The 111730-nt window shown below is 47.5% G+C and carries 128 protein-coding genes, 8 tRNA genes, 2 rRNA genes, 5 pseudogenes and 2 riboswitches (1 of these 145 cut by a window edge); of the genes and pseudogenes, 41 read left to right on the top strand and 102 right to left on the bottom strand.

The genetic code is table 11. The features are described 5' to 3' along the window. From KNO76_RS06265 to KNO76_RS06255, 3 genes are all read right to left on the bottom strand, one after another. Positions 1-210 carry the beginning of a murein hydrolase activator EnvC family protein gene (locus KNO76_RS06265; RefSeq protein ID WP_214883691.1) on the bottom strand. It extends 1296 nt beyond the left edge of the window, so 210 of the gene's 1506 nt are visible here — the first part of the coding sequence; its start codon is at positions 208-210; its stop codon lies beyond the left edge, outside the window. Between the two features lie 419 nt (positions 211-629). Next, the gene (locus KNO76_RS06260; RefSeq protein ID WP_214883689.1) at positions 630-995 is read right to left on the bottom strand and encodes a DUF423 domain-containing protein; all 366 of its coding nucleotides are present in this window, start codon (positions 993-995) and stop codon (positions 630-632) included. 12 nt (positions 996-1007) lie between these two features. Further along, positions 1008-1613 (bottom strand): trimeric intracellular cation channel family protein, encoded by a 606-nt coding sequence (locus tag KNO76_RS06255; protein WP_034770820.1) that lies wholly within the window; start codon positions 1611-1613, stop codon positions 1008-1010. A gap of 94 nt (positions 1614-1707) precedes the next feature. Between KNO76_RS06255 and KNO76_RS06250 the strand changes: the two genes are divergently transcribed. Beyond that, complete coding sequence (locus KNO76_RS06250) at positions 1708-3345, top strand: ABC1 kinase family protein (protein WP_026824968.1); 1638 nt, start codon at positions 1708-1710, stop codon at positions 3343-3345. Here the strand turns inward: KNO76_RS06250 and KNO76_RS06245 are convergent. Then, complete coding sequence (locus tag KNO76_RS06245; RefSeq protein ID WP_214883675.1) at positions 3284-4867, bottom strand: GNAT family N-acetyltransferase; 1584 nt, start codon at positions 4865-4867, stop codon at positions 3284-3286. The genes KNO76_RS06250 and KNO76_RS06245 overlap by 62 nt on opposite strands. Beyond that, positions 4864-5376, bottom strand: coding sequence for a glycerol-3-phosphate acyltransferase (locus KNO76_RS06240; RefSeq protein WP_214883672.1), 513 nt, complete (start codon positions 5374-5376; stop codon positions 4864-4866). The genes KNO76_RS06245 and KNO76_RS06240 overlap by 4 nt, the downstream gene beginning before the upstream one ends. Before the next feature lie 92 nt (positions 5377-5468). On the opposite strand from KNO76_RS06240, the gene KNO76_RS06235 reads away from it, so the two are divergent. Then, positions 5469-6881 carry an NAD-dependent succinate-semialdehyde dehydrogenase gene (locus tag KNO76_RS06235; RefSeq protein ID WP_214883657.1) on the top strand — a complete coding sequence of 471 codons (1413 nt, stop codon included), beginning with the start codon at positions 5469-5471 and terminating at the stop codon, positions 6879-6881. 47 nt (positions 6882-6928) lie between these two features. On the opposite strand, the gene KNO76_RS06230 is transcribed toward KNO76_RS06235, so the two are convergent. The 6 genes from KNO76_RS06230 to KNO76_RS06205 all read right to left on the bottom strand — a co-directional run bounded on the left by KNO76_RS06230 (position 6929) and on the right by KNO76_RS06205 (position 11003). After that, on the bottom strand, positions 6929-7561 hold the full coding sequence (locus KNO76_RS06230; protein ID WP_214883655.1) for an HAD family hydrolase: 633 nt from the start codon (positions 7559-7561) through the stop codon (positions 6929-6931). Between the two features lie 113 nt (positions 7562-7674). After that, positions 7675-8040 carry a rhodanese-like domain-containing protein gene (locus KNO76_RS06225; RefSeq protein ID WP_034770819.1) on the bottom strand — a complete coding sequence of 122 codons (366 nt, stop codon included), beginning with the start codon at positions 8038-8040 and terminating at the stop codon, positions 7675-7677. 106 nt (positions 8041-8146) lie between these two features. Beyond that, positions 8147-8425, bottom strand: a complete 279-nt coding sequence (locus KNO76_RS06220) for a DUF5327 family protein (protein ID WP_026824962.1) — start codon at positions 8423-8425, stop codon at positions 8147-8149. A gap of 62 nt (positions 8426-8487) precedes the next feature. Beyond that, positions 8488-9774 (bottom strand): DUF2252 domain-containing protein, encoded by a 1287-nt coding sequence (locus tag KNO76_RS06215; protein ID WP_214883652.1) that lies wholly within the window; start codon positions 9772-9774, stop codon positions 8488-8490. Positions 9775-9787: 13 nt separating this feature from the next. Then, complete coding sequence (gene msrA, locus KNO76_RS06210) at positions 9788-10738, bottom strand: peptide-methionine (S)-S-oxide reductase MsrA (RefSeq protein WP_214883649.1); 951 nt, start codon at positions 10736-10738, stop codon at positions 9788-9790. An 82-nt stretch (positions 10739-10820) separates the two neighbouring features. Then, positions 10821-11003 (bottom strand): hypothetical protein, encoded by a 183-nt coding sequence (locus tag KNO76_RS06205; protein ID WP_026824959.1) that lies wholly within the window; start codon positions 11001-11003, stop codon positions 10821-10823. 223 nt (positions 11004-11226) lie between these two features. Here KNO76_RS06205 and KNO76_RS06200 point away from each other — a divergent pair, with 223 nt between their 5' ends. Next, on the top strand, positions 11227-12303 hold the full coding sequence (locus KNO76_RS06200) for a diguanylate cyclase (RefSeq protein WP_214883646.1): 1077 nt from the start codon (positions 11227-11229) through the stop codon (positions 12301-12303). 128 nt (positions 12304-12431) lie between these two features. Next, a complete protein-coding gene (locus tag KNO76_RS06195; RefSeq protein ID WP_214703090.1) occupies positions 12432-12956 on the top strand; it encodes a hypothetical protein in 525 nt (174 codons plus the stop codon). 262 nt (positions 12957-13218) lie between these two features. Here KNO76_RS06195 and cydC read toward each other — a convergent pair whose 3' ends face one another. The 8 genes from cydC to arcA form a co-directional block, all read right to left on the bottom strand. Then, positions 13219-14934, bottom strand: coding sequence for a thiol reductant ABC exporter subunit CydC (cydC, locus tag KNO76_RS06190; protein WP_214883643.1), 1716 nt, complete (start codon positions 14932-14934; stop codon positions 13219-13221). Further along, entirely contained in the window at positions 14931-16655 is a 1725-nt protein-coding gene (cydD, locus tag KNO76_RS06185) for a thiol reductant ABC exporter subunit CydD (RefSeq protein ID WP_214883639.1), read from the bottom strand. Before cydD ends, cydC begins: the two co-directional genes overlap by 4 nt. A gap of 121 nt (positions 16656-16776) precedes the next feature. Beyond that, positions 16777-17466, bottom strand: a complete 690-nt coding sequence (locus KNO76_RS06180) for a Crp/Fnr family transcriptional regulator (RefSeq protein WP_026824954.1) — start codon at positions 17464-17466, stop codon at positions 16777-16779. Positions 17467-17581: 115 nt separating this feature from the next. Beyond that, a complete protein-coding gene (locus tag KNO76_RS06175; RefSeq protein WP_251127911.1) occupies positions 17582-19936 on the bottom strand; it encodes a glycoside hydrolase family 31 protein in 2355 nt (784 codons plus the stop codon). Between the two features lie 149 nt (positions 19937-20085). Beyond that, on the bottom strand, positions 20086-21048 hold the full coding sequence (gene arcC, locus KNO76_RS06170) for a carbamate kinase (RefSeq protein ID WP_026824952.1): 963 nt from the start codon (positions 21046-21048) through the stop codon (positions 20086-20088). 14 nt (positions 21049-21062) lie between these two features. Further along, complete coding sequence (gene arcD, locus KNO76_RS06165) at positions 21063-22538, bottom strand: arginine-ornithine antiporter (RefSeq protein ID WP_214883635.1); 1476 nt, start codon at positions 22536-22538, stop codon at positions 21063-21065. 57 nt (positions 22539-22595) lie between these two features. Then, positions 22596-23624: an ornithine carbamoyltransferase gene (gene argF, locus KNO76_RS06160; RefSeq protein ID WP_026824950.1), complete on the bottom strand. Its 1029-nt coding sequence runs from the start codon at positions 23622-23624 to the stop codon at positions 22596-22598. A gap of 21 nt (positions 23625-23645) precedes the next feature. After that, entirely contained in the window at positions 23646-24875 is a 1230-nt protein-coding gene (gene arcA, locus KNO76_RS06155) for an arginine deiminase (RefSeq protein WP_214883815.1), read from the bottom strand. A gap of 320 nt (positions 24876-25195) precedes the next feature. Between arcA and mgtE the strand changes: the two genes are divergently transcribed. Together mgtE and KNO76_RS06145 are read left to right on the top strand one after the other, a co-directional pair. Beyond that, complete coding sequence (mgtE, locus tag KNO76_RS06150) at positions 25196-26554, top strand: magnesium transporter (protein ID WP_026824948.1); 1359 nt, start codon at positions 25196-25198, stop codon at positions 26552-26554. A 116-nt stretch (positions 26555-26670) separates the two neighbouring features. Further along, complete coding sequence (locus KNO76_RS06145) at positions 26671-27069, top strand: sodium:solute symporter family transporter (protein ID WP_353047877.1); 399 nt, start codon at positions 26671-26673, stop codon at positions 27067-27069. Positions 27070-27087: 18 nt separating this feature from the next. On the opposite strand, the gene KNO76_RS06140 is transcribed toward KNO76_RS06145, so the two are convergent. Next, positions 27088-27363: a diguanylate cyclase domain-containing protein gene (locus KNO76_RS06140; protein ID WP_214883632.1), complete on the bottom strand. Its 276-nt coding sequence runs from the start codon at positions 27361-27363 to the stop codon at positions 27088-27090. Positions 27364-27467: 104 nt separating this feature from the next. On the opposite strand from KNO76_RS06140, the gene KNO76_RS06135 reads away from it, so the two are divergent. The 4 genes from KNO76_RS06135 to KNO76_RS06120 all read left to right on the top strand — a co-directional run bounded on the left by KNO76_RS06135 (position 27468) and on the right by KNO76_RS06120 (position 29881). Further along, positions 27468-28484 (top strand): serine hydrolase domain-containing protein, encoded by a 1017-nt coding sequence (locus tag KNO76_RS06135; protein WP_214883624.1) that lies wholly within the window; start codon positions 27468-27470, stop codon positions 28482-28484. After that, a complete protein-coding gene (locus KNO76_RS06130) occupies positions 28481-28870 on the top strand; it encodes a GNAT family N-acetyltransferase (protein WP_214883609.1) in 390 nt (129 codons plus the stop codon). The genes KNO76_RS06135 and KNO76_RS06130 overlap by 4 nt, the downstream gene beginning before the upstream one ends. 11 nt (positions 28871-28881) lie before the next feature. Then, on the top strand, positions 28882-29589 hold the full coding sequence (locus KNO76_RS06125; protein WP_026824944.1) for an SDR family NAD(P)-dependent oxidoreductase: 708 nt from the start codon (positions 28882-28884) through the stop codon (positions 29587-29589). A gap of 82 nt (positions 29590-29671) precedes the next feature. Then, the gene (locus KNO76_RS06120; protein WP_026824943.1) at positions 29672-29881 is read left to right on the top strand and encodes a hypothetical protein; all 210 of its coding nucleotides are present in this window, start codon (positions 29672-29674) and stop codon (positions 29879-29881) included. Between the two features lie 18 nt (positions 29882-29899). Here KNO76_RS06120 and KNO76_RS06115 read toward each other — a convergent pair whose 3' ends face one another. Continuing rightward, positions 29900-30322, bottom strand: a complete 423-nt coding sequence (locus KNO76_RS06115) for a hypothetical protein (protein ID WP_051545936.1) — start codon at positions 30320-30322, stop codon at positions 29900-29902. Positions 30323-30465: 143 nt separating this feature from the next. Between KNO76_RS06115 and KNO76_RS06110 the strand changes: the two genes are divergently transcribed. Continuing rightward, a complete protein-coding gene (locus KNO76_RS06110) occupies positions 30466-31458 on the top strand; it encodes an MDR family oxidoreductase (protein WP_214883607.1) in 993 nt (330 codons plus the stop codon). Between the two features lie 72 nt (positions 31459-31530). Here the strand turns inward: KNO76_RS06110 and KNO76_RS06105 are convergent, their stop codons facing one another. Together KNO76_RS06105 and KNO76_RS06100 are read right to left on the bottom strand one after the other, a co-directional pair. Continuing rightward, on the bottom strand, positions 31531-31875 hold the full coding sequence (locus KNO76_RS06105; RefSeq protein ID WP_026824941.1) for a YflT domain-containing protein: 345 nt from the start codon (positions 31873-31875) through the stop codon (positions 31531-31533). 96 nt (positions 31876-31971) lie between these two features. Then, positions 31972-33429 (bottom strand): UDP-N-acetylmuramoyl-L-alanyl-D-glutamate--2,6-diaminopimelate ligase, encoded by a 1458-nt coding sequence (locus KNO76_RS06100; RefSeq protein ID WP_214883604.1) that lies wholly within the window; start codon positions 33427-33429, stop codon positions 31972-31974. Positions 33430-33676: 247 nt separating this feature from the next. Here KNO76_RS06100 and KNO76_RS06095 point away from each other — a divergent pair, with 247 nt between their 5' ends. Further along, positions 33677-33892 carry a zinc ribbon domain-containing protein gene (locus KNO76_RS06095; protein ID WP_084483559.1) on the top strand — a complete coding sequence of 72 codons (216 nt, stop codon included), beginning with the start codon at positions 33677-33679 and terminating at the stop codon, positions 33890-33892. 146 nt (positions 33893-34038) lie between these two features. Continuing rightward, complete coding sequence (locus KNO76_RS06090; protein WP_214883601.1) at positions 34039-34344, top strand: RNA polymerase sigma factor; 306 nt, start codon at positions 34039-34041, stop codon at positions 34342-34344. Here the strand turns inward: KNO76_RS06090 and KNO76_RS06085 are convergent. Continuing rightward, entirely contained in the window at positions 34290-35090 is an 801-nt protein-coding gene (locus tag KNO76_RS06085) for an HAD-IIB family hydrolase (RefSeq protein WP_214883599.1), read from the bottom strand. The genes KNO76_RS06090 and KNO76_RS06085 overlap by 55 nt on opposite strands. A 398-nt stretch (positions 35091-35488) precedes the next feature. On the opposite strand from KNO76_RS06085, the gene KNO76_RS06080 reads away from it, so the two are divergent. The 4 genes from KNO76_RS06080 (at position 35489) to KNO76_RS06065 (ending at position 37941) form a co-directional block, all read left to right on the top strand. After that, positions 35489-36049, top strand: coding sequence for an RNA polymerase sigma factor (locus KNO76_RS06080; protein WP_214883596.1), 561 nt, complete (start codon positions 35489-35491; stop codon positions 36047-36049). After that, positions 36046-36765 (top strand): anti-sigma factor, encoded by a 720-nt coding sequence (locus tag KNO76_RS06075; protein WP_214883593.1) that lies wholly within the window; start codon positions 36046-36048, stop codon positions 36763-36765. Before KNO76_RS06080 ends, KNO76_RS06075 begins: the two co-directional genes overlap by 4 nt. Positions 36766-36828: 63 nt before the next feature. Further along, on the top strand, positions 36829-37734 hold the full coding sequence (locus tag KNO76_RS06070) for a Gfo/Idh/MocA family protein (RefSeq protein ID WP_214883590.1): 906 nt from the start codon (positions 36829-36831) through the stop codon (positions 37732-37734). Positions 37735-37749: 15 nt separating this feature from the next. Next, positions 37750-37941, top strand: coding sequence for a hypothetical protein (locus KNO76_RS06065; protein ID WP_214883587.1), 192 nt, complete (start codon positions 37750-37752; stop codon positions 37939-37941). A gap of 43 nt (positions 37942-37984) precedes the next feature. Here KNO76_RS06065 and KNO76_RS06060 read toward each other — a convergent pair. Continuing rightward, positions 37985-38884, bottom strand: a pseudogene (locus KNO76_RS06060) (DMT family transporter). 325 nt (positions 38885-39209) lie between these two features. Between KNO76_RS06060 and abc-f the strand changes: the two are divergent. Continuing rightward, on the top strand, positions 39210-41054 hold the full coding sequence (gene abc-f / locus KNO76_RS06055; protein ID WP_214883584.1) for a ribosomal protection-like ABC-F family protein: 1845 nt from the start codon (positions 39210-39212) through the stop codon (positions 41052-41054). Between the two features lie 17 nt (positions 41055-41071). Here the strand turns inward: abc-f and KNO76_RS06050 are convergent, their stop codons facing one another. Both KNO76_RS06050 and KNO76_RS06045 read right to left on the bottom strand, forming a co-directional pair. Further along, complete coding sequence (locus KNO76_RS06050; protein WP_026824932.1) at positions 41072-41236, bottom strand: hypothetical protein; 165 nt, start codon at positions 41234-41236, stop codon at positions 41072-41074. Between the two features lie 567 nt (positions 41237-41803). Then, positions 41804-42652, bottom strand: a complete 849-nt coding sequence (locus tag KNO76_RS06045) for a Cof-type HAD-IIB family hydrolase (protein ID WP_214700383.1) — start codon at positions 42650-42652, stop codon at positions 41804-41806. Between the two features lie 134 nt (positions 42653-42786). On the opposite strand from KNO76_RS06045, the gene KNO76_RS06040 reads away from it, so the two are divergent. The 5 genes from KNO76_RS06040 to KNO76_RS06020 all read left to right on the top strand — a co-directional run bounded on the left by KNO76_RS06040 (position 42787) and on the right by KNO76_RS06020 (position 47634). Further along, entirely contained in the window at positions 42787-44301 is a 1515-nt protein-coding gene (locus KNO76_RS06040; protein WP_214883581.1) for a glycine betaine uptake BCCT transporter, read from the top strand. A 138-nt stretch (positions 44302-44439) separates the two neighbouring features. Beyond that, complete coding sequence (kynU, locus tag KNO76_RS06035) at positions 44440-45714, top strand: kynureninase (RefSeq protein ID WP_214883578.1); 1275 nt, start codon at positions 44440-44442, stop codon at positions 45712-45714. A 12-nt stretch (positions 45715-45726) separates the two neighbouring features. Further along, positions 45727-46566, top strand: a complete 840-nt coding sequence (gene kynA / locus KNO76_RS06030) for a tryptophan 2,3-dioxygenase (protein WP_214883576.1) — start codon at positions 45727-45729, stop codon at positions 46564-46566. A gap of 15 nt (positions 46567-46581) precedes the next feature. Further along, positions 46582-47205 (top strand): arylformamidase, encoded by a 624-nt coding sequence (gene kynB, locus KNO76_RS06025; RefSeq protein WP_214883573.1) that lies wholly within the window; start codon positions 46582-46584, stop codon positions 47203-47205. A 99-nt stretch (positions 47206-47304) separates the two neighbouring features. Beyond that, positions 47305-47634: a sugar phosphate nucleotidyltransferase gene (locus KNO76_RS06020; protein ID WP_214883570.1), complete on the top strand. Its 330-nt coding sequence runs from the start codon at positions 47305-47307 to the stop codon at positions 47632-47634. Between the two features lie 85 nt (positions 47635-47719). Here KNO76_RS06020 and tnpB read toward each other — a convergent pair whose 3' ends face one another. From tnpB to KNO76_RS05980, 8 genes and pseudogenes are all read right to left on the bottom strand, one after another. Then, positions 47720-48808: an IS200/IS605 family element RNA-guided endonuclease TnpB gene (tnpB, locus tag KNO76_RS06015; protein WP_214883567.1), complete on the bottom strand. Its 1089-nt coding sequence runs from the start codon at positions 48806-48808 to the stop codon at positions 47720-47722. 314 nt (positions 48809-49122) lie between these two features. Continuing rightward, positions 49123-50034, bottom strand: coding sequence for a ribose ABC transporter substrate-binding protein RbsB (rbsB, locus tag KNO76_RS06010; RefSeq protein WP_214883564.1), 912 nt, complete (start codon positions 50032-50034; stop codon positions 49123-49125). A gap of 23 nt (positions 50035-50057) precedes the next feature. Continuing rightward, positions 50058-51023, bottom strand: a pseudogene (locus KNO76_RS06005) (ABC transporter permease subunit). 37 nt (positions 51024-51060) lie between these two features. Further along, positions 51061-52503: pseudogene (locus KNO76_RS06000) on the bottom strand (sugar ABC transporter ATP-binding protein). 11 nt (positions 52504-52514) lie between these two features. Then, positions 52515-52904, bottom strand: a complete 390-nt coding sequence (rbsD, locus tag KNO76_RS05995; RefSeq protein ID WP_214883559.1) for a D-ribose pyranase — start codon at positions 52902-52904, stop codon at positions 52515-52517. Next, a complete protein-coding gene (gene rbsK, locus KNO76_RS05990; RefSeq protein ID WP_214883556.1) occupies positions 52904-53788 on the bottom strand; it encodes a ribokinase in 885 nt (294 codons plus the stop codon). Before rbsK ends, rbsD begins: the two co-directional genes overlap by 1 nt. A 3-nt stretch (positions 53789-53791) precedes the next feature. Then, a complete protein-coding gene (locus KNO76_RS05985) occupies positions 53792-54769 on the bottom strand; it encodes a LacI family DNA-binding transcriptional regulator (protein ID WP_214883552.1) in 978 nt (325 codons plus the stop codon). A gap of 106 nt (positions 54770-54875) precedes the next feature. Beyond that, complete coding sequence (locus KNO76_RS05980; protein ID WP_214883549.1) at positions 54876-55418, bottom strand: GNAT family N-acetyltransferase; 543 nt, start codon at positions 55416-55418, stop codon at positions 54876-54878. Positions 55419-55493: 75 nt separating this feature from the next. Here KNO76_RS05980 and KNO76_RS05975 point away from each other — a divergent pair, with 75 nt between their 5' ends. After that, positions 55494-55940: a DUF4385 domain-containing protein gene (locus KNO76_RS05975; protein ID WP_214883547.1), complete on the top strand. Its 447-nt coding sequence runs from the start codon at positions 55494-55496 to the stop codon at positions 55938-55940. On the opposite strand, the gene KNO76_RS05970 is transcribed toward KNO76_RS05975, so the two are convergent. From KNO76_RS05970 to tenA, 8 genes are all read right to left on the bottom strand, one after another. Continuing rightward, positions 55937-56380 carry a GNAT family N-acetyltransferase gene (locus KNO76_RS05970; protein ID WP_214883544.1) on the bottom strand — a complete coding sequence of 148 codons (444 nt, stop codon included), beginning with the start codon at positions 56378-56380 and terminating at the stop codon, positions 55937-55939. The genes KNO76_RS05975 and KNO76_RS05970 overlap by 4 nt on opposite strands. A gap of 65 nt (positions 56381-56445) precedes the next feature. Beyond that, the gene (locus KNO76_RS05965; RefSeq protein WP_026824913.1) at positions 56446-56895 is read right to left on the bottom strand and encodes an OsmC family protein; all 450 of its coding nucleotides are present in this window, start codon (positions 56893-56895) and stop codon (positions 56446-56448) included. Positions 56896-56937: 42 nt separating this feature from the next. Further along, positions 56938-58503: a sensor domain-containing diguanylate cyclase gene (locus tag KNO76_RS05960; RefSeq protein ID WP_214883541.1), complete on the bottom strand. Its 1566-nt coding sequence runs from the start codon at positions 58501-58503 to the stop codon at positions 56938-56940. Between the two features lie 150 nt (positions 58504-58653). Then, positions 58654-59292, bottom strand: a complete 639-nt coding sequence (locus KNO76_RS05955; protein ID WP_026824911.1) for an SDR family oxidoreductase — start codon at positions 59290-59292, stop codon at positions 58654-58656. A gap of 24 nt (positions 59293-59316) precedes the next feature. Then, positions 59317-59958, bottom strand: coding sequence for a thiamine phosphate synthase (gene thiE, locus KNO76_RS05950; RefSeq protein WP_214883538.1), 642 nt, complete (start codon positions 59956-59958; stop codon positions 59317-59319). Then, positions 59927-60766: a bifunctional hydroxymethylpyrimidine kinase/phosphomethylpyrimidine kinase gene (gene thiD, locus KNO76_RS05945; RefSeq protein WP_214883522.1), complete on the bottom strand. Its 840-nt coding sequence runs from the start codon at positions 60764-60766 to the stop codon at positions 59927-59929. The genes thiE and thiD overlap by 32 nt, the downstream gene beginning before the upstream one ends. Continuing rightward, positions 60766-61554, bottom strand: a complete 789-nt coding sequence (gene thiM, locus KNO76_RS05940; protein WP_214883519.1) for a hydroxyethylthiazole kinase — start codon at positions 61552-61554, stop codon at positions 60766-60768. The genes thiD and thiM overlap by 1 nt, the downstream gene beginning before the upstream one ends. Continuing rightward, on the bottom strand, positions 61551-62225 hold the full coding sequence (gene tenA / locus KNO76_RS05935; protein ID WP_214883516.1) for a thiaminase II: 675 nt from the start codon (positions 62223-62225) through the stop codon (positions 61551-61553). Before tenA ends, thiM begins: the two co-directional genes overlap by 4 nt. Before the next feature lie 87 nt (positions 62226-62312). Further along, a riboswitch (TPP riboswitch) is annotated at positions 62313-62417 on the bottom strand. Positions 62418-62553: 136 nt separating this feature from the next. On the opposite strand from tenA, the gene KNO76_RS05930 reads away from it, so the two are divergent. Continuing rightward, positions 62554-62949: an ion channel gene (locus tag KNO76_RS05930; RefSeq protein ID WP_214703001.1), complete on the top strand. Its 396-nt coding sequence runs from the start codon at positions 62554-62556 to the stop codon at positions 62947-62949. A gap of 7 nt (positions 62950-62956) precedes the next feature. Here the strand turns inward: KNO76_RS05930 and KNO76_RS05925 are convergent, their stop codons facing one another. Genes KNO76_RS05925 through KNO76_RS05915 form a run of 3 tightly spaced genes read right to left on the bottom strand, consistent with a single transcriptional unit; the run spans position 62957 to position 64586 of the window. Then, a complete protein-coding gene (locus KNO76_RS05925) occupies positions 62957-63109 on the bottom strand; it encodes a hypothetical protein (RefSeq protein ID WP_214883513.1) in 153 nt (50 codons plus the stop codon). 50 nt (positions 63110-63159) lie between these two features. Beyond that, positions 63160-63987 carry an aminoglycoside 6-adenylyltransferase gene (locus KNO76_RS05920; RefSeq protein WP_214883510.1) on the bottom strand — a complete coding sequence of 276 codons (828 nt, stop codon included), beginning with the start codon at positions 63985-63987 and terminating at the stop codon, positions 63160-63162. After that, positions 63984-64586, bottom strand: a complete 603-nt coding sequence (locus tag KNO76_RS05915; protein ID WP_214883508.1) for a pentapeptide repeat-containing protein — start codon at positions 64584-64586, stop codon at positions 63984-63986. Before KNO76_RS05915 ends, KNO76_RS05920 begins: the two co-directional genes overlap by 4 nt. A 55-nt stretch (positions 64587-64641) precedes the next feature. Between KNO76_RS05915 and KNO76_RS05910 the strand changes: the two genes are divergently transcribed. Continuing rightward, on the top strand, positions 64642-65091 hold the full coding sequence (locus tag KNO76_RS05910) for an NUDIX hydrolase (RefSeq protein WP_214883506.1): 450 nt from the start codon (positions 64642-64644) through the stop codon (positions 65089-65091). 2 nt (positions 65092-65093) lie between these two features. Here KNO76_RS05910 and KNO76_RS05905 read toward each other — a convergent pair whose 3' ends face one another. The 3 genes from KNO76_RS05905 to KNO76_RS05895 form a co-directional block, all read right to left on the bottom strand. Further along, on the bottom strand, positions 65094-65771 hold the full coding sequence (locus KNO76_RS05905; protein ID WP_214883504.1) for a YjjG family noncanonical pyrimidine nucleotidase: 678 nt from the start codon (positions 65769-65771) through the stop codon (positions 65094-65096). 121 nt (positions 65772-65892) lie between these two features. Next, positions 65893-66648: a DUF1129 family protein gene (locus tag KNO76_RS05900; protein ID WP_214702992.1), complete on the bottom strand. Its 756-nt coding sequence runs from the start codon at positions 66646-66648 to the stop codon at positions 65893-65895. Then, positions 66623-66976, bottom strand: a complete 354-nt coding sequence (locus KNO76_RS05895) for a PadR family transcriptional regulator (RefSeq protein ID WP_214883502.1) — start codon at positions 66974-66976, stop codon at positions 66623-66625. The genes KNO76_RS05900 and KNO76_RS05895 overlap by 26 nt, the downstream gene beginning before the upstream one ends. A gap of 168 nt (positions 66977-67144) precedes the next feature. Between KNO76_RS05895 and KNO76_RS05890 the strand changes: the two genes are divergently transcribed. After that, positions 67145-68602: an aldehyde dehydrogenase family protein gene (locus KNO76_RS05890; protein ID WP_214883500.1), complete on the top strand. Its 1458-nt coding sequence runs from the start codon at positions 67145-67147 to the stop codon at positions 68600-68602. A gap of 66 nt (positions 68603-68668) precedes the next feature. Here KNO76_RS05890 and KNO76_RS05885 read toward each other — a convergent pair whose 3' ends face one another. The 6 genes from KNO76_RS05885 to KNO76_RS05860 form a co-directional block, all read right to left on the bottom strand. After that, entirely contained in the window at positions 68669-68851 is a 183-nt protein-coding gene (locus KNO76_RS05885; protein WP_214883498.1) for a DUF6440 family protein, read from the bottom strand. A gap of 89 nt (positions 68852-68940) precedes the next feature. Beyond that, complete coding sequence (locus KNO76_RS05880) at positions 68941-69327, bottom strand: hypothetical protein (protein WP_214878855.1); 387 nt, start codon at positions 69325-69327, stop codon at positions 68941-68943. A 118-nt stretch (positions 69328-69445) separates the two neighbouring features. Then, entirely contained in the window at positions 69446-69784 is a 339-nt protein-coding gene (locus KNO76_RS05875; protein ID WP_026824897.1) for a zinc ribbon domain-containing protein YjdM, read from the bottom strand. A gap of 66 nt (positions 69785-69850) precedes the next feature. After that, the gene (locus tag KNO76_RS05870; protein WP_026824896.1) at positions 69851-70363 is read right to left on the bottom strand and encodes a GNAT family N-acetyltransferase; all 513 of its coding nucleotides are present in this window, start codon (positions 70361-70363) and stop codon (positions 69851-69853) included. A 92-nt stretch (positions 70364-70455) separates the two neighbouring features. Continuing rightward, positions 70456-70785, bottom strand: a complete 330-nt coding sequence (locus KNO76_RS05865) for a four-helix bundle copper-binding protein (RefSeq protein ID WP_026824895.1) — start codon at positions 70783-70785, stop codon at positions 70456-70458. Positions 70786-71036: 251 nt separating this feature from the next. Continuing rightward, on the bottom strand, positions 71037-71477 hold the full coding sequence (locus tag KNO76_RS05860) for a protein kinase family protein (RefSeq protein ID WP_251127912.1): 441 nt from the start codon (positions 71475-71477) through the stop codon (positions 71037-71039). 146 nt (positions 71478-71623) lie between these two features. On the opposite strand from KNO76_RS05860, the gene KNO76_RS05855 reads away from it, so the two are divergent. The 3 genes from KNO76_RS05855 (at position 71624) to KNO76_RS05845 (ending at position 75035) form a co-directional block, all read left to right on the top strand. Beyond that, on the top strand, positions 71624-72520 hold the full coding sequence (locus tag KNO76_RS05855) for an aldo/keto reductase (protein WP_214883495.1): 897 nt from the start codon (positions 71624-71626) through the stop codon (positions 72518-72520). A 286-nt stretch (positions 72521-72806) separates the two neighbouring features. Further along, positions 72807-74072, top strand: a complete 1266-nt coding sequence (locus tag KNO76_RS05850) for a hypothetical protein (protein ID WP_214883493.1) — start codon at positions 72807-72809, stop codon at positions 74070-74072. Positions 74073-74177: 105 nt separating this feature from the next. Further along, positions 74178-75035 carry a pirin family protein gene (locus KNO76_RS05845; RefSeq protein ID WP_214883491.1) on the top strand — a complete coding sequence of 286 codons (858 nt, stop codon included), beginning with the start codon at positions 74178-74180 and terminating at the stop codon, positions 75033-75035. Positions 75036-75074: 39 nt separating this feature from the next. Here the strand turns inward: KNO76_RS05845 and KNO76_RS05840 are convergent, their stop codons facing one another. The 4 genes from KNO76_RS05840 to KNO76_RS05825 are packed head-to-tail and all read right to left on the bottom strand — an operon-like array spanning position 75075 to position 76736. Beyond that, positions 75075-75377, bottom strand: a complete 303-nt coding sequence (locus KNO76_RS05840; RefSeq protein WP_214702982.1) for a hypothetical protein — start codon at positions 75375-75377, stop codon at positions 75075-75077. Between the two features lie 4 nt (positions 75378-75381). Then, positions 75382-75855, bottom strand: coding sequence for a GNAT family N-acetyltransferase (locus KNO76_RS05835; protein WP_214702980.1), 474 nt, complete (start codon positions 75853-75855; stop codon positions 75382-75384). Then, positions 75855-76154 carry a hypothetical protein gene (locus KNO76_RS05830; RefSeq protein WP_214883489.1) on the bottom strand — a complete coding sequence of 100 codons (300 nt, stop codon included), beginning with the start codon at positions 76152-76154 and terminating at the stop codon, positions 75855-75857. Before KNO76_RS05830 ends, KNO76_RS05835 begins: the two co-directional genes overlap by 1 nt. A 57-nt stretch (positions 76155-76211) precedes the next feature. Beyond that, a complete protein-coding gene (locus tag KNO76_RS05825; protein ID WP_214883487.1) occupies positions 76212-76736 on the bottom strand; it encodes a GrpB family protein in 525 nt (174 codons plus the stop codon). Positions 76737-76890: 154 nt separating this feature from the next. On the opposite strand from KNO76_RS05825, the gene KNO76_RS05820 reads away from it, so the two are divergent. Further along, positions 76891-77436, top strand: coding sequence for a TraR/DksA C4-type zinc finger protein (locus tag KNO76_RS05820; protein ID WP_026824887.1), 546 nt, complete (start codon positions 76891-76893; stop codon positions 77434-77436). A gap of 44 nt (positions 77437-77480) precedes the next feature. Here the strand turns inward: KNO76_RS05820 and KNO76_RS05815 are convergent, their stop codons facing one another. Together KNO76_RS05815 and KNO76_RS05810 are read right to left on the bottom strand one after the other, a co-directional pair. Continuing rightward, positions 77481-78464 carry a M23 family metallopeptidase gene (locus KNO76_RS05815; RefSeq protein WP_214883486.1) on the bottom strand — a complete coding sequence of 328 codons (984 nt, stop codon included), beginning with the start codon at positions 78462-78464 and terminating at the stop codon, positions 77481-77483. A 346-nt stretch (positions 78465-78810) separates the two neighbouring features. Next, a complete protein-coding gene (locus KNO76_RS05810) occupies positions 78811-79602 on the bottom strand; it encodes a GNAT family N-acetyltransferase (protein ID WP_214883483.1) in 792 nt (263 codons plus the stop codon). Positions 79603-79652: 50 nt separating this feature from the next. On the opposite strand from KNO76_RS05810, the gene KNO76_RS05805 reads away from it, so the two are divergent. Further along, positions 79653-80117 carry a GNAT family N-acetyltransferase gene (locus KNO76_RS05805; RefSeq protein ID WP_214883480.1) on the top strand — a complete coding sequence of 155 codons (465 nt, stop codon included), beginning with the start codon at positions 79653-79655 and terminating at the stop codon, positions 80115-80117. On the opposite strand, the gene KNO76_RS05800 is transcribed toward KNO76_RS05805, so the two are convergent. Together KNO76_RS05800 and KNO76_RS05795 are read right to left on the bottom strand one after the other, a co-directional pair. After that, on the bottom strand, positions 80106-80393 hold the full coding sequence (locus tag KNO76_RS05800; RefSeq protein ID WP_214883477.1) for a hypothetical protein: 288 nt from the start codon (positions 80391-80393) through the stop codon (positions 80106-80108). The genes KNO76_RS05805 and KNO76_RS05800 overlap by 12 nt on opposite strands. Positions 80394-80409: 16 nt before the next feature. Further along, positions 80410-80718 carry a hypothetical protein gene (locus tag KNO76_RS05795; protein ID WP_026824883.1) on the bottom strand — a complete coding sequence of 103 codons (309 nt, stop codon included), beginning with the start codon at positions 80716-80718 and terminating at the stop codon, positions 80410-80412. A 141-nt stretch (positions 80719-80859) separates the two neighbouring features. On the opposite strand from KNO76_RS05795, the gene KNO76_RS05790 reads away from it, so the two are divergent. Beyond that, positions 80860-81171, top strand: a complete 312-nt coding sequence (locus KNO76_RS05790) for a hypothetical protein (RefSeq protein ID WP_026824882.1) — start codon at positions 80860-80862, stop codon at positions 81169-81171. Between the two features lie 72 nt (positions 81172-81243). Continuing rightward, entirely contained in the window at positions 81244-82029 is a 786-nt protein-coding gene (locus KNO76_RS05785; protein WP_214883473.1) for an SDR family oxidoreductase, read from the top strand. A 35-nt stretch (positions 82030-82064) separates the two neighbouring features. Here the strand turns inward: KNO76_RS05785 and KNO76_RS05780 are convergent, their stop codons facing one another. The 12 genes and pseudogenes from KNO76_RS05780 to KNO76_RS05730 form a co-directional block, all read right to left on the bottom strand. Next, complete coding sequence (locus tag KNO76_RS05780; RefSeq protein WP_214878867.1) at positions 82065-82859, bottom strand: GNAT family N-acetyltransferase; 795 nt, start codon at positions 82857-82859, stop codon at positions 82065-82067. Between the two features lie 41 nt (positions 82860-82900). Then, positions 82901-83398, bottom strand: a complete 498-nt coding sequence (locus KNO76_RS05775) for an NUDIX hydrolase (RefSeq protein WP_026824879.1) — start codon at positions 83396-83398, stop codon at positions 82901-82903. Next, entirely contained in the window at positions 83395-84462 is a 1068-nt protein-coding gene (locus tag KNO76_RS05770; protein ID WP_214883470.1) for a saccharopine dehydrogenase family protein, read from the bottom strand. Before KNO76_RS05770 ends, KNO76_RS05775 begins: the two co-directional genes overlap by 4 nt. A 40-nt stretch (positions 84463-84502) precedes the next feature. Next, positions 84503-84772, bottom strand: coding sequence for a hypothetical protein (locus KNO76_RS05765; protein WP_214883467.1), 270 nt, complete (start codon positions 84770-84772; stop codon positions 84503-84505). Further along, positions 84773-84979 (bottom strand): hypothetical protein, encoded by a 207-nt coding sequence (locus tag KNO76_RS05760; protein WP_214883464.1) that lies wholly within the window; start codon positions 84977-84979, stop codon positions 84773-84775. A gap of 92 nt (positions 84980-85071) precedes the next feature. Next, on the bottom strand, positions 85072-85701 hold the full coding sequence (locus KNO76_RS05755; protein WP_483297386.1) for an NADPH-dependent FMN reductase: 630 nt from the start codon (positions 85699-85701) through the stop codon (positions 85072-85074). After that, positions 85698-86690: a ring-cleaving dioxygenase gene (locus KNO76_RS05750; protein WP_214883459.1), complete on the bottom strand. Its 993-nt coding sequence runs from the start codon at positions 86688-86690 to the stop codon at positions 85698-85700. The genes KNO76_RS05755 and KNO76_RS05750 overlap by 4 nt, the downstream gene beginning before the upstream one ends. Before the next feature lie 27 nt (positions 86691-86717). Continuing rightward, the gene (locus tag KNO76_RS05745; protein ID WP_031421914.1) at positions 86718-87161 is read right to left on the bottom strand and encodes a MarR family winged helix-turn-helix transcriptional regulator; all 444 of its coding nucleotides are present in this window, start codon (positions 87159-87161) and stop codon (positions 86718-86720) included. Between the two features lie 130 nt (positions 87162-87291). Next, positions 87292-87724, bottom strand: a pseudogene (locus KNO76_RS05740) (GNAT family N-acetyltransferase). A gap of 11 nt (positions 87725-87735) precedes the next feature. Continuing rightward, positions 87736-88275, bottom strand: coding sequence for a tetratricopeptide repeat protein (locus KNO76_RS14025; RefSeq protein WP_251127923.1), 540 nt, complete (start codon positions 88273-88275; stop codon positions 87736-87738). 3 nt (positions 88276-88278) lie between these two features. Continuing rightward, positions 88279-88866: pseudogene (locus tag KNO76_RS14020) on the bottom strand (CatA-like O-acetyltransferase); the annotation flags it as partial. 49 nt (positions 88867-88915) lie between these two features. Then, on the bottom strand, positions 88916-89455 hold the full coding sequence (locus KNO76_RS05730) for a ribonuclease FAU-1 family protein (protein WP_214883457.1): 540 nt from the start codon (positions 89453-89455) through the stop codon (positions 88916-88918). A 61-nt stretch (positions 89456-89516) separates the two neighbouring features. On the opposite strand from KNO76_RS05730, the gene KNO76_RS05725 reads away from it, so the two are divergent. The 5 genes from KNO76_RS05725 to KNO76_RS05705 all read left to right on the top strand — a co-directional run bounded on the left by KNO76_RS05725 (position 89517) and on the right by KNO76_RS05705 (position 91972). Continuing rightward, positions 89517-89663: a hypothetical protein gene (locus tag KNO76_RS05725; RefSeq protein WP_214883442.1), complete on the top strand. Its 147-nt coding sequence runs from the start codon at positions 89517-89519 to the stop codon at positions 89661-89663. Positions 89664-89702: 39 nt separating this feature from the next. Continuing rightward, positions 89703-90137: a hypothetical protein gene (locus KNO76_RS05720; RefSeq protein ID WP_214883438.1), complete on the top strand. Its 435-nt coding sequence runs from the start codon at positions 89703-89705 to the stop codon at positions 90135-90137. Positions 90138-90210: 73 nt separating this feature from the next. Continuing rightward, positions 90211-90951 carry a hypothetical protein gene (locus KNO76_RS05715; RefSeq protein ID WP_214702940.1) on the top strand — a complete coding sequence of 247 codons (741 nt, stop codon included), beginning with the start codon at positions 90211-90213 and terminating at the stop codon, positions 90949-90951. Positions 90952-90996: 45 nt separating this feature from the next. Continuing rightward, a riboswitch (TPP riboswitch) is annotated at positions 90997-91096 on the top strand. Between the two features lie 66 nt (positions 91097-91162). Next, on the top strand, positions 91163-91648 hold the full coding sequence (thiW, locus tag KNO76_RS05710) for an energy coupling factor transporter S component ThiW (protein WP_214702938.1): 486 nt from the start codon (positions 91163-91165) through the stop codon (positions 91646-91648). 60 nt (positions 91649-91708) lie between these two features. Continuing rightward, the gene (locus KNO76_RS05705; RefSeq protein ID WP_214700446.1) at positions 91709-91972 is read left to right on the top strand and encodes a hypothetical protein; all 264 of its coding nucleotides are present in this window, start codon (positions 91709-91711) and stop codon (positions 91970-91972) included. Here the strand turns inward: KNO76_RS05705 and KNO76_RS05700 are convergent. After that, positions 91967-92443, bottom strand: coding sequence for a GNAT family N-acetyltransferase (locus KNO76_RS05700; RefSeq protein ID WP_214702931.1), 477 nt, complete (start codon positions 92441-92443; stop codon positions 91967-91969). The two genes, KNO76_RS05705 and KNO76_RS05700, sit on opposite strands and share 6 nt — an antisense overlap. A 210-nt stretch (positions 92444-92653) precedes the next feature. Here KNO76_RS05700 and KNO76_RS05695 point away from each other — a divergent pair, with 210 nt between their 5' ends. Together KNO76_RS05695 and KNO76_RS05690 are read left to right on the top strand one after the other, a co-directional pair. Continuing rightward, positions 92654-93052, top strand: a complete 399-nt coding sequence (locus KNO76_RS05695) for a VOC family protein (protein WP_214702929.1) — start codon at positions 92654-92656, stop codon at positions 93050-93052. 88 nt (positions 93053-93140) lie between these two features. Then, entirely contained in the window at positions 93141-94958 is a 1818-nt protein-coding gene (locus tag KNO76_RS05690) for an LTA synthase family protein (protein ID WP_214702927.1), read from the top strand. Positions 94959-95062: 104 nt separating this feature from the next. On the opposite strand, the gene KNO76_RS05685 is transcribed toward KNO76_RS05690, so the two are convergent. The 26 genes from KNO76_RS05685 to KNO76_RS05560 form a co-directional block, all read right to left on the bottom strand. Then, the gene (locus tag KNO76_RS05685; protein WP_214702926.1) at positions 95063-95347 is read right to left on the bottom strand and encodes a putative quinol monooxygenase; all 285 of its coding nucleotides are present in this window, start codon (positions 95345-95347) and stop codon (positions 95063-95065) included. 103 nt (positions 95348-95450) lie between these two features. Next, complete coding sequence (locus KNO76_RS05680) at positions 95451-98105, bottom strand: MMPL family transporter (RefSeq protein WP_214883435.1); 2655 nt, start codon at positions 98103-98105, stop codon at positions 95451-95453. A 3-nt stretch (positions 98106-98108) separates the two neighbouring features. After that, positions 98109-98552: a MarR family winged helix-turn-helix transcriptional regulator gene (locus KNO76_RS05675; protein WP_078147853.1), complete on the bottom strand. Its 444-nt coding sequence runs from the start codon at positions 98550-98552 to the stop codon at positions 98109-98111. 84 nt (positions 98553-98636) lie between these two features. Next, the gene (locus KNO76_RS05670) at positions 98637-99143 is read right to left on the bottom strand and encodes a GNAT family N-acetyltransferase (RefSeq protein ID WP_214702922.1); all 507 of its coding nucleotides are present in this window, start codon (positions 99141-99143) and stop codon (positions 98637-98639) included. Between the two features lie 19 nt (positions 99144-99162). Beyond that, the gene (locus KNO76_RS05665) at positions 99163-100119 is read right to left on the bottom strand and encodes an NAD(P)/FAD-dependent oxidoreductase (RefSeq protein WP_214883432.1); all 957 of its coding nucleotides are present in this window, start codon (positions 100117-100119) and stop codon (positions 99163-99165) included. A 69-nt stretch (positions 100120-100188) separates the two neighbouring features. After that, complete coding sequence (locus KNO76_RS05660; RefSeq protein ID WP_214883429.1) at positions 100189-100710, bottom strand: DUF975 family protein; 522 nt, start codon at positions 100708-100710, stop codon at positions 100189-100191. 245 nt (positions 100711-100955) lie between these two features. Beyond that, positions 100956-101174: a helix-turn-helix domain-containing protein gene (locus tag KNO76_RS05655; protein ID WP_214702913.1), complete on the bottom strand. Its 219-nt coding sequence runs from the start codon at positions 101172-101174 to the stop codon at positions 100956-100958. 10 nt (positions 101175-101184) lie between these two features. Continuing rightward, entirely contained in the window at positions 101185-101664 is a 480-nt protein-coding gene (locus tag KNO76_RS05650) for a DUF2975 domain-containing protein (RefSeq protein ID WP_214702911.1), read from the bottom strand. 115 nt (positions 101665-101779) lie between these two features. After that, positions 101780-102343 carry a YdhK family protein gene (locus KNO76_RS05645; RefSeq protein WP_214883426.1) on the bottom strand — a complete coding sequence of 188 codons (564 nt, stop codon included), beginning with the start codon at positions 102341-102343 and terminating at the stop codon, positions 101780-101782. A 139-nt stretch (positions 102344-102482) separates the two neighbouring features. Next, complete coding sequence (glmS, locus tag KNO76_RS05640) at positions 102483-104279, bottom strand: glutamine--fructose-6-phosphate transaminase (isomerizing) (RefSeq protein ID WP_214883423.1); 1797 nt, start codon at positions 104277-104279, stop codon at positions 102483-102485. 359 nt (positions 104280-104638) lie between these two features. Continuing rightward, positions 104639-105997, bottom strand: coding sequence for a phosphoglucosamine mutase (gene glmM / locus KNO76_RS05635; protein ID WP_214700454.1), 1359 nt, complete (start codon positions 105995-105997; stop codon positions 104639-104641). Positions 105998-106033: 36 nt separating this feature from the next. Beyond that, a complete protein-coding gene (locus tag KNO76_RS05630; protein WP_214702904.1) occupies positions 106034-107314 on the bottom strand; it encodes a CdaR family protein in 1281 nt (426 codons plus the stop codon). Next, complete coding sequence (gene cdaA / locus KNO76_RS05625; protein ID WP_026824856.1) at positions 107315-108175, bottom strand: diadenylate cyclase CdaA; 861 nt, start codon at positions 108173-108175, stop codon at positions 107315-107317. Positions 108176-108301: 126 nt separating this feature from the next. Further along, positions 108302-108937, bottom strand: coding sequence for a hypothetical protein (locus KNO76_RS05620; protein ID WP_214702896.1), 636 nt, complete (start codon positions 108935-108937; stop codon positions 108302-108304). After that, the gene (sigW, locus tag KNO76_RS05615; protein WP_012727640.1) at positions 108934-109509 is read right to left on the bottom strand and encodes an RNA polymerase sigma factor SigW; all 576 of its coding nucleotides are present in this window, start codon (positions 109507-109509) and stop codon (positions 108934-108936) included. The genes KNO76_RS05620 and sigW overlap by 4 nt, the downstream gene beginning before the upstream one ends. 130 nt (positions 109510-109639) lie before the next feature. Further along, positions 109640-110542: an arginase gene (gene rocF / locus KNO76_RS05610; RefSeq protein ID WP_034770785.1), complete on the bottom strand. Its 903-nt coding sequence runs from the start codon at positions 110540-110542 to the stop codon at positions 109640-109642. Between the two features lie 201 nt (positions 110543-110743). Then, a tRNA-Ala gene (locus tag KNO76_RS05605) sits at positions 110744-110819 on the bottom strand. Between the two features lie 17 nt (positions 110820-110836). After that, a tRNA-Gly gene (locus KNO76_RS05600) sits at positions 110837-110911 on the bottom strand. Positions 110912-110917: 6 nt separating this feature from the next. Further along, positions 110918-110993, bottom strand: a tRNA-Lys gene (locus KNO76_RS05595). Between the two features lie 5 nt (positions 110994-110998). After that, positions 110999-111082: transfer RNA gene (locus KNO76_RS05590), tRNA-Tyr, on the bottom strand. A gap of 6 nt (positions 111083-111088) precedes the next feature. Next, positions 111089-111161 (bottom strand) — tRNA-Thr (locus tag KNO76_RS05585). A 31-nt stretch (positions 111162-111192) separates the two neighbouring features. After that, positions 111193-111268, bottom strand: a tRNA-Val gene (locus tag KNO76_RS05580). Positions 111269-111272: 4 nt separating this feature from the next. Beyond that, positions 111273-111347: transfer RNA gene (locus KNO76_RS05575), tRNA-Glu, on the bottom strand. A gap of 5 nt (positions 111348-111352) precedes the next feature. Further along, positions 111353-111427 (bottom strand) — tRNA-Asn (locus KNO76_RS05570). Between the two features lie 8 nt (positions 111428-111435). Then, positions 111436-111552, bottom strand: a 5S ribosomal RNA gene (gene rrf, locus KNO76_RS05565). Positions 111553-111646: 94 nt separating this feature from the next. Continuing rightward, positions 111647-111730, bottom strand: a 23S ribosomal RNA gene (locus tag KNO76_RS05560); the annotation flags it as partial.

The raw sequence follows: 111730 nt of genomic DNA, 5'->3' as shown, positions 1-111730 counted from the left end.
TTCTGTCTGTACTTTTGAAATCTCTTCTTTGTTCACTTCAATCTTTGAAGACGTTTCCGACTGATTTTCCTTTACGCTATCGCGCTTTTCTTGCACTTTTTGTTGTTGTTCTTGCTTTTCTTTAATCGAGGTCGATGCATCCGCGACTGTATGTGTGCTAATCAGCATCACACCAAGCGTTAGCGTCGAGACTGTGCGTTTCCAGTTCATGAATGGGGTACATCCTTTCTTAAATGACAAATCTGGGTACCAGTTAAACTACATATTTTTAAGCCGTTTCAGTATGTAACAAAAACGATCAATCAGTTGAGTTTCAACACGACTAATTATATCTAACTGCTAGATATTTTCCTGTTAAAGTTATATTTCAATTTTATTACGCAAGAACAAAAGCGCCGGTAACGAATATATGCAACTTATTATTTATCAATATCTTTTTTATTCGTCCAGTTTGACATCTTTCTGTAATGTTTTATGTAAATAGAAAATGGTTTCCCCTATTTTCAAATAATAATTAAACTGATAATGTATAGGTTTTCCAATTGATGGAATTACCCTTCAAAAAAATCCATGCGTTTGCTTCATGAAAACATGAGCAAAGACATGGATTTTGAATACATATGTTACTTTTAAAGCTTCATCGCACCAATGATGACAAAAATCCAGGCTGCAATGAATAGGACTCCGCCAATCGGTGTCACGGCTCCTAGTTTCGTGATGCCAGTCAGTGCCATGACATATAAGCTTCCGGAGAAAAAGACAATTCCTGCAAACATGAGCCAGCCGGCAATGTTAAACTGGCTGATACTTACGCGCATGAGTAGTGCCGCAACCCCGATGATGCCGAGCGCATGAACCATGTGGTAGAGCACGCCCGTCTGCCAGTTCGCCAACATATTCGGCGCCAATCTCTCTTTGAGCGCATGGGCACCGAACGCGCCGAGCGCCACACCGAGTGCCATCAATCCGGCACCGATTATTAACAACATCTTCATTTTTATTCCCCCTTATCTAACTTTTCGTGCTGGTAAATTCCACTTCCGATAGTAGGATATCACTCGAAGTGTTGCTACGACAATTAAAAGTGTATAGACGACAAGACCACCTTCAAGTTTAAAGTAATACGTAATGACCGCAATGAGAATTGCCCAAATCGCGTACACTTCAGACTGTAAAACGAGCGGCTTACGCCCGGCCAGTAAATCGCGGACGACTCCACCCCCAACCCCAGTGAGGACAGCCGCCGCAATCGCAGCGGAGAGAGGTAAATCGAGTTTTATTGCGACTTGTGCTCCCTGAAAGGCGAATGCGACGAGACCGATGGCATCGACAATGACACCCCAGCGCTCCCAATGTGGCAATACGACACTCGGTAGCAGGAAGATGAGGAGCGCAACAAGAAAACATAAAATAAATAAATCATTCTGTTGCCAAATCAAACTGACGGGGTTTCCTAATAGGACGTTTCGAATCGCACCGCCTCCAAAGGCCGTGATGAAAGCGAGCAGCCACACCCCAAAAATATCGTACTTTTCATCCATCGCAATGATGGCTCCGCTCGCCGCGAACGCAATCGTTCCGACGACGTTGAGCAATTCCCACTCCATGAACATCCCTTGCCCTTTCTTCAACGCATTGTATGGTAAAGTATAGTTACAAAAAAATCAGGTCAGTCGAGCGACTGTCGTAAAGGATGTCGGTATTAATATGAAACGTATCGCTTTGTTCCGCATATGGATTATCGTCACCATGTTCGCCCGATTCATCATTCGCTTATACGCTTTTTCACGTAAACAACAACAAGGTGTAGCCACGACAGAAGAATACGAAGCACTCATGCTCAAGCTTGCTCGCGAGTATAAACGCAACGCCCTGCGGCTCGAGGGCTTGTTAATCAAGCTCGGACAATTCTTATCCATTCGGGCAGACTTGTTGCCACCAGCCGTTTTAAACGAGCTGTCTGAGCTCGTCGATCGGGTCCCGACATCCGGTTGGGACAAGTCACGCGCGATTTTAGAGGCGGAATGGGGCGTTCCGTACACACAAGTCGTCAAAGACGTCGGAATCGACGCCGTCGCCTCGGCTTCTATCGGAGAAGTATACGGTGCCACCCTACTTGAAAACGGTAAACGGGTCGCCATCAAAATCCAACGTCCCAATATCGAAAAAATCATCCGTACCGACTTCCGTGCTATGCGGATTGTCACGTCGATGTTGAAGCGGACATCCCTCGCAAAATCGACCGACTTAGATAGCTTATATCGCCAAATGATTTTTGTCATCGGGGATGAACTAAATTTTCAAACCGAATTAAAAAACGCCTTATATTTCAAAGCCAAGTATGCTGATAATCCAGACGTCTATATCCCAGATTATCACGAGCATCTCTGTACGAATCGTGTCTTGACGATGGATTGGGTCGACGCAAGACGCATCACCGATCTCGCCTTCTTAAAAGAGAACGAGATTGATCGCTCCGCCCTAGCCGAACGACTGTTCACGCTCGCGGCCGAACAATTGTTGTTCGGTGGACAGTTCCATGCCGACCCCCACCCCGGAAATGTCCAAATTCGGGCAGACGGGACAATCATCCTGCTCGACTTCGGTATGGTCGGACAGACGACGGCGCAAGACATGGCGACGATTCGAAACATCTTACAGGCGTTCATCTCCCTCGACTATGACAGCATCGTCGATGGGTTAGAAGATTTACGTTTTCTCTTGCCTACGGCGAACAAACAAAACATTCGTCAAGCGCTAGAGAAAGCCGTCACCTTTTACTTAGAGACCGATATCGACACCGTTGATACAAGGTTGATCGAGAAAGTGTTACAAGACATTCAACTGCTCGTCAAAAACGAACCGATTCAACTCCCGGCAGAATTCGCCTTCTTCGGCCGAGCCGCCTCGACCTTACTTGGTATTCTGCAAATCTTAGATCCGAAAATCGACCTGTTCACACTCGGTAAACCGATTGTCATCGAATGGCTCGAGGAAGACGGGACGACGCTACAAAATCGTTATGTGAAGACCGGGATCAACTATGCGAAGAAATTGTTGAACGTTCCCCCGCTTCTCGACAACTACTTAAAAGAACCGACGCGAAAACGCCTGTCGGAGCAAGCGATGTTCCAACGAAACTTGGAATCAAAAGAACTCTTGCACCGCCAGACGTTCAATGCCATCGTTATGTTACTCGGTTTATTAGTCGGACTGCTGGGCTATATCCGACCAGATGAGTGGCTGTTTTGGTCAGGTGGCGTCGTCTCTGTTTTGGCTTATTTCAATTGGAGGCGCCTCGGACGAAAGGTTCGTCACGTGGCACGTCAAGATTTTCGTGTATAAGCGAACCGTCACTTTTAAAAGTGGCGGTTTTTTGTTGAATCCACTGCGCGATATAAGAACCGACGTCACGCATCATACGAGGCGTCGTCCAGCCCATCGTCGACACTTGAATGACGTTCGCCCGTTTTAAGTAGTCACTCTCATATTGTACGAGGTAGCCCTGATACGACAGTTGTCGTCCGAGCTCCATCGAGGACTGACCACACGGAACCGGAATCGTGATGATACCAGATGATTGGGCGGGACTCACCTCGATACATAGGCCGTTCTCGTGGAGCGAGTTGATCAGAGCCACCATCTTCTCTTCATGCGATGCGACCTCTTCGTCCGTCAGTTCGTCTAACGAGACCGCCATCGCCGCAAGAAGCGGCTCTGATTGTGTGAAGGCAATCGGTTTGTAGAGTGACAAGTCCAGGTAGCGTGGTACATCTCGTAGCGCTTCCGCTCGCTCTTTCATCGCAACGAATGCAAGACCAGGGGCGTTCCGTAACGCCTTTCCTGAGGAGAAGGTCACGTAGTCCGCAAAGGAATAGTCATAATCGAATGTCCCAACCGTACTGATCGCATCGATGGCGATGACACCGTTCCACGAATGAAGCGGTCCCAAGTCAATTAGAATTCCTAGGGATGTCTCACAATGAACGGTCCACACCCAGTCCGGAGCAATTCGATCAAGTTGAGAAACATCCCACTTTCCATCTTGGTCCACTCGAATGACATCAAACGAGCGGTCTACACGCCGGGCATGCTCGATCAGTCGTTCTCCAAATTCGCCAGCGTTTAAAATCACGCCGTGTCCTTCCAAACGAGGCGCGACCGCATCATTTGCGACCGTCCCACTTCCGAGAAGTGTATAGATGTTAGGAAGTTTGACTCGTTCCGACAGTTTTTGTTGCACCGCTTCAAGTAGTCGTCCTGTCTCTTTCGAACGGTGCGGACGTGGTTGCTTCGAGAGTCGTGCTCTCACACGTTCTGAACATTCGACGGGACCCGCGAGCAAACTTTTCGGTCGAAGCGTCGTCGCTGATTTGGATTCGTAAAAAGCATCCCTCGTTAACATCATCGGGACATATCTCGCTTCTTCTGAACCAATCGGATCAGCAAACGGCAAAAAACCGAATCGATGATAGAGCAATTGTTCACGTGTCGTACCACTGATGACGATGCCATCGATGTGGCGATCCGTTGCATCTTCGATGACCGCTCGCATCAGACCTGCGAACGTGCGATTGCGACGATAAGGTTTGGTCACAGCGAGGAGGCGAATCTCGAGCCACTCCCCTTCAGGAATGCTCACTCCTTTTTGTTCCAATGAAAACGGCCGCTTCCCTCTTAATGCACACATGGCCACGACTTCCCCGTTCACTTCTCCAATCCAATATGTATTTTCTTCGCGAAATCGGTCGATGAGTCGCCGCTCTGAGTTCGGTGGATGTTGCGGAATCTCTTCAACGAACGTTTCGTAATTCAATCGATGAATCGCGTCAAAATCTGATACGTCGGCCTTTCGATATATAATCATTTCGTTTCCCCCTTTACATGATGATAGATAATCATAGCTGCGATGAGCACTGCCCATATGATGTCTCCAACACTTCCAAGCGCAGCGAATGGAAGTAAGACGAGCATCACCAGTCCCGTCTCACGGGAATTACCTGTTCCTTTAATCAACATCAACAGAAAAAGGAGCCCCCCGATAAACCACCACGGGTCATACGCCCATATGATTCCAGAAAAAACGGCATATCCCTTCCCGCCCGCACGGATTCGCCAAAACGGATAAATATGACCGAGCGTGAGCGCGAACGCCGTCTGCCAAAAATACGGTCCGCTCACCTGTAAGATAAGAATCGTCTTGAGCACGTCGAATCCATACACAATGAGAAACGCCTTCACCCCTCCGATGCGATGCGCGTTGCGTGCACCGGTATTTTTCGAACCGAATGTTGCTAAATCATGTCCACTTAATAACCCATATAGCCTGCCTCCGAGCAGACTTCCGACTAGATAGCCGACAATGATAATCCACATAATATCCCCTCATTTTTTGGAAGTTTGTGTGCGTTTCAGAAAAACGGGTATCCTCTAATTAACTGTGCACTTTTTGGAAAGGGGAAATCAAGATGCGAGAAGAGAAAAACTACATTAACGGGGAATGGACTGAAACCGATCAAACAATCGAAGTACGCAATCCGGCGACAGGAAATGTCATGGCCGTCGTGACAAAAAGCGATACGAAAGAAGCGACACAAGCCGTCGATGCCGCGCATGAGTCACTCCGGGAATGGCAACAAAAGACCGCAGAAGAACGAGGCGAATTACTTAATGAGTGGCATCGTTTAATTGCAGAACATACGGAAGAGCTTGCCCGAACAATGGTCGAGGAACAAGGGAAACCGCTTAAAGAAGCAATTGGTGAAATCAACTACGCGAACGGATTCATCGACTGGTACGCAGCGGAAGGTCGCCGTGTGTATGGTGAGACGATTCCTGCCTCATCGAACCAAAAGCGCATCTTTGCCATCAAGCAACCGATCGGGGTCATCGCAGCAATCACCCCTTGGAACTTCCCGGCTGCCATGATCACGCGAAAAGTTGCTCCGGCACTCGCTGCAGGCTGCACGGTCGTTATAAAACCTGCATCAGCGACTCCACTGACTGCCATTGAACTCGTGAAATTAGCCGAGAAAGCAGGATTCCCAAAAGGGGTCATCAACTTGGTGACAGGACAAGCTTCCGACCTCGTCAAAGCGTGGCAACAAGATAAACGAGTCCGAAAATTGACGTTCACAGGCTCAACAGAGGTCGGAAAAATGCTTATGCGTGATGCGGCGGACACGATGAAAAAAATTTCACTCGAGCTAGGTGGGCACGCCCCGCTCATCGTCACGGCCAAGGCAGACTTAGATAAAGCCGTCCCGCAGGCAGTCGCGACCAAGTTCCGCAACGGCGGACAGACGTGCGTCTGTGCCAACCGGATTTATGTCGAACGCGCTGTCATCGATGAATTCTCGGAGCGTTTCATCAAAGAGGTCGAATCTTTAAAAGTTGGGAATGGGTTAGAAGAAGGTGTCGATATCGGACCACTCATCGATGACGATGCCCTTAGTAAGGTCGAAAAACATATCGAGGACGCCCAGATTCGTGGGGGTGAAGTATACGGCGGCGAAGTGTTAGACGGTTTATTCATTCGTCCTGCGGTCATCCGCTATGCGAATGAAGACATGCTCTGCATGAATGAGGAAACGTTCGGTCCGGTCGCACCGATTGCCACATTCGACTCCCTCGATGAAGTCATCAATCGGGCGAACAATACTCCGTTCGGGTTAGCTGCCTATCTCTTCACGCAAGATATCAATGAAGCGGTCTATTTAGCGGAATCTTTAGAGTACGGAATCGTCGGTGTGAATGACGGGCTCCCGTCAACACCTCAAGCGCCGTTCGGTGGATGGAAAGAGAGTGGACTCGGACGAGAAGGTGGCCATCACGGCATCGAGGAGTTTTTAGAAGTGAAATATATCTCACTCGGATTGTGAATCCAGGTATTCAAAAAGGCTTGTCGGCACGCGCGACAAGCCTTTTATTATCGATTGATCCATTCGACTAAATCGTTCGGCGACTTGATTACGTGATCCGCAAGCGCCCACTCTTCTTCATTGCCGAACCCGAATCCTGTTAAGACGACCGGGAAGTCGTGGGCGCGGGCCGCCTCTACATCTGACTTACGATCCCCGACCATGATATAGTCTCCCTCACCATGACGGACACGGTGAGCTGTAAGAATATCTGCCTTTTTTTCGCCGCCGACAGACTCCAAGCATTCAGGTGTCGTCATATATGGACGAATCTGTTGCGTATCTAATATCAGGTTCATGTAATGAACGCCGCAGTTACTCGCTGTCGTCAGCGTGTGGCCTTGCTCGTGAAGCGTCTCCAACATGTTACGAATTCCGTCAAATAAAACATTTTGTCCTTCTACTGCCTTCTCCAACGTCGTGTGACGCAACCTGCGAATGAGGTGAATCTCTTCAAGTGTCGCTTCAGGGATGACATGTTCCCAAAACGCGTTGCCTGCCAACCCATATCCAGAGCGGATAGCCTCTTCACTCGGTTTTGGAAGGTGCGGAAGTTCCTCGAGCGCCTCATGAATCGCCTGTGTCATCGGTCCGGTTGTATCTACTAACGTGCCATCAATATCAAATAAAATAACTGCCATTGGATGTTCCCCTCTCTTTCACTCTCTCCCTACCGTAGCAGAATCCCCGAAAATGCAAAAGTGAAAACGTGGTGACAAAAAAGCGACTGAACGAATCTGTTCAGTCGCTTCAATCATCCTCGCCAAAAGTTCATTCCGCCTTTTACCGAATAGACGTCCGTGTATCCGGCACTCTTGAGCATCGCTGCGGCACGTTGGCTTCGCATCCCACTCTGACAGATGACGTAAACAGGACGTTCTTTTTCTTTCGGATATTTCGATTGCGCATTCCCGAATCCTGAAAGGGGGACATTTTTCGCTTGCTTGATGTGTCCGCCACGATATTCATGCGGTTCACGCACATCTAACAATTGAAGGTTTCGCTCTTCCGCGATTCTTCGCTTCAAGTCGTCTGTCGAAACCGTTTTGACGTTGTTACGACGACTCCACCAGAAATACACGAGTCCAATGACGACCGCTACAAAAAGAAAATCCAACATATTTATGCCTCCATTTAATTTCAATTCTTATACTTATTATACCCCCTAAGGTATTTAAGTCAATGAATGTGAATCAAGAAAAAACCACACGTAGGCTACGTGTGGTTCAAAAATCGAGCAATGAATCCGATTTGGGTTGCTCGTCTTCCTCCATCGGAATCCCAAGGAAAGCCGCCATCTGTCGATCGAGTGGTGGTTTCGTCTCATTCGCCGGTATCGTCGATTGTGTTGTGTCGACACTCTTCACACCTGACGTCTCTGCTAGAAGCAGTTCACAAAAGCCCATCAGCTTTGCTAAGTGACGCTTCTGTACTTCACCTGTTGACGATTCAACCTGTACCATCACCTGACGCATCTGGGCAATGACTTGTTGTTCTGTAATCATAGTCCGTACACATCCTTTACGCTACCATTTTGCAGGATTTCACCATCGATTCGCAAGTATTCTTAACGATTCCTTGTCTCAACCCATTTTAAAAAGGCGTCATAGTCAAAACGAACTTGATTCGCATAAAAGTTAGCCCATCTCGACAATTGGCGGATAAATAAAGATGGAGAATCACCAATCGCCGCGGTGATCCGTTCACTCGCCGTATAATCTAATACGTTTGAGGTCGCATCGGCCCGTGCATGAATTTTCGCAGTGATTTGGGCTTGTACTTTTAACGTTTCAATGAGTGACGTTTCGTCTTTCATATGCTTCGCCTTTACTTTCCGCTTATACAGCGAACGTTGCCTTACATAATATTCTTTTCCATCAATCGTTAAATACCCAAGATAAGGGTCACGACTGTGAACCATTGCCCGTTGCGCGGCAACGACACGCGCCCCTTCGTGCGACAACCCGTTCTCAAATAGCGGGTGCGCCGGCAGAAAGAGAGATGGGACAGCGGACTGCGCCTGTTTCATCTCTAAAATGACATCTTCATCGTGCTCTTTGTCCGCTCCTTCAATTAAAATATAGTAACGCTCTAGACCGATGGAAGCTGTACCGCTTTGTAGCTTGATGGCGATGTCTTTAATTTCATAATGATCGGCGTGATGACGATGTTCATCTGACAAAGAAGATAAATAATCTCCCCATCCTGCCACAATTCTCTCTCGCACGTCCGATGAAAGTGGAATCAAATCCTCACTCGTAGAAAAGTAACGTTCTTCGTCCCGTACTTCCGTCCGTTCGGACATAAAATCATCTTTCTTTTTCTCCGCTTTTTTGATTACTTTTTTGACGGCTTTACACGTATTCTCTTTCGTAAACTGAATGTGTTCACTTTGACCTTTCGCATGTTTTTCAATCGCTCCCGCATATGACTCGGCAAAAGCTCGAATTGCCGCTTGACCATCAAATCCGGATTCAGCCGCAAATAAATCGATGGAAACCACCATCCGCAACAAATCAAACAGATAGGAACCGATGTACGCCTCGTCAAAGTCGTTTACGTCATAAATGATTGTACCGGCACCGTCTTCAAATACACCGAAATTCTCAAAGTGTAAGTCTCCTTGAATAAACGTCGGGTAATCAGGGCCGGTATCAAATGCGATTGGAACTTTCGCAAAGTCGTAATAGAACAGGTGGGAGCTCCCTCGAAAAAACGAAAACGGGCTCGAACTCATCTTGTCATACTTTTCTTGTCTCGCCGTTTCAGATAGATGCCGAATCGACTGGTCATAAAAATCAAGGACGGTTCCGATCGTCTCACTTCGAATTTGTTGTTTGACGGCTGTGAACATACGACTCTCCCCTTCACTTGTTGAATAAGTGTCTATATTCCCCGTACCCGGCTTCTTCGAGCTCATCTACCGGAATGAATCGGAGAGCGGCTGAGTTGATGCAATACCGTAGACCGCCAAGTTCTTTCGGTCCATCATCAAACACATGTCCGAGATGGCTGTCCCCTTGTTTTGAACGAACTTCTGTTCGAACCATATGATGTGTCGTATCCATATTCAAATCGACTTGTTTCTCTTCGATTGGACGTGAGAAGCTTGGCCATCCACAATTGGATTGGAACTTATCTTGAGACGTAAAGAGTGGTGTTCCATCGATGATGTCGACGTACAGCCCTTCCCGTTCTTCATTCCAATATTCATTTTGAAACGGTGGTTCTGTTCCATTTTCTTGCGTCACTTTATATTGCATCGGTGTCAAGCGCTCACGGAGTGTCTGCTGAAGTTTCCGGTCGCTCCATGCTTCTTTTATGAATTTCGCACGCCCCGAACCGACACGATACATCTCATAGCGGAATGGATTTTTTTTATAATAATCTTGATGATAGTCTTCCGCTTCCCAGAACGTTTTCGCCGGACGGATGTCGACTTCGATGGAACGGTCAAAACGACCTGAGTCTTCCACTTCCTGTTTCGAACGCTCTGCTGCAGCCCGTTGCTCATCTGAGTGATAGAAGATGGCCGGACGGTACGATTCGCCGCGATCATTGAATTGTCCCCCACCATCTGTCGGGTCGATTTGACGCCAATAGATGCGAAGCAACTCCTCGTAAGAGATGATTTCGGGGTCGAACGTAATCTCAATCGCCTCTAAGTGTCCTGTTGTTTCCGAACAGACCTGTTGATACGTCGGATTATCCACATGTCCACCCGTATATCCCGAGATGACACGTTCGACTCCCTCATATTTATGAAACGGTTTGACCATACACCAGAAACAGCCTCCCGCAAATGTAGCTATTGTCATGATAAATCCCTCCTTACTTTGTAGTGTACCCAAAAACGTCGCTAGACAACAAAAAACGAGAATCACAAAATGTGTTCTCGTTTCAGTCTTCTTCGACCTGATTCACATGACGCATCACTAAAAATAAAATGACTCCTACAATCGCAGCCCCTAAAAGCGTCAATACAATATTATCTCTGGCCGATAAAGTATAAAAGATCGCTAATCCAATCAAAATGAGCGCAATCGGAATAAACGCTCGTTTAAAATGATCCCAGTAACGCACGGACAGTCCTCCTTTTCTCTTATCATACCAAACTTTCGATTTTCGATAACGAAAGTTATAAAAGATGAGGAATATCTCTTCGTATGAACAAGGAGTTTAGTGATATTGTCTTGAAGAACCCTGAAGAGACTGACTTTTAGCCCGCATATTATTCTTATCTATTTCCAATAAGATACTATATACTATAACTAAATATTTCCATGCAGCATAAGGGGGAGCTTCGATGCTCACAATTATTAATGCGTTCTTCATCAACCTGTGTATCTTGTTTACGCTCTTCACAATTTCCTTTTTGCCGTTTCGCAATCGGCCTCGCTTAACACCACAATCTCCTTTGAAGGGGAGAGTCTTACTCGGGGTGCAAACTGGACTGATCGCTTTACTCCTATTAGGTAATGCGTTACCACTCGAAGGTGTGCTCATTGATTTACGCGCTATTCCAATCATGCTCGGTGTACTATTTGGCGGTTGGGTAAGCGGTGCTGTCGCTGGCATTATTTTATTATCAGGTCGGTTTTTTATCATTTTATTGACAGACGGTTCCATGTTCGGGCTTTATCTCGCCGTTGCGACAATGGTACTTCTCGTCGCATCTACCAGTATTCTTAGAAAGCGGATGGATAATACGCGTCCGACACTACTTATTTTTATAACAATCAGCATCGCTATCTTTGGGTCGGCAATTTACGCTGCGTTGCCACTTAATTTATTCTATCCTGTTTTGATTGTATATACACTAATGTCTTATGGCGGAGCTTGTGCCGCCTATCGACTGCTGCTCGAATTGCGTCGGCATTTCGAGAACGTTCAGCATCAACAACAACTAGCACGCACGGACGCACTCACCGGAATTGCCAACCGCAGGCTCTTGAACGAAGCCATGGCCAACTTGACGGTCGAGGCAGAAGAGTATGCGTTAATCTTGGTTGATATTGATCACTTCAAACGCGTGAATGATACGTACGGTCACGACGTCGGCGATGATGTCTTGCGCGAACTCGGCATGCTCCTCGTCAACGAAAGCAATGAGCGGCATTTAGTCGGTCGCTTCGGCGGCGAAGAATTTTTAATCGTCATGCCTCACGCCAATCGAGAAGAAGTGTCACGGCTTGCTGAATCTATTCGGGAAAAGGTTTCAACGTTCCCGTTCGAGACGAGCGCTGGTACGCTACACATTACCGTTTCGCTCGGCGCCTGCCATTCAAATGATATTGAAATCGATAGCGTGTTGAAACATGCGGATGAAGCATTATATCACGCAAAAGAGTCTGGTCGAAATCGTTTCATCCTTGCTTCTTAATGTGTCGAACGCTTCACACATGAACATATTTTCTCGCTTTACTTTCTCGAAATGAATCGTTACACTAGGCTAGACTTTGGTTCAGATTGGTACATCATGATTTATTCAGAAAAGGGGAAACATCGTTCATGTCAATTTTGTTATCTTTGTTTGGAATTATGTTTATCGGCTCGTTCGCGATTGACTATAAACGTGGCAAGACACTTCAACAATCAACGCTCGGGGGATTTCGTTCGATTCAACAAAACCTATGGATTTTCTTCCGTACGTCGCTTTCGATGATGATCGTCATAGGTCCACTCTTATTGATTTCAGGATTTGTGTTCTCCGAGTTAGTGGCATTCAACACCGTTTCGTCTTTCATCATCGCTGTGCTCAGTATCGGCTTTGCTGAACGAATCGTCGGGATGACAGTGGCACCACTCATTCGTACATTTTGGCATCAGCGTGGTCGTCTCATGCCACTCTATCTAGATGCCTCTCTCTACGTGTTCTTATTATCCATTCTCGTATTAGAGTTTTTAATGAACATTCCCGGGATTGATCTTCAATCACCGTTCATCGCGCTATTCTATGCGTTCGCGCTCTTCTACACGAGATACTTGTTCAGTCTAATTCGGTTCACGGTTCAAAAAGGCGTCGCCTCGAACTGAACAGATGATTGATTTCCCATACATGTTTCCATGTGTGGGACTTTTTTTCTGCATTTTTTATTGACAATGATAATCGTTATCAACTATACTCTAGTTGTAGCTTCCCACAAGCTTGACGTGCACGTTCCCCAAACACATCACGTCACGTGGATTCCCCTCCACGACACTCTTTTTGAAAGCATTGCGACAACCCCCATTTGTTGCACCCATATTTGCCAAAAACAAGACGAGCAGCCCATCGACGGGGCTGCTCGTCTTTTCATTATGCGAACACTTCTTGCTCGATTTGTTTCAATTCATAGAACATGCCACGTTTCGTCATCAGCTCCTCGTATGAACCGACCTCGACAATCCGTCCAGCTTCCATGACAATGATTTGATCAAATGTCTCTAAACCCGTCAAACGGTGACTGACGAGGATGAGTGTGCCTGCTCCCGCTTGCTGTAACAGTTCAGAAAAGACATGGGCCTCCGTTCCTGCATCGAGTGCCGATGTCGGTTCATCGAGCAACCAGAGTAGCCCGTTTTTGAGAAGTGCCCGTGCGATGGCTAGACGTTGGCGTTCTCCACCTGACAAGTTTGCCCCTTTTTCAAGGACCGGTTCGTCTAGCAAGAATGCCAAACGGACGCGCTCAAGAGCTACGTTCATCTCTTCATCTGTGAAGTCACCGGCTAACGCCAGGTTTTCTCGTACGGTGCCGTAAAAGAAATGATTGTCTTGCAAGACGACGCTCGCATGACGCCAAATGGCTGTCTGTTTGATGTCATTCAGGTTTTTGTCATCCAATCTTATCGCACCTTTTTCCGTTCGAACGAATGCTAACAATAGTTGAAGCAACGTTGATTTCCCGGATCCACTCGGTCCGACGATGACCGTCTTCGAACCGCTCGGGATGTGTAACGTCACCTCATCAACCACATCTCGATACGTATCTGGATAACGATAGCGAACCTCTTCAAAGGAAATCGACGGGGGAGCAGCGAAAGTCACGTCCTGTCGTTTCGCTTCAAACGCCTCAATCACTTCACTCGGTTCTGTCACTTCAAACAAACGATCGGCTGCTTGTTTACTGTCTGCAAAGTGTCCTGGGAACACAGCCATCGGTGTCGTATTCTCAAACGCGGTGAGCGACATCATGATGAGCATTGCCAAGAATAAACCGTTCAAGTCTCCGTTTACCACCTGATACGCACCAATTGTCAATACGCCCCATGAGACGAGTAACGAGGCTGCGACGACGAGTGACGAATTAAAAAATTGATTCGTCGCGTCTTTCCGCTCCGCCTCCATGTAACGTTCACTACGCGTGTAGACAGCTTGTTTCGTGCGATCGAGTTGGTAATGAAGTTTCAAATCCCGGTGCCCGTATAGCATCTCTGTCAATTGAATCGACACATCCCCACGTAACGAACGAATCGTCTCATCATGACGAGCGCGAATTCGAGCAAATCCGAGCGGAATCAAGAAGCCGGTGACGAGTACACCGAGTAAAATCCATAGACTGACCGCAAATGAGAAGAAAGTGATAAAAAAGATTGTACTTAAGAAGACGAGCACGAGTATGATTGGCGGATAAAATACACGGAGAAAGTAGTTTTGAAGACTCTCAACATCTCCGACGACGCGCGAAAGTAAATCCCCGCTCCGATATTTTGCGAAAATAGACGGTACGAGTGGTTCAAGTTGTCGATAAAACCGAACGCGTAGCTCACTCAAAATCGTAAATGTCGCTCGGTGTGAAGCAAGGCGCTCTCGGTAACGACTTCCTGCTCGAATGACCCCGAACAGTTTAATCAAAACGACGGGTACCATGAGCGCATATAGGGGCGGGACGAGTCCTGCCCGCGAGACGAGGTATCCACTTGCCGCAAACAAGGCGACCGCCGCTAATCCGGCTGCGTATCCAAAGAAGATAGAGAGAAGAATATCTTTTTTCTCGCGCATCATCCATTTTGTGATTGTCCAAAGCGAGTTCATCGACTCACCCCTTTCTGAAGCGCAAATAGTTCCGCATACTCTGGGACAGCGAGCAATGCTTCATGAGTCCCTTCTGCGATTCGCTTCCCGTCATCCATAAACCAAATCGTATCCGCCTCTTTGATTGTATGCAGGCGATGTGCCACCGTGATCAACGTTGCATCTTTGGAAAGCTCATCGATGGAACGTCTGACGATTCGCTCTGTTTTCAAATCGAGACCGGTCGTCGGTTCATCAAACAGTAAGATCCCTGGTCGTTTAAAGAAGGCTCGAGCGAGTGCCAGACGTTGTCTTTCACCGCCGGATAACCCAAATCCACCTTCCCCAAGCTCCGTCCAGATCCCGTTCGGCAAGTGTGCAATCACCTCAGATAATCCAGCTGCCTCGACTGCTTCTTGTAATTCCCACTCATCGGCCGCCTCACCTAAAGAAATATTGTCGGCGAGTGTCCCCGCAAATAGATACGGGTTTTGAGAGATATACGCAATGTTTCCATACCAGGCAGACTCACCAAACGTATGAAGTGGTTCGCCGTCCACGAGGACGCGTCCCGACTTCACTTGCAGGAGTCCGGAGATGACGTTGAGCACCGTCGTCTTCCCAGATCCGCTCGCACCGACTAAAGCGAGGTGGGTACCGGATGAAATGCGACCACTCAACGGCTGAAGCGCAAAGCGCCCGCCTGCATATTCGAACGATATGTCCTCGAGTTCAAGGTCTGGTGTCCGTGAATCAAGCGACTTCGTTCCCCATTGAGTACGATCATCCGGGGCGTCTAGCACCTCAAAGATTCGATCCGCCGCGCCCATACTGCCTCGACCCGTATGGAAGGCGCTGCCTAAATCTTTAATGGCCAAGTAATACTCCGGTGCCAACACCAAGATTAAAAAGCCTGAGAAGAACGTGAGATTCTCCCAAACGACCATCTGTAGTGCGACTTCTAGTGCCACAACCCCGGTGCTGAGCATGGAGATAAATTCGAGCATGAGACCGGACAAGAATGCTGTCTTCAACACAATCATTGTCGCATCCCGAAAATCGAGGCTGCTTTTCTCAATTGCAATTGCTTCCTGTTCGGTACGGTTATAAAGTTTCAGCGTCGTCAATCCTTGCAGAACATCCAAGAACTTTCCGGAAAATTGATTCATCTTTTCCATCTGTTCTTCGGATTTTTTCTGAGTCGCAATCCCGATGATGATGAAAAACAGCGGGATGAACGGTGCCGTCACCATCATGATGACACCCGAAATCCAGTGTTGGCTAAAAACGACGACCAAAATGAGGAGCGGGATGATCGATGTCTGGATGACTTGTGGCCAGTATTGACTGAAGTAAGCGTCCACCTCGTCAACGGCATCCATGAACACACTGACCTTCTTACCAGACTGACCGGTCAAGGACGATTCGACCGGACTCGTGGCATAGCGATCCAACAATTGAAGACGTAACGTCTGTTTCGCCTTCTCGGATAGGCTCGCACCGATTCGGCCAGATACATAACCGAAAAGCGCCCGTACTAACAGTGCAACAACGAGCCAAAGCAATGCCGGGATGACAGCTTCGAATGATTCATCTTTTAAGAAGATTCGGTCGACAATGTCGACGATTAAATACGCTTGTGCCAAAATGGAGAGTCCAATCATGACCGCAGATAATACGAGTCCGCTGATATGGCTTCTTTCGGCGAACGCAAGGGCTTGCAGTCGTTTCACTGCATTCATCCTTTCTCTATTTACAGTTCAATTCTTTGTGAGATTCATCACTAATTATACAATATGCCACGGTTTGAAGCGAATGCTCCGCTCGTTTGAGTATGTAAAAGACGCCCTCATCTGAGTGGCGTCAATCGATATCTTGCTCAAAATATTCAGGATGCCCGATGACGAGTTGGTGGGCATCGATACGAAGCACATCTTCTTTACGAAGTTTGGCTAAAATCGTTGAGACCGTCTCGCGGGACGTGCCGGACAAACGAGAAAGTTCAACCGCGGTGAAGGGACATCGGACACGCACGCCCTGTTCGTCGGGCTCCCCCAAATCTTCAATCAAAAAATGGAGCGTATTCAAGACGCGCTCTTTTGCACTCGGTGTGATAATCTCTTGGACACGCCGCTCATGTAAATCAAGAATACGGTTCATCTGCCCAATGATATAAAGCAACATACTCGACTGTGTGGACACGAACCGCTCGAAACGGTCCGTCGGAATATAGATGACTTCAATATCCGTCATTGCCTCGGCAGTATGGCGATAGTCTTCCCCCGTGAACAAACCGTTGTAAGGAAAGAACTGTTTCGGTTTTACATAGTCGGCGTAATGATGTGTCGCATTCTCATTCATTCGTTCGAGCCTAATGTAACCACTCATCAAAAAATACACACGCTCCCGTGGGTCACCTTCCATGAATAACAGTTGCCCTTTCCGATAAGTCCTACAATAGACGTGCGGGATGAGCTGTTCAAGCGTCCGACTTGAACATGTCGCAAAAAGCGTTAACTGTCGTAAATCATCGATAGTCCATCTATGTCGCATGTGTATCTCCTCATTTCCAATCAGATCTATTGCTTTCATTATAGATGATATAACATTGAAAACGCTTTCAAAATCCAACATTTTTCTGACATGACAAAAAGGGGTTTCCCCCCTTTTAGTCCAACATAAGTTCAAGTAGCGCGTCCTGCAAATCTCGATCGAGTTCTAACGCATGAAGATCAAACAACCATGCTTCGAGACGTGTCTTCGTTGTGGCCATCTGATACAGGCGATCTTTCAAGTCGTAGGCAATTTCCGCGCGGTCTAAAAACCGATAGAGACGGTCGAGTCGATGTGCGTTCTGCGTCACATCGACCGGAAGTGTCACGGTCTGTTCTTTCTTTAATTCACCGAATGGAATGTGTAACGTCTGTGTCTCTGCATCATAATCACCATCACCGACAACACCGCGGACAAGAATCGTCAACGTCCGTTTCGGCGGAACGAGAGTCAGGTCGCCCGACATCTCGATGTGTAGCGTACGTGCTTCCCAATCGAGCGTGAACGTCGTTTCGAGCGACGCCCCTGTTTCATAATCCCTACTTTCTCCGTCGTCCTCATACATCGTAAATGTATTTGAAGCACCTGGGAAGACGAGCACCTCTAATGCGCTCGGATTCCCCGTATCGTTTCCGTGCGGCTCGTGTGGCATCAGTGGAACGATAGCACCCGCTTTGGCGAAGACCGGTTGTTGATTGAGTCCACGGAACACACGAATCGTTTTATCTCCTTCATAGCGGTGTCCTGTGAAGAAATCGAACCATTCTCCCTTAGGTAACCAGACATTCGCCGCGGCAACGTGGAGTTTTCGGTCCATCGGCGTGACGATCGGGGAGACGACGAGTTCACTTCCAAAATAAAATTGGTTCGCCACCTGATAAGCCGCTTCGTCGTCAGGATGCTCGATATACATCGGTAACACGAGCGGTAAGGCATCCGCATGATTACGATAGTTCATCGTATACAAGTACGGAATGAGTTGGTGGCGTAGTCGTAAGAATCGCTTCATCGACTGTTCGACTTCTATACCGAAACGCCAAGGTTCTTTGCCGTTAAACGTGCTGAACGTTGAGTGTAGACGCATGATTGGACTGAACACCCCATACGCGACCCATCGTGCGGCGAGCTCATCATCTTTTTTACCACGATGATGTCCACCAATGTCATGACTCCACCAACCGTATCCAATGTTCGTCGCCGTTGCGGTAAAATACGGCTGGAAGGCGAGTGATGCCCACGAGATGATTGTGTCTCCCGAGAATCCGACCGGATAACGGTGACTTCCCGGGCCTGAATAACGAGAGAAAATGAGCGGCCGCTTGCCGTCACGGGCAATATCAACCGCATGGTAGTGATTTAGCATCCATAAAGGATCTAGCCCTTCCATCTTCGACGTCGAACCCTGCTGCCAGTCAATCCACCAAAAGTCAACGCCGTCCGCTTCATGCGGATGATGCATCTGTTCGAAGTACGCTTGAATGAATCGCTTGTCTGAAAAATCAAACGGGATTCGGTCTTCCGATGCCGGATCGATCCCCATCGCTTCAGCCATCGCCGCGTAGTCGTCTTCAAACGCACGTACCCCGTCTGCGGGATGCAGATTCAGCGTCACCATCATCCCTTCGTCTTTTAGCCATCTGAGGAAACGCTTCGGTTCAGGGAAGAGGTTTTTATTCCAGGAATACCCCGTCCAACCACTCCCGTACTCTTCAGGAATGTCTGTCACATGCCAGTCCATGTCGATAACACTGACTGAAAACGGTACGTCTTCTGATTTAAAGCGACGCATCAGCGCCTTATACTCTTGTTCGTCATACCGCCAGTAGCGACTCCACCAGTTCCCGAGCGCTTTACGAGGAAGCATCGGCGTCGGACCCGTCAACGTGTAAAAGTCTCGAAGTGCTTGTTTATAATTATGTCCGTATCCAAAGTAATAGATGTCATGAATTCCTTTTCGTCTCGGCTCGACGAAGCGGTCATCCGTCATCAAGAACGAGGACGAATCATCAATGATCGCATACCCTTGCTTGGAGAGAATCCCTTCTTCTAACTCCGTCGCCCCGTCCACATGATCGAGTGTCCGCGCCGTCCCTTTCAGCGTCCGTTCCGGACCATTGAACATGTAGCGGCTATAATACGTACTAAAATTCCCTTTCACGTCCACATAGAGCGTATTCGGCGCGAACGGACCTTTCGTATAATATAAATGAACATGTTCCGTGATGATTTGAAGTTCCGTCTCATCTTCAACCACTCGGAAATTTGGCACATCAAATTCCCGATTCCACGCAACTTGGGTGGCGCGGTCTTCAAAGACACCGTCTTCCGCGTACTCCATTCGAATCAACTGACTCGTCAACACGGTAAAGCGATAGCAGCTTCCCTGCACGATCGCCTCTCTTTTTGCTTTTGGTTTCATCCATGACTGATACACATGATTTTCTTCAAATAGGCGCATACATACGAGCATTTCCGCTCTCCGTCACTTCCTTCCTGAAATAAGTGCAAACGTTTACATTAAATATGATAGCAATCTCATTTTTGGCATACAACTTTCCTTCCCCTTGAATCGGGACAGAAAACAAAAAGTCGCAAACGTTTCACGTTTGCGACACATTCTTATTGTTGAAGAGAAGGGGCCAAGCGGACACGCGTACCGGCATCCCCATATATGGCCGCTAATGCTTGATCGAGCGAGGTGATAATGGCGACCCGGTTTGTACCAGACTCTGCGAACTGCAGGGCCGCTCTTACTTTTGGCAACATGCTACCCGGAGCGAACTGTCCTTCCGCGATGTATGTTTCTATTTGTTCCTTGGACGCCTCTTGGAGCGCCATCTCACTCGGCTTCCCAAAGTTGACATATACATGTTCGACCGCAGTCAAGATGAGAAGCGCGTCTGCATTGACGAGATCGGCTAGTTTCGCAGCAGCGAAATCTTTATCAATAACCGCCTCGATACCGACATATCCTTCAGGCGTCTCCATGACGGGAATGCCACCGCCACCGGAAGCGACGACGATGTGACCTGATTCGACGAGTGTTCGAATGACCGTGTGTTCAGCGATTTTCATCGGTACCGGACTCGGAACGACCCGGCGATACCCTCGTCCTGCATCCTCTTTAAACACGTATCCTGTCGTTCGTTCAAGGTGAAGTGCCTCTTCCTCTGTATAGAACGGACCGATTGGTTTAGTCGGATGGTGGAACGCACTATCGTTTGGGTCGACAACACTACGCGTGACAAGAGAGGCCACTTCGCGTTCAAGGCCACGTGCACGTAGCGCTTTCGTCAATGCATTTTCAAACCAATATCCAATCATCCCTTGCGTCATCGCTCCACATACGTCAAGAGGCATCGCTGGCGTTGCTGGACTATCTGAGGCGGCTTGTTGCAACATCAGATTCCCGACTTGCGGACCGTTCCCATGCGTGATGATGACGTCGACTCCTTCTGCGATGAGTGAGGCAAGAGATTCCGCTGTTGCCTCCACCGCTCGCATCTGTGCTTCAGCTGTAGCATCTTTCCCTTGTTGAATCGCATTACCACCCAAGGCGATGACCACACGTTTCTTTTTCATATCTATACCCCCGATCAGATGACTGAGATATTACCCGATAGTATGCGAATGACTGCGAAGATGGCAAGTGCGGTCAAAACCCCAGCGACCATCCACTCTATTTTCGTGAGTGATTTAATTCCATTTTCACGCTGCGCTTTCATGTAGAGAAGAGTGCCCGGTGCATATAAAAGTGTTGTGAGAAGCAAATAGTCAATTCCTGCGGCATAGATGAGCCACAGTCCGTAAATGGAGGCGACCAAACCAATCGTCAAATCGCGCATTCTCCGCTCACCTGCACTGTAGCCAATTCTATTTTTCGATACTTTTACTTGGTAAAATGCTGAGAACACGTACGGGATCAAAATAGCACTTGAAGCGAGTGAGAAGGCAAAGTTATACGCTGCATCTGAAATCAAGAACGTGAAGAGGAAAAGTTGGATCAACCCATTCGTCAACCAAAGTGCGTTGACTGGAGCCTGATTTTTGTTCTCTTTCGTGAACCATTTCGGGAAGACACCGTCTTTCGCAGCGACGAATGGGATTTCAGCCGCTAAAAGGGTCCACCCAAGCCACGCTCCTAGTACAGAGATAACTAGCCCTCCGTTGATGAGCATGGCTCCCCACGGCCCGACTGCAGACTCTAGCAGATAAGCCATCGCCGGTTGCGAGGCATTCGCCACGTTTTCGGGCGTCATGAGCCCAAGTGACATGACGGAAACAAGTAAATAGATGACGAGCGTTCCGAGTAACCCAATCACGGTTGCTTTCCCGACATCGGAACGTTTTCGAGAACGACCGGAAAGGACGACAGCCCCCTCGACACCGATGAATACCCATAAAGTCACAAGCATCGTTGAGACGACCTGGTCGCGGACGCTTCCCCATGAGAAGCCGCCTTGTCCCCAAAAATCGAAGGTGAAGTTTTCGAGATTGAAGAAGAACAAGCTAATCGTAATGAATGCAAAAATCGGAACGAGCTTGGCGATCGTCGTAACAATATTAATCATCGACGCCTCATGCACCCCTCGCAAGATGAGCGTATGCACAAGCCACAACATAATTGAAGCTCCGACAATCGAGGCAATGTTTTGCCCACCTTCAAAAATTGGGAAGAAATAACCGAGCGAACTGAACAGCAGTGTGGCATACGCCACGTTGCCGAGCCAAGCAGATAACCAATATCCCCATGCCGAGTTAAATCCGACGAATGATCCGAATCCGGCTCGTGCATAGCTGTAAACACCGCCATCCAAGTCAGGACGACGATTCGTCAAATTTTGAAAACTGAGACCAAGCGCAATAATCCCGATTCCGGTGATAACCCACCCGATCAAAATGGCACCCGCGTTCGCACCTCGAGCCAAATCTGCTGCCAGGTTAAAGGCACCACCGCCAATCATCGATCCGACGACAAGTGCCGTCAACGCTCCAAGACCTAACCGCTTATCTTGCTTGTCAGGATGTACTCCAGCCGAACCACCTGAGTCATGCTCCACTTTCGTAGACATTCTACTCATCCCTTTCGCTTAATATGAAACGGGAGGGGGATTTCCCCTCACCGTCCGTCAACGTTCAAGCCATTCGCGTGTCTCTGTGAGCGTTGCTGCCATCACCGCCTTGATCGTATGCATTCGGTTTTCAGCTTCATCAAATACGAACGAGTGACGACTCCGGAACACCTCATCTGTCACTTCCATCTCCGTCAATCCATACTGTTCATGAATCGCCCGACCAACTTCTGTTTCTAAGTCGTGGAATGCCGGAAGACAATGCAAGAACATGATATCTGGATTGCCACTCGTTTGAAGCATATCCATGTTCACTTGATACGGTCGTAACAGCTCAATCCGTTCAGCGAAGGCCGCTTCCTCGCCCATCGACACCCATACGTCTGTATAGACGACGTCCGCGTGATCCATCGCTTCCTCGATACTCTCCGTTAAAGTAATCACAGCACCTGTTTCAGCTGCGACTGATTTGGCATAATCGACAATTTCGTCAGACGGCCAAAGTGATTTCGGTGCGCAAATACGCATATCCATCCCTACTTTTGCGCCGCCGATCAAGAGGGTGTTGCCCATGTTATTTCGTCCGTCACCGACATACACAAACTTGATTCCGGCCAATTCTCCTTTTTGTTCTTTCACTGTCAAAAAGTCAGCTAAGATTTGTGTCGGATGATAAAGATCGGTCAAACCGTTCCAAACAGGTACACCCGCATCTTTAGCAAGACCCTTGACCGTCTCATGGGCAAACCCGCGAAACTGAATCCCGTCAAACATACGACCGAGAACAATGGCCGTATCACGTACTGATTCTTTCTTCCCGAACTGGATGTCGTTCTTACCTAAATATTCCGGATGCATCCCTAAATCAATTGCGGCGACTGTGAAGGCACATCGTGTCCGAGTCGATGGTTTTTCAAAGAGAAGGGCGATATTTTTACCTTCACATATCCGATGTGGGATACCTTGTTTTTTTTGACGCTTGAATGCAGCAGACAAATCGATCAAATAATTGATTTCTTCACCAGAAAATTCGTTTAGTGATAAAAAGTGACGACCTTTCAAATCAAAATTGAACGTTGTAGACATACTGCTTCCTCCTTATCAAATTTAGATGTCTTGTCGAATAATTGGACAACTCATGCAACGTGGACCTCCACGTCCACGTGATAGTTCACTCGACATGATTTCGATCACTTCAACGCCTTCTTTACGGAGCAGTTCATTTGAGACGTAGTTTCGGTCGTATGTGACCACGACACCTGGAGCAATCGCGAGCGTGTTTGACCCATCGTTCCACTGTTCACGTGCTGCCGCAATCGGGTCGCCTCCCCCACAAGGAATCAAGGTTACTTCCTGTAATCCGAGGACGTCTTTTAATACTTTTAACAAATCAGTGTGTTGTGCGATTTGAAGTTCACCTTCTGCATTTAAGGAAAGTTCAAAAATATTCATTTTGCCTTCCGGACCTTGGATGAACGGATGGATGGTGAACTTATCATGATCGACCATTGTAAAGACGGTATCTAAGTGCATAAACGCACGTGATTTTGGAATTTCGATGGCGATTACTTTTTTGAAGCTGTCTCCATGCTTGAGTAAGTTGAGGGCGACACGTTCAATTCCTTGTGCGGTCGTACGTTCAGAGATTCCGATAGCGACAACTTCTTTCGACAAGACGAGTTCGTCTCCGCCTTCCATCGCAAATCGATAGTCGCGGTCCGACCAAATCGGAACATCATGTTTCGCAAAGCGTGGGTGATAGCGCATAATATACTGCGTGAAGAGTGATTCACGGCGACGTGCCGGCTCTTTCATTCGGTTAATAGAAAGTCCATGTCCCATCGCTGCGGCAGGATCTCGTGTGAAATAGAGGTTTGGCATTGGATCTAAAAAGAAGGGGTACGTATCTTCAATCATTTCGTGCAAGTGGCGGCGTTTTTCCGGCTTGATTTCTGATTTCCGGATACCGGCCATCACCGTTTCAATCAGCATTTCGTTATCAAAATCCAGTAAATACTCTTTTAATGTTTCGTAAGAGCCGTTGATATTTGATTTAGACTCGGATAAGATATCCGCGACAAACTTTTCGCGCACACCAGGGAGCGATAGCGTCTCAGTCATTAGTTTTTCAAGATAGAGAACTTCCACACCACGATTTTGGAGCGCACTCGCAAAATAGTCGTGCTCTTTTTGAATGACTGGCAAATGGGGAATATCATCGAACAAGAGTCGCTCTAAATATTCCGGTGTGAGATTTTCTAATTCTCGACCTGGCCTTTTCAGTAATACCGTTTTTAATTCTCCAATTTCTGAATACACATGAATCGGATGTTTCAGCGTCGTATCTTGTGAAATCGGTTGATTTGTCATTGAGATCATCTCGCTTCCTCCTTGTGATTCGGGTGTTTAACTACCCTTACCTTATCACTTTACCAAATTTGTGAATGTCTAATCCGGCACTTCACCTGTTATTGATTCCACATATGTATGAATAAATCTTCACATTCGTGAATGAACAAACAAAGCATAAAAAATCATTGTTATGGCAATGGGGAATATGATGTATGGATGATGTATATAATCGCTCTAAAAATGTTAAAAAAAAATTATTCAAAGAAAAATAGTCTAAAAAATGTTAGAGATCAGGATGTGACGACATGAGAATAGAAGAAATGGAACAAAAGCAACATCAAGCAGAGTTTCGTGTATTGATTCAGAAGGGGGACCCAATCGACTTTCGGGATTTATTCCTCTCCCTTCACCCTGGTGAACAAGCCGACCTTTTTATCGAACTCGACCAGAATGAACGTACATTTGTGTATCGGGCCATTTCCCCCGAAGTATTCACCGACTTATTCGAAAAGTTGACGTTAGATGAACAGTGCATGTTCATCCAAGAAACACCCCAACCGTATGCTGTTCGTATCTTAAATAAGATGTATTCAGATAACGCAGCCGATTTGATGCATGAGCTACCCGATTCATTCATGGATACGCTCTTTGAACAGATGGATGATATCGAGGAGCAAGAAGTAAGAGATTTGATGCAATATCCGGAAGAGACGGCTGGTTCTATTATGACGACTGAGTTTGTCGTTCTCCAAGCCGATAAGACGGTCGGACAGACACTTGCAGAATTACGTGAACTCGGACCTGACGCCGAGACGATTTATTATTTATACGTCGTCGACCACACGCATCAACTTGTTGGCGTCGTCTCATTACGAGATTTGATCGTTGCGCCGCTCGATGCAAAAATTGAGGATATCATGGGTTTTCGTGTCATCTCGGCAAACGTCATGACAGACCAGGAACACTTGGCCCGTATCGTACAGAAGTATGATTTGTTGGCACTCCCGGTCATCGACGACCACCAGAAACTACTCGGCATCATCACGGTAGATGATGTATTAGACGTCATCGAGCGTGAAACGACGGAAGACTTTGAAGAACTATCCGCGGCGAAAGGGTCTTCTGATATCAACATGAGTCCGTTTGAGGCAGCAAAAAAACGCGCCCCGTGGATTGTCAGTCTCATGTTTCTTGGCATGATTACCGCCTCGACAATCGGCAGCTTTGAAGATACGCTCGAGACGATCGTGTTACTTGCCGTCTTCATGCCACTTGTCATGGGATCCGCCGGGAACGCGGCTACCCAGTCGCTTGTCGTCGCTGTTCGGTCGATTGCGCTCGGTACGATTAATCGTAAGAACGTCATGAAGATGATTCGACGCGAGTTCGGGACCGGCATCCTGTTAGGAATCGCTTGTATGATTGTCATTTTCGGCGTCATCACTCTTCTATATGGCAACATGCTCATCGGCTTTATTGTTGGGATTTCAATTTTCGCCGCGCTCAGTGTCGCCACGATGATTGGTACAATCGTTCCACTTCTGATTAACCGATTGAAATTAGATCCCGCTGTCGCATCTGGACCATTCATTACGACGTTGATGGACAATCTAGGGCTCATCATCTATTTCACAGTCGCGACATCTATGCTTCAGTTTTTATAACGCTCGATTCCTCGAGCGTTTTTTTGATTTCGTCAAAACCAGATGACTAATTTCCAACTCGTTCGGGTATCCCTTACAAATATATATAAAACATAAGTAAATATTGAGGGGATTCTATGACGTTTCAACAAGTACTCTACATACTCGTGACGGGCGCCTTGTTCATGGGGCTCGTCGCCTACGTCTCATATCGAATGACGAAAGGAAAAGTCGAAAGTGCCGATGATTACTTTTTGGCCGGTCGTGGACTGACAGGCGTCTTCATCGCGGGATCGCTCCTCTTGACCAACCTGTCAGCAGAACAATTAATTGGCTTGAATGGTCAATCCTTTGCCGGCAACATGTCTGCGATGGCATGGGAAGTCACAGCTGGAATCGCCGCCATCATCATGGCGCTCTTTTTGTTACCACGATTTCTCGGCATCGGAATTTCGACAATACCTGAATTTTTAAGTCAGCGCTATTTGAACAAGCTAAGTGAAGAACCGGCTGAGATAGAAGAAGCCAGCAGCTAAAAAACAGACCTTCTTGAACTAAACGTCAAGAAGATCTGTTTTTTGTTGTCGCTTCTGTTCATACATCGCATCATCCGCATGTTGCCAAAGTCCTTCGATTGATGCCGGATGAGATGCCCAAGCCAATCCGATTGCAACGGAAATCGATTCTTTTTGACAAGCCGCTTCAATTTGGCAAACCATTCGTTCACATGCGTCTTCAGGCATCATCTCAAGAAATAAGACGAACTCATCTCCTCCTAAACGGTAAACGGATGACTCAATGCTTTGAAGGATTGTACCGACGCGTTTCAATTTATTTGGTAAATGTTTTTTGAATATTGAGTAAACTCATAAGAGGATATGATACTCGTGCTATAGTCGAACTATACAAAACGACTCAACACTTGGAGGTTCCTTTGCAAAATTTCACGCATCTATCGTTGAACGAAACATTTTCTGGTGTCTATTCTGTCACGAGTCCGACAGAATCCATTCATCACTCTTTCGGCTACGCTAACCGCTCAGAACAGATTCAAAATGAAGTAACGACACGATTCGGGATTGCTTCTGGCTGCAAGTTGTTTACGGCAATCGCCATTTGTCAGTTGGTCGAACAAGGTCAACTGTCTTTTTCCACTTCACTTGATTCGTTTCAAACATTCGACTTACCAAACATATCGCCCCAAGTCACCATTCATCAACTGTTGACTCATACGTCGGGTATCCCTGACTATTTTGATGAGTCCATCTCTGATGATTTCGAAGCATTATGGCGCGATGTTCCGATGTATCGTCTTCAACAGTTACGTGATTTTTTACCACTATTTCAACAAAAATTCATGAAAGATGAACCGGGGTCTCGATTCTCCTACAACAATGCGGGGTATATCCTGTTAGGGTTGATTGTGGAAGACGTGACCGGGCAATCTTTCACCGACTATATCGAACAATCGATTTTTCATCCTGCCGGTATGATTGATTCCGGATACTTCTCACTCGATTCCTTACCTTCCAAAACAGCACTCGGTTATATCGAGCACTCGAACGGCACGTGGCGCACAAACCAATATGCGATTCCAATCAAAGGCAGCGCAGATGGTGGCGCATATGTCACCGTTCAAGATATGGGCCGGTTTTGGGAAGCTCTTTTCTCACATCGTCTTCTTGACTCGTCTTCAACGTCCGTCCTCCTCACTCCGCATGTGACCGTCAATGACCGTGGCGAGTGTTATGGATACGGGGTTTGGATTCAACGTCATGCGACGGAAGAGATTTATAAGTATCATGTGATGGGGTATGATCCCGGCGTCAGTTTCCATTCTGGATACTACCCGAAAACCGCTACCATCTCGGTTGTTTGTTCAAATCAATCAGATGGTTCGTTTGACGTGATGAAACAAATTGAAGCACAGATTGGAGAGCGGATTGAATGAACATTCGTGCATATGTCTCGGCAGATTTTGAACACATCCAGCAACTCAATCGTGATGAAGGTTGGACCCAACTCGTCGAGCGGAATGAACTGACCCGTGAGGCATGGAAACAATCAAACGTCACCTATGTCATGGAGTCTGAGAACGGGGAGATTGTCGCTTATTTGCGTGGATTGACCGATACGACAGTCACCTTGTTCGTCTGCGAATTATTGGTCGCTCCCGCGTATCGAAAACGTGGGCTCGGCGAACAATTGCTCCAACATATCCATGCACTACACCCAACAACGCGCATCGAACTGTTGGCGAATCAACTCTCTCACACATATTATGAAAAGTTACGGTTCCGACCGTTTTATGGTTTTCGGAAAACCATTCACGAATAGGAGGAAAGTATATGAAACTTGCTCTCGTCACGGGTGCATCGCGTGGTCTCGGCCGTGCCATCTCCCAAGAACTCCAATCTCGAGGTTATGAAGTTGTCGGTCTCTCGCGTTCACAGGCAGAAGAGGTTACGTATCAACAGCTGTCAGTCGACCTTTCAAACGTCTCTGGAATCAATTCAGCTATCGAAGAAATCACTCCGCTGCTAGAAACGGCTGATTCAATCCTTCTTGTTCAAAATGCAGCATGGATCGAACCGATTCATCGCGTCGGACAATTAGATGGTGATAAAGTGACCGCTCATGTCCATGCCAACCTGCTTGCGCCGATGCTATTGGCGAATGCGGTCCTCGCTTTCGATAAGCCGACTGAGTTAATTCATGTGACGTCTGGCGCAGCTAAACGTCCGATTTCAGGCTGGAGCGCTTACTGTGGCACGAAAGCAGCCCTCGACCATTTTACGAATACGTTAGCACTAGAACTGGAAGGAACACCGCATTGCGCAGCTCTATTCAATCCAGGTGTGATGGATACATCGATGCAGACCGAAATTCGTTCTTCTTCAGAAGACGCATTCGCCGACCTTGAACAATTCCGTTCATACGAGACGGAAGGGCGACTCCGATCTCCGGAGACGGTTGCTCGCGTTTTCGCAGAACAATTGATTGACCGCTCTCTTGAGAACGGCAAAACCTATTCGATTTATGACTTAATTAAATAATTTACCAGGTTAAAAATAGAACCACCCTTCTCTAGTTAAACCGTCTACACTACATGCATAGACACGTGAAAGGGTGGAGCGTATGAAAACAATTGCCGGAGGATTACTGCTATTTGGTCTGTTCAGCTTAGCGATGTCGTTCACAATGATTGGGGATACCGCAATCGTTGGAGCGATGGTAAGCGGGGTTTCTATTTTGTGCAGCGTCGGGTTATTATTCGGAGCGACCGAATTAAGTCGTATTCGTCATGACTTGCTTCACGACAAAAAAACGTCTTTCCCATCTGAATGAGGGAAAGACGTTTTTGATTCAATCTTCTTCGTATTCATCTAATAAATCATCGACATCGTATTCTTCGAAGTCGTCTTCGTCGATAAAGATATCGCGATCGTTCACAACGTGAATTGGGCCATTGGCCACGTCGATGCGGATCGTCCACGCCCAAGGAATGCGTAACCGGTTATAAACCCCTGTCCAGAATTCCATCGATTCTTGCTCATACTGTTCAAATTCTGTCAGGAGTTCTTTGAACGAAACACCCGATAACTGGAAGTTTGAATCCTGGAGCCGTTGAAGCGCATGATGTTTCGCTTCTAACTCGGCTGCCCGAACCATTTCTTCAGCGGTCGCCATCTCTAGGATCGTCCCGTCTGGTGGGAGAATATCGTATACGTTAAACAATTCGCCTTCTTCTACTTCTACATCATCAAACTCATAGTCATCGTGCCGCATACTACATTCCTCCTTACGCAATTTGTATCTTCTTTATTGTACCACTCTCTACCCGATTCCCCCTAAAGAATCGTGCATATATTTTATTTCGCACGGGAAAGATAGGTAGAGTGAAGATATCCAAAAGAAAAGAGGTTACACAGATGAATGAATCATTCCAAGCACTCGTGCTCGACCAACAGGATAACCACCTTCATACCGAAGTAAAAGATGTCAAATCCGACGTGCTCCCAAAAGAAGAAGATGGGAACGTCTTAGTCGAAGTCCACTATTCTGCGTTGAACTATAAAGACGCACTCGGATTAACAAATTCAGGTAAAATCGTGAACCATTACCCATTCATCCCTGGATGTGAATTCGTCGGGAAAGTAGTCGAATCGGACCATCTCGACATTAAAGTCGGAGATGAAGTCATCGCCACTGGTTTTGGAATTGGCGAACGTCACTTCGGTGGTTTCAGTCAATATGCCCAAGTTCCGGGAAACTGGCTCGTCAAATTACCGAAGGGGATGACTATGCGCGATGCCATCGCTATCGGGACACCAGGGCTGACGGCGATGTTATCGATTGATGCACTCGAGCACGCCGGTGTCCGTCCTGGGGAAGAGGTACTCGTCACGGGGGCGACAGGTGGTGTCGGGAGTTTCGCCATTACGTTACTTCGCCATCTTGGCTATCACGTCGTCGCCTCGACTGGTAAAACAGATTCACCTTACTTGCGTTCACTTGGTGTCGAGACCATCATCAATCGTAGCGAATTAGAAGGATCTGTTCGTCCACTCGCCAAACAGCGTTTTGATGCCGCCATCGATTCAGTTGGCGGAAATACACTCGCTAATATCTTGAGTCAAATCAGGTATGAAGGTGCTGTTGCCGCATGCGGTCTCGTAGGAGGAACCGATTTGCCGACGAACGTTTACCCGTTCATCTTACGAGGGGTGAAACTAATTGGAATCGATTCAGTCATGCAACCAATGGCACGCCGTATGAACGCATGGGAACGTCTTGAAGAACTCATCGACATGAAAATGTTGAACGACATGATTCATGAGATTCCGCTACACGATGTCCCACGTCACGCCGAATCGATGATGCGAGGAGAGTTGAGCGGTCGCACCGTCGTCCGCCTTCGTTAATCGAACAAAAAAGAGGCTGAATCGATCGTGTCGATTCAGCCTCTTTTCTCTCTATTCTCAATGGTAGTGGAATCAGATAGTAAATCCGGCCGGTGCATCTTTCACGACGACGAGCACTTTCCCTTTGTCTAATTTCTCTTCTAGTCGTTCTGACTCTTCTTTCGAAAAGCCAAGTTCTTGAAACTCTGCACGAAGTTCGTCCCCTTTTTTACGGAACACGTTTTTGGCGGCTGTCCCCAAGCCGACGTCACTTGCCGAGACGGTGTTCGCATCAGCATTGTCCGCAACGCGTTTGCTTCGGTCATCGTCATGTGTAATGACGTAGATGTTGGATTCATCCACCCCATTTGATTTCATCGATTGAATGGCGGTAACGACTTCTTCATCGTTTGTAAATTCTTTGTACAAAACTGACATGTCTATTCTCCTCCTTCAATTCTACTACATTACTAGTTATTGCCTTCCTTACCGTTCTTCACACATTAAAAAACGATGACGTTTGTCATCGTTTTGTTAAACGGCAGGTTCCTGCCCTTTTCGCTTTTTCAATTCTTCTAATAAAATATCTGATTCGTTGAAAGGAATCGACTGGCGGCCGATTCGTTCGATGTGATCATGCCCTTTACCGACGACAACGACGCGCTTCCCTTCTAACGCTTGCATCACTGCGTGGCGAAGTGCATCTTTCCTCGCTTCAAACGTCACATAGTTCGCATTCGGCTGAATCCCTTTGACTAAATCGCGAATGATGTGTGTTGGATTTTCCATACGAACATCATGCACGGTGACAATCACTTCGTTTGAATACTGACTTGCGATGCGTCCCATATCTTGGCGCTTCGTCGGGTCCCGATCTCCTGCTGCACTTAAGACGACGACGAGATCACGGTTGTCTTGTTGCAATGTAGACAAACATTTCTCTAGACCGTCTGGTGTATGGGCATAGTCAATATAAATCTCAGCATCCTCTGTAGCTAAACGTTCCAAACGCCCTTTTGGCAAGGTAAGTCCTGGAACATTTGAAACAATGGTCCGCAGCGCCATATCAGAAGTCGAAACGAGTCCAATGGCCGCTGATAAGTTCGCTGCATTGAACGCCCCCATGAATCGAACGGGCACTTCGAGTTTGAAATCCTTCATACTGACGAGTACCGTCTCTTCACGCCAAATGACTTGAATGTCGGCATCTATCTCCTCTTTTGTACTATACATAATGGCTTGACGTGTCGGCGCAAACTCAGCCATGACATGACTAGCCGAGTCTTCTGCGTTTAACACGATTGCCTCACCGTTCGTCACTTCTACCTGTTCAAACAATCGCGCTTTCGCCCGGGCATACTCATCCATCGAACGATGATAATCTAAATGATCATGCGTCAAATTCGTAAACGCGGCCGCATGAAAATGAATTCCAGCCACGCGACCTTCCATCAATGCATGCGATGATACTTCGAGTACACAATCCGTGACGTCCGCATCAACCATATCCGCTAAAATGCGATGCAAGACGACAGCTTCTGGGGTCGTATTGGCCGTTTCAATCGTCTGATTGAGGAAACGAGCTCCTATCGTACTAACGATTCCGGCACGTTGTCCTGAGAGACGCAATAAATCATATGTCAACGTCGCTGTTGTTGTTTTTCCATTCGTTCCCGTCACACCATATATGCGCATTCGATGAGAGGGGTGGTCATAAAAAGCACTCGCAACCGCTCCTGCCGTCTGCTTCGTATCAGCAACAACCACATTCGGTACGTCGAGATCGAGTGGATATTCTGAGATGACCGCACTCGCACCATTGACCACGGCGTCTTCTGCAAACTTGTGTCCGTCAACCGTGTAGCCGCGAATGCAAATAAAGACGTTCCCTGAACTGACCTTTCTGGAATCCGTTTCGACTCCGGTCACCCATGGATCAAAAATGTCATCCATCTCATTTATTAAAATGGCGGATAAACGTTTCGTTCTCATGCTGTGTACGTCCTTTCTCATGGGTGTCGCTAGGTTGATTAACCTTATCGTCATGGCACTAGATTTAAACGGCAATTGAGATGACAAAGATATTACTTCCCTTTTCCAATGAAAAACAATCACTTCACGAAAAAAACCTAGACACTTCATTCAAGTGCTAGGCTCTTCCTTTTTATATTCACAAGCTGTTCGTTCGAGCAAGTTTCTATTATGATAAAAGAAATGGAACAAGAGAGGAACAAAGACAATGAGCTATGTATTGTTACTGATTTTAGCGGTCTTTTTATTCGGTGCAATGATTTTTGCCGCACTCGCACTACCGAATCTTCGCAACATCCTATTCAATCGTGGCAGTTTATTCAATCAACAGAGCGAGAGGGTCACTTGCCCAAAATGTAAAACGTCATTTAAACGTGCTCCAGGTGATGCGCAGACTTGTCCGCATTGTTATCACACGTTTTAAGTCATTGCATATTCAACTGCCATTTTCCCTGTTCTTTTGTTTGAATGACCTCAAATTAGTAAAAGAAGAGAAAGGGTACTTTATCAAAGTAAAGTCCTTTTATCGTTTACAGTTGAGACACTCATTCTATATGAAAGGAATTGCATATGCTTCCTACACTTGATGAACGCCTAGTCGATCAAATTCGTCTAAAAAATCGACTAGCCTTAGAACATTTGTATTCACGCTATGAAAACCTACTCTATCGCTACGCGCTTCATCTTAGCAACCATCCGGCAACGGCGGAAGAAACTTTGACTGAGTTATTTTGCCGCATCTGGCAACAACGCCTCGATTTTAATACACATGTGGAAGCGATTCGTTCAACTCTCATCCGTTTCTTAGAACAAATCATTCATCAATTAAAAGATGAAACATTGGATTCTAATACCTCTAAAATGCCATCAACGTAAGCCTTTTTTGTCAATTTTAGATAAGCTCGTTTCGCTTGTGCTGTTGCATTCTTTAACAAATAACCATTCCCGACATGCGTTAACATATCGAGGTCGTTCCCACTGTCACCAAAGGCATATGCCTGTTCACGGTCAAAAAAAGAAGTCACACATACATAGGATACACTCGAAGCTTTTCCTGCATGAATCGGGTAAAAATCGACATCAAACGCATTGACGGGATCACCTGCCTTCGGATTGCATTGGCTAATATTGACGGCAATACCCGCTTCATTGGCCAACGTTCGAATACCTTCTCTCCATTCCCTTTGTTGATTGCGTATGTAATAACTACGAATCCAAGGACTCGTCCCATTCCCTGGCTGTGCTTCTAGTTCAATCTGCATCTCCCCAGTCTGTGCCGCGACACGTTCCACACGAGATACAAAATCACTTGGGAACGACTCTTGATAGGTTCGCTCTACAGAGAATGTCCCATCCGTATCGATTCGATATAGTTCTGTCCCGAGACTTGAGGCGATGCGATGAGGCCAAAAGTGAAGATTCGCTCGCTTTACTTTTTCGTGTAACGATGCAAGCGAACTGCCTGTCACCCACATGATCGATAGTTGGGATGAATGTCGCTCCAGAAAATTTTCCAGACGACGAACGGATGCCAATTGGTCCGGTGTACACGCATGAGGAAAGTAGGTCTCATCAAAATCAAAGCAGATGAGGATGTGTCCCTCATTCGTAAATCGCTTCATGATATCGTCTCCTTATCATTTTCTCTTTCCCCTATAGTACAATGAAACAAAGGAGGCATCTTATGATTCAACGACTCTTCCAAGTTTATTGCCAAATGAGTAGTTTGATTACAGGGTTTTTCATTGTATTCGCTTTTCTTTTTGGCATTCGCACATATTTCTTTTGGGCAACGATGTGCGCTCCCTTAACCGCGATCGGATTGATGCTAATGACATCCATTGTGTTAAGTGTCATTGCCTATATCCTTTCAGAAAAATTACGCTTGTTCATTTATAAAAAACTTCCGACCCAGTCATCTACATGTTCAATAAATAGTCACATAAAATAGGCATCTATTTTTTCGTTTTATACGTTAGATCAATACAAGGGACATCCCTTCTGCGCAAAGGAGTATGTTATGACTGACTTAGAATTATATGAGCGTGTCAGGCAAAAGGACAAAGAAGCGCTCGAAATATTGTACGATCGATATGAACGAATTTTATACGCTTTTGTCTTACAGCTGACAAAGGACCGTGATTTGGCCGAAGAAGCCATGCAGGAAGTGTTTATCAAACTTTGGCGTGGCGGCGGAGTCTACGATGAATCAAAAGGAAAGTTTCGTTCTTGGCTCTTCACGATGAGCCGGCACGTGGCCATTGATTTGATTCGTAAGCGTAAACCCGATTTACAGCTCGACGAATCATATGCTGAGGCCATCCCTTCTGAGTCACCATCCGTTGAGAAAGAAGCAGAGTGGCAAGAAGAACGTGCCCAAATCGAGACGGCCATGGCGACATTACCGGCCGAACAGCAGCAAGTCGTTCGGCTCATGTACTTCCAAGGGCTAAGTCAGCAAAAAATCGCTGATGCGTGCGGCATCCCGCTTGGTACAGTGAAAGGAAGGGTTCGACTGGCGCTGAAGCAACTGAGGAAACAGTTATCCCATGAATTCATCGGAAAGGAGGTAGGACAATGAACGCATGCGACCAATTGATTGACTATTTCAACCAACATCTATCGGAAGATGAACGAGCAAAATTTGAACAACACCTTGCATCTTGTAAAGACTGTCAAGAAGAGCTCGAACAACTCGAAGCACTTGTCGGTGGCGTCGCGTTCTTGTCTACTCCGATTGAACCACCGCGAGGTATGAAAGCGCGCGTCCTCGATCGTGTATTCGAAGAAGACAATGAGCCTATAACATCAACCGTGTCACCTGCTGCTGTTCCACCGGCGACACCGTTCAAACAGAAGAAGAAACGGAACGTATCGGTCTTGGGAATGGTCGCTTTAGCAGCGGCACTCCTTCTCTCCTTGATCGGGAATGGATATTTGCTTACGAATCAGCCTGATGCCCCTGGTATCGCATTAAACGAAACGATTCCACTCGACGGCGAATCTGAAGGGACCGCTTACCTTGCAGAACAGGATGGTACGACGCAACTGATCGTCCAAACGAACGGCTTATCCTCACTCGACGCCAATGAGGTGTATCAAGTATGGCTCTTAAAAGATGGTGCCCCGATTCCGACCGGCGCTTTCGTGACCGACGACAAAGGCAACGGGACGGTCATCTATACGCTCGACTCGGATGAAGTCGAAGTCGACTGGGATACCGTCGCTGTCACGAAAGAACCGAATCGTGGCAATGAGACGCCACAAGGTGAAATGGTCTTAAATGCAAGTTTATAATTCCTGAACCGGACACATGTGTTGTCCGGTTTTTTGTTATGATGGACCAAAGGAGTGAACGTGATGCAAAAACCAAAAATCGGTATTGTCGGGCTTGGAAATATCGCTCAAAAAGCCTACTTACCTATCCTTGCGAACCATCCTCGAACCGATTTAGTCGGCGCCTTTTCTCCAAATGTCTCGAAACGGCAAACGATTTGCCAAACCTACCGAATGACTGCATTCGATACGTTACGCGAACTCGCCTCATCCATCGATGCAGCGTTCGTACATAGTTCAACTGAAACCCATTATGACGTCGTATCGTATTTACTAGAGCACGGGATCGACGTCTACGTGGATAAGCCCCTCGCCACAACTTTGGATGAGGCGGAAAAACTCGTCGAACTAGCCGAGCGTCTCGGTCGCAAATTGATGATCGGGTTCAATCGACGCTTTGCACCGATGTATAGACGTCTCCAACAGGAGTCCCCAGCGCATATGATTGATGTGGTGAAGCATCGAGAGAACGATGTCGGTCCAAAGGATGCGACCTTCACCTTACTCGACGATTACTTACATGTCATTGATACGTTACGTTTCCTCGCTGGTAATGAGCTCACACTCGTCTCGGGTCACGTCGACGTCAATGAAAAGCATGAGCTGCGATTCGCCCGCCATGTATGGCAAGACGAGCACGGAATGCACACGACATCGATGCATCGCACGTCCGGAGCGAACCATGAGCACGTCTCGATTGTACGGGATGGGGAACGATTGTCCGTCGAAGAGATGGTCACGCTACATCATTTCAAGCAAGGTCGGCATGAAGTCGAAACGTTCGGTTCATGGGACACGACACTCGTGCAACGAGGATTCCAAGGCGCGATTGACCACTTCATCTCCGCACTCATCGAAGATACAGCGATTTCAACGGACGGTCGTGTCGCCCTTGAGACGCAACGGCTTGTCACGAACTTATTCACATAAAAAGGAGGATTTCAGATGGATTTCTTTTTTTATATCACGGCTATGGTGATCGTTGTTACGTCGGTCGGCGCCAATACGATTATCAAAACAAGGGAATCACGCGTCGAAGAACGTCGCTTAAAGATTGAAGAGGAGAAGCTCGCCATTCAGCGCCTTGAACTTGAGATGAAGCGCGAACAAGACAAACTCGACCATCATGGATTTTAATAAAAGCGGTCGCCCTCTAAACATGAGGGCGACCGCTTTGTCGTTACAGATGGCGTTCTGAAATCGGCAGTTGTTGTCGTCGTTCTGCGAGCGTCGACCACGTCACAGCCGTCATGATACAACCGGCACCGATAAAAAAGTTAAGATGGAGCGTCTCGTTCAAAACGAGCCAACCGAGCGTCCCGCCAACCAAGGGTTGAGAGAAGAAAAAGAGTGACCCGACACTCGCATCCATCAACTCGAGCCCTTTATTCCAAAAGAAGAACGCCCCTGCCGTTGATACAATCCCGATATAGAATATGCTGAGCCAAAGAACGCCATTCAAATCCGGAAATCCGCTTTGTATGACTTCTATACTCATCAACGGGGTCATCAACACCCATGCGATTCCAATCGAAAATGTCGTGAGCGTCAAAGTCGACAAAGTCTGTGTCCCGATTTTCACGTAGATGGACATGAGCGCCCACGTCACGGCAGCTAGAACGAGTACGAAACTGCCAACCCGATACGTCCCCTCTCCTTCCAAACCGACCACAATGAGAACACCAACCGTTGCCAGTCCAAGCGCTCCAATCTTGACAGGAGTCAGTCGCTCCTTCAACAGCAATCGAGCGAATTAGACCATGAACGCCGGCGTCGCTGCGGTCACAAGGGAACCGGTATGTGCATCCGATAGCTTTGTCCCGATGAATTGAAATGAAATTGAAGCGACGTATCCGATGACACCGACCAGTCCGATCCATTTCCAATCCGCCCGTCGAATCGATTCTCGTCCAAATCGAAGCCACACAATGAATAGGACAGTAAATGCAACAGCGTATCGTAACCAGACGAACGTGAACGGTTCAATATATGCGAGCGCATATTTACTGACCACATACATCCCGCCCCATATACTCGCCGCAAGGGTCAAACTGAGTGCTCCTAGCCATTCTTTCCTCATTTCTTCGCCTCCTCGATGGTGACTATATACGACGTCATCTCTTCCATTTCCTTTATTTTCATTGTCAGTCTAAAGAAAAACGCTTACAATCAAAACATAGATAATTGAAAGGAGGGAGAAAGGTGAAATTTGTCGACCGTACGCATTGGACAACTGAACATTTGTACATTTTGCGTGCGATTTTTCACGATGTCGCTTAATCAAGGGACCCGTCTGTCCTTTTTTAGACATTGCTGAATATACGACAAAGCGCCTCTCTCTCTAAACCGAGCGCTTCTTTGCGCTCGGTTTTTTTGATAGGCCCTGATCTCAGGAGGAACCTATTATGTTAATCGATTTACGACACATTCAAAAACAATACGGTGGTCACGCCGTTCTCACAGATGCGAATTTATTCATGAACGAAAACGAACGAGTCGGGCTCGTCGGCCGGAACGGCAGCGGTAAAACGACACTGTTACGCATCATTGTCGGCTCTGAAGAGCATGACGCTGGAACGATTTACCGTCGGCAACGACTCTCCATCGGCTATTTGGTCCAGCTTCCCGATTATCCCGGAAACAGTGGACGCAATGTCCTTCAGACCGCCTTCGAGGAAGTCCTTCGCCTTCGCGAGAAGATGTCTCGCCTCGAGGAAGAGATGGCGACGACCGAACAGCTCGAACGTCTTCTCGAAACATACGGGACGGTCCAAGCGCAATTCGACCATGCGGGCGGCTACGTCTACGAGTCAAAAATCAGTGCGATGATTGACGGACTAAAACTGACCTCATTCGTGGATCAACCGTTCGATACGCTAAGCGGTGGAGAACGAACAAAAATCGGACTCGCCTTAGCGCTTCTTCAGGAACCCGAGCTACTCATTTTGGATGAACCGACGAACCATCTGGATTTAGAAGCGATGACGTGGCTCGAATCCTATTTACAGGATTACGATTCAGCGCTCCTGATTGTCTCCCACGACCGGGTCTTCTTAGATGCGGTCGCCACTCGAATCGTCGAGTGCGAAGACGGTGAATTGACGAGTTATCCTGGGAATTATACGGACTTCATTGCCCAAAAAGAAAAACAGTTGCTTGACCAGTTTCACGCTTACACGGAGCAACAGAAGAAAATTAAAAAAATGAAAGAAACGATTCGGCAGTTGCGGCAATGGGCCAACGAAGGCAATCCACCAAATGAAAAGTTTTATCGCCGTGCCAAATCGATGGAAAAGGCGCTCGAACGAATTGAACGAATCAAGAAACCGCAACTCGAGGCCGAGCAACCGAATATCCAGTTCACGACGAACGGGCGAACCGGGCGCGACGTCTTCGAGGTGACGGATGCGACACTCCGTTACGACCGACCGCTTTTCGAAGGTGTGAATTTTTACACAGGCCACGGGGAGCGTGTCGCCATCGTCGGACCGAACGGAAGCGGAAAGTCTTCTCTTTTAAAGCTGTTGCTCGGTCAAGTCGCACCGCAAATCGGTACCGTCCGTCGAGCCGACCAAGCGAAAATCGGTTATCTATCACAACACATCACGTTCGATGAATCCCATCGATTAATGGAGGCGTTCCGGGACCGCATTGCTGTCGATGAAGGAAAAGCGCGTCACCTTCTCGCCCAATTCTTATTTTACGGGGCGAGTGTGTTTAAACCCGTGTCGAACTTGAGCGGCGGGGAGAAGATGCGACTCATGCTCGCCATCCTCGTCCATGAAGAAATCAATGTCCTCGTCTTAGATGAACCGACGAACCATTTGGATATCGAATCGAGAGAAGCACTTGAAGAGGCGTTAGAACGTTTTCCTGGAACGGTCGTCACCGTATCACACGATCGCTACTTTCTGAATAAATTATTTCCGGTGACGTATTGGCTTGACGGGACGATGACACGTTTTGAAGGCAGCGTCGCCTATGCCCTCGAAAAACGCGAACACGACTCAAGCGAGCAACCTAAAACGGAGCACGCAAAACCATCGAAATCGATAAAGCAGACAAAAACCTCTTCGTCTACGATGGATGAGGAAGCCCATTTGACACAATTAGAAGCAGAACATCAAGCATTGCTTCAACAGATGAATGAATTGGATGACCTCGATGAGTTAATGGCACTCCAACGTCAAGTCGATGCGTTGCAGCAAGAGATCGATGACGTGATGACACGTTTACTCGAATCCTTTTAAAAAGAAGCGGCACCCGATCAAGGGCGCCGCTTCTTTTGCTCGAATCGAGTCTGTATGAAATAGCCGATGACCGCGATAGCCATCAATCCAATCGGTAACAGACGGTAAAGACCTTCCATCGTTCCCGTGGTCAAAAGAATCATGCCACTAAAGAACGTCCCGAACCAATATAACTTTGGCATGCGATCCCTCCATCACTGCATTCACTCAATAGAATACCACAAGAAAAGCGCCCACACTCGGCGCTTTTCTCGATTCTCTAGTCCCCGGACTTTCATCCAACCAAGTTTCTACTCGATTGACCGTCCCATCTATGATTTGGTTCGACTAGAGATGTCCAAGTCAGCGTGACGCATCATTCGAATCGATGCATTGTCCATTGGTTCACCAGTTGTTTTCACATCCTAAAGAATGAAATCGAACAAGTAACTCGTAGACGCTTTGATTGAATGGGCACAACAGGACTTGGTACCTATGTTGTCCACCTATGACGCGGATCATGTGGGATTCCTTATACAAACAGTATGTCTGGTATGTTTGCTTCGATAGCAAACAGAGGCCGACGCATCATCGTTTGGAATACACGATTCACGTTTACATGGACTTTCCCACCCTCTTTCTTCCATCAGCTACAGGTGACAAATATGCCCCCTGCTCCCCGACTCATTTCAGAAAGTGAATGGTTACATGTATACAATATCCGTTTTTAGCATCCTTCAATCCTCGTTCACGATTTCTCCATAATCATTTTATACATAATGTGTCAGCGCGTAGGCGACCCCATCTTCTTCCACGTCCTTTGTGATATGCGTACTCAAATCTTTTAACGGGTCTACCGCATTTCCCATCGCAATTCTTGTTTCGGCTACTTCAAACATCGATACATCGTTCAAATTGTCTCCGATAGCGACGACATCACGCATCGAAACCTGATAATGATCAGCTAATTGTTTTAGCGCCTCACCCTTACTCGCATGAGGATGACCAATCTCAATCTTCGTCCATCCTGCTGTCGTAATCAAAATATCATCCCGTGGCTCATAGATTTTACGCAAGCGATGTAACTTTTGGCGATCGAACGAATAGACAAACACCTTATACACTTCATCTTGCGCAAAGTCGATGTCTTCCATCGAATCCATATACGTCAGACCGAATTGCTCATTTTGGATTTCAATCTCACGCTCCGCCCATTCGCGCGTGAACGATTGATCGTGAGGTAATACATCATCAAGTTCTCGTTTTAACAAGTCACTGCCTGACTGAAGGACTTTCACACCCGCATTCGTATAAAATTCGACGTACGCGTCATGCTCCTTGGCAATCTCCCACAGTCCGTTAACGACGAATTGGTCCATGGCGTGATAATAAATTCGCTTGTCCTCATAAAAGCCGATTGCTCCGTTTCCAGACAGAATTGGACAGACGAGATCACTACGCTTCAATAACTCTTCGATATCATGAATCGAGCGCCCTGAACAAATCGCTACGATGTCACCGTCCTCTTGTCGACGACGAATCGTGTCCCGGTTTGCATTTGTTATCACACCCGTACGCGATAGCAACGTTCCATCTAAGTCAATCGCAATCAATTTCATCATATTCCCTCCTCTTTATTTCTTTTCCCGAATCAAGTATTCAAAACACGATGGATTATATATCCTGTTTGCAATGTAGATAATAGGCAATCTATTACTAGTCCTAAATAATAATTATACCGAAAGGAGACAACATGAAGGATTCTACACAAAAACCACGTTTGAACCGGGTGTTTTATATTTCAGCAAGTTTGATCGCCTTACTCGTTCTATTCGGAGCCATTGCCCCAACATCATTCGCTTCAATCGCAGGATCTATTTTTAACTTTACGACTCGCTCGTTCGGTTGGTTCTATTTACTTTCCGTATTCTTGTTTGTGCTCTTTTTAGTCTTTTTAGCGTTCAGTAAATACGGAAAAATCCGTCTCGGGAAGGATGACGATCGCCCTCAATATCCGTTCTTTACTTGGATCGGCATGTTATTCTCCGCCGGATTCGGTGTCGGACTCGTCTTTTGGGGTGTTGCCGAGCCGATGAGCCATTTCTTCACGCCACCGTATGCGGATACGGAGGCACTGACGGTCGAAGGGGCACGTCTTGCGATGGCCTATTCGTTCTTCCATTGGGGTGTCAGTCAATGGTCCGTCTTTGCGATTGTCGGACTGATTATCGCCTACTTCCAGTTCCGTCGTAATGCGGACGGACTCATCTCGACTAGTCTCTCACCGCTTATAAAAGAACGCCCGTACAAACAACCGTTGAATCAGACGATTGATATATTAGCGGTCATCGCCACTGTCATGGGTGTCGCGACGTCGCTTGGTTTAGGTGTTCTTCAAATCAACGGTGGACTGAACAGTGTGTTCGGGCTCCCGAACACCGCTTGGATGCAAGTCGCCATCATCGTCGTCTTGACCGCTCTATTTTTAACATCGACGACGACCGGTCTCGATCGTGGCATCAAGTGGTTGAGTAACATCAACTTAGGTATCGCACTCGTGTTGATGGTCTTCGTCTTCTTTGCCGGTCCTACAATTTTCATTTTAGAAACCTTGACGCTCGGTCTAGGTGACTACTTACAAAATTTCATTCGCTATAGTCTTCGTCTACAACCGTATCAACAAGGGACGTGGGTCCGGGATTGGACAATCTTTTATTGGGCATGGGCCATCGCCTGGTCCCCATTTGTCGGAGCGTTCGTCGCACGTGTCTCACGAGGCCGTACCATTCGTGAATTCATCGTTGGTGTCCTCATCGTTCCTCCGTTCATCGCGCTCCTTTGGATTGCCGTATTCGGGGGCACTGCCCTACATCTAGATTTATTCGAAGGGACTTCCATCGCTGAAGCCGTCAATGCGGACGTGACGAGCGCATTGTTCGTGACGTTTGCCGAGCTCCCGTTCAGTTTCATCCTGTCCGTCTTGTCGATTCTCTTGATTTTGACGTTCTTGATTACATCGGCCGATTCTGCTACCTACATCATCAGTAGTATGACGACGAATGGTAGCTTGAATCCACCCCTTCCCGTTCGAATCGCCTGGGGGATTCTGTTAGGAGGAATCGCTGCCGTCTTATTGATTGCGAGTGGCTTAGAAGGACTTCAAACTGCGTCGTTGATTTCCGCCTTGCCCTTCACCATCATCCTGTTATTGATGGCCTTCACACTATTCAAGCTACTCCGACAAGAGAATGTACGAAAAATAAAATAAGCTACACTCCTAAACGCTCAAGATCACGCTTGAGCGTTTTTAGTTTGACTCGCCGACACCTTGTTGTTTGTTGACTTCCTTATGTCCGATTGCTACGATTTTGACAACGTATAAGCTTTAAAGGGGGAATATGGGGAGATGAACGATTTCACATGTGCTTACGCACAACAACTAGACAAACAAGACCCGCTCGCATCATATCGGGAAGAATTTTACTTACCGGAAGACGGGATTTATATGGATGGGAATTCACTCGGGCTCTTATCGAAACGAGCCGAGCGTACGCTCCTTGAATCGCTCGCGGACTGGAGAGAGCTCGGAATCGATGGTTGGATGTCCGGTCGCCATCCTTGGTTCAACTTGTCCGAAGAGCTGGCTGCACTGAACGCGCCGCTCATCGGTGGAAAGTCGGAAGAAGTGATGGTCACCGGTTCGACGACCGTGAACTTGCATCAACTCGTCGCTTCGTTTTTCAAACCAGAAGGCAAACGAACGAAGATTTTAGCAGACGCCCTCACGTTCCCGTCTGACATTTACGCCTTGAAGAGTCAGCTCGAACTTCGTGGACTCGACCCATCAGAGCACCTCGTCCAAGTCGACAGTCCAGATGGGCGCTTCTTAGTAGAAGACGACTTGATTGCCGCGATGACTGACGAAATCGCCCTCATCGTATTACCGACCGTCCTCTATAGGAGTGGTCAGATTTTAGATATGCCTCGTCTAACGAAAGCGGCACACGAGCGTGGAATTTTGATCGGCTTCGATGCCTGTCACTCCGTCGGCGCCATCCCTCATGACTTCCACGACTGGGGTGTCGACTTCGCATACTGGTGCAACTATAAACATTTGAACGGGGGTCCTGGAACGGTCGGGGGCTTATTCGTTCATGAACGTCACTTCGGCACAACACCTGGACTCGCCGGTTGGTTCGGTTCGCGCAAAGATACACAGTTCGATATGGACCATACGATGACACCGGCCGAACATGCCGGTGCGTTCCAAATCGGAACACCACACGTTATGAGTCTTGCTCCTCAACTTGGCGCGCTTGAGATGTTCAACGAGGTCGGGATGGAAGCGATTCGTCAAAAATCACTCGCGCTCACGACGTATATGATGGATTTGATCGAAGAGATGCTCGCACCTCACGGATTCTTCATCGGTAGCCCGACGGACACACGACAGCGCGGCGCTCATTTGAGCCTCGAGCATCCCGAAGCGGCACGTATCTGTAAGGCATTGAAGAAATATCACATCATCCCAGATTTTCGGGCACCGAACATCATCCGTCTCGCACCGGTCGCATTGTATAACACGTTTACCGACGTATATGACGTGATTGTGACGTTGAAGAAAATCATGGACGACAAAGAGTACGAGGCGTTCGCGAACGTCCGCGAAGTGGTCGCATAAGGGGGAACTGTCATGAGTGAACGCACGGAACATAAAGTAGAAAAATCGATTCAAACGGACTTTTCAAAAGACATGTCGTACGGGGACTATCTCCAGCTCGACCCGATTTTATCGAGTCAGCATCGCCTTTCCGACCATCACGATGAGATGCTGTTCATCATCATCCACCAGACGAGCGAGTTGTGGATGAAGCTTATCTTGCATGAATTGACAGCAGCCACGACGGCCATCACGAACGGCGAACTCGAGCGTTCGTTCAAGATGCTCGCCCGCGTCTCGAAGATTCAGCAGCAACTCATCCAGTCATGGGGCGTCCTCGCGACGTTGACACCGGCCGAGTATTTAGAGTTCCGAGATCAACTCGGCTCGTCCTCTGGTTTTCAGTCTTACCAAAACCGACAAATCGAATTCGCTCTCGGCTTCAAAAACGCACGGACGCTCAGTGTTTACGCACACGATAAAAAATTGTATCCATTGCTCGAAGGCTCGCTACAAGCTCCTAGCATTTACGATGTGACGGTCCGCGAAATGCATCGTCGGGGTCTATCGATTGATGCGAGCGTGCTCGAACGTGATGTCACCCAGGACTGGGAATGGAATGAAAGTGTCGAGAATGCATGGGTCGAAGTCTATCGAGACGTCGATACGTATTGGGACTTATATGAGCTCGGTGAAAAGCTACTCGATATCGGGAGTCAGCAACAGATGTGGCGCTTTAACCACATGAGTACCGTGGAACGCATCATCGGACAGAAGATGGGGACAGGCGGCTCGTCTGGCGTGAACTACTTGCGTCGCGTGCTCGACCATCGCTTCTTCCCAGAGCTTTGGACGGTCCGGACATCACTATAAGAGGAGCTGAACGAAATGACTTGGATTGATGTATCACAGCCACTTCATGCCGATGTTACGACATGGCCGGGAGATACAAAATTTTCATATGAAATCGCGTGGCCAATGGCAGAGAGTGGTTCCGTCAATGTCGGGAAGATGACATTGAGTTTACATCTCGGGACCCACATCGATGCACCGTTCCACTTTGACGACCACGGGAAGCGCGTGATTGACCTCGATCCGTCCGTATATATCGGTCCAGCCCGTGTGATTCATCTACCGCATAAGGCAAAGATTGAAGCATCTGATTTGGATGGTCACGATTTGACTGGGGTCGAACGCCTCATCTTAAAAACGGATGGTTGGCCCGATAAGCACGTCTTTCCCGAGACAATCCCTGAACTGACACCCTCTCTTGCCGATCGTCTCGGAGAACTCGGAATCTTCTTGATCGGACTCGACTTACCGTCCGTTGATGCGATTGACAGTAAAGAGATGAGCGGCCATCACGCGTTAGCACGAAATGGTGTGCATATCCTAGAAGGACTCGTTTTAGACAATATCTTACCGGGAGATTACGATTTGAATGCCGTCCCTCTCCCAATCGTCGAAGGGGATGGAAGTCCCGTTCGCGCATTGCTTCGCTCTATATTGTAAAGAGATAGCCGGAACCGGCTGTCTCTTTTTTGATTAGACAGGGATAGTCCGACGTTTGGCGAAATAGATGAGAAACTCTATTTGAAGAGAGGACATTCGATGAAGATTCTATTATTATCTGGCGGTGATGGAAAAAGACTATGGCCACTTCCGAACAATTCGAATGCCAAGCAATTCATTCGTTTATTTCCTAACAGAAATGGAACGAAACAATCAATGCTTGAAAGAGTTTACAGTCAACTAAAAATACAAGATTTAGACACTAACACTTTCATTATCACAAATGTTCAGCAAAAGGACTGTGTCATTCATCAAGTTGGTACAGATACTAATAACATTTCCGAACCAACTCGTCGTGATACATTTCCCACTATCGTTCTCGGGGCAAGCTATGTGAACTACTCGCCACTTATTTGCTTCACAACTTGAAGTGGGAGCTTCTTGGGAAGACCGTGCTCTTACCAGCCACGGTTGTTTACCAAGCTCGTCGGGCAGTCCCTGCCCTGAATGGTTGTCAGTCGGCCAACATCAATAGGTTGAGGCTCGCATTGATGTCACGGTCATGGTGCGCGCCACAGGCACACGTCCATTCACGGACATCCATCGTCTTCTTCTCGCCTTTTGCTCCGCAAATGGAACAGATCTGGGTCGATGCGAACCATTGATCTGCCTTGATAAGCGTCCGTCCACAGAAGTTTGATTTGTATTCGAGTTGCCGGACGAACTCGTACCAACTGACATCTGCAATCGATTTGGCGACCTTGTGGTTCTTCATCATGTCCTTCGATGTCAATGTCTCCACGACAATGACTTGGTTCTCGTCAACGATCCGTCTCGACAGCTTGTGAAGGAAGTCCTTGCGTTGGTTGGCAATCTTTTCGTGTTTCTTAGCCAAAAGTAACTTGGCTTTTTCACGATTCTTGCTTCCGATTTTCTTTCGCGACAGCGCCCGTTGCGCCTTCTTGACCTTCGCTTCGGATTTTCGGAGAAAGCGAGGGTTGTCAATCTTCTCCGAGACCATCGCGTCGTTCGTCATGACGGCGAAGTGCTCCAGGCCAAGATCAATCCCGACCTTGTTCTTGGCTGGGATCCACTTTTCCTCATCTTGATTGACGAGGATGGAGATGAAGAACTTGCCCGTCCTCGTCATCGAGACCGTCGCCGACCGGATGACGCCCTCGAACGGACGATGTTGTTCGAACTTCACGAAGCCGATTTTAGGAAGTCTCACCTTGCCGTTCTCGATGCGGATCGTGCCGTGCTGGTTGTTCGTCGTGTAGGAGGCGCGCGACCGCCGTCTCGATTTGAAGGCCGGGAAGCCGCCCGTCCCGGCGAAGAACTTCGCGAACGCGTTGTCGAGGTTCAGCTTCGCGTTCGCGAGCGCGAGACTGTCCGCCTCGGCGAGGAACGGGAACAGGGGCTTGTAGGAGGCGGGTGTCGCCGGTTTCCGTCTCGTTCCGCTCCCCGTTTTCGCCTCCTCGCGGATGGCGATGCGGTCCTCGAGTAGCTTGTTGTAGATGAATCGGGCGCAGCCGATCGTCTTGATGAGAAACTTGGCCTGTGCAGGCGTCGGGTGGAGCCTATATTTGTAGCCTTTCAGCATGTCTGTCCCTCCTCCCTACAGAAGATTATGATATATCCTCCTCGTCCGATACCCGTGGAAGGGGAGGGAGAATCTGACGGAATAACGAACTTTTGTTCGTCATATCTGTCACAGGGGGGAAAGACGTTTGGACCGGGCGATTCATCTCCCACCTACGCCGGACTTCGCCCCGAGACGCTTAGAGGAGGGAGAATTCTCGCCTGATTTAGTTAAAACCTATGAACAACGATACACAATTTCTCAATTCCCCATATAAATAAAAATCACCTCACGAGCTCTACCCGAAATCAAGGCATCGTGAGGTTTCTACTGACTTATTTGATTAATTCGAGTTCAACTGGAATGTTTTCCTCTACTGTTTCACCTTTCAAGTGGTTGATTGCCGCTTCTACACCCAACTTCCCGATCTCAGCTGGTTTTTGGGCAACCGTTGCTGCCATCGTCCCACCTTCGACCGCTTTGACGGCATCATCTGTCGCATCGAATCCGATGACTTTCACGTCACTCATTCCAGCCGCTTCGAGTGCTTGAACGGCACCGAGCGCCATCTCGTCGTTATGCGCGAATACAGCGACGATGTCTTTATTATCCTGTAAGATGTTCTCCATGACCGTCAATCCTTCTGCACGGTCAACGGTCGCAGATTGTTTTGCCACGACTTCTAATTTCCCATCAATCGCTTCGTTGAATCCTTGTCCACGGTCACGTGTCGCAGACGCTCCCGGAATCCCCTCGAGCTCGACGACTTTTTGCCCTTCACCTACGAGTTCGACCATGTAGTCACCTGCCAATTGTCCACCCGCAACGTTATCTGATGCCACGTGTGCGACGACGTCCCCTGTTTCAGCGTTACGGTCTACCGTGATAACGGGAATACCCGCATCGTTTGCTGCCTGTACTGCCGCACCGACCGCTTCTGAATCCGTCGGGTTGATGAAAATCAAATCCATCCCCTTTTGAATCATATCTTCGACGTCATTCACTTGCTTCGCCGCGTCGTTTTGCGCATCCGCTACCGTCAACGTCGCATCCATTTCGTTCGCCTGTTTTTCTGCGCCTTCTTTCAGTGCGACGAAGAACGGGTTATTCAATGTTGAGATCGATAAGCCGATTTCATAATCGCCATCTTTCGTTTCCGTTTCAGACGATGACCCCGGTTGTTCAGTCGAGCAAGCTGCCATCAGTACCATTGTCAGTGCGAGTAGCCAAGCTGTCCATTTTTTCATGTTCCGTTTTCCCCTTTCGCGTGTTACGCGTTTTGTCGACGATCAAGCAATGCTGCAAACAATATAACTGCACCTTTTACGACGAGTTAGAAGAATGATGATACGCCGAGAAGGTTCAATCCGTTATTTAATGTTCCGATGATGAGTGCCCCAATCAACGTCCCGACAATCCAGCCGCGACCACCCGCAAGGCTCGTTCCCTCGAGAACGACCGCTGCGATGGCATCGAGTTCATACGACGTTCCTGCTGTAGGTTGTGCGGAATTGAGACGTGACGTCAAGATGATGCCAGCGAGTGCCGCAAGCATACCGGATAGCGAATAAATCATGATTTTGACTTTGTTGACGCCAATCCCCATTAATTTTGCCGCTTCTTCATTTCCACCGATCGCGTACGTGTGACGACCAAATGTCGTCTTCTTCAAAATGAAATAAAGGACACCGAAGGCGAGTAGCATCGTCAATGCCGGTACCGGAATGATCTAGAAGTAGCCGCGTCCGAGCATCTCGAACCAGCCAGAGTTCCCGAGACCGGTAATCGGTCGACCATCCGTATAGACAAGCGTCAACCCCCGATAAATCGTCATCGTGGCCAATGTCGCGATGAACGGTGCCACTTTCCCATACGTGATGACTGCACCGTTGAACGCACCGAGAACGGCACCCGCAATTAATCCAAGTGCAACGGCCATGACCGCATGTTGACCGTCCACCATCATACCTGCCACTAGTGCAGATGCGAGCGCTAAAATAGACCCGACCGATAAATCGATGCCTCCTGTCAAGATGACAAACGTCATCCCGAAGGCAATCAAGGCATTGATGGACACTTGTCGAAGTACGTTAAAGATGTTATTTAATGATAAAAATCCTGGTTCGAGCGCCGTCACGACGACGACGATGACGAGTAGACCAAACAGTGGGCCTAATTTTTGTCCCCATCCGATTCGACCCGGGCGCTTCAGCGAAGTTGTTGCTTTCAATTCCATATCATTGACCTCCTGTCGCATACGTCATTACTTTTTCTTATGTCGCCTCTTCTTTCGTGAGCGTTCCGGTCACGACACCTTCACGCATGACGACGATCCGATCACTCATCCCAAGTACCTCTGGTAAATCAGAAGAGACCATGATGATGGCGACACCCGATTCCGCGAGATCACTCATGATGTTGTAAATCTCCTTCTTGGCACCGACATCGACGCCTCGGGTCGGCTCATCCAAAATTAAGACGTCCGGTTCGACACCTAGCCATTTGCCAAGCACAATTTTCTGTTAATTCCCACCAGACAGTGACTTCACTTTTTGTTCCATCGAATGATGTTTGACCCGAAGTTTTTGTAAGTACGTCTCGGCGAACGTCGCTTCCTGTTGTTTGGAGATGACCAATCCTTTCGCTCGTTTATCGAGTGTCGGAAGCGACAAGTTTTCTCTTAGGGAAAAGTCGAGAAGCAAGCCCTCTCCTTTTCGGTCCTCTGTCAAAAAGGCGATACCGTGTTTAATGGCGTCGGCCGGAGTCTTGATTCGAATCGGTTTCCCGTTCAGTTTGATGACTCCCCCTTTGTGAGTGTCCGCCCCGAACAAAGCACGCATCACCTCGGTCCGTCCCGCTCCCATCAATCCGGAGAATCCAACGATTTCTCCGGCACGAACGTTGAATGATACGTTGTGGAACCGGTTACCGATTAAATCATCTACTTCGAGTACGACGTCCCCGAGCGTTGCCGTGCGCGTCGGATACCGTTCACCGATTTCGCGACCGACCATGTCACGTACTGTTTCCTCAAAGGAAGTGTCGGGAATCATTCGGGTCGAGATGGACTGTCCATCCCGAAGCACCGTGATTCGGTCACATAAGTCAAAAATTTCTTCCATTCGGTGAGAGATATAGATGATGGACACGCCTTGATCCCGCAACGCCCGTGAGACGGCGAAGAGCGCCTGGATTTCACGATCCGTCAAGGCGGCTGTCGGTTCATCCATGACGATGACTTTCGCATCTGTCATGAGTGCCTTGGCAATCTCGATCATCTGTTGTTGACCGACAGATAAATTGCGTGCCACTTCATTGACGTCCATGAAGATATTCAATTCTGCTAAATACTCCCGAGCCCGCCTCGCCATCTCTTGCTGTTTGATTGTCCCAAACGGCCCCGTCAGTTCTCGACCGAGAAACAGGTTCTCCGTCACCGTCATCTCAGGTAAGATATTGAGTTCTTGATGAATGAAGGCGATGCCTTCTTGCTCCGCTTCTTTTGGGTGCTTGAATTGACGTACCTTCCCATCGATGAAGATGTCTCCTTCATCCTGAGCATGAAGATCCGTCATCACTTTCATCAATGTCGATTTTCCAGCCCCGTTCTCACCCATGAGCGCATGAATCTCTCCAGGCAACAATTCGAAATCGACTCCTTTTAAGACAGAGACCGGGCCGAACGACTTATGGATGCCTTTCAACTGAATATGCATCGAATTCCCCCTTAAAAAATGACCCCTGCGTGTAAAATGACGTTCGCATAAGGTGTCGCTTCCCCAGTTCGAATGACCACTTTCGCTTGTGCGACTTCTCGTTTGAAGTCTTCATGCGAGCACATGTCGACGTTGGTGTATCGTTCTTTCAGTGAAGCTGCAATCGTCGGGTTGTTTGTGAGGATTTCCTCGGCAATCTTGATGCGCTCTACGACCAAATCCGATTCGACGACATCGAGCACCTTTAGAAACGACGGTTCCCCGATTCGAAGACTAAGATCGACCCGCTTCACACCGTCTGGAATCGGTAGCCCACAATCGGCGATGACGACGCGATCCGTATGCCCGAGGTCGGCAAAGATTTTTGCTAAATGACTATTCAAAATTCCTTGTTTTTTCATTACACGCGCTCCAATCGTTGTTGTACATTTTGCCGTGTCGGCATACCACCTTGTGCACCGAAGCCTTCCACACTCATGCCAGATGCGATTACGGCAAACCGTACGGCCGTCTCCAAATCATCTTGTTCGATGAGGGAAACAGCGAGTGCACCGTTGAACGTGTCACCAGCTCCTGTTGTGTCAACGACGTTTGCTCGGATGGCTGGCACATGACGGACGTCTCGTCCATCATGGAATCGAACGCCATGGACGCCTTTCGTGACGAGTAACTTGTTCGGATAACGTTTGAGAACATCATCTACGGACATTCCGTTGAATAAGTCACGGCATTCATGTTCGTTCGGTGTTAAATACGTGACGTCTTCAATCACTTCTGGTGGAAGCGGTTGAGACGGTGCCGGATTGAGTAGCACTTGAATCCCTTTCTCTTTACAGTAAGCGGTCACTTGTTTGACCGTTTCGATCGGAATCTCGAGCTGCAAAAGCACGAACGACTGCTCATCGAGAAGCTGTTCGAGTTCCTCTTCTGTGAAAGCGACGTGTTTGTTCGCCGATTGGACGACGACAATCGAGTTATCCTCTTCTGCCAATACGATGTGAGCTGTACCGGTCACTTCATCTGGTATAATGCGAACGTGCGTGACATCGACGTTGTGCTGTTTGAAGTTTTCGACAACCTGTTGTCCGAACGGATCACTTCCGACACAGCCGACCATCTGTACAGCGCCGCCTAGCTTGGAGGCAGCGACCGCTTGGTTCGCACCTTTCCCCCCTGGAACGGTACGGAACGACTCACCGATGACCGTTTCCCCTGCTCTTGGACGTTTGTCGGACGTGACGACGAGGTCCATCGATATACTGCCAATGACAACAATGCGTTTCATTCTTTATCTCTCCTTCCGCTTTGTCGTTTGTCTTTCAAGTAACGTGACCGGTAATAGCATCTCTTTCGGTCGCGTGTCTTTCTTCTCAATCAAGTCCAGTAATCGTTCGGTCGCGACTCGTCCCATCTCATAGATGGGTTGCACGATGGTCGTCAGTGGTGGAGACGTCATCTCACCTAGCTCGATTCCGTCATACCCGATGACCTGCAGTTCTTCCGTGACACGAATGTTCCGACGGACGGCTTCCTGCAACACAGCGGCCGCAATCACATCGTTCGCTGCGAAGATCCCATCGAACGGCCAGGAATGGTCGAATAGTTGTTGGGATGCTTTCAAGGCGTCTTTGAACGTGAACGTGGACTCGGTCATTCCGACAAGCCTGTCTCCCGCTACTTCGACAAATCCTTCGGTCCGACGTTTGACCGTCTTGAGATGATCGGGGCCGGCAATGTGAGCCAACCGTGTCGCACCACGTTGTAACAGCGTGTCGGCCGCCAACTTTCCACCCTCATATCCATCCGATATAACGGCGTCGATTCCCGCTTTCACGATTCGGTCAAGTGCGACCATCGGTAAATCTAACGCCTCGTAATTCGGATTGTGGGAATGGTTCGTTGTGATAATCAAGCCATCGACATGCATCGTCTGCAGGGCAATCAAATACGTCTGTTCTTTTTCAAGTTGTTCGTCCGTGTTACATAAGACGACTTGATACCCATGCTGATTGGCAACATCCTCAATCGCCCGAGCCAGCTGTGGAAAGAACGGGTTTGTGATATCTGGCATGATGAGTCCAATCAAATTCGATGATTTTTTATAGAGCGAACGAGCGACTCGGTTCGGGGCGTAATTCAGTTCCGCAATCGCCTTTTCGACCGCCTCTTTCGCCTCTTCACTCACATATCCGCTCTTATTCATGACGCGTGATACGGTCGCCACTGAGACGTTCGCATGTTTTGCCACTTGTTTGATGGTCGCCATTTGACATCCTCCATTCTGGAAACGCTTACAAAACCATCTTAATGTGTAACCGGTTACATATAAATGTGTTTTATGTTTTCATGAAAAAACACATTGAAACAGCGCTTCAATGTGTCAAGAACGTCGGATTGAGTTGGACATAGACGAGGCATTCTACCGTTCGTCCATCGAGTCGGGTCAATTCTTGCGTTTTCGTGAACGCATAAGTGAACCCACATTTCTCAACGACGCGTCGCGATTGGTCATTGAAGCTGAAATAGCCGCACCAAATCCGCTCCAAACCTAACGCTTCGAATCCAAACCGAATCATCGCCTGAACGGCTTCCGGCACGTAACCATTCCCCCAATAATCGGGACTGAGCACATAACCGATCTCACGCTGTGCCTCATGTTGAATCATTGGGTCCGGTCTTCGGTCGTGTAATCCAATGCTGCCAATCACTTGCCCGGTTTCTTTCAAAACGATGGCCCACACGTCTTTTTCCTCAATAAACAGTCGAATGACATCTTTCGTCTCTTCAACGGATTCATGGGGTGCCCACCCGGCCATCGGTCCGACACGTTCGTCTTTAGCATAACGATACATATCCTCTGCGTCTTCTAGCGTAAATGCTCTTAAGATCAATCGCTCTGTCTCCATCTTGATCATACAAACCCATCCTTTTCCTTCAAGTTGTTTCTTTCCTCGACCTAATGGGAAAACGTTAGTCGAGGAGGAATGAACATGCCATTTAACTATGATTTAAACTTCGATGAAATCGACTTCCGACAACAACCCGAACTGTACCGAGTCGGGCGTGGTGAACAAGGAGTGCTACTCGTCGAACCGTATAAAAGTGAGATTTTGCCCCATTGGCGATTCAAGACGCCAGAGATTGCCAAGCAATCCGCTGAAGAAATCATGGAATTGTTTGAAACATATCGTGCGAACGACGATTTCGTCGGGATGGACATGGCCCGAAAGTTCATCCAAATGGGCTACACGCGGGCTCGACGCTACGCCAATTATAAAGGAGGACGTAAATATAAAGAAGACGGTAACATTCACGAGCGCGAAATCGACGAAGAGAAGGCAGAGTCTGCCCGCATCTTTAAAACGTATTGGGATCAACTCCGTGCCGATGAGGATTATTTACGACGTAAAAAGGCACATCAGAAACAATATGGTTAATCGCGCACCATCACTTGGAACGGAACCTCATTTCGCTCAAACGATGTGATGGTATGAAATCCAAGCGTTTCATATAGGTGAATCGCACGCTCGTTGAAAGAGGCGACAGTTAGACGGAACGGTTTCCCCCGTTCCGCCGCTCTCTCCATGACGTATGTCACAAACGATTTTCCATATCCTTTTCCCGTCAAATCAGGTCGAATCCCCAACCCAATGTCCGTAAAGTCTGACGAATACGGATATGTCGAATTGGGCACTTGTGCAGCAGCACCGATGCAATAAAATCCAATCAGCTCATGATCTTCTAACATCGCCTGATATGTCATCAACTCGTCAATTCCCTCTTCAGAAGGCGACTGATTATAAAAGTCATAAGGAGCTTCGTACGTCCATTCTTGAATTCGACTTGCCCATTCACGTGTCATTGCTTGGTGATGCATTCGTCTCCCCTCCGTGCTCTTTTGCTCGGTTTACTATGTAAAAAAAGATGAGGTTTCCCCCATCTTTATTTTCGAACCCATTCTGCCGTCATCGCGACATCCGCCGTATGCATGAGATTGTGGATTGGACATCGTGCTTCGACGCCTTTCCGTAATTCCGCAATCCGCTCATCCGATTCGGTCGTGTCGAGTACGATTTTCATATGAACCGACTCGAAGTAAGTGCGCACACCTTCCATCCCTTGGAACCCTCGTGGATCGAGTGTCCCTTCCGTCACGAACTCGACCCCTTCATACTCAAAGCTCATGTCCTGGGCGACATAAGCAATCATGACGGTCGTACAAGACGATAATGCTCCGAGAAGATATTCGAGTGGGTTCGGCCCCATATTCGTTCCACCGAGTCGCTCCGGCTCATCTACGATAAAAGGGGTGTGTTCTCCTACACGCACAGTCGTCTTGACGCCTCCAGCCTCTCCTTCGGCGCGCATCGTCACTAACGGTCTTTCTGACATGTTCCATCCTCCTCTCAATGATTAACCATTTCTATGTTCCCGTTATGTTGGACCATGTAACGCCTCATCATAAACCGCATAATCATTTTTGCCGTCTTGTTTGATTTGGTACATCGCCTGGTCTGCTTTATGAATCAATGTATCTAAATCAGTTCCTTGGTCCGGGGCATGACTGACTCCGATACTCGCCCGGATTGGAATCGTCACATCCGACGTTTGGTACGGGTTCTGATTTAACGTCAGCTGAAGTTCGTGAATAAATGCAAGCACTTCAGAATCTGTTAAATCGACTAAATAAATATAGAACTCATCTCCTCCGACACGGGATGCCAAGCCGACGTCTCGTGCCGAAGCTTCCAACAGTCCACCTAAATGTGTTAAGAAATGATCACCGATTTGATGGCCATACGTATCGTTGACCGCTTTGAAACCGTCCAAATCGATGACCAGCAAAAATAGTCGCGAGGCACTCAGGAGCGCATGGTCTGCTTGTTCATAAAACGCACGGCGATTAGCCAATTTCGTAAGTGGATCATGGTAGGCGAAAAAGCGGATCGTCTGCTCGGCCTCTTTGAACGAATGGACGTCCCGAATGATGATCATCCCATGAATCGTTCGATCGATATCGACAAAGTCCCCATCGATAACGACGTACCGTTCTTGTCCAGACTTCGTCATAATCTTCGTTTCGAACTCTAAAAACTTCTTCCGTGTCTTGAAGTGCTGACTATAATGTTCAACCCATTCCTTCTTTTTCTTTTCAGGTAATAAATCGATAAAGCGCTCATTCACGACGCGTATCGTATGAAATAACGTGCGTGCAGCCGGATTCGCACTCTCTACTTTGCCATCCGAATCAATCAATAGGATGGCAGATGGATTCAAGTTATAAAGTGTCCCATATCTTTTCACGTAAGAGGTCAAGAAGTCCAAACGATTCATCGCAATGACCAACGCCACCGCCCAAACGAGCCCTCCATACATGTATGAATAGGGCGGGAGGAACCCACGGAATTGAAAATAACCAAATACGATATCCCACACTAATATGACGATTGCCGTCCAAAATAACATGCGCAATACTTTCTCGTGTTCTTTGCGCTCCGTTCGTCGTAGTGCATAAAAAATAAGACAAATAATAAGAAAGTGAAAAACATTCCCTACAGTCAATGTAATCAAATAGGATGAATTGAACTCGGGATAAATCCAAATCCCCACCTGTTCAAACTGTTGACTGTTTGTAATATTCTCTTGTCGCAGATACGTCAACACGACTGGAATCAACGGTAAGTAAACGACCCAGGGATACAGCCAACGTGGCGCCTTCGCACCGACACCCGTAATGTTCAATATGAAATGAATGGAGAAGATAAAGATCAAGATGCCGGCATTCCCAAACCAATATGTAATGAGTGCCGGACTATATTCGATCGGAGAAAGGTGACGGACAAACTCTGCCAAGAAAAGCATCGAATAGCCGAACACAAACAGGCTCAGCAAACGATGCTCGACTTTATTCGGATTTCGTTGAAAGACATCGAGCGCTAAAAAGCCGAGTAAAAATGACGGCAACAAGTAAACCACTAGATAAATGAACATCTCGGTCATGCAGAACCTCCTCACCTGAACGTATCGCTTTACTTTACTTTACTTTACTTCGTTATTCTGCACCATTTTACTTCGTTATTCTGCACCATTTTCCCTCTTTAATGCGACAAAAAACGGGATGGTTTACATCCCGTTCTTGTTTCGACCTACTTATAGCGTTTCTTCGATTGGGGTATCTCCTTTAATCAAATCAATCGCTTTGTTCTGAGCGTTCGAATGGTTATGAAGGACATGCACCAAGAACGATGCCACGTCTTCACGTGGAATCTCACCACTACCTTCGAAATTCGTGTTCACTTTGCCCGTTCCCGCGTCATCTGTCAACGCACCCGGACGCACAATCGTATACGTGAGCCCACTTTGTTCTAGTAAACGATCGGCATGATGTTTCGCCACATAGTATGGTTTCATCGAATCAGGCCAGGCTGAACGATCCTCTGCTTTTAAGGCGCTGAGCATAACGAAGTGTTTGATGTTCCCATTCGCTTGTGCCGCCTCGATACTCTTCGCCGCACCGTCTAGGTCAATCAAGAGTGTCTTGTCTGCTCCAGTACTTCCACCAGAACCAGCCGCAAACACGATGGCATCCATTCCATCAATCGCCTTTTGTAAGTCTGCCACTGAACCTTCGAGGTCGCCAAGTACCGCGTTATATCCTTTTGACTTGAAGTCCTCGAGTTGTTCTTCCTTACGTACCATCGCCGTGACTTGATGTTTTCCTTCTTTGTGTAACTTTTCGACCAACTGGTGGCCAATCTGACCGTTTGCACCGATAACAAATACGTTCATCTGTCTTCCTCCTCAAAATTGAATTCAGAGACAAGCGAAACGCCGGGTAGCCGTTGCTACATCCGGTGCAGAAGCGATGGCGGAGATGACGGCAACGCCGTCTGCTCCGTCATGAACGATTGAAGGCACATGTTCGGGACGGATACCTCCGATCCCCACAATCAGAAGTAGTGGATAGTGATGGCGAACTTGTTGAATCAGTTCCGTGCCACGCACAATCCCTGCATCCAGTTTACTTCGCGTCTCATGAATCGGACCGATGCCGACATAATCTGCGAACGGAAGAGCTGCACTGACTTCCTCCATCGTATGGACCGACACCCCTAACCATTTATCTGGTCCTAATCGTTCTCGAACTTGTTCGGCAGATAAGTCATCCTGTCCGACATGGATGCCATCCGCGTCAATCGCGAGCGCTAAGTCTACATCGTCGTTGATGATAAACGGCACACCTGCTTCTCCACATAGACGTTGGAGCGTCCTTGCCATTGCTTCTTTTTCATCTCCATACAATGCATCTTTACCTTTTTCTCGAAATTGAAAACATGTCACACCACATCGAAGTGCCGTTTCGACGGTCGCCACCAAATCAGAAGCATCAATCGTCCCGCACACAAAATAAAGACGAAGCTGCTTAGCGAGCGCTTGTTTCGTACAGAACGTCAACGGTAATCACCTCTTCTTTCGCTAAACGATGTCCCCAATGATTGGTCGGTCCATGCCCGTTCCCAATCAATAATCCATGTGCAATCGCCTGATGGATAAATTGTTTTGCATCTACGACGGCTTGACGCAACGTCTTCCCATAAGCTAGTTCGGCCGTCAAGGCGGCAGAGAACGTACATCCCGTCCCGTGCGTATCTTTCGTTTGGATTCGAGGTGCTTTTACGCGGAACGCTTCAGACTCGGTCACGATTAAGTCAACGGCTTCTACATCATTCGAATGTCCGCCTTTGATAATCACGATATCGACGCCAAGGGCTCGAATCACCTGTGCTGCCTTCATCCGGTCTGCCTCGGTCCGAATCTCCATCCCCGCCAACACTTCTGCCTCTGGAATGTTCGGGGTCACGATGGTCGCCTGTGGCAACAGCTTCGTGCGAAGTGCTTCGACCGCACTAACTTGCAACAAAGAGGCGCCCCCTTTCGCTACCATGACAGGATCGACGACAACATGTTCGAAACGATATCGTTCGAGCGCCTTCGCCACCGCTTCAATTCGTTCAGCGTCCACCAACATCCCGGTTTTACAAGCGGTGATGCTAAAATCATCAGCCACCGCATCGATTTGTCGGGTAATCATTTCCGTGGAAATAGCCTCAATTCCATGTACCCCTAGTGTGTTCTGGGCTGTGATTGCAGTCAGCACGCTCGTCCCGAATACGCCGAGCTCTTGAAACGTTTTGAGATCGGCTTGAATGCCGGCTCCTCCGCCTGAATCAGATCCTGCAATCGTCAAAACTTGAGGTTTCATCATGTCGACACCTCGATTCGATTCGTCGGAATTGTATGTTGCGTCAATTGATGGAGGGCATTTAAAAAGTGAATCGGAAAGTCTCCCGGTCCTTCTGCTCGCTCACTCGCTAGCTCACCGGAATAAGTATAGCCTGACATGGCGGTCACCGTCGCTTTAAGGGCGTTCTTTTCGACTGCTAGACAAGCTCCGACCACTGCACTGAGTAAACATCCCGTACCGGTCGTCTCAGTCATGCGTTTCGTCCCGCCGTGTATTTCCATGACGACGTTCCCGTCGCTGACCATATCTTCTTTTCCAGTCACGGCCACGACACATCCGTATCGTTTCGCTGCTTCAAGCGCCAATTGTCGCGGTTCGCATGCGCCGTCTCCAGCATCGACACCACGAGCTGCCCAATCGACACCAATCAACGTCGCGATTTCTCCTGCATTTCCTCGAATGGCCGTGACACGCACGTGACGCAAAATACGTTCGACCACATCTCGTCGGAATGACGTCGCCCCGACTCCGACCGGGTCGAGTACAATGGGGCATTCTGCCTCGTTCGCCGCCTGCCCTGCACGAATCATCGTGGCTTCGGTCATCGTACTAAGTGTCCCGATATTTAACACGAGCGCATCACTTATAAATGTCATCTCTGCCACTTCTTCGATTGCATCCGCCATGACGGGAGAGGCACCGATGGCGAGCAGTCCATTCGCCGAAAAATTCGCCACGACTGTGTTCGTGATGTTGTGAACGAGCGGTGCCTGCTTCCGAATCTCACTCCAAATCTCATGTCTCATTGGTTGACCTCCTGTGACAATGTCCACGACTCAAGTGTCCAAGCCATTTCCCAAAAAGCGACTTCGTAATAGCAACTCTTCAAGAACAGTTTCGTATAACGCACACGCTCTTCTTCTGTCGCTTGTCCTGCGAGCTCATCTAATCGATCGATTTGTTCTTCCACCAATTCACGGAACCACTCTGAGCCATACGTCGCAATCCAGGCCGAATAAATCGGATGATCAGGACGCTTGTCTTTAAGACGTTCGCCAATCTCGTAATACACCCAGTAGCACGGAAGGATCGACGCGAGCACGTCCCCGAGTGTCGGTCCTGCCTGTTGCATATGGAGCGCATACGCATAAGTGGTCGGAGCCGGCTCGAATGTCGCCAATTCGACATCCGTCACGTCGAGCATCGTAAAGAACTCTCGATGAAGTGAGAGTTCCGCCTCAATCGTGTGTAAGGCATGTGTTAAAAAACGGCTTGATAGTTCCATCGTCGGTGCGAGCGTCGCCCCCTTCGCCTGCACTTTCGAAAACTGATTCAAATAATAAGAGTCTTGCATGACGTAATGTCTGAACTTCTTCTCATCGAGCGTTCCTTCTCCGAGTGAACGGACAAACGGGTGATGAAAGCTTGCTTCAAACAATCCATCTGCTTCCTGACGTAAGTGATCTGTAAATTTCATATGAAATCCCCCTTATAACAGATAAAAGACGCCGCCTCCCATAACGGAAGCGGCGTCTCGAACAGTCATATCTAGGTGAAGCCATATGAGTCGTTTCGCCCACTTCCCTACGCTAGCGTGAACTAGATCAGGTTCAAAGGGTCTGGACCATGTCCATCTCAGCCGCGTAACGCGACTCCCCTAGTGGCAAACATTATGAAATTCAGTCGTCTTCGACCACATTCTATCAATTTTTTCATCAATTGCAAACCTTTTCCGATCCCGTTTTTCATTCTTCGCTTCGGGAATGGGTAAGGAAGCACATTGATAAGAAAAGGATGTGGACAGAATGAATACGATTTTATTGACGATTGCATTACTCTTCATCAGCTTGAACGTGTTTTGGTTTTTCAAACGTCAAACGTATAAACAGACAGGATTTGATGGGAGGTTGTTCGCTCAGTTATTCGTCAGCCTATTTGGTGTCATGTTAGGGTTCACGTTGATTTATTATGCGCTATCTCGCGATTCAGTCATTCTTGTGACCTCACTCGAATCCATGAATGCTGTCGAACCGACTTGGGAAAACCTCCTGTACTTCAGCGGGGTCACCCTACTATCGATTGGCTTTGGTGATTTGTTGCCAATCGGATTGACCCGATTATTCGCTATCATCGAAGGCGCAATCGGTATTTTATTACCGAGTGCCTTCTTCATCAAATCGATGTATCAGAAAGACGAGTGAAGATTTTCTAGCGTCCGGTGATGAGCAAAAACATATTGAACGCGACGAGACCAAGAGGAAGCATCGCAACCAAAACGATTGGCCATTTCTTTAAACGAATGCCGACAAAGAGGACGAGACTTCCGACTAAAAGGGCAATAAATGTCGTATATGGATTCATGAAAAAACGCTCCTTTCTCTATAAGGAGCGTTTCCCGGCTCTCGCCGTCATTAATCGTTCGAATGTCGAAGTGTTGCACATGCAGCACGGACGCGTCTCGCTTCTTCCTCCCGAAATACGAAATGTCCTTGTTCGGCGACGCGTTGCGCGCAAAAGAAAAAGAGTGATTGTAATCGGTCATGCGTGTCCTCAATGGCGCTCAGTTCAGCCGAGGCATACGTCGCCCCGAGCATCTCCCATAACTCTTCCGGTAAATGGTCGCGCATCCCGTCCCCTGACTTCCCAAGATTCACCGAGAAATCTGTCGCATAACCGATGTTCCATTCCATCATCTGACGGAGCATATTCCGCATGATGTCGAGGTGGTCGAGCGCATATAGCACTTGATGCCGCTTGATTCCTTTGACGACATAGAGCGACACCCACCAAAACTCATTCCAACAAGCCGCATACTCGTCAGCAGACGGATGTTTCACACGATACGATGTGTCTGACGGCGTCACATCTGGATGATTATCTCGGTCAAAGATGATTTGACTGAGCGAGTCGGCTTCGAGCATCGCTTCAAGTTGATCAACACGCCGAATCGTCAAATCAATACGGTGTCCGTCTACATATTGCACTAAAAACGTTACATGTCGTTCGGGATCAGACGTCTCAGGTGTCTGCATAATCAAGACCTCTCCAAACATGTCGATCCATGAGCGATCGGCCGCAACCGCTCTTACATCTTCTACGTAAAAGGCAAGATCGACATCCTGATACGGGTCTGGTCGGATGTTCGGATTGACGAGCGAGCCGTTCAAGACGACCGTTCGGATGTATTCACGTTCTGTTGCGAACGCAACCAGCTGTTCAATGATTTGTTCCGGCTTCATTCTACAATCGCCCCCAATGAGCGCGCGACTTGGATCGCCTGCATCGCGTCTAATTTTGTTTGCTGTAACGTCACGTTCAAAAAATCAACCCCATCGACGAGTGCTCCTCTGAAGTCGGCACCACGACACACCGCATGTTGAAGTGTCGCCCGGGACAAGTCCGCCTGATGCCAAACCGTCTCGGTCAAGTCAGTTCCGTATAGATCCGCTTCGACTAAGCGTACGTGGGACCAATCCATCTTTTTGAGTGATACGTGACGAAGGTTAACGAAAGACCAGTCCCCTTCCGTTACACGGACCCCTTCAAACTGACTCTCTTCAAAGGAAGACCCCGTCATTTTACATTGCTCAAACTCACTCGTGAACAAGTTGGCACCATGGAACTGACAGTTCAAAAACGAGCTGCCGACATGACGGGACGCATTCCATTTCGAATCCGTGAAGTCACAATTGATGAACTGACAGCGCTCCGTTTGTAGTTCTGTTGCATCGACGTATGTGAAGCGACAGTTCTCGAACGTGACGTGTGACAGTTCTTCGTCTCGGAGTGTCACCTCACGGAAATCTTCGTCTCGATATTGCGTATGTGGTTGAAACATATGATCTCTCCTTCAGGTATACTAGAACAGATTACAAAGATTGGAAGTGATATAGATGGACATCGTATTTCCGACTGAACACGGCGTCTTCAATTACCGCGTTGCCGGTATTTTTGTAAAAGACGACCATTTATTGATTCACCGAAACGTCCGGGATGACTTTTGGGCATTACCCGGGGGTCGCGTGACGCTCGGTGAAGAAGCCGCAACCGCGCTCGCACGCGAGCTACATGAAGAGTTGAACATGCGCGTGACCGATACCTCGTTCGCTTTCGTGCACGAGAATTTATTTACGTACAACGACCAACCGTTTCATGAGATTGGACTTTACTTTTATGTAGATGGTGACCTCCCGCTCCAAGACGGAGATTTTTACGGACCTGAAGGAGATCACCTGATTTATCGTTGGCAAAAAATTGACCGTCTCCAAGACGTCACGCTCTATCCAGAAGTATTGGATCAACTCCCGAACCGTTTGCCAGTTCATTCACTAAACCCGTCTTGAACTTAGAGAAGCGATTTTAACTCATGTAAATGTCGAATCTCATACGTCGACTCCATCGTCGCGGCCACTTCTTTCGGATTGAACCAGCACGTATCGAGACCATACATCCGCCCACCGGCGATATCTGCCGTGACTGAGTCACCGATAATCAAACCCTTCTCTGGTGCGACATTCGGAATTCGGTCGAAGACATAGTCAAAGAACGGCTTCATCGGTTTTTGCGAGCCGGTCGCATCCGATACGAAGACGTCTTGGAAGTACGGTAATAGTCCTGATGACTCTAACCGCTTGAATTGAGTCTCCGTCACGCCGTTTGTGACGATATAGAGCGGATAGTCAACGCTCAGCGTTTGTACAATTTCTAACGCACCATCGATCATGTGTACGCCTGCATGTAAATAGTCACGATACTGCTGTTCGACATATGGTCCATCGACCGTGAGACCGAGCGAATCGAACAGTTTCGTATGCCGCCCGACGAGCACTTCCTCGCGGTCTACTTCCCCACGTTCAAATGCGCGCCACAGGACCGTGTTGATGTCGACATAGCGCGACTTCACCTCATCCGTCATCCGGACATTGTAGGATGCGAGCAATTGCTCCAAGGCGACGTGCTCACTTTGTTTAAAGTCTAATAGCGTGTCATCAATATCAAATAAAATGGCTTCATAACGTTTCATGGTTCTTTCTAACCCCTCTCTTCGTCTAACTGTACAGGAAGTAGAAACGAACATCAAAAAAAGGGGGATAAACGTAATCCCCCTTTATCTTTTCTTGACGATGAACCGGATGGCTAAAACATCAGACTTGATTCTCTTTATTTTTCTTGGCCCAGACAAGAAAGAAAATTGCCATTCCGATGAAAAAAATCAACATCGAAAAAATCAATTGTTGCTCAAGTGGTAAACTCGTGCGAGCAAACGCATATTGCGGTCCAAATAAAAGAATCGGAATGATTAGATTAATCCATGTTTTTGTCCATACAGAGACGATGAGTAATGTAATTACACCGATTCCGAACAATACAAGTTGACCGACCGGACCGAAAACAACCGTCGGAGTTTCAATGAAGATATCAAGCACCATCAAACCAAGAAATGATAACATTGGAATCGCAGCAAGCACGACATAGGTTACACCGTTTTTGAATTTGCTTTCCTTCGAGCGAACCGCCATAGTACGGAAAGCTTGTGAAGCAGCTAATAAGAAAAGGATTGCTACAAGTGGGAAACCAATCATTTGGATTGTTGAGAACGTCATCTCACCTTCAATGAAATTGCCAATAATAATGTATGCGAACAGGTTTGAAATCATCATCACAATGACTTTGATAAATTCATTCATGTCGAATGCCATCTCATGACCAATATACTGCATGTAGGATTTCGGACTTTGTCCAATGACATCGTCCACATCCTTCCCTGCTTGCTCCGCTTCTAACAAGTGATCCTTTAACTCAAAGACAATATCTTTCACCTCAGTCTCGGACTTCCCGCTCGACATGAGGTATACCGATAAATCATCTAAAAAATCACGACTTTTCTTTGAAAGTTCCATCTTTATTCTCCTCCCTGAGTACGCGGTCGACACCGCTTGAAACTTCTATCCAACGTTGTTTAAAGGCTAGTAATTCTTGTTGACCCACTTCCGTTAAAATGTAGTACTTCCGCTTTGGGCCTCCGGATGGAAGTTCTTTTTGAACCGTCTCGACCCATCCTTCTTTTTTCATCCGTAGCAGAACGGGGTAAATACTTCCTTCGCTCACCATTGCAAATCCATACGCCTGTAACTTTTCAGACATCTCGTAACCGTATGTCTCACCTTTACCAATAATGGCTAATAGACACCCTTCAAGCAGACCTTTTAACATTTGACTCATTGCCATGGCGTAACCTCACTTTCAATCAACTATCTTGTTATACATAATAGTAACGGAAGCCAATCCCATTTACAACTACTTTGTAAAACAAGTTAGTTACACTTTTGGATGTTTATTTTTCTAAAACAAGTGAATACTTCTTATGGTGAAGAAAAAATAAAGGAGTGTTCAAATATGCATACAGATTTTACGAAAATGTACATCAATGGTGAGTGGATAAGCGGGTCGAGCGAGAAGTCGATTGACAACGTCAATCCGTTCTCGAACGAGACTCTCTTCTCGATTCGTTCAGCGGATGAAGATGACTTGAATCGCGCTTATGAAGCAGCGAAAGCGTCTCAAGCGGACTGGGCTGACATGCTTCCGCAAGCACGCCGTGAGTTGATTGAGAAGTTTGCCCAGCTGACGATGGACAATAAAGACCTAATCGTTGACTGGCTCGTGAAAGAGTCCGGGAGTACACGTATCAAAGCGGAAAGTGAATTCGCCGCATCGATGGCCATCATCAAAGAGGCCGCGACGTTCCCATTCCGTATGGACGGGCTCATCAAACCTTCAATCGTCCCGAATAAAGAAAACCGAGTATATCGTAAACCACTCGGTGTCATCGGCATCATCAGCCCGTGGAACTTCCCGTTACACTTGGCCGTACGTTCAATTGTGACGGCTCTTGCGACCGGAAATACGGTCGTCGTCAAACCGGCAACAGCGACACCGGTCACAGGTGGGCTTCTTTTCGCATCCCTCTTTGAAGAAGCCGGTCTCCCGAAAGGTGTGCTCAATGTCGTCGTCGGACGAGGATCTGAAATCGGCGATGCGATTGTCGAACATCCGATTCCACGTCTCATCTCGTTCACAGGTTCGACCGAGGTCGGGCAAGGAATTGCGGAGAAGGCAGGTCGTCTGCTGAAGAAAACAGCACTTGAGCTCGGTGGAAATAACGTGTTCGTCGTACTCGATGATGCCGACCTCGACCGCGCCGTCGAATCAGCAGTCTACAGCAAGTTCTTCCACCAAGGACAAATCTGTATGTCGACGAACCGAATCCTCGTCGCTGAATCGATTCACGATGAGTTCGTGGATCGTTACGTTGAGCGCGTTAAACAGTTGAAAGCGGGTGACCCGAACGAAAAAGACACGCAAGTTGGTCCGCTCATCGATCATGACCAAATCGATCGCATTTTAGAACAGATTGAAAAAACGGTCGATGCCGGTGCGAACGTCCATACTGGCGGGACAGCGGACGGCAACGTCCTCGAACCGACCGTCCTCAGTGGTGTCACGAATGACATGCCGCTCGCGAAAAATGAAATCTTCGGTCCGGTCGCGGTCATCCTTTCGTTTAAAGATGACGAAGAGGCGTTACGTCTCTCGAACGAATTACCGTATGGATTGAGCGGTGCCGTCCACGGCTCGGTTTACCGTGCGACCAATTTTGCACGAAAAGTCGAAACCGGTATGATTCACGTCAACGACCAGTCGGTCAACGATGAACCGCACATGCCGTTCGGGGGCGAGAAAAACTCTGGTCTCGGACGCTTCAACGGCGAATGGGTACTCGAAGAGTTCACGACGCTTCAATGGGTGTCCATCATGCATGAACGTCGCGAGTATAAACCGTTCTTTTCTTAATACAGTCAATACGAAAAAACCAGGCTTGTCGGCCTGGTTTTTGTGTTGATTCTTCATTCAATGATCTCACGAAGTCGATTGGGGCTTTTCAATCACGACTTTTCCATGTTCATCTAGGAGAGGTGTCATCCCACTCAATCCTAATCCACTAGTCATGATGTAATGAACGCCCGTATAGCTATCCATGACAATCTTAATGATCCCACCACTCATATGCTGTTTCGACTTCAATACAAATCGTTGTCCCACGACATACCTTCTTCCTCTTTTTCAATTTAGAATGCCTTCACAATCATCTCATATCCACACGGAACATATACCATTTTTAACCATTTGAATCATTCTAAGAGCTCATTTACATCCTTGATGTGTTCTTCATCAACTTTGAAATACTCACTACTTTCCATACCTTTTGAAAAAACGAACTCGTCGCTGTCAGTTATCCAAAAGTTCACCATCAATTCCATTGTCGATTCAGCCGGATTATTGATGGTCACTACATATTGAGGAAGCCCTTCTGGTCGTTCATTTGTGATTGAACTCGTTTCAATAAACATTTTAAATTCCTCAATTTCATCGTCATCCGTCATCCTATTTTCAGAGTACACAATCGTTTGTTCATCAGTATAATTTCCAACAACTAGCTCTCGATCTTGTTGACCACATCCCATTAAAATAAATAACGGGATCACACTGAAGAAGGTAATCATTTTCTTCAAAGACATGTTCTCCCTCCTCCATATTTTAAATACGCTTACATATTATCATCAGCCATACTTTACAAAAAAAGACGAACCAGGTCGCATTTCACACCCTAACTCGTCGACAGTCTAAATCTTTAAGTTAGATTTTCTTCACGAACTCCGACTTCAGTTTCATCGCGCCCAGTCCCTCGATTTTACAGTCGATATCATGGTCACCTTCTACGAGTCGAATCCCCTTCACTTTCGTCCCTTGTTTGACGACAAGCGAGGTCCCTTTCACTTTCAAATCCTTGATCACGGTGACGGTGTCTCCGTCTTGAAGCGGGTTTCCGTTCGCATCTTTGATTTGGGACGCCGCTTCTGCTTCTGCCGCCTCGCTCGGTGACCATTCATAGGCACATTCCGGGCATACGAGCAATGGACCATCCTCGTACACATAAGATGATTGGCATTTTGGGCAACTTGGGTACTCAGTCATAATGTTTCCTCCATTCGATTCACTCGTTCCAGTATATCGTATGGTGGCTAAGTCTTTCTAGACCGTTCATTCTTCTGTAGGCGATGCAGGGCCTTCTAAATCAAGTTGATAAAACGATAAATCAAGCCATTTTCCGAACTTATATCCGGCCTTTCGAATCGTACCGGAATGAACAAATCCAACTTTTTCATGAGCACGAATACTCGTCACGTTCGACGCGTCAATTCCCCCAATGACCGTCTTCATCCCTCTCGTTTCGGCGATACGGATGATTTCTTTTAAGAGCTTGTTACCGATTCCTTTCCCGCGATAACCGGGATGCACATACACGGAATGTTCGACCGTGTAATGGTATGCCGGCCATGGACGGAACGGTCCGAACGTCGCAAATCCCATGACGACATCATCCTCTACCCATACGATGACCGGACAGTCTTGCACTTTCTTTTCCTCATACCAGGCCACTCGATTCTCGAGCGTCACCGGTTCATAATGATAGACGGCTGTACTGTTCACAATTGCGTCATTATAAATATGTAAAATCATTTGAAGATCATCTCGGCGACAGTTGCGAATCATCCCCACACCACCTCTTCGTTTTTTTCATTATACGAATCTCATCTTCAAAAGACACGAAAAAAGTGACCGGTTAATCAAACCGGTCACTTCGGTCATGCGGCCAAGCGGTCACACATCGAGGCACATTCTGTACAGACTCGCGCGCATTCCTGACAATGTGCATGCTTATGTTTCTCGCACTCTTGTGCACATGCTTTACAGATGATTGCACAAGCTCGAGCAAGTTCCGGAACAAATGCCGAATCACGCGTCATCGCCTCAGCAAGAAACGAACAGGCAGCAGCACATTCTCGGTCGAGTCGAATACAATCGACCATCATCTGTACATCTTTTTCCTCTAAACAAGATTCTAGACAATAGTTGCATGTCTCCACACATTCATGGAGCATTTCGAGTTCATTCGCATAAATTCGATGAGCCATACATCATTCCCCTTTCTCTTCTCCTTAAGCTCTTGACACGTTACTCTTCTTCCCTAATCGACAAAAGAAAAACGACCCGCTTCAAGAATCCGGATCGTTCACGAACTTGCGATATAAGCACGCAATTCGATTGAGAAACGTCGCATCATATTGTTTCGGCATGAAACGAAAGCGATAAAGACGATACATCCGTTTCAAATCTTCCCACTGATGATCGATTTGCTGGCCTTGTCTGAATCGTGCCAAATCGATTAAAAAATTTGTCCGTTCGGGGTCAAAATAATATTTCTCAAATGAACGTCCGATGGGGTCAATCCGAGTAGCCTCGCTTGACGAAGTGATTCGTCCACTGCACTGACGTAAGTCGAATCAATCCAAATCCCCTCCGTCAGACACTCAAATAGCGTCTTTCCTTCGATGTAATCCATCACTATATATGACGCATCGGACTCATAGCACTTCGGAAAGTAAGGAAGTCCCTTTAGTTTTTCATAGATGGCCGCTTCTTCGGTTGCGATTTGTTCGTAACCTGGGAAGAACACTTTAATGACACGATCCTTTTCCTTTAAACGAAACACGGCCGCACTTCTTCCAATCCCATGTAAATGAAGCTCTGGGTGCATCGCCATCACCTGAAACGAGTCGCCTATCCGATCGAAGGTGACGTCCGCATATTGTTCATAGTTACTCATCTGTCACGCTTCTTTTCTATTTCTCATTATTATCATAGCTTATTCAAGCTCATTTGACTCTAAAATCCGCTTGGATGATTGCCAAGTGACGTTCTTTCTCTAAAGACGTATAATGAATGGCGAGTGAAAACTAAGGAGGAGTTATTATGCAACGCATCGCTTTAACAGAAGAACTATCATTTTCACGTGTCGTTCACGGAATGTGGCGTCTCGCTGATTGGGATATGACCCCGCAGGAACGCCTTACATTCATCGAACAATGTATCGAACTCGGCATCACAACTTTTGACCATGCTGACATTTATGGGGGTTATACATGCGAAGGGTTGTTTGGGGAAGCGTTAAAACTCAAACCTGAACTCCGTGACCAAATGGAGATTGTTACAAAAACGGGCATCAAATTGACAGGATCATTCAATCCGGGTCAAACGCTCAACTATTACGATACGACTAAAGAACATATCATCGCGCAAGCGGAACGGTCGTTGAAAGAACTCGCCATTGATTATATCGATACGCTACTCATCCACCGTCCAGACCCGTTGATGAATCCGGATAAAGTCGCTGAGGCGTTCATCACATTACGCGATAGCGGTAAAGTACGCGAGTTTGGTGTATCCAACCATGTACCAGCCACACAGAACTTGCTCCAATCACGTTTGCCGTTCCAACTCGTGACAAATCAACTTGAACTGTCTCCGATGCAATTGAAGCACTTCGAGGATGGATCCGTTGACCTTTGTCATGAAAAACGGATGCCACTCATGGCCTGGAGTCCACTAGCCGGAGGTCAGCTCTTCAAAGATGAACAGTATGCGCCACTTCGTGAAAAACTTGAAGACATTCGTTCACGTCATAACGCGAGCGGGATTGACTCAATCGTGTATGCATGGCTTATCAAACATCCGGCGAACATCATGCCGATCATCGGATCAGGAAAAATTGAGCGTGTTCAGACAGGTGTCGATGCTCTTCAAATCGACCTCACACGTGAAGAATGGTTTGAAATTTTGAAGGAGGCACGCGGTCGAGATGTTGATTGAAGGAAACTCCATCAAATAAATTCCACACAATTAGAAAGTGATCATTTAGATGAAATATCGACTTTTTTCAATATCTCATGATATCAACGTTTTTTCGTCAAAAGCCGACACGAGAAAAAATTGAAAAAGTAAAATTAATACATAATTGGTTTTATCCCCCGTCCAGTTCAAGTTGGACGGATTTTTTGTTTTTTTTTCGAAATAACACATTAATTTTCCTAAGACTAAAGTCACAAAAAAATGGTGCTAGAATGGTGAAAGTGATTCATTGAAGGAGAGTACCGATGTGAAAAAGTACCTGATTTTCAGTACCCTCGTTATCCTGATTTTTTTATTCGGATGCGAGGAAGAACGCGCACTCCGTCTCCAACCCGCTCCTGAATATTATCAAGGACGTGCCTTGTTACCAAATGGACAACAAATCGAAATTCCAGAATCCGATCGCGCAACCATTATCGAATTGTGTCAACCAGACAACGCGACGCCAACGATTCCAAGTGGCAAAAGACATTGGCTCGGGACGGTCACATTAACCCAACCATTGACTGATGTCACTTCCTTATCCGCTTTTCCGACAGCTACTTTTTTCACTGTCGAAAATAAATCATATGTTCAATGTCAATTAGACGCCCTCACGTATGTTGCAAAAATTGATAAGATGCCTGAGAGTTTAAATGATGTTCAATATGCAGCTGATGCTTATCCAGATGTTGCTAAAATCCGGTTTGCCGAACCTCACGAATATGCGCATTTTGCACAAGAGATGAAAAATCCGATAGGTAATGAGCCCTATCCAGAGCGAAAAGGCATCGAACACACCCTTTTCCACCTCACCATGCCATTCAATGGTGAGTTCGAACTGACGTTTGAATCTTCAGATGGCGAAGAACACCTGACAATTCCAATTCAATCATCACGTCAACCTTATCTGTCATTCGGACTTGGGACCGAAAAATCTGACGATACGTTACAATATGCGATTTATACGAGCCAGGATCAAAATAACTATCAAGAGGTATTGCGACCAAAACATGCGCAGATTTCACAAATGTTCGGGGCAAAGACAGCTCCGCAGCTTCCTTCTGTTCTTGTACCTGGGCATGAATATTCGCTCTATAGTTTTACATTCATGAAAGATGGAACAGCTCATCGCCAGACTGTCTCACTTACCTATCATGAACCCCAGTTACTCTATGGGAAAGAATTGAACGAACAGATTCACGACAAATTAAGCAGTCAACGTCATGTTATTTTTCATGATTTGGCGCTTCTCGGTACAGAATCGAAAAATGAATCCTTCTTACATTATGTCGGTCACGATGAAATGGAATTCATTTTCGGCGCAATCAAACGAGCAAATGCAACTGCCTATGCAGGAAAACCCGCTCCAACACCGTATGTCACATTGTTTCAAGGCGTATGTGCCCAAACATTCGATGTCAGCTATGATGGTGCCGATGTGTATGTGACCAATTCAGAGACAGGCGTCCATTTTAAGCTATTACGTGAGGACGCCATCAAATGGTATAACCTGTTTGAACAAAACACATAATCCGACAGATGCGAACGCATCTATCTTTTTGCATATTCACGAGGCAAATCTCGTCCGATGGAACACATTTTTTGGGAAGATAAGAAAGGAAAGGAGTGAATCATTTTGACAAATCCATTTATTCGAGACGTGAACCGTCATTGGCGTGTCTCCTATCGACAAAACGGATATCCCCATGTGCAACAAGGATGGGTATTACCACCTGAACAAAAAGAGGCATTCGATCCATTTATTTTGATGGCAGAGGACTGGTTCAAACGTGGAACGTTTTCTGACCATCCCCATCGTGGGTTTCAAACCATCACGTATGTCATCGATGGTCGTCTAGAACATATTGATAATCATGGGGGACATTCGATTTTAGACGCCGGTGATGTTCAGTATATGAACGCCGGATGGGCCGCTAGACACGCCGAAGAAGCGGTTGACGATGATTTGATCCATACGCTGCAGCTCTGGTTGAATTTGCCGAAGTCGTTAAAAACGACAACTACTTCCTATCAGAACGTATACGTCGAGGACGCACCCGTCGTTCCTTTCGACGGCGGACAGCTTCGTGTCTATTCCGGCGAAATTGCGGGTGTAAAAGGGCCGATGGACAGCCTCGTCCCCATCACGATGACAGAAATAACGCTGAAAGAAGGTAGCGAATACGAACATATCTTACCTGCGAATCATAACAGCTTTTTGTACGTACTCGCTGGTTCGATTAAAGTTGGATCTTCTAGAACCCCGCTCCATAAAACTGATGTGGCGACACTGACGTTTGATGAAACATCTGAAGCGAAGAGCACACTTCGACTGAAGGCCACGACACGCACACGGGTGCTCGTCTATTCCGGAAAACCGATTCGGGAAGATTATATTGCGCACGGTCCATTCGTGATGAATACGGAAGAAGAAATCCGTCAAGCCTTCCGTGATTATCATAGCGGAGCATTCGGTCCCCCAGCAGTGAAATAAGCAAAGGGAGCTTCTCGACATGAGAGCTCCCTTTACTGGTTATGATCGATCCGGTTGTAACACCGTCTGTTGTGTCGGAACATTTCCGATTGGTACAGTACGCTCGACGAGAACGTAACGCTTGCCTTCCACCTCAAACTTACGGTCGCCAAGATAGTGAGCGGCCTTTCCATCTTCGTATAGTTTCGACAAGATAGCAGGTACGTACTCTTCTAGCTTTGTATAGTGTTCATCAAGGGTCATGACGATATTGCCACCCTTATATCCGAGCCAGTAACTATAAAAAAACCAACCTAACGACAGTACTCCGAGAATTCCTAATCCAATTGTAAGTAGCTCCATCATGTTATTCCTCCAATTTTTTCATGACAATTTGACGTTTCGGGATAAACCCGATTTCGCCATAAAACGAAGCAGCATCCGTATTGCTCATCCAGTAGTCTAGTTCAATCGATTTGAATCGGTGGTCAAGCGCCCATTGCTCCATCCATTCCATCACACGTCGACCATAACCATTCCGTTGATACGTTGTGTCGATACTGATGTGATGAACATACACGGTTCGGACAGCTTGACGAAAAGCATTCGCTTCACTCACTTTCTCCTCGAACCATATGTAACCGATTGGAGTTGCTTCAAGCTGCATCACCATATAGTGATGGCCGTGTCTTCCAATCAGTGTTAAAAAGGCTTCATACATCTTCTCTTCCTCATACTCCGCAAAGAATTCTGGGTTCATCCGGAAATGATGCTCATGAATGGAACGATTCAACCGTGCGATGAGACGTGCATCGGTCGTAGGGATAAATGTGATCTCCATCATCCGGTATAGTTTGAATGGTTTCGATCTTCGTTCACACCGTGCGGTTTTTCAATTCCTCGCAACGTATGGTAATTCGAAGCTTGAGTCCCTTTCCCTCCTAGGCGACGTTGAAGCGGACGTGCCAAAAAGTAACCCACGAGGAGCGAAATAGGTAACACGATAAAAAATGTACCGAGTAGCGTCATCATATACCCTTTGTCTGTATCTCCGGCAATCATGCGGAGAAGAATGAACAGCCCTGTGAATATAAGTGCAGCCAAAGAGTATTCCACACATTTCCCGAGAAATCTTTTCATACGACATCTCCCCCTTTAAGGTTTGATGTATTATACGTCCATTCCCATAAAAAGGTTTCAAACCCCATGATTTTCTTTATACCACTGTGTCGCTAGCCGTTCCGTCTCGATAATCCAATTATGCTTCCCTTGAATGTACCCCTCCATATCTTCTGGGTGCTGCGCTGCGAGTTGAAGTTTCAATGCACCATAGTCATCTCGCACGTCAGGAAAGGTACGTAAGTAATCTCGAAAGGCGAGGTGTCTGATGACATCCGGATTCCTCTCTTCAAACACATGCACGTGAACCGTTCTCTCTTCTTCCCCTTTACGGAAATAACGCCGCTTCGGAATACCGTATTCACCGAGTCCTCGATAACCGAGCGCTTCCATCCGCTCCATATACGCATCGACTCGTTCAATGTCCCGTACGACCGGCATCATGTCAATGATTGGTTTCGCTGCTAACCCTTCGACCGATGTGCTTCCGATATGATGAATCGAAACGAGTTCCTCTTCGAATAGTCGACGCAACTTTCCCGCCTCTTCTTCAAATTTCCGCTTCCATTCCGGACTGTACTTCACCACTTCGACTTTTCTCATGATTCGTTCCTCCTCACTAAAATCAATACTCTCTATTGTCATCATACCCTTTCTAAACATCGCTCGACACGACGGATTCCACTTCAAAAGGTTTGTACACAAATAAAATGGGAAACCCTATATTAATGACTTGAGAACTGGAGAGTGAATGGATATGTTGACCGAAGAACAAATCGAAACATTTAAAAAACGACTGTTGAAAGAAAAAGCAAAGACAGAAGGATATATGGATAACCGGGAAGAGACATATGATGAAGGTGAGCTCTCCCACTACGATAATCATCCTGCTGACTCGGGCGAAGAACTCTTTTTGCGTGAACGCGACCAAGCACTCAACGAACTTGATGAGGAGTTCTTAAGCGATGTCGACAAGGCTTTACTCGCCATTCAAAATGGAACGTATGGAAAATGTGAAGTATGCGGGAAAGACATTGAACTAGACCGTCTTGAAGTCATCCCGGAAGCTACGCTATGTATCGAGCACGCTCGTGCACAGGAAGAAGAAGAGCACGAACATGAACTTGATCGACCAGTCGAAGAAGACGTGTTGAACCCGAATGAGACGGCCCGTCGTAAGGAACTAGACGGAACGGATGAACCCGGTCAAAAAACGGATGCCTTCTCACAAGTTGAAGATTATGGAAGCTCGGATACGATTGCCGATAGTGAAGGCAATCACGATCCGACACGCGAACAATAAAAGATGCCCTGACCTCAATCGAGAGGTTCAGGGCATCTGTCTGCTTAAAACGTTGCTTTCACTGGAGAGGCACCACCGAGGCGTTCTGCCACTTTCATCGGATTGACGGCATTTCCAGCTGAAGTGGCCGAGAAATTGTAGTCCCCTTTATGAATTTCAAAATGTAAGTGTGAACCTGACGAGTTGCCCGTGTTTCCGAGTTGACCAATCGGTTCACCTTGGCGCACCGTCTGCCCCTTTTTCACATCGACTTTGTGCATATGGGCATAGACCGTCGTCCATTTTTGACCGTCTACGTTATGCTCAATCTGAATATGGTTTCCATAAGGTCCACTTGAGCTAACTTTTGTGACTGTTCCAGCTTCTGCGGCGTAAATCGCTGTGCCTGTTTTAGCGGCAATATCGAGACCGTTGTGGAATGTGTATCCGAACTGTCCGCTCGCCGCACCGAATCCTTGAGAGAGGCGTCCTTCTGCGGGCATTAAGAACCGATCAGGAGCCATCGCTTCGTACTGCTTCTTCAAATTGCTTAACTGATTCGTTTGCTGCTTATATTGTTTTGACTTCTCGTCATATGATGTCTTCACATCTTGACGGGTCGCTTCAATCTGTAGTTGTTCTTCTTTTAACTGTCTCAACGTTTCGTTTACTTGCTCTTTCTTTTCAACGAGTACATGATGCGCTTCCGCTGCATCGGCGGCTTCCGCTTTCGCACTCGGTAGGACAGAAGAAACGACTTTTGAAAAGAGTGATCGTTTTGTCGGAACAAGGTCTTCTTCCACTTTTTCTAACTCTATAGAAGTGCCTTCAATCTCGTCTCGCAACGCTTCCGCTTTATGGTCGACTTGCTTCAATTTTGTTTGAATGGCTTGAATGGATTGTTTCGTATCTTTTACTTGCTGTTTCGTTTGTTGCAAGGATTCTTCCGTATGAACAAGGTCTTGCGGGGATATGTCGTTAGCGGATACGGTTTGTCCTTGGAATAAGAGAACACCGGCACCTGCCGTCATGATGAGTTGCTTCCACATATATATAATAAACCCTCCAAATTGATACATTCATAAATTTTAAAAAAGCTACATGTGCGAATATACCACTAGGAGGTTAAACATTTCAATATATGAAGTTTTTCATTTTCGTTTCATAGATGACAGAATGATGTGAAAACCATAACGACCGCTTCACAATCGTTTCACCCACGTTTCCTCGTATAATATTTTGTAAGGACGACCCCAACGATCGAAAGAACGGTGACACCCATGCCACCCAACATGAAGAGCTGTGACATATGTTTGGGGATGTTCGTGGTCAACGCAATTAAAGTTAGCGTGTTCCCACTGATCAACCCAATGATGCAAATCACTATTAGTCGCTTCATAAGGCATTCTTCACCATTTCAAATTGTGCTATCTCGTCTTGAACAAATCCTAATCGTTGTGCTGCTTCAATCCATTCAGGACGGTCCGACGTCAAGGTGATATGAAGTGGCAATCGGCTCGCAGCCGCCCGCAACAACCATTCCGCATCCTCGGCGTGACCAAAAACATCGAGCAATACATGATTGCGGTATAACAAAAAACCTTCTTGTTGATCTTCTACCACTTTCACAAGTTCCGCCTCCTGTTGGGTCACACGCACATCGCATTGCCAAATCGGAACATGCTGAGCTGTCGGATATAGTCGGTCAAACAGCGTTTGAATCGGTTCCGAAGTCATCTGAGCGGTCGTTACAAGTGGTACCGCTTGAAAATAATAAATTTCACGTGTCGTCTTGTATCCAAGTTGATGATAAAGCGACAACGCCACATCGTTCCCTTGAATCACTTCAAGTAAGCGAGTACCTTTGGCGCCCTCTTCAAATCGTTGCATCAACTCGGTCGCAACTCCTAATTTCCGGACGTGTGGGGCGATCGCAAGACCGCCACAACGCGTCTGCCATCCTGAATCAAGATGTGCAATCCCACTCAATACGACGCCAACCGGCTCTTCCCCGTCATAAGCGACGATTGAACGAGACGGCTGATTTTGGTCTCTTACGAGAAAGACGTCTTCAAACGTCTGCTCGTCGAATTGGAACGGAATGATATAATCAGAAAAACCAGTCATAAACGCGCGATATATATCTTGCAGTGGCGGATTTTGGCGATATGTAAATTGTGTAGACATATAACTCCTCTTTTCTGAAAGAAATGAATAACGACCAAAGGAGACTTCTCATGAAAATCACACTCGAACACCGAAATGAGTCGCACCAATCAATCCTTGATACATTTGATTTACCAACGGACCAAGAGAAGTACACGACTCTTCCAAAAGACATGGATCATTCATTACCTGATGGCGTTCATCCAATTATCGTCGTCGAGTCGAAGCCGATCGGTATGTTTTTATTACATGACAATGAACGCGTCGCTTCCTACACGAACGAACCAAACGCCTTACTGTTCTCCGCTTTTTCCATCAATTATGAGGAGCAAGGCAAAGGTTACGCTAAAGCGGCGCTCCGAGAACTCCCGACATTCGTGCAACAACACTTCCCACATGTTCGTGAAGTCGTCTTGTCGGTCAACTTGAAAAACGAGGCCGCTTTTTCACTCTATACGACAAACGGATGGATTGATACCGGACGTCGAATCGGTGGGCCGATCGGCGAACAACGTATTCTTTCCTTATCGATTTAAGGCATACATTCGTGTCAAACTCTCAAATATGTTTTGCCAGTAAGTCAGAGGATGCGGAACTAAGTCGGCTTGCGTAACCTGAACAAGATGATTCGTCATGGATGAACTTCCTTCAATCGTGCACACTCGTCCTTCTGTGAGCGCCATCAGTTCATTTCTTTGAACAGCTACGACATCCATTACTTCCTGATTGTCAAAACGGAGCAATTCATCTTGATAGATGTAGCCGTATGTATGTGCAAACTCGCGATCAAGAAACCCGTCCAGTTCAATCACGTCTTCAAAGATTCCCTTAAAATAAATCAGGGTCTTCCGATAACGTTCTCACTTTTCGAACTTTCGCTGGTCGTCCAGTCCACCCGAGCGCCACAAAGAAAAATGCACCTGCGAATAAGCCAAATAGTGTGGTCAATCCCACTTGAACGCCAACGAACCCATACTGTTCTCCCATTTTCACCAGTAAAATCGGCGCGAACAGACAAGTCATACTGAGTGAAAGAAGACCTCCCCATACCCGTCGCTTTGCATTACCGATTGTAAACCAACCAAACGTAATCCATACACAAGCAACCAATCCTAGCGCCGCAACCGTCATCCACATTCGCCGCACCTCGCCTTTCGTTTTTCTTTCTATTCCCTATTTTTCTTATGATTCCTACTATTTTTTCAAGTAATGAGAGAATTTCCGGGTAAAGGTAAATTAGACAAGATGCGAAACGGGACAATGAAGGAGTGGGTTGATATGAGTTCACGATTAACCTTTGCCCTAGTCTTTCTCGGCCTTTTTTTAATCGTCGTTTATTGGATGAGTACGTGGAATGACAATGTTGTCGAAGGACAGATTGAGCGAGTCGATATTCCTCAGCTATTGATTGAATCTGAGTCCTCAGAAGAAATCAGCTTGCGTGTGATTTTGATCAATGACCAAACAGAAGTGACGGGTATCGTCAATAGCGTACAAGACTTACAAAGCGGTCAGCTCGTCACGATCGAAGTCATCCCCACCGAGTCCGACTTGAACATCGCGCGTACGATTGAAGTCACGTCGCCATGATTTTCTGAAATGAAGCGTAACTTTTCCAGAACTGTGGAATATGAGAAGGAGTCATAAAAAGGAGTGATTAGATTGATTTCAAATAAATTACTATCTGGAAAAGTAGCGCTTGTCACCGGAGCGGCCTCTGGAATTGGACGCGCCGCTGTCATCCGTTTCATTCAAGCGGGTGCAAAAGTCGCCATTCTTGACCTGAATGAAGAAGATACGATGCGTCTCGCTAGTCTCGTCGGAGAAGAACGGGCCATCGGCATTAGCGCGGATGTTTCGGATGAAGCAGCAATGAAAGAAGCGTATGAACGGACGATTGAGCGATTTGGTCGAATCGACATCGTCTTCGCGAACGCCGGACGAAACGGAACCATCACACCGATTGAACATCTATCTATAGAAGATTGGAACGGTGTTGTAGAGACGAACCTGACGGGAACGTTTTTGACCGTCAAACATGCGATTCCTCATTTGAAAGAGAATGGGGGGAGTATCATCATCACCTCTTCGATTAACGGCAATCGCTACTTTAAAAATTTTGGTTTCAGCGGCTATGCGACAACGAAAGCAGGACAGACCGGCTTTGCGAAAATGGCAGCTGCCGAGCTCGCACAATTCGGAATTCGCGTGAATTCGATTTGTCCAGGGGCGATCGATACGAATATCGACGATTCGACTAATCGGGACGATGCGTTGCTTGAAGAAGTCGTGATCCCCATCGAGTATCCACTTGGGAATCAACCCCTTGCCGGAAAATCCGGTTCCGCGAAACAGGTCGCTGACGTTGTCTTGTTTTTCGCGAGCAACATGACGAGCCATGTCACCGGTTCTGAAGTGTATGTCGACGGTGCAGAATCCCTCTTGTAACTCAAAATCAGCTCACCTCGCATGAGGTGAGCTGATTATTTGAGGATTGGACTTTTCATGACCGCTTTTTGGTAGAATGGCTGAAATCCGAGCCGTTCCATATTACGTCCGGAGGCCGAATCGACTTTCGTCGTTACGGTCAGGACGTCACATCCAATCACTTTCGCCTCGGCGATTCGTTCCAAAATGAGTTGCGTCTGGTATCCTTTTTGTCGGTAAGTCGGTACGGTGCTCGTCAGAAACAGTTCTCCGATTCCGTCTTGCGTCGCTAGGATCCCACCCGCTACGACAGTGTCCTCTTCTCGGACGAGATAGGCGTGGTTACTCGGTAACGCATAAAACCCTTTGGCCGTATCGACTGTCTCTTGAAGAATCGTTCCAGATTCTGCAAATCCGGCCGCAATCGCGGTTGCCCATTCATTGAGCGTCTCATCCTGTACCTTTTCGACTTGATTCGAAGAAGCTGGTCCGTCATATCGCGTTACATCTAACGTCCACACGTCTAAAAAGTGATCGAGCGTATAATTGCGTTCTTGCAGTAAGCGCAGTAAGGAATCATCCGCTAATGGACAAACTTCGATATGTAGGCGAGACACATTTTTCCCGCGCACCCACTTTTCCATCTGATGCAGGTCATAGAAGCTTGTCGGTCGGTTGAGTCCGAATCCGACTGCAAAGCTCATATTCCCCATTTTGAATACGTGCCCTTTACCTTCAACGTGCAGTTCCGCACCTTCATAGGGAGGGGTTTGTTTGCGGTGTCGAATATAAGCAGACGTCCCCTCCGCTTTTATACCTTCGATGCGTCGTGCCAATTCTAAACGTTTCACTCTGTTCCCTCCCTTGTTTCTTCCATGTTGAGTGTAGCATATCACGTTCGAATCAAGTGACCGAACCGGATCAATCGTTCTTTGACAGTAGGTACGAGTTCAACAGAATCGAGCACGGTGTCCCACTCCTCTAATCTCACATCGACCACTTCATCGATTTGTAAAGAGAGTTGTCTCAAATCAATCGACCGCTCGCTCGTGTATACATACAAATCTAAGAAGTACGTCTCGCGCTTGATCGTCGTCACGAAACGAAGCTGTTCAGGCAAGACACATAGTCCCAATTCTTCTTGAAGTTCACGGACCGCCCCTTCGCGACTCATCTCTCCCGCTAAAATCGAACCGCCTGTCCCTTCCCAAAGAAGAGGATATTTCTTATCAGGATGACGCCTAGAGAGTAACAGTTTGCCATCCGGATCAAATGTGAACACCTCGATGACCGTATGGAACGTGTTCGGTTCCAAGTCGTCACCTCGAAAGTGAGTTCGCCCGAGCGGTTGCCGATTTTCGTCTAGTAAATCCCACGTTTCCCGGCTCATGGACGAATCTCATCAACCACAAACGATGACGATCCTTGAATTTCTTCGAGGAATTGAGAGCCGAACAACATGGCCGGTGTAAAACTCCCGGCAAGCATTCGACCGGGACCGAGTAATCGTTTGACGACGGCGAGCGCCCCATACACGGTGAAAGCATACGTGCTCGCCGTTTGAATTCGGACGACAATCTTTCGTCCTTCTGCATTTGTCGCTTCGCCCCATACATAGGTCGATGATTTTTCACGTTCAGCCTCGTCCGGTCCAGATACGTTCTCGTCGACATATCGGAGCAATCGCTGTTGGACGGCGTCTTTTCCAAGAATCGGGCTGAACCATGACAAAGTACGCGCAACATAGGCAGCCGCTGTCGGCACCGGCACCCACGTCGTAATATTCGGGATGTCCGTCGTATAGTAGGCGGTCGAAACGTCTCCCCAAGGAATCGCAATCGCGGTGCGGCTTCCACGTCCGAAATCAATCGTTCTGCGCTTTGCCCCAATCGGAAATGGTGATAACTTTCCGTTCACACGCTCCATACTGCTCGACCCAAGCCCACGGACGGCTGTTTTCATCGTTCCTGGTGAAATGCCACCTGCCGCCGAAAAACCGAGAGCGAGTGATGTCGCATCCGGCAATAGTTCCTTTAACTTTCGCGCCACACAGTCAGTCGGAATGACATCAAATCCAACGCCCGAACATAAAATGATGCCACTTTCCTTCGCCTGAGCCGCCCGTTGTTTAGAATGGACGTATTCAAACACGTCAATTTCCCCGGTAATATCCAAGTAATGCGTGCCCGTCTCCAAACATGCTTCAATCATGACTTGACTCGTATCTGTGAAAGGACCTGCACAATGAAGGACTAAATCCACATCATGAAGCGCCTCGATTGCTGCCTCACGACTTAATGCAAAAATCGATATCTCGCAACCGAGTTCATCCCCAAGACGATGAATCGCTCGTGCCTTTCGACCGGCAAGAATCGGGCGCATTCCGTCACGAACGGCTTGTCGGGCAACCAGTTCTCCCGTATATCCATTCGCCCCATAAATCATCCATCCCATTTTTACCCCTCCTTATGTAAGTTTGTCCTTGTTCGTTTCCCTAAAATAAGTTGAATCGAACGAAAAAATCTTGGATGACATCGATGATATACACACTTCCCGTTACAATAAGCAAATATCCGATTGGGATGAGCATACTTTTTACTGCAGCTCGTTTCATCACGTCCATCCGATTAATCAGTCGACGATCGATGAGGAAAAATAGAATAGTCGCGAGAAGACTGAGCCATGACAAGACGAGTCCGAATAGTATATGTAAAGCGAACGAGGTGAACCACCTTAATCGTTTCGAACCGAATCGATTCGCCAATCAGTCACTGCACCATGAGGTCACGACACCATAGATCAACATAATCGGAAAACTGACCGCTACATAGGCAACCGTCATCAAAAGGAAGCCACTCAGTACATCACTCATTCCTCCGTTTTCTCGTACACCCGTCATGGTGACCCGCACGCTAACAGAATCGCATAGATGGGCGAGGCGATCGATGCAACGATGATTTTTCGATTCCACATCTACGTTCCCCTTAATCCCTTCCAACTTTACACGACCTGTTCTGAAAACGCACAAAAACCAGCCTAAATTCAGGCTGGCTTCGCGATTTGTTAATTGTTTGCAACTTCTCCGGCTTTCGTACGGACCGATCGCATCGCTTCCGTCCATGGAAGGAGTTGGTCGATCATATCGTTGACCGATTGTGCTTGAACGTCTTTCGGAGCGAAATGCGTGCCGTTCTCGAAGTCTGTGAAGAGTGAGAGGGCAGGATGGACACGGACGTGAGCGATTGACAATTCACTCAAAACACCCCGTAGATGTTCTGTTGCCCGTGCTCCACCAACAGAACCGTATGAGACGATTCCGGCTGCTTTGTCGTTCCATTCGACGCGTAAGTAGTCGAGTGCGTTTTTAAGAGATGCTGAGATGGAATGGTTATATTCTTGGACGATGAAGATGAATCCGTCCATTTGCGCAATTTTCTCCGACCAGGTCGCTGCGCCTGATGCGTCTTGACCCGCTTCACCGAGGAGCGGTAAGTTATAATCTGCGATGTCGATGACTTCATAGTTGGCATCGCCACGTTTGTCGGCGAGTTCTTTCACCCATTCCCCGACCTGTGGACTGACGCGACCTTCACGAGTTGATCCGAGTACGATTCCGATGTTTAACATAGTAGTTCCTCCTTGGTTATGTTGTGATGCATCTGATTTTCCAAACAAGCGATTTAAGAAACTCATTTCATGCCCTCATATTCTTTCTCAAATGTTTTCGTGCTTCTGACCGTATCGATTGGTCGTACCATCGCCTCGATTTGCGAACGTTTCGCTTCGAGGAACGGCGGGAGTGACAACTTCTCACCGACCGTCTCGTACGGCTCGTCTCCCATGAATCCAGGTCCATCTGTCGCCCATTCGAACAAGATTTGCGGCGCGACACGTGCATAGGATGATTCAAAGAAGAAGCGATCGACGTAGCCAGAAGTCGGCAAACCGAACTGTTGGAGACGTGCTGTCCATTCATCGAGGACGCTACGGTCTTCGACACGGAATGCGACATGGTGCACGGTACCGAACCCTTGACGCGCTTGTGGAGATGTCTCGTCGTGAATGACAATCACTTGCGCTCCGTTTCCACCTTCACCTCCTTCAAAGAGATACACATCACCTTCTCGCCCGATCTCTTTAAATAGCATCACTTGCTCCATCACTTGTTTGAAATATGTGATATCGGCGATGCGAATAAAGATTGGACCGAGTCCCGTGATCGCGTATTCAAGCGGGATTGGACCGTTCTTCCACGGCTCGCCCGACGCGATGCCTTCGTTGAACTCATCCGAGATGAGTTGATACGCCTGCTCATCAAAGTCGATGAACGAGAGCGTCTTTTTCCCGAACTGTTCTTGAATCCCTTCGTGCTCGACACCGAGACGGTCGAATCGACGGATCCAATACGTCAACGCTTCATCTGTCGGTACGCGGAACGACGTTTTCGCGATTTCATTCGTTCCGTGCTTACCTTTCGGGATACCTGGGAAGTCGAAGAAGGTCATGTCTGTCCCGGCATTCCCTTTATCGTCTGCAAAAAATAAGTGATACGTTTGAATGTCGTCTTGGTTGACCGTTTTTTTCACTAAACGCATGCCTAACACGTGAGTGAAGAAATCGTAGTTTTTTTCGGCACTACTCGTGATTGCTGTGACGTGGTGAATTCCTTTAACATGATTCATCATTCTCTCTCCTTTTATATCTTGATTTCAAGATACATGATTAAAATTTTTTGCGGCTTCTGCCCGCTTTCCTATTTGTTTCAACTGTTCAATCGTTTCGTTTAATTGCATCCCTTCAAACACGGCGTTCATATGCTCCGTATGCTTAGGGAAAATATCTTGCATCAAGCGCTCTCCGTCATCCGTCAGCGCCGCGTATGTGATGCGACGATCGCTCGGACAAGCCTTACGAATGAGATACCCTTTTTCTTCTAACCGGTCCACGACGTACGTCATGCTTCCGCTCGAGAGGAGAATTTTCTTCCCGATGACTTGAATCGGTTGATCTCCTTTATGATATAAAAACTCGAGTACGGCGAATTCGGTCGCGTTCAATCCGTAAGACGCCACTTCCTGCTTCACCAGGTCTTGTAACGACTGAGAGGCACGTAACAGCACAGTAATTGTTTTTAATGCATCAGATGGTTCCATCTGTCTCCCTCCTTTGTCCAAGAGAGCCATTAACTTAAATTCAAATATCTTTAATTCGAGATAAATATATCATGCGAAGATTTTCCCGTCAATCGATTTGATTCAAAAAATAAGACGGGTTGTTCCCGTCTCATTCCCCTCGCCGAATTACAGCCATTTCACGACCGAATCGATGGCCCTCATCAACGAATCCTAGGCTTTCATATAAGTGATGCGCTGCCTCGTTCTCGGGGTGATAGCCGACGACAATCGGTTTCCCCTCGCCGATTTCTTCAAGCATCAGCTCTGTCGCCTGTCGACCAATCCCTTTGCCTTGATGAGCATGGTCGATCATGATTCGGTAAATCCACCATGCATCCAACTCTTCAAGCTCTGTATTGTACATGAGGAAACCGACCATCGTCTCCGTCCTCATAAATTGCGCGCGGGCGTAGCGTCGGTTCGTACATCGCTTGAAGTAACGAAATCGCATTCGGCTCCATATACGACTGTTGTTGTTCACTTAATTCCAAGTGACAGCATGTATACCAATTTTGTGCATCGATCGGACGTAGTGAAATCATGTCATTCTCCTTTAGTCATATGTCTCATTTAAGTTTCTTGCATAAAATGCGATGGCACGGCGGTAACGCGCGATGCTCTCGTCCGCTTTCGGACTTGCAAGCAGCTCAAGTAATGTTCCCGTCGCTTCTTCATGGCGACCGACGTTGTAATGGGTCATCGCTTGAAATACCTTGAGCGCCCCGTGATTCGGGAATTGCTCAATTGCCTCCTCAAATAACTGTTCCGCTTCCGTGTATCGTCCGAGTGCCCGATACGTACTGCCGAGTCCGAGATATGATTCCGCCAACTCTTCCCCCGTCAACCCGAGTCGGATGGCTCGTTCATAATGCGGGACCGCTTGACGCTCTTCCCCGAGCGAGTCATAGCACCACGCGCAGTATGCATGTAGTCTCGGATTTTTCTCATCTTTCCGTAAGAGCGACAGGAACAGTTGCTTCGCCTGCTCAAGTTGTCCCTCCTCACAGAGACGGACGGCTCGATCAAACTCATCTTCTTCTGTCACGTCGGTCACCTCCTGTGCGAAATCTTCGTCTAACCACGCTTGTAACATTTCATAATACTTACCGATATGTACCCCATCGACGAGTGCGTGATGGGCTTGGACGGATAACGGCATCTTTAGACGCTCGCCTTGGCGTTCGAACTTGCCCCAAGCGATGCGCGGCACGCTGTCATGTTGTTGCTGATGCGTCGGGTGCATGATACTCGTGAACGTGACCCACGGGACGCTCGTGATATACAGTAAGTCGTCGGGCTCTTCGTCCCCGACCACGACTTCATCGCCAGCTTGCTCCATCCGCGTCGTCACTTCCTGTAAGAATGTCGGTAAATCCTCATTGAACGTGGCCGCACAAAAGTTGAAGACATCCTCGTCTAACATGACTGTGAACGACGGATGGACCACCTCGTGTTCGACGACTTCTTCTCCTCGGATGCGATAGCGCAATTCCGGAATCGCATTCGCTGCTCTCACCGCACCCTATAAGAACAATTTGAAGAACGATTGCTCGCTCGTCTTGGCATATGTATATAGGTTTGTGACATCCACGTTCGCCGTCACGTTGAAATGTGGCGCATCAAACGCTTTGAAAAACTCGAAGTGCTTAAGTCGTGCCCACGTCTCGATTTCAATTTTTCTCATAAAAACTCCCCCTCCTACGCTCTTACTGTAGCAGAGAGAGTGAATTCGCTCATAGTTTTTGTTTCAACTGTGTATAATGGTCTTTTGCTAAATCAAAGTAGACGAAGTCTCCGCGTTCGATCCGTTCGAGCGTCGCTTCGAACTCACGCCATCCCCGCTCGACTTGTTCAGGCGTCAGCTCGCCACTCTCAGTCGCCGCTTCGAACTCATCCTCATCTTTTTTGACGATGTCTCCGTTCGGAAACACAAGAATATCGAGCAATAAATCGTCCATGTATGGAATCCCATTTTCTTCACCGATTCGGTCGACGAGGTCGATATACCATTGCACGATCTCGCCTTCCGGATTGATCATAGCTGTCACACCGAACGGTTCATTGTCCGGGAAATATTGGAGCCAACTAAACCCGGCATCCGCCACAATGAATTCTTCGCCTTTATGCATTTTATATTGAGGTGCTCGGACCTCATCGATTTGGAACAAGGCGACCACTCCGGAAAATTGTTCCGTCTGAACTCGAACTTGTGCGTAACGGTTCTTTAAAATCCGTTCCCAGTCTCGTCGATTCGCATACTTTCGTTTTGGCATATGAATCTCTCCCTTTCCGTCATCTCTGTATGATACAGTTCGCCAGAAGAAGGGAAATCCCTTGTTAGTCATACAGGTTATGCTGATTGAACCAAACGAGATGACTTTGCTTCAAGCGTTTCCGCTCGACCATACGGACGAACGCGTCTGTCGAGATGAAACGGTTCCCGGGATGGAGATCGGCCAGCATCAAAAGGATGAGGCGTGAACCTCGCTCTCCCTCTTGAAGAGAGATATGCTTCATTTTTTGAGAGAATCAACACGACGAAATCTCGGGTTTTTCGTTGCTTTGATTGCGCTCGGTTGTCTGTCCTTTTATATCTATCGAAAACGGAAGCAACGTTTGGCGCGCGCACGAGATCATGCTGATTCAAGCACAGACTTGTACCCACAAGATGTGCAGAACCAGAACGCTTCGTCCATTTCGACGCTCACAGCGTTCACGAACGTCCCGATTCGCGATGTATTGATCACATTCAACCAATCTCTCGTACCAGTCAAACGATTGCGTGCTCATGAGACATTGCAAGAGTGGTTCCAACGCATCGATTTACCGATGAACCCATCTGTTTATCATGCGGTTCGCTACGGCACCTCCTCAGGTGTGACGATTTCTGAAGACGATATACTTCACTTCAAGAACACACTCGATCACTATGCGACACGTCCTCACCCCGAGTGAGAATGTGCACAGGTTCTGCTTTTTCGTCATGAATGATAAAATGGTGGAAAATGTAAGTTGAGGGGATGAAATCATGAGACGATGGGCGATGTTCGGATTAAGTGCACTTTTACTCACAGGTTGTACGGATACAGTGGCAGACAATCCGATTCCAATCGAATCACCGGATGAACCCATCACAGAATGGACACGTGAGGACTTTAAAGACGTCTATGACCAATATGAACAAACGAAACCGCTCCTTACTGCCCTTGAACAACAAGGAATCAAACCGTTTCGCGAGACGTTCGAACGCGTCATCATCGCCGGAAACGGCCTCGAGCATACGTATGCGGATATTTACCCATTCAAGCTCGATGACGGGACGTATGCTACCATTTTCGATAATCAGGACGGAACGGTGATCAATGGATCTGAGTCGGTCGCTCCGCTATTCTGGCAGGAGGAATCCTTCCTTCAATACGTCGAAGAGATTGAAAATCGTAAATTCGGTACAAGTGCTCCACCTACCGATGTCGTCCTCACGCAGGATGAATTCCAAACGGTCTATGACCGCCATGCCTACACGTCAGCCCTCCTCGTCGAACTCGATGAAGCGGGCGTCGAACTGGCCCGGGACCCAATCGATGACGTGATCATCGCCGGGAACGGCGTGACCGAAGTCACTGCCGACTTGTTCGTATTCGATGTCGCGAGCGGATATGCCATCGTATACGACCAGGATGGAGAAATATTAAAAGGTCCCGAATCCATCTCACCGCTCTTTTGGAACGAGAAGGACTATGAGGACCTGTTAGCCAAGAATGAGGGATAATTTCGCCCATTTTCCGATTTTAGCTATGCTATACTCAAATCAATAAACGACCACTAGGGGAGCCTTCGGGCTGAGACGGCATTGTGCCGGACCCTTTGAACCTGATCTGGCTCATACCAGCGTAGGGAAGTGGCTTGGGATACGTCTCTGTATATCCACGCCATTTTTCCGTCTGGAAACGTGGCGTTTTTATTTTGAAAGGAGATTATTCATGCGTATTCAACAACTCACTTGGATGGCGATGCTCGTGGCCATCGCCGTCGTCGGCTCGATGTTCATCTCGATTCCCACAGGTGTCGCCCGCGCTTATCCGATTCAGCATATGGTGAACGTGATTGCCGCAGTCACCATCGGCCCAATCGGAGCCGTCCTCGTCGCATTCGTGACCGGACTCATTCGCGTCATGACCGGCACAGGGTCACTGCTCGCGTTCCCCGGTGGCATGATTGGCGCGTTTCTTGCCGGCATTTTCTTCGTTCGCACGAACCGCTTCTATGCTGCCGCTCTCGGAGAAATCATCGGGACTGGGGTTATCGCTTCGTTGATTGCCGTCCCGTACGCGAAACTGTTGATGGGCTCGACGTTCGGTGCTTTCTTCTTCGTCCCGGCGTTCCTGGCCTCTAGTTTGACCGGCGCGCTTCTCGGTTGGCTCGTCTTGTCACGCGTCAAACAGTTGCGACCGAGTATACTCAAATAAAAGCCCCTCAATTGGATGGAAATGGTAAACTATAGACAACATCTATAGAGGAGGGGTTTTATGTCTCGTTTCAATCAACTTGTAGCGGGTGGTATGTTGTTGTTTTTGTCCGGACTCTTATACACACTCGAACGCATCGCACTCTACATACGTTGGTACGCCGAAATCTCAACCGGGAGTTGGTTGGAAAAACCGACGTTTGTCGATCCGTTTCTCCAAAACTGGTTCGTTACCCTATTCTTCTTTGCAGCTATCGTTCTCTTTTCGATGGGCATGAATGCTACAAAAACAACAAGTCCAGCCGAGAATCCGACCGACTCATGACGGTCGGTTTTTTGTATGATAGACCCAAATCGCTTCACCATTCCATTCATCAATTAAGCCGCTGTCGACAAAGCCGTTCTTCGCATAAAATCGTTTCGCAGCTTCATTCTCTTGATGGAGGCTCAGGATGATATCATCGACATCATATTTTGTCTGAATCCAGTCCACCGCCATGCGTAGGCACTTCGTTCCAACACCTTTCCCCTGTTCGTTTTGATCCATCATGAAACGATCGAGCCACACATACCGTTCTGTCTGGTTTTCTGCTCCGACCATCATGAAGCCAACCGGTCGCTCACCGTCATAAAATGCATAGCTCTGCCAATTATATTTCGTATCCTCAGCCATCTCTTGAAGCGACTCGGCATTTGTCTCGATGAATCGGGATTGTTTCTCGTCCACTGTCAGAGCGATGACCGCATCTCGATTGACTGCATCAATCGGTTGAATCGTGATTTCATTTCCTTTCATGCTTTCACCTCATTGGTTTCTATCCTTTTCTCTCTTCCATACGATTTCTTCCGTAAAAAGTTTCTTACCCCGTATCTTCAAAAGCACGCGTTCGGTACACTAAAATAAATGGGAAGTTGTCGTCTTTTTCACATCATAGCTTCATCCGCTTAGTATTTGACTAGGCCATATCGTACACTTCATCAAAATTGAATGAGAGGAACCATCCTAATGAAACAAATCCATCATATCTGTATCCAAACGCCTGACTATCTTGCGTCCAAGACATTTTACGAAGCACTCGGTTTTGAACTTGTCCAAGAGTCGCGAAACTTCCATACGCGTGACTTCAACAGTTGGCTCAAGCTCGGTGATTTTTATATCGAGCTCCAGACTGCTAAAACGAATGAAACGTTACAAGATTATTCGAAACATATGGCCGGTCCCGTCCATTTTGCGATCTATGTGGATGACCTCAAAGCGGAAGTCGCACGACTCGAACAACTCGGCGTCACGTTTTTACCGAAGCACGGTGGCAACATCTATTTCGTCGTCGACGGTCATTTAAGTAAACTGAAAGCACCAGAAGGAACCATCATTGAACTGCGCGATACGTTTCTGATCAACTGAGGTCGACGTGCCTCTTGTTTGTTGGACACATCTTCACGTTTCCCGCACTCGTTTCATCGGGAATGGATATGAAAAGGATGTGTTGTTCATGATCAAATATCTCGATTATTGGAGCTACTTGTCACTCTCCCTGGCAAAGCTCTTCTTTTTTAGCTGGTTGACCGCGACGGCGTTCGACTTTTCGTTCTTTCTCATCAACTTGGCGACGATTTTGCTCCTGACGAGTTGGGCACTTGCCGTGTCTTATCCGATCCGCCGATGGATTTTATACGTTTCTCTGTTCCTGCATAGTACCCTGCTCGTCTCAGACGTCTGGTACTATCGCTATTTTGAAGACTTATTATCCGTCGCTTTACTATCCGATATCGGGCAGATGGGAGATGTCGGGGGTGGCTTTTTGACGCTCATCCGCCCAATCGATGCGTTCTTCTTTATCGACCTCATCATCTACGGTTTGATTTTGCGTTATATGAAACGTCATCCTGTCCGTGAAGTGAAGTGGAACGGAAGACGGTTAGCGATTGCCGGCTTCACACTTGGATTTCTTCTTTTCACGATCCCGCTCACGCTCAGTTATCAGCGTGGGGAAAAATGGATTGCAGACGACCCGATCTCGAATATGCGTGAATACTACCATCTTGGATTTTGGGGCTATCACGCGATGGATGTCGCTCGAGGCGTCGAACGTGCCATGGGCTGGAACGAAGCCTTGACAGACGAGGAGCGTTCTCAAATCCGAGCACTTTCTTATCAGGAATTAAGTGCCCCGAGTCAGGATACGAACGTCATCGTCTTACAACTCGAATCATTCCAAACATCCGTCATCGATCAACAGATCGATGGACAGGAACTGACCCCGAATTTGAACCGATTGCGACGTGACCTGCTTTACTTCCCGAACGTGTATCATCAGACACATGAGGGACGGACGTCCGATGCAGAGTTCATCGTCAACACGTCACTCTATCCTGTCAAATCTGGTTCCGTCTACACGCGTTTCCCGGGAAATAAGTTCAGCGCACTCTCTCAATCATTGAACGAGGCGGGCTATGATACAGCAGCCATGCACTCATTCCGTAAAGACTTTTGGAATCGGGATGATTTTTACGACAACATCGGGTTCAATCATTTCTTTAGCGACAAAGACTATCCCGATCAAGGAATCATCGGGATGGCACTCAACGACCAGGAATTCTTAAATACGTCGGTTGGATTTATGGAAGAGTTGGATGAACCATTTTACGCATTTTTAGTCGCTTTAACGAGTCATACACCGTACGATATCCCGGAAGACGAGAAGCGGTTGGACCTATCTGATATCGATGACCCCCTTCTCGAAAACTACTATCATACCGTTCATTTCGTCGATGCCGCAGTCGGTCAGTTCATCGAACGATTGAAACAAGATGGGCTGTGGGATGAGACGCTTCTCGTCATATATGGTGACCACGATAGCGGTCTGACGGCACCTGGAGAAGAAATGGCTACCATCGAAGAAGTGGACTCGGCGGTTGACGCGTTTCAACTCGACCGTGCTGTCCCTCTCTTCATCAAACCACCCGGATTGACGACAGGAGAAGTCATGGAGGCGAGCGGTGGACAAATTGATATCGCGCCGACGATTCTCGATTTGCTTGGACTCTCCCCAGCGTATATGCTCGGCGACTCCTTATTGAATGATACGCCGAATCTGACCGTCTTTCGGACGGGTGCCTTCCGATACGAAGATATTTATTACGAACCAGACTTGACCGAACGAGCAGGGAATGGCACGTGCTATTCCGTCGAGACAGAAGAACCGGTCGTCTTTGATCGATGCAGCCCATATATCGACCGCGCGACCAACCAGCTCCGTCTCTCGGATACCATCATCGAGAAAGATGCCCTCTCACAAATCAATCCGTAATCGAAAAGCCTCCCGAGATATGTCTCGAGAGGCTTCTTTCCTAAGTGCTACGCAACTTGATAGACACGCTTGTACGACCAGTTCAATTCCACACACAATCAGAATCAGACTTCATGTAGCCGATAGACCTCACGTACAGCGAGAAGCTCTCCGGCTTCATCACGATACGCCTGATAGTGCGACGAATGGATATGGTGATTGAGTGCATTTTCATCCTCGTACTTTTCATAGAAGACAAACGTACCTGGCGCATCAATTGCCTCGTGAAGAACGTACGCGAGACACCCTTCTTCCGCTCGTGACGGTGGAATCACACGGTACAACGCATCACGTAACGCCTCTTCTTTTCCGGGATGGGCTTTCAAGATTGCGGTAATGACGATTTCCATACAGTATTCCTCCTTAGATAATGGACCTGACTTTCTGTTCCCGAATCTACCGCAATCTATCCCAAAAAACGAATATCTCATCATACGAGACATCCGTTTCTGCTTATGACTTTTTCTTTGACCGGAATGGCCACCAGACACCATCGCCAAACGAAATCGTAATGGCTGGAATTAAAAGTGGTAACACAATCAAGCCGTATAGTAATAACCCGGTGATGACAATCGTTGCAATCTGGACGAGACTGAGCACACCTGACGGAATCATCGCACCGAACGTCCCGGCGAGGATGACCGCGGCAGTCATAATGACGGTACCCATCTTCGTCATCGAATAGATGAGCGCCTCACGGACCGCCTTCCCATTGATCGTCTCTTCCCGGAATCGATCTAACAGGAAGATGGAGTAGTCAATCCCAAGGGCAATCAACATGACGAAGCCAAAGAACGGAACGGCCCAGCTGATCCCGTCATAGCCGAGTCCTTCTACAAAGATCAGCTCTGTGATCGCCGCCGACGTATAGTACGTCAAGAGAAGCGAAGCAATCATATAGAGTGGCATGATCATCGAGCGGAACAGTGCTGTCAAGACGATGAACAATGTCACCAGCATGATCGCTACCGTTCGATTGAAATCATTCGTCGATGTTTCATTTAAATCGCTATTGATGCTCGAGATACCGGCATATCCGATGGTCGCATCCGCATACGGTGTTCCCGTCACGGCACGATTCATCGTCTCTTTGATTGTCTCGACGGTATCAATCGCTTCTGGCGAATACGGGTCCATCTCCAAGACGACCTCGAGTTGAGTCGCCATTCCTTCATCGAAGACATAGCGTTCGACGGCAGGTGAGAATTCATCCGATGTGAGTGTCCCTTCCGGAAGATATACGCCTGTCTCCCGAAGCGCATCTGCTTCACTCAACTGTTGTAAGAACGAAACGGCTTCGCCGAGACCAGACTCAATTTGCCCTAGCCCGTCGTTCGCTTCGCCAACGCCTGTGGCAAGTTGTCCCAATCCGGTGCTGAGTTCACCAACCTGAGAACCTTGTGCATTCAATGCAGACGCTGCTTCGTTGATTCCTGACTCGATTTGTGTGAGCCCTGCTGACACTTGGCCGAGCTGTCCGACTGCGGCCGGGATGTTTTGAGTCGCTGTCAATCCTTGTCCAATGAGACCAAGTTGACCATTTAACTGATTCAGCCCAGCTGCTGCTTCCGCAAGCGGTGCTCCAGCATTGGTTGAACCACTTGGCAATTGCTCGACGATCGCGTTTAGCCCCTGCTCAATCTCATCTAATCCAGTTTGGACATCACCGAGACCCGTCTGCGCTTCAGTCAAGCCTTCACTGACTTCGCCGAGTTGCGTATCGACATAAAAATCGTCGATGACTTCACCAGTCGGACGTGTGAGCGCACGAACACCGCTCACCCCATCAACTTTTTCAAGTTCGCTTGCGAACATTTCAATGTATGGGACTTCTGATTCTGTAATGGCTTGATCTTGTTTCAAAATGACTTGTACCGGAAGAGATTCCCCTTGACCAAACCCTTCAGAAATCAAATTCAGTCCACGAACCGAATCGTACCCGTCTCCAATCTCATCGACCGTATTGAACGAACGGGCATCGTCATACGTGAATAGGACCGGCACCGTAATCAATCCAACGACCAAAATCGATACGAACGGGCGATTGACTGACAATCGACTCAATCCAGCCCAGAGCTTGCTGTCGTGATGTTCGCTCGCCTTCTTCGATGGCCAAAACAGTCGCTGTTTGAGCGTCGCCATAAAGAACGGGACGACCGTGAAGAGAATCAGCAGCAACACCGCAATCCCGACCGCAACGGCGACAGCTGATTTAAAGATTGGAAAATCTGCAAATCCGATGGCAGCGAAACCGACGAATACCGCGAGCCCACTGATAAGGACTGTTCGTCCTGCCGTCTTGTACGTATTGACGATGGCGTCTTCGATGGCACGCCCCTCACTCAGCTCCTCTTTGTAACGGCTAAGAAGTAGAATACAATAGTCTGTCCCAATCCCGAACAAGATGGCGACAAGGAAGATCTGCGTGTAGTTGGACACCGGGAACCCGAACCAATCCACGAAGAATGCGACAAAGGATTGGCTCAACAGATACGTGAATCCGACCGCGATGAGCGGGATGAACGGGGTCACGATGGAACGGAAGACGAGAAGGAGTAATCCAAAAATCAACACGACCGTGATGATCTCTGTCTTTTTCAACCCTTCCTGGGCACTTAAGTTCACATCATTGTTAATGATTTCTTCCCCGGTGATATATACTGTCTCCTCTTGCGGGAGCACGTTTTCACGGACATCATCAGCAAATGCATTGATTTCTTCCGCCGTACCTTCTACCGTGATTGGGACGAGAACGATGCGTCCGTCTTCTGAGACAAGCTGTGCCTCTGTCTCCTCGTTTTCGAACGGATCGAGAACATCTGTCACGACCGTTTCATTTTGTTTAAGTTCTTCGATGACACGCGCGACATCTGTTCGCTCCGTCTCACCGATTGATTCGAACTCATAGACGAGGGAGATGGTCTTGTCACTCTTCGCGGCTTCATCTAAAATCGCTTGTGCGCGTTGTGAGTCCATGTCGTCCGCAAGTTGGAAGCTCCCTGCCTCTTCTGCTTGTTTCGTTAAGTTCGGTGCTGCGACAAATAATGCTGTCGTCAATACGATGAGGAAAATGAAAATTCCCCAGCGCCATTGAATGATTTTATGCATGTGTTATTCCTCCCCGATTCGGAGCAATTGCTTTATTTTTCGGAACGTCCGAACAAACTGCTCGATTTCAATTTCGTCTACTTCTCCATCGATGAGGGATTCCACATATCGATAGACGGCACCGTCCACTTCTTCGACGAGCCGTTTCCCTTCTGGGGTCAATTCAATCAATCGTTCCCGTTGATCTTGTCCTCGTCGACTCGTGACGAGTCCTTTTTCGACCAACTTTTTCAGACGATTCGAGACCGCACTTTTATGGACACCTTGTTTTTGCGCCAATTGCCCAGCCGGAGTTGGTCCAAACTGATCGAGTAACTTCAACAGTTGGAGCTGTTCACGCGAATACTCGCGCCATACGTCTCCCTCCATCGCTTCGATGACATGTTCCGTCCCATGGAACATCACTTCTTCAAACAACTGCACCGCTTCGCGCATCAATGCTTTCATTTTTAGTTTACCCCCTAAACTAGATGGTTATAGTTTATGCCCTAAACTAAATGGCGTCAAATAAAAAGACCGATAAGGAGTGCCCTATCGGTTCATAAATCTATATACAAACGTATAAAATGATAAAGTCTGCCCTTCCCATTCAACCTGTCGTACTTGATTGTTACGTGTAAAACCAGCGCGCATCAATACACATTGTGATGCGTGGTGATCGATTAGCGTCTCGGCAATCAGTTCGACATATTCCGGGAGATGGCATGCGAGCAGTTGTTGGAGTGCAGAAGTAGCGTATCCACGACCACTATAATCTTCCCCAATTCGATAACCCACCTCACCGACTCCATCTCTAATCGAATGCACATTCATACGCCCTATGATCGTGTCATTATGCCAAATCACATAATAGCGCCCTGTACCTTCAATTTGCTCGGTTAAAAGACGGTCTAACGCATGACGGAATCCCTGCGGTTCGTAGTATGTATCTCCTCGACTAGGGACAGAGCGTTCGAAGTAGGAACGGTTTTCACATTCAAATAAGTGAAGAGCTGATTGATCGTCAATACTTAACGATTTTAACTTAATCGAGTTCATATCGAAGTCTCCTTGATTTTCAACCTTCTATTGATTCTTGCACCGCTTCTGCCACACGTAACCCAGACAGATAGGCACTTTCGAATCGCGTTCGTCCGGATGGATCATCAGCTTCAAGGAAGACGTCCCCTGCTAAATAGATGGGATGATGGCTTACTTGATAAAACGGCTCATGCCATACATCTTTCGCTTGCGCGTAACGCCAACGTTTTAACTGCCGTGATTGGATACCGAGGTCTCCGACTTCTTCACGCACTAACCGCTCTATTTCAGCAAGTGTCTCTGCTTCCGGTCGCTCATACCACGCCTCACTCCACGCCTCTTCCATATAGACACTTACGAGTGGTGTCGCAGAGATTCCTTTTTGGCGATTATCGACGATTTTTAATACACCAGGTACCAGTTCTTGATCGAGAATACCGTCTGCTCCAATCTGTACATCACCGTCACATTCAAAAAGACCCACGAACGTCGGCGAATATACGAGACGAAGTAGCGCGGGCTTGATCTGGTCGACCAAACTCCCTAGTAGTTCGAATGACTGTGGAAGCGGTGCCGTCATCACGACTCGATCATATGAACGCGTCGTCACGTCTGTCTTGACTGTGACGGTTCCGTCTTCTTCCACTTGAACGTTCTCCACTCGTTCATTCAACTGTACGGTCAAATCTTCAGCTAAACGCTTAGCGAGGGCATTCATCCCATTAATCGCGACATAACGTGGATAAGGGTCGGCATACCAGACTTGTACCCAGTTCGCATTCATCCACGACTGTACCTCTCGTTCGAGCTCTTCTCCACGCACCGTGAAATATACCGCTCCATGGTCGGCTCGTCCATCACCGATTCGACGTGTCGCCAAGCGTCCCCCGACGCTTCGACTCTTTTCAATCAGTTCGACGACATGACCTTGACGCACGAGTTCACGCGCTGCGATGATTCCGCTCAGACCGGCCCCGATGATCCCAATCTTCATTCCGCATTCCCCTTTCTCTTCATGAAGATTGTAGCACGTTCATTCAATTCCCCCTCTGTTCGATATGCTTCAGGCTGGCTTGTTCCATTGTTCGCCGTACACCCGACGCGTATCTTCATACATGACAGCGAAGCGCGCAACTACTAACGGACGAACAAGGGAAGTCGCAACTAACAGCGACCAGGATGACAAAATCGGTAATTTGAAAACAATACTCAACGTGAAACCCGTCAAAAAGACCGGAATCATTGGCAGGATCAATTTAAATGCTTCCCATTTCTGTCCACGCATCATCCCACGAGATTTTGTAATTGCTTCTGTTGGGGACAAATGAGGCTCATCTCGCAATATAAAGAAAGTGAATGCGTAAGAAAAGTACTTTATGATTCCTGGAACGATTAGAAGCAGCCCCCACAATAGTTGGAAGAGAACCATGAGTAGGAATGTGGCCAAATTTAACCGGTAATTCTTCCGAAACGGTTTAAATACATCCTGAAAATGCAATTTCTTATTTCGCACCGTATCTAAAATGATCCAGCTGTATCCGATATACATTGGAAGAGACATCACATATAGGATGAGTCCAACCACACCGATCATCATAAGAATAGTAGAACTGTGTTAGATTCCGTAATACGTCGGATCTATCATAAGCCACACTTCTACTAAAATCGCCATTGCAAAAGACCAACCGATGAGTTTCCCCGTTTTTCCTTACAAGGCCTCATGTGTCCGTTCTGTCCATGTTTGAATCATTCTACATCTCCCCCTGACTGATACTTTTATATACGGAGCATAGTAAGCACACGTTTCAAATTCATATAAAAAGCAGAGATTCACTCTGCTCGTTCGACCGCTCGATATTCCAATATGTCTCCCGGCTGACAGTCGAGTGCTTCGCAAATCGCTTCAAGTGTCGAGAAACGAATCGCTTTGGCCTTTCCGTTTTTCAATATCGATAAGTTCGCCATCGTGATCCCGACTCGTTCCGACAGTTCCGTCACACTCATTTTCCGTTTCGCCAACATCACATCCAGATTCACAATCATCGCCATTTCTCTCACCTCATATCGTCAAATCGATTTCTTGTTTCATGTCGATGGCGCGCTTCAATAGTTTCTGTAACAATTCAGCGAAAACCGCAATGACAAATGCGGCGAAGACGAAGACGAATCCGATGACTAAAAATCCTGGCGAGTCGTCACGCTCAGCGAACCAATAGAAGAAGGGAAGCAACGCCGTATAGATAACCGTGATGGTCAATGCACAATACTTGATTACCCGAAGTACCTTCACCGCTTCATAGGAGAATGCCTCGTTCCGGTCAATCAATCCTAGTAAGATAAACGTCTGGAACAAAGCCATAAAATAGGGAACTGCCGCCACATACATCCCGATGACAATCGGACGCATCGAATTCGCAATCCATCCCCCGCTCTCGATTGCGTCTCGCCAAAGAAACGGCAGTAAAAAGATACAGGCCGCAAGAATCGGGAGCGACAAGACAATCACTGCTAGTTTCAAAAAGATGGTTTCCCGTTTCATCTGCCAAACACCTCATTTAGTTTTATTTTCTTTATCATATACTATGATTTATCGTTTATCAATAAATATTTATCGAAAAAAGTAGACCACGAGATGTACTCGAGGTCTACTGCATTCATTTCATTGCTTCTAATTCACTTTCGGTCACCCATTTATGATTTGTGACCTCTTCTCCGTCTTCAGTCGTGTAATCAACCATGTAAACGGTCGTCTCTTCCACTGTATCGATAGTCGCTTCTGCGCCGTCCATTCCTTCCATATGGTCGGCAGCCAATACGACCTCATCCCCTTCAGACAAAGGCGCCTCGTCCGGATTATCCAGTTCTTCGTGAATCACCCATTTATGATCTTCTACCGGGTCACCACCTGTAGTCGGTGTATAGCTGACGGCGTAGACCGTCGTATCATATGCACCGACAATCGTCGCCTCCACGCCTTCCATCCCTGGCATGTGATCCGCTGTCATCATCGCGGTTGATCCGATTGGATACGTCGGATCACTGGCTTCCATCAGCCCGTCTGGAACTTCTCCAGACCCCGAGTGATCCATCCCCGAATGGTCCATGCTTTGTTCTTCTGACATCTCCATCGAGGGATCATCTGTCGTATCCCCACAAGCGGCTAATGATGTAGCGAGTACGATGGTACCTAAGCCCATCATCCATTTTTTCTGTTTCATCGAATCTCTCCTTTATTCATACTCACGTTGAGTGTACCCATTCCTAAGAATGGACAGACGTTTTTGAGAGTATTACGATGATTTGTTAACGCATTGCAACAAAAAAGACCAAAATCCCGAAAAATTTTGGTCTTGAACATTATTCAACTGTTACAGACTTCGCCAAGTTACGTGGCTTGTCGACATCACAGTCGCGGGCAAGTGCCGCATAGTACGAGATGAGTTGAAGCGGAAGAACCGTCACGAGTGGCGTGAGAAGCGGTTCAACACGTGGAAGAACGAATGCGTCGTTCTCATGCTCCATTCCTTCCATTGAAATCGTACATGCGATCGCACCACGCGCCACAACTTCCTTGATGTTTCCACGGATGTTGAGGTGTGTGTTCGGTTGAGACACGAGCGTGATGACCGGTGTCCCGTCTTCAATCAAGGCGATCGGACCGTGCTTCAGTTCCCCACCTGGGTATCCTTCTGCTTGGATATATGAGATCTCTTTCAGCTTCAATGCGCCTTCGAGACCGACATATGAATCCAATCCACGTCCGAGGAAGAACGCGTTACGTGACTCTTTCAAGAACTTATCTGCAAGCTCTTCAAAGATTTCTTTTTGTGCCATGATCGAGTCCATTGTCGTTGCAACGAGTGCGAGTTCCTGCATGAGATCAAACGGAAGTTTCTTCCCGTTCGCACGAGCGATGTCGTATGCGAGAATCGCGAGGACGGCAATCTGAGCCGTGTATGCTTTCGTCGACGCGACCGCGATTTCTGGTCCTGCATGGAGGAGCATCGTCTCGTTCGCTTCACGCGAGAGTGTCGATCCTGCTACGTTTGTCAACGTGAGCGCTTTATGGCCAAGCTTTTTCACTTCGACGAGGACGGCACGGCTGTCCGCTGTCTCACCTGATTGTGAGATGAAGAGGAAGAGTGGCTTCTCTGTCAAAAGTGGCATGTTGTAACCGAATTCTGAGGCGACGTGTACTTCAGTCGGTACACCTGCAACGCGCTCGATCAATTGCTTCCCGACAAGACCAGCGTGGTAACTCGTACCGCACGCGACGATATAGACACGGTCTGCTTCCGAGACGAGCTCGCGCACGCCTTCCGTGAGTTCGATGTCACCGTTCTCGTTCTGGTAATGCTGGATGATATTACGGATGACGGCCGGTTGCTCGTCCATCTCCTTCAACATGTAGTGCGCATACGTACCCTTCTCGATGTCTGACGCATCGATCTCGGCCGTGTATGGTTTGCGTTCGAGCACGTCGCCGTCGAGCGTCTTGATCGTCGCCGATTCACGCGTAAGGATGACGATCTCGCCGTCGTGGAGCTCGAGATACTGGTCTGTCACCTGGAGCATCGCCATCGCGTCCGATGCGACGACGTTGAACGTGCCGTCCCCGAGTCCGACGAGGAGCGGTGACTTGTTCTTTCCGATATAGAGGCGCTCTTTGTCCTCTGAGTCGATCATCGCGATTGCGTACGAACCGTGGAGGTCAGCTAGCGTCTTGCGGAACGCCGCCTCGACATCGCCGAGCTCGACGAAGTGTTTCTCCATGAGCAAGACGATGACTTCCGTGTCTGTTTCTGAGAGAAACGGGACATCAAGCGTCTTCTTGATGAGCTCGTCATTCTCGATTACGCCGTTATGCACGAGCGTGAAGCGTCCTGTCGTGCTCTGGTGCGGGTGGGCGTTCGGTACACTCGGTACCCCGTGTGTCGCCCAACGTGTGTGGCCGATTCCAATCGTGCCGTCTACTTCTGCTGGGATGATTTCGCGTAGCGCAGCAATGCGACCGACTTCTTTGTGAACGTTGACATTATCATGCATCAACGCTAGACCTGCCGAGTCATAACCACGGTACTCGAGTTTTTCAAGACCTTTGAGAAGGACTTCCTTCGCTCCGGTATTCCCAATCATTCCTACAATTCCACACATAAATAAATCTCCTCTATTCTTCGATTTCTCGAAAAAGGAAACGGGCTTTTTCTAAGAGCTGTCAACACACACTTCTTTGTCCGTCCGGTCACCCGGGCGTTTTAAAAGTATGCTTCTCGTCGTGACAGGCGACGAGGAGGCATCCGCCGAAATCTCGATAACCTCCAACCTCGTCAACTCCGCAGAGTTCTGGCGCTTGTTCGTACTCTTGTGTCCTTCCGTTTCCAAGGTCACGCTCTTAATAGTACAAATCACACCCCCATTCGTCAAGAAAATCCGCTGTTTTCTCGATGACAAAACGGAAACAAAAAGGGAATCCAATGTTGGATTCCCTTGTGTTATTCCCGCTTTTGAGAATTTTATCCTTCTAAACCGTAATCTTCGCGAACAACTTGCGCGATTCGTTCAACGTAACGGTCGCATTCTTCCGCTGTCGGTGCTTCCGCCATCACACGAACGAGAGGCTCTGTTCCCGATGCACGGACGAGAATTCGACCGTTTCCGCCCATTTCTGCTTCCGCTTCTTGAATCGTTGCCAAGACACGCTCTCCGTTCATCGCATCGTTTTTATTCGTCACACGAATATTTACGAGTTTTTGCGGATAAACAGGCATCTCAGCCGCCAATTCAGAGAGTTTGCGGCCCGTCGATTTCACGATTTCTGCCAACTGGACGCCCGATAACATCCCGTCACCTGTTGTCGAGTGATCGAGGAAAATCAAGTGACCCGATTGTTCGCCACCGAGTGTGTACTGGTGTTTTTTCATCTCTTCAACGACATAACGGTCACCGACTGCTGTCTGGAGCGCTGTCATGCCCGCTTCTTCAACAGCTTTATGGAACCCGAGGTTACTCATGACCGTCGCGACAATCGTGTTGTCTTTGAGACGCCCTTTTTCACTCAAGTATTTCCCGCAAATATACATAATTTTGTCTCCATCGACGATTTCACCGTTCTCGTCAATCGCAATCAAACGGTCCCCGTCACCATCAAAGGCAAGGCCCATGTCCGCTCCTTTTTCACGGACGAACTCTGCTAAGTGCTCAGGATGTGTCGAGCCGACACCTTCATTGATGTTTAGACCGTTCGGCGAGTTTCCGATTGTGGATACGTTCGCTTCAAGGTCAGCGAAGAGACGTGCTGCGAGCCCACTCGTTGCCCCATGTGCACAGTCGAGCGCAATGTGAAGGCCATCGAAGTCTTCTTCAACGGTTTGTTTCAACATTTGAAGGTATTTTTGTGCCCCTTCATAATAGTCCGACACGAAACCGAGATCTTTCCCAGTCGGTCGTGGGAGCGTATCTTCCGTAGCGTCTAAAATATCTTCGATTTCTTGCTCAGTCGCATCATCTAATTTAAAACCATCGCTACCGAAGAATTTGATTCCATTGTCGGCTACCGGGTTGTGCGATGCCGAAATCATGACACCGGCTGTCGCATCTAGCGATTTTGTTAAGTATGCAACTCCAGGCGTTGAGATGACACCAAGACGCATCACTTCTGCACCGATTGAGAGAAGTCCGGCAATCAATGCACCTTCAAGCATATGTCCTGAGATGCGTGTGTCACGACCAATCAATACTTTTGGTTGTTCGCCTTCTGGCAAATGTTTCGACAACACATAGCCACCAGCACGGCCTAAACGATATGCTAATTCCGCAGTTAACTCAGAGTTCGCGACACCGCGAACTCCGTCTGTTCCAAAATATTTACCCATTAGATTAAATCCTCACTTTTGTATGATTGAACATCTTTATTGAATGGAAGATGTTTCTGTTTCTTCATCGACGCTCGTCAGTTGAACATCAATCGTCTTCGGCGAGACAACCGTCACGCCTTTTGGTACTTCGTAATCGACATCTACCGCGTGTGTCCCACCTGGTAATCCTGTCAAATCCAATGTCACGTTAACACTGTTCGATGAAATGGTCTCGAGAAGGGACCGCTTTCCGGACAGAGTGACACTGACCACATCTTGCGTTTGAATCGTATAATTGGTTCGGTCGTACCCCCGTACGTTCACTGGAACAGTCATCCGAATCCGCTCTGTCAATTCGCTCGTGTCATCTTTCGTCTCATCACTCGGACGAATCAGCACTTGAACTTCTACTTCTCTTTTGTCGAGTGACGTGGCCCCTTCAGGGAGACGGAGAGTAACATTTACTTTCTCAGACTTCTTCAAATCATCCAGTTCAATCGGCTCTGTCTCGACTCGATCGAGTTTATCGAGCACCTCTTTTGATCCAAAGACACGAACTTCTGTTTCACCTAGTAATGTATCTACTAACCTGAAGTCGTCCGACACTTCTCCGCTCGTGACGACCTCAATCGGAATCATCACACTCTCATTGTAAATCGGGACAGTCACATTGATGATATTCGGGTCGACCGACACATTCAACGGATTCCCGTTCGCATCTAAAATTGTCGGTGGAATCTCACGAGTGAATGTCTGATTTTGATTCGAGACATCCACATTTAACGTGATTTCTTTGACATTTTGAATGCGACTCGCACCGCCTGTGACTTTGATAGTCGACGGTTCGATTTCAACATCGCCAGCCACTTTCCCTTCCGGTAATTGATCTTTATTCAACAGGTTCACAGACACCGGAACTTCAATCGTTTGCTTCCGATCAATGTAAATTTCAACTGTCTCTCGATCCAATTTGACATTGACGTCTCCACCGAAACCTCGTGCCTCGACTGGGACGCGATGAAATCCGGTTCCAAGGTTGGTCAAATCGACAAACACTTGATAATCTTTCACCAGTTTGGTCATCGTTAAACTACTTGAGGGACCTTGAAGCTCAACACCCATCTCCTCAGGCACGTTGTATGCGACATACTGCACCTCATCAAAAAACACTTCGACCGGTACATCGAGCGTCATGGAACTTTGTCCAACAATCGGCAAAGCGCTAGAAGCGTTGTTCGAGGAACTGGTCTCAGCGACCATTAAGTATAAAAGGACGGCTAAAGCAAGTGCGATGAAGCGGAGAAACCACTTATGTTGTAACCACTGATCAATCACTTACTTATCCCCTCCTTTTTTGCCGAAGAACGAGAGGGTCGCCTCTTTTTCTTCGATGACGAGTTCTTGAATTAATTTATTACGAAGCGCTTCTTCATCTAACTCTCGATATAAGCGTCCTGCGATCGCGAGAGAGACAGCTCCTGTTTCTTCTGACACGGTGAGAGTGACGCTATCTGTCACTTCACTGACCCCAATGGCTGCCCGATGTCGTGTCCCGAGGGCCTTATCGATGTGTGGACTTTCCGAGAGCGGCAAATAGCAGGCTGCTGCCGCAATCTTTCCATCTTGAATAATCATCGCACCATCATGGAGTGGTGTGTTTGGAATGAATAAGTTAATAATTAATTGGGAAGTAATATGCGAATCCATACGAATGCCCGTCTCCACATACTCGTTTAATCCCGTATCTCGTTCAATCGCAATCAACGCACCAATCCGCCGCTTTGACATATATTGCGCAGAACTGACGATGGCTTCAATCATTTGGCGTTGTTGCTCTTCATCACTTGTTCCTGTACGCCCGAATAAGTTGCTCGTCCGACCGAGGTGCTCAAGACCACGTCTCAATTCAGGCTGGAAGATGATGATAATTCCGAGAAGACCGTATGTGATCACCTGATTTAGCAAGAACTGGAGCGTCTTCAACCCGAAGAAACCACTCAAGAACCAACTGACTAGAATGATGGAGATTCCTTTAATTAACTGGACTGCTTTTGTCCCACGTACAATCATCATTAACTTATAAATGACATACGTGACGACGACGATATCTAAAACATCGTTCAAATAATCGTACCAATGTACGTTTTCTGAAAGATTTAAAAATGAGAAATATGATACTTGTTCAAGTAGCGGCAAATGCTCCCCTCCTCAACTACCTAGCTAAATCGTGCAAATTCCATTATATCATCATTTTTGTATATACGCATTGCGTCACACCAAAACGAAACGAGATTGAAACGAAAAAAGACGCCGGAAGCGTCTTTAGAAAAGTTGTTTCATCGAATACCAGATCCACTCGAACATCTGATCGATTTGTTCAAGTTCACCTGTCACTTGCCCGGCACTTGCTAAATACGCACGACCATTGACAGCTGTCGCGTCACCTTGGACGGTACCTTCAATCCGTAAATCGCCACCTTGGACGGTAATGTCTTTCTCGACAGTAACACCCGCTGGCACAATCACTTCATTCTCTGATACGACGACACCTGGTACTTTTGTATACGTCATCGTCTCCGAAGCACTACTCCATAATCCAAGTGTCGCACTAGACATCAAACTAAAGAATAGGACTGCGGCAATCAAACCTGGGTGGCGCTGTAACCAAATCATTTGTTTTGAATGTGGCTTACGCTCTTTGCGCACAGGTTTGGATAACGACACAACCGTGTCAGGCCCTTTTTGCACCGGTGTTTCAGGTATAGCGGCCATCACACGGGTCGTAAAATCCGCTGATAACTTTGGACGAGGCAATGCTTTCAGTTCTGCGTCGATTCGTTCATATTGTAGATAAGACTCATATAATTCATCGTCTTCTAACAATTGACGCAATTCGTCAGATTCTTCGGGCAAAACGCCATCTTCCAAATATTGTTGTACTTTTTCTTCAGGAGTCAATTGAACCCCTCCCTATTTTGAAAGATTGTTTTTAACATTTCTCTTCCCCGGAAGATCCTTGTTTTAACTGTTGCGACCGGCATGTCAATCATCACACTAATTTCTTTTAGCGACAAATCATCCACATATTTTAATAGTAAGGGAATGCGGTATTTGTCCGGAAGTTGTTTGATGGCTTCATGCATCTCACTTCGAATTTCGCGATGAACCACTTGGGCATCGGGTTGAGGTGCTTCATCAGCTAAGTGGTCTTGATAAGTCAAACCGTCTGTACCCGCAATTTCTGCATCCATTGAATACTCCGGTTTCCGTTTCCTCAATCGATCGATGGCAACGTTCGTCGTAATTCGATAGAGCCATGTTTTGAACTTGTATTGCGCATCATACGTATCAATTCGTGTATATGCACGTATGAATGCTTCTTGGGCAGCGTCTTCCGCTTCGCCACGATCATACAAAATTTTATAGGCGATTGCAAAGACGCCATCCTTGTATAGTTCTACCAGCTCGGCAAACGAATCGTGATTCCCCGCCCTCAATTCGTCAACCAAACGGGTGGTCAGCCGTTCCATCAATCCACTTCCCCTCTCCGCAACACATGCGGTCATTTCTATATACGTCTCACCAGTTGAATTAGTTTCATTAAAGTAAAAAAAGTTTCCACCCCCATTGTAGCAAACGGGTTTGGAAACTGTAAGGAAATCAGACGGTTTCGCCTTCCAATAACAGGTTTTCTTTAGATTTTATAATCGTTTCACACAGACGGTAGGCCAATTGAGCCGTCATGTCGTCCCGGTCTAATGCCGGATTCAATTCGACGAGCTCTACGGCAATCAAATCTTCTGCCTGCATCGCTTCTTTTAAAATCGCTTTGGCCTCGACTTCTGTTAGACCACCATCAACCGGTGTTCCTGTACCCGGAACGAGTGACGCATCGAGACTGTCCATATCAAAACTGATATAAAAACGGTCTACTCGTTCACGAAGATAGCTGAGCGCCTCTTGCATGATCACATCGACCCCACGCGTACGAACTTCTTCTACGGTAATGACTTTTATACCGAGTCGATTGATTTCGTTTATTTCTCCTTCATCGATATCACGAAGGGCAATATACACCAAATGATTTGGCGATAACTTCGAATCACGCCCACCTACTTCTGTCAGACGTATATCCCCCATCCCCATAGCTGCAGCAAGTGGCATTCCATGAATATTACCAGATGGTGAGGTATCCCCCGTATTCAAGTCAGCGTGGGCATCTACCCAAATGACACCAAATGGTCCCGTTTTTGCTAGTCCTGCGAGTGTGCCGATTGCCATACTATGATCGCCCCCAACGATCAATGGGAATCGATTCGCTCTAATTTCGCTATCTATCACTTCTGCCAATTCCGTAACAGTGTGCAATACACCATCTACCCGCTTCAAATGTTCTTCATTTTCACGAATTTCAGATTCCGGTAACACGCGTATCGTTTGTTTAACCGTCCCTGTCGGAAGAAGTTTCTCCATCCCTAATTCGTTCAACTTCATCGGTCCTTGATCGACCCCAAGTTTCCCCTGACCATAACGAAGTGGTACATGAATATATGACCATTGCATCGCCATTCCCCCTTTATACGCTTGATAGTTAAATTGTAAACGCTATCATTCATTTGGTTCAACTCGGCACTATTATGAATAAACATGCAAAAAGGCAGCCTGAATGGTGGCAGGCTGCCTTTCTCTGTACTCTCAAGTGAATGGTTCATGGTTTTAGGCAAAAAAAAACTTAAGTCATCAATAACTTAAGAAAAAAACATATGGTGGAGCCTAGCGGGATCGAACCGCTGACCTCCTGCGTGCAAGGCAGGCGCTCTCCCAGCTGAGCTAAGGCCCCATGAATGGGTAAGAATATGGAGCGGAAGACGGGATTCGAACCCGCGACCCCGACCTTGGCAAGGTCGTATTCTACCACTGAACTACTTCCGCAAAAAATGGTGAGCCATGCAGGGCTCGAACCTGCGACCCTCTGATTAAAAGTCAGATGCTCTACCAACTGAGCTAATGGCTCAAACCTGGTGGGGGGGGGCGGATTCGAACCGCCGAACCCGAAGGAGCGGATTTACAGTCCGCCGCGTTTAGCCACTTCGCTACCCCCCCGAGGAGTGCCGGCGAAAGGATTCGAACCCTCGACCCTCTGATTACAAGTCAGATGCTCTACCAACTGAGCTACACCGGCATATATATAGGTTTGAATTAATAAATAAAGATGGTGGAGGATGACGGGATCGAACCGCCGACCCCCTGCTTGTAAGGCAGGTGCTCTCCCAGCTGAGCTAATCCTCCATATTGGTGACCCGTACGGGATTCGAACCCGTGTTACCGCCGTGAAAGGGCGGTGTCTTAACCGCTTGACCAACGGGCCTAAATTGGCTCCGCAAGTAGGATTTGAACCTACGACCTACCGGTTAACAGCCGGTTGCTCTACCACTGAGCTATTGCGGAACGATCTTGCCTGGCAACGTCCTATCCTCACAGGGGGAGATCCCCCAACTACTTTCGGCGCTGAGACGCTTAACTTCCGTGTTCGGCATGGGAACGGGTGTGGCCGTCTCGCTATCGCCACCAGACAAAATGAATATTAACACCGCGTCATACGCATGTCAATATTGTTTTAGGGCTTGTTCCCTGAAAACTGAGGATTCATCAACACAAACCATAGACTAGATCAAAGCCTCGACCGATTAGTATCATTCAGCTCCACGTGTCACCACGCTTCCACCCATGACCTATCTACCTCATCGTCTC

Source organism: Exiguobacterium sp. s101 (assembly GCF_018617835.1).
GTDB classification, from domain to species: domain Bacteria; phylum Bacillota; class Bacilli; order Exiguobacteriales; family Exiguobacteriaceae; genus Exiguobacterium; species Exiguobacterium marinum.
The sequence above is the reverse complement of the archived record's forward strand: the minus strand, read 5'-3'. Positions and strand labels throughout refer to the sequence as shown.

What these genes read in the sequence shown, in the direction of transcription:
- KNO76_RS06260 (WP_214883689.1), bottom strand. Translation starts at nt 995, where the DNA reads ATGAAGATGTTGTTAATAATCGGTGCCGGATTGATGGCACTCGGTGTG.
- KNO76_RS06255 (WP_034770820.1), bottom strand. Translation starts at nt 1,613, where the DNA reads ATGTTCATGGAGTGGGAATTGCTCAACGTCGTCGGAACGATTGCGTTC.
- KNO76_RS06250 (WP_026824968.1), top strand. Translation starts at nt 1,708, where the DNA reads ATGAAACGTATCGCTTTGTTCCGCATATGGATTATCGTCACCATGTTC.
- KNO76_RS06245 (WP_214883675.1), bottom strand. Translation starts at nt 4,867, where the DNA reads ATGATTATATATCGAAAGGCCGACGTATCAGATTTTGACGCGATTCAT.
- KNO76_RS06240 (WP_214883672.1), bottom strand. Translation starts at nt 5,376, where the DNA reads ATGTGGATTATCATTGTCGGCTATCTAGTCGGAAGTCTGCTCGGAGGC.
- KNO76_RS06235 (WP_214883657.1), top strand. Translation starts at nt 5,469, where the DNA reads ATGCGAGAAGAGAAAAACTACATTAACGGGGAATGGACTGAAACCGAT.
- KNO76_RS06230 (WP_214883655.1), bottom strand. Translation starts at nt 7,561, where the DNA reads ATGGCAGTTATTTTATTTGATATTGATGGCACGTTAGTAGATACAACC.
- KNO76_RS06225 (WP_034770819.1), bottom strand. Translation starts at nt 8,040, where the DNA reads ATGTTGGATTTTCTTTTTGTAGCGGTCGTCATTGGACTCGTGTATTTC.
- KNO76_RS06220 (WP_026824962.1), bottom strand. Translation starts at nt 8,425, where the DNA reads ATGATTACAGAACAACAAGTCATTGCCCAGATGCGTCAGGTGATGGTA.
- KNO76_RS06215 (WP_214883652.1), bottom strand. Translation starts at nt 9,774, where the DNA reads ATGTTCACAGCCGTCAAACAACAAATTCGAAGTGAGACGATCGGAACC.
- msrA (WP_214883649.1), bottom strand. Translation starts at nt 10,738, where the DNA reads ATGACAATAGCTACATTTGCGGGAGGCTGTTTCTGGTGTATGGTCAAA.
- KNO76_RS06200 (WP_214883646.1), top strand. Translation starts at nt 11,227, where the DNA reads ATGCTCACAATTATTAATGCGTTCTTCATCAACCTGTGTATCTTGTTT.
- KNO76_RS06195 (WP_214703090.1), top strand. Translation starts at nt 12,432, where the DNA reads ATGTCAATTTTGTTATCTTTGTTTGGAATTATGTTTATCGGCTCGTTC.
- cydC (WP_214883643.1), bottom strand. Translation starts at nt 14,934, where the DNA reads ATGAACTCGCTTTGGACAATCACAAAATGGATGATGCGCGAGAAAAAA.
- cydD (WP_214883639.1), bottom strand. Translation starts at nt 16,655, where the DNA reads ATGAATGCAGTGAAACGACTGCAAGCCCTTGCGTTCGCCGAAAGAAGC.
- KNO76_RS06180 (WP_026824954.1), bottom strand. Translation starts at nt 17,466, where the DNA reads ATGCGACATAGATGGACTATCGATGATTTACGACAGTTAACGCTTTTT.
- KNO76_RS06175 (WP_251127911.1), bottom strand. Translation starts at nt 19,936, where the DNA reads ATGCTCGTATGTATGCGCCTATTTGAAGAAAATCATGTGTATCAGTCA.
- arcC (WP_026824952.1), bottom strand. Translation starts at nt 21,048, where the DNA reads ATGAAAAAGAAACGTGTGGTCATCGCCTTGGGTGGTAATGCGATTCAA.
- arcD (WP_214883635.1), bottom strand. Translation starts at nt 22,538, where the DNA reads ATGTCTACGAAAGTGGAGCATGACTCAGGTGGTTCGGCTGGAGTACAT.
- argF (WP_026824950.1), bottom strand. Translation starts at nt 23,624, where the DNA reads ATGTCTACAACGTTCAATTTTGATTTGAAAGGTCGTCACTTTTTATCA.
- mgtE (WP_026824948.1), top strand. Translation starts at nt 25,196, where the DNA reads ATGAGAATAGAAGAAATGGAACAAAAGCAACATCAAGCAGAGTTTCGT.
- KNO76_RS06145 (WP_353047877.1), top strand. Translation starts at nt 26,671, where the DNA reads ATGACGTTTCAACAAGTACTCTACATACTCGTGACGGGCGCCTTGTTC.
- KNO76_RS06130 (WP_214883609.1), top strand. Translation starts at nt 28,481, where the DNA reads ATGAACATTCGTGCATATGTCTCGGCAGATTTTGAACACATCCAGCAA.
- KNO76_RS06125 (WP_026824944.1), top strand. Translation starts at nt 28,882, where the DNA reads ATGAAACTTGCTCTCGTCACGGGTGCATCGCGTGGTCTCGGCCGTGCC.
- KNO76_RS06120 (WP_026824943.1), top strand. Translation starts at nt 29,672, where the DNA reads ATGAAAACAATTGCCGGAGGATTACTGCTATTTGGTCTGTTCAGCTTA.
- KNO76_RS06115 (WP_051545936.1), bottom strand. Translation starts at nt 30,322, where the DNA reads ATGCGGCACGATGACTATGAGTTTGATGATGTAGAAGTAGAAGAAGGC.
- KNO76_RS06110 (WP_214883607.1), top strand. Translation starts at nt 30,466, where the DNA reads ATGAATGAATCATTCCAAGCACTCGTGCTCGACCAACAGGATAACCAC.
- KNO76_RS06105 (WP_026824941.1), bottom strand. Translation starts at nt 31,875, where the DNA reads ATGTCAGTTTTGTACAAAGAATTTACAAACGATGAAGAAGTCGTTACC.
- KNO76_RS06100 (WP_214883604.1), bottom strand. Translation starts at nt 33,429, where the DNA reads ATGAGAACGAAACGTTTATCCGCCATTTTAATAAATGAGATGGATGAC.
- KNO76_RS06095 (WP_084483559.1), top strand. Translation starts at nt 33,677, where the DNA reads ATGAGCTATGTATTGTTACTGATTTTAGCGGTCTTTTTATTCGGTGCA.
- KNO76_RS06090 (WP_214883601.1), top strand. Translation starts at nt 34,039, where the DNA reads ATGCTTCCTACACTTGATGAACGCCTAGTCGATCAAATTCGTCTAAAA.
- KNO76_RS06085 (WP_214883599.1), bottom strand. Translation starts at nt 35,090, where the DNA reads ATGAAGCGATTTACGAATGAGGGACACATCCTCATCTGCTTTGATTTT.
- KNO76_RS06080 (WP_214883596.1), top strand. Translation starts at nt 35,489, where the DNA reads ATGACTGACTTAGAATTATATGAGCGTGTCAGGCAAAAGGACAAAGAA.
- KNO76_RS06075 (WP_214883593.1), top strand. Translation starts at nt 36,046, where the DNA reads ATGAACGCATGCGACCAATTGATTGACTATTTCAACCAACATCTATCG.
- KNO76_RS06070 (WP_214883590.1), top strand. Translation starts at nt 36,829, where the DNA reads ATGCAAAAACCAAAAATCGGTATTGTCGGGCTTGGAAATATCGCTCAA.
- KNO76_RS06065 (WP_214883587.1), top strand. Translation starts at nt 37,750, where the DNA reads ATGGATTTCTTTTTTTATATCACGGCTATGGTGATCGTTGTTACGTCG.
- abc-f (WP_214883584.1), top strand. Translation starts at nt 39,210, where the DNA reads ATGTTAATCGATTTACGACACATTCAAAAACAATACGGTGGTCACGCC.
- KNO76_RS06050 (WP_026824932.1), bottom strand. Translation starts at nt 41,236, where the DNA reads ATGCCAAAGTTATATTGGTTCGGGACGTTCTTTAGTGGCATGATTCTT.
- KNO76_RS06045 (WP_214700383.1), bottom strand. Translation starts at nt 42,652, where the DNA reads ATGAAATTGATTGCGATTGACTTAGATGGAACGTTGCTATCGCGTACG.
- KNO76_RS06040 (WP_214883581.1), top strand. Translation starts at nt 42,787, where the DNA reads ATGAAGGATTCTACACAAAAACCACGTTTGAACCGGGTGTTTTATATT.
- kynU (WP_214883578.1), top strand. Translation starts at nt 44,440, where the DNA reads ATGAACGATTTCACATGTGCTTACGCACAACAACTAGACAAACAAGAC.
- kynA (WP_214883576.1), top strand. Translation starts at nt 45,727, where the DNA reads ATGAGTGAACGCACGGAACATAAAGTAGAAAAATCGATTCAAACGGAC.
- kynB (WP_214883573.1), top strand. Translation starts at nt 46,582, where the DNA reads ATGACTTGGATTGATGTATCACAGCCACTTCATGCCGATGTTACGACA.
- KNO76_RS06020 (WP_214883570.1), top strand. Translation starts at nt 47,305, where the DNA reads ATGAAGATTCTATTATTATCTGGCGGTGATGGAAAAAGACTATGGCCA.
- tnpB (WP_214883567.1), bottom strand. Translation starts at nt 48,808, where the DNA reads ATGCTGAAAGGCTACAAATATAGGCTCCACCCGACGCCTGCACAGGCC.
- rbsB (WP_214883564.1), bottom strand. Translation starts at nt 50,034, where the DNA reads ATGAAAAAATGGACAGCTTGGCTACTCGCACTGACAATGGTACTGATG.
- rbsD (WP_214883559.1), bottom strand. Translation starts at nt 52,904, where the DNA reads ATGAAAAAACAAGGAATTTTGAATAGTCATTTAGCAAAAATCTTTGCC.
- rbsK (WP_214883556.1), bottom strand. Translation starts at nt 53,788, where the DNA reads ATGAAACGCATTGTTGTCATTGGCAGTATATCGATGGACCTCGTCGTC.
- KNO76_RS05985 (WP_214883552.1), bottom strand. Translation starts at nt 54,769, where the DNA reads ATGGCGACCATCAAACAAGTGGCAAAACATGCGAACGTCTCAGTGGCG.
- KNO76_RS05980 (WP_214883549.1), bottom strand. Translation starts at nt 55,418, where the DNA reads ATGATCAAGATGGAGACAGAGCGATTGATCTTAAGAGCATTTACGCTA.
- KNO76_RS05975 (WP_214883547.1), top strand. Translation starts at nt 55,494, where the DNA reads ATGCCATTTAACTATGATTTAAACTTCGATGAAATCGACTTCCGACAA.
- KNO76_RS05970 (WP_214883544.1), bottom strand. Translation starts at nt 56,380, where the DNA reads ATGCATCACCAAGCAATGACACGTGAATGGGCAAGTCGAATTCAAGAA.
- KNO76_RS05965 (WP_026824913.1), bottom strand. Translation starts at nt 56,895, where the DNA reads ATGTCAGAAAGACCGTTAGTGACGATGCGCGCCGAAGGAGAGGCTGGA.
- KNO76_RS05960 (WP_214883541.1), bottom strand. Translation starts at nt 58,503, where the DNA reads ATGACCGAGATGTTCATTTATCTAGTGGTTTACTTGTTGCCGTCATTT.
- KNO76_RS05955 (WP_026824911.1), bottom strand. Translation starts at nt 59,292, where the DNA reads ATGAACGTATTTGTTATCGGTGCAAACGGTCAGATTGGCCACCAGTTG.
- thiD (WP_214883522.1), bottom strand. Translation starts at nt 60,766, where the DNA reads ATGAAACCTCAAGTTTTGACGATTGCAGGATCTGATTCAGGCGGAGGA.
- thiM (WP_214883519.1), bottom strand. Translation starts at nt 61,554, where the DNA reads ATGAGACATGAGATTTGGAGTGAGATTCGGAAGCAGGCACCGCTCGTT.
- tenA (WP_214883516.1), bottom strand. Translation starts at nt 62,225, where the DNA reads ATGAAATTTACAGATCACTTACGTCAGGAAGCAGATGGATTGTTTGAA.
- KNO76_RS05930 (WP_214703001.1), top strand. Translation starts at nt 62,554, where the DNA reads ATGAATACGATTTTATTGACGATTGCATTACTCTTCATCAGCTTGAAC.
- KNO76_RS05925 (WP_214883513.1), bottom strand. Translation starts at nt 63,109, where the DNA reads ATGAATCCATATACGACATTTATTGCCCTTTTAGTCGGAAGTCTCGTC.
- KNO76_RS05920 (WP_214883510.1), bottom strand. Translation starts at nt 63,987, where the DNA reads ATGAAGCCGGAACAAATCATTGAACAGCTGGTTGCGTTCGCAACAGAA.
- KNO76_RS05915 (WP_214883508.1), bottom strand. Translation starts at nt 64,586, where the DNA reads ATGTTTCAACCACATACGCAATATCGAGACGAAGATTTCCGTGAGGTG.
- KNO76_RS05910 (WP_214883506.1), top strand. Translation starts at nt 64,642, where the DNA reads ATGGACATCGTATTTCCGACTGAACACGGCGTCTTCAATTACCGCGTT.
- KNO76_RS05905 (WP_214883504.1), bottom strand. Translation starts at nt 65,771, where the DNA reads ATGAAACGTTATGAAGCCATTTTATTTGATATTGATGACACGCTATTA.
- KNO76_RS05900 (WP_214702992.1), bottom strand. Translation starts at nt 66,648, where the DNA reads ATGGAACTTTCAAAGAAAAGTCGTGATTTTTTAGATGATTTATCGGTA.
- KNO76_RS05895 (WP_214883502.1), bottom strand. Translation starts at nt 66,976, where the DNA reads ATGGCAATGAGTCAAATGTTAAAAGGTCTGCTTGAAGGGTGTCTATTA.
- KNO76_RS05890 (WP_214883500.1), top strand. Translation starts at nt 67,145, where the DNA reads ATGCATACAGATTTTACGAAAATGTACATCAATGGTGAGTGGATAAGC.
- KNO76_RS05880 (WP_214878855.1), bottom strand. Translation starts at nt 69,327, where the DNA reads ATGTCTTTGAAGAAAATGATTACCTTCTTCAGTGTGATCCCGTTATTT.
- KNO76_RS05875 (WP_026824897.1), bottom strand. Translation starts at nt 69,784, where the DNA reads ATGACTGAGTACCCAAGTTGCCCAAAATGCCAATCATCTTATGTGTAC.
- KNO76_RS05870 (WP_026824896.1), bottom strand. Translation starts at nt 70,363, where the DNA reads ATGATTCGCAACTGTCGCCGAGATGATCTTCAAATGATTTTACATATT.
- KNO76_RS05865 (WP_026824895.1), bottom strand. Translation starts at nt 70,785, where the DNA reads ATGGCTCATCGAATTTATGCGAATGAACTCGAAATGCTCCATGAATGT.
- KNO76_RS05860 (WP_251127912.1), bottom strand. Translation starts at nt 71,477, where the DNA reads ATGAGTAACTATGAACAATATGCGGACGTCACCTTCGATCGGATAGGC.
- KNO76_RS05855 (WP_214883495.1), top strand. Translation starts at nt 71,624, where the DNA reads ATGCAACGCATCGCTTTAACAGAAGAACTATCATTTTCACGTGTCGTT.
- KNO76_RS05840 (WP_214702982.1), bottom strand. Translation starts at nt 75,377, where the DNA reads ATGGAGCTACTTACAATTGGATTAGGAATTCTCGGAGTACTGTCGTTA.
- KNO76_RS05835 (WP_214702980.1), bottom strand. Translation starts at nt 75,855, where the DNA reads ATGGAGATCACATTTATCCCTACGACCGATGCACGTCTCATCGCACGG.
- KNO76_RS05830 (WP_214883489.1), bottom strand. Translation starts at nt 76,154, where the DNA reads ATGAAAAGATTTCTCGGGAAATGTGTGGAATACTCTTTGGCTGCACTT.
- KNO76_RS05825 (WP_214883487.1), bottom strand. Translation starts at nt 76,736, where the DNA reads ATGAGAAAAGTCGAAGTGGTGAAGTACAGTCCGGAATGGAAGCGGAAA.
- KNO76_RS05820 (WP_026824887.1), top strand. Translation starts at nt 76,891, where the DNA reads ATGTTGACCGAAGAACAAATCGAAACATTTAAAAAACGACTGTTGAAA.
- KNO76_RS05815 (WP_214883486.1), bottom strand. Translation starts at nt 78,464, where the DNA reads ATGTGGAAGCAACTCATCATGACGGCAGGTGCCGGTGTTCTCTTATTC.
- KNO76_RS05810 (WP_214883483.1), bottom strand. Translation starts at nt 79,602, where the DNA reads ATGTCTACACAATTTACATATCGCCAAAATCCGCCACTGCAAGATATA.
- KNO76_RS05805 (WP_214883480.1), top strand. Translation starts at nt 79,653, where the DNA reads ATGAAAATCACACTCGAACACCGAAATGAGTCGCACCAATCAATCCTT.
- KNO76_RS05795 (WP_026824883.1), bottom strand. Translation starts at nt 80,718, where the DNA reads ATGTGGATGACGGTTGCGGCGCTAGGATTGGTTGCTTGTGTATGGATT.
- KNO76_RS05790 (WP_026824882.1), top strand. Translation starts at nt 80,860, where the DNA reads ATGAGTTCACGATTAACCTTTGCCCTAGTCTTTCTCGGCCTTTTTTTA.
- KNO76_RS05775 (WP_026824879.1), bottom strand. Translation starts at nt 83,398, where the DNA reads ATGAGCCGGGAAACGTGGGATTTACTAGACGAAAATCGGCAACCGCTC.
- KNO76_RS05770 (WP_214883470.1), bottom strand. Translation starts at nt 84,462, where the DNA reads ATGGGATGGATGATTTATGGGGCGAATGGATATACGGGAGAACTGGTT.
- KNO76_RS05755 (WP_483297386.1), bottom strand. Translation starts at nt 85,701, where the DNA reads ATGAGTTTCTTAAATCGCTTGTTTGGAAAATCAGATGCATCACAACAT.
- KNO76_RS05750 (WP_214883459.1), bottom strand. Translation starts at nt 86,690, where the DNA reads ATGAATCATGTTAAAGGAATTCACCACGTCACAGCAATCACGAGTAGT.
- KNO76_RS05745 (WP_031421914.1), bottom strand. Translation starts at nt 87,161, where the DNA reads ATGGAACCATCTGATGCATTAAAAACAATTACTGTGCTGTTACGTGCC.
- KNO76_RS14025 (WP_251127923.1), bottom strand. Translation starts at nt 88,275, where the DNA reads ATGTTACAAGCGTGGTTAGACGAAGATTTCGCACAGGAGGTGACCGAC.
- KNO76_RS05730 (WP_214883457.1), bottom strand. Translation starts at nt 89,455, where the DNA reads ATGCCAAAACGAAAGTATGCGAATCGACGAGACTGGGAACGGATTTTA.
- KNO76_RS05715 (WP_214702940.1), top strand. Translation starts at nt 90,211, where the DNA reads ATGAGACGATGGGCGATGTTCGGATTAAGTGCACTTTTACTCACAGGT.
- thiW (WP_214702938.1), top strand. Translation starts at nt 91,163, where the DNA reads ATGCGTATTCAACAACTCACTTGGATGGCGATGCTCGTGGCCATCGCC.
- KNO76_RS05705 (WP_214700446.1), top strand. Translation starts at nt 91,709, where the DNA reads ATGTCTCGTTTCAATCAACTTGTAGCGGGTGGTATGTTGTTGTTTTTG.
- KNO76_RS05700 (WP_214702931.1), bottom strand. Translation starts at nt 92,443, where the DNA reads ATGAAAGGAAATGAAATCACGATTCAACCGATTGATGCAGTCAATCGA.
- KNO76_RS05695 (WP_214702929.1), top strand. Translation starts at nt 92,654, where the DNA reads ATGAAACAAATCCATCATATCTGTATCCAAACGCCTGACTATCTTGCG.
- KNO76_RS05690 (WP_214702927.1), top strand. Translation starts at nt 93,141, where the DNA reads ATGATCAAATATCTCGATTATTGGAGCTACTTGTCACTCTCCCTGGCA.
- KNO76_RS05685 (WP_214702926.1), bottom strand. Translation starts at nt 95,347, where the DNA reads ATGGAAATCGTCATTACCGCAATCTTGAAAGCCCATCCCGGAAAAGAA.
- KNO76_RS05680 (WP_214883435.1), bottom strand. Translation starts at nt 98,105, where the DNA reads ATGCATAAAATCATTCAATGGCGCTGGGGAATTTTCATTTTCCTCATC.
- KNO76_RS05675 (WP_078147853.1), bottom strand. Translation starts at nt 98,552, where the DNA reads ATGAAAGCATTGATGCGCGAAGCGGTGCAGTTGTTTGAAGAAGTGATG.
- KNO76_RS05670 (WP_214702922.1), bottom strand. Translation starts at nt 99,143, where the DNA reads ATGAACTCGATTAAGTTAAAATCGTTAAGTATTGACGATCAATCAGCT.
- KNO76_RS05665 (WP_214883432.1), bottom strand. Translation starts at nt 100,119, where the DNA reads ATGAAGATTGGGATCATCGGGGCCGGTCTGAGCGGAATCATCGCAGCG.
- KNO76_RS05655 (WP_214702913.1), bottom strand. Translation starts at nt 101,174, where the DNA reads ATGGCGATGATTGTGAATCTGGATGTGATGTTGGCGAAACGGAAAATG.
- KNO76_RS05650 (WP_214702911.1), bottom strand. Translation starts at nt 101,664, where the DNA reads ATGAAACGGGAAACCATCTTTTTGAAACTAGCAGTGATTGTCTTGTCG.
- KNO76_RS05645 (WP_214883426.1), bottom strand. Translation starts at nt 102,343, where the DNA reads ATGAAACAGAAAAAATGGATGATGGGCTTAGGTACCATCGTACTCGCT.
- glmS (WP_214883423.1), bottom strand. Translation starts at nt 104,279, where the DNA reads ATGTGTGGAATTGTAGGAATGATTGGGAATACCGGAGCGAAGGAAGTC.
- glmM (WP_214700454.1), bottom strand. Translation starts at nt 105,997, where the DNA reads ATGGGTAAATATTTTGGAACAGACGGAGTTCGCGGTGTCGCGAACTCT.
- sigW (WP_012727640.1), bottom strand. Translation starts at nt 109,509, where the DNA reads ATGGAACGGCTGACCACCCGTTTGGTTGACGAATTGAGGGCGGGGAAT.
- rocF (WP_034770785.1), bottom strand. Translation starts at nt 110,542, where the DNA reads ATGCAATGGTCATATATTCATGTACCACTTCGTTATGGTCAGGGGAAA.